This is a genomic window from Terrimonas ginsenosidimutans (assembly GCF_022012415.1).
GTDB classification, from domain to species: Bacteria; Bacteroidota; Bacteroidia; order Chitinophagales; family Chitinophagaceae; genus Terrimonas_A; species Terrimonas_A ginsenosidimutans.
The window spans coordinates 1-115,343 of the sequence record NZ_JAKLTR010000005.1 but is presented as its reverse complement, the minus strand read 5'-3'; the positions used below and the strand labels follow the sequence as shown (position 1 = coordinate 115,343).

The following is a 115,343-nucleotide window of genomic DNA, read 5'->3' as shown; positions in this document are numbered from 1 at the left end:
TGAGGCTGAGCAATAATGAATCGCCACGGTTGTTGATCTTCTTCATCATCAGCGGATATACGCCGGATGTATAGCTTGAAGTATATATTAATCCGTCTGACAACACAGCGAGGTAGAACAGCTCCTGCGCACTAAGTGTCTGAAGGCAACGGAAACGGACCGCATCATTCTCGTTATGTAAACCATTGATCGTGGTAACAAATACGTCCTTCGCTTTTTTCTCCAGTTTAGCTGTCAGCTCTTTGAATGCAATCGCCGTGTCTTTATTGATCGCCCGCTGCATGTAATCCATTTGAGTTTTTACCAGCAGACGATAATACTGAATAGAATCTTTTTCAGCCGCATCCAGCTCTTCAAATGTGATCTTTCCTTTCACAATATTATCCAGGAAAGGAAAATACTGCTGTCCGCTTTTACTTCTGGACATTCTTGTAACGGCTTTAACGAAGTCATCGTTATTGATGTTACGAATGATCCCTCCCAATTTATTGCTGGCCTGGGAATAAGTATACAGCTGGCCGGGATATCGTTTCGAGACAACTTTGATCAGGCTGTCTGCAAACGGGACATCCGGGTTATCTTTTAACGTAATAAAAGTTGATGATGGATGAAGTGTGCAGTATTTCAGGATCAGAAGGTTCTTTGATGCTGTATATCCCTTATTTGCGGAAAAAATATTTGCAGCCAGCACTGCCTGCCCCGCATCATAAGGGAGGGCGTAAATGATGTTCTCGATACTGTTGCCTGAGCGATCCGCAACAACACCCTCCTTGTATCCATCAATGATCTGTGGAAGATGAAGCAGGTTGACCTTTTTTGTTCTCCAGTTATTCTTAACATACCGGAGCATATTCGACATGCCGGTAAGATAGTTCACTTTCAACCGGTGTTCCAGTAAAGAGTCTGCTTCTATACTGTATTGAAACTCGTCAATATCGCGTACGATCGCATTGGCAAGCAAAAGATTGATCTCTTCGTTGGTGGAGAACGTCACAGCGTTGTCAGTCTTGCCATCGGCAGCTAACAGATCTTTTTGCTCTTTATCAATATAATCATGAAACAGCTCCCTGTTCTTTGGGGGCTTGATCGTAATTGCGCTGCTGACATTAAATTGAGCTGCCAGGCCCAAAGACAGGCCCAGGCAGGTGCCGCATAAAACAAAGTATTTCTTAATCGAAGTCATAAGGATAGATCTGCAAAGTTAACAACCCGGCCTGATATTCACCAGATTCTGTTTATCATCAGGTTAGGACGTGGTCAGGCGGCTTTTCGTTGTCCGTTGACTGTTGTCCGTTGTCCGTTCCTCCTCTCCTCCAACCTGATTTTAAATCGGACAACGGTGAACGGACAACGGACCGCGTATTTCATAACTCCTTGTAAATCTTCATGCCATATTAACTTATCATTAAGTCTCCATGAACAAAGAGTGCCGGTTTTACCGCCCAGTAAAATCGCGTTAGCTTTGCGGAAACTTCAATGGCATGGAAAATAAGGCGCGAAAAGTGTTGATAGCCGATGACGAACCGGATATATTAGAAATTTTGAAATATAATCTGACCGGTGAAGGATACGAGGTAGTAACAGCAAAAGACGGAGACGAAGCCATCGAGAAAGCCCGTCGCACCCAGCCAGATCTTGTGGTCCTGGACGTCATGATGCCCAGGAAAACTGGCGTCGAGGTTTGCCAGATCCTAAGAGCCCAGGCAGCTTTCAAAGATACCCTGATCATTTTCCTGACCGCAGTAAATGATGACGGTAGCCAGATCCGCGGACTGGAGACGGGTGCAGATGACTATCTTACCAAACCTGTCAGCCCGAAAGTTTTTATCAGCCGTGTAAATGCGCTCTTCCGCAGACTTAATAAAACTGAGGTGAAAACGCTCGAGATGGAAAACATCAAGATCGATCCCGAACGTTTTATGGTACAGGTGGATGGCAATGATATCGTGCTCGCAAAAAAAGAATTCGAACTGTTATACCTGCTGGCGCAAAAACCAGGTCGCGTATTCCTGAGAAACGAGATCCTGAACCAGGTTTGGGGAAATGATGTGATCGTAGGTGATCGTACCATCGATGTACATATCCGTAAGATCCGTCAGAAGCTCGGCATTGATTGCGTCACTACTGTGAAAGGGGTTGGATATAAATTCGAATTGTAAAAGCTTATTAGTTCAATAGTTTAAAAGTTTACAGTTTGTTCCAACGAACTATCAACCCTTTAAAACTGTAAAGCCATTGAACTGTAAAACTATCAGGCCGGTAAGGCAACCGATCGGCGGAATCAGTAACTTCAGCGCATGTTCTCACTCAAAAACATTTCACCCCGTCAGCTTTCTTTTCTGACGGCTCTTGGATTGGCGGCTCCCATCAGCCTTCTTGTTTTTATTATAGAGAAAAGATGGCAACCCGTACTGATCTCCTTCCTCGTAATACTGGGTGGCGGCTACTTGCTGATCAACCTTGTTCTTGAAAGATTTATCTACCGGAAGATCAAGCTGATCTATAAATTTATCTACCAGACAAAAGCAACCAGGCGCGAAGAGACTTACTACAAATACATTCTTCCCAGAAAAAGTATTGATGATGTAAGAGCTGACGTCGAAGCCTGGGCTACTGAAAATAAACAGGAAGTTGAACTGCTTCGGGCTAATGAACAATTCCGGAAAGAATTTCTGCAGAACCTTTCGCATGAATTTAAAACACCGGTGTTTGCCATCCAGGGATATGTTGATACTCTCCTCCAGGGAGCACTGGAAAATCCGCAGGTAAACCGCAAGTTCCTGGAAAAAGCCGCCACCAATGTTGAGCGTCTGACAAACCTGCTGAATGATCTTGACGAGATCTCAAGACTGGAGCGCGGAGAACTCAAGCTGATCAAACAAAGTTTCGTGATCCAGGATCTGGTCAAAGAAACATTTGAAAGCATCTCTATCATGGCGGAACAAAAAAATATCCGCTGCAGCATCAAGAAAGGATGTGAATCCCCTCTCACGGTTTTTGCCGACAAGGAAAAAGTGCGTCAGGTCCTGGTGAACCTTGTCGAAAACTCCATTAAATACGGCAAACAAAACGGTACGATCACTGCGAGTATGTATAATACCGATGGTTCGCATATCCTGGTCGAAGTCCGGGATGATGGGATAGGCATTCCGGAAAAGCATCTACCCAGGATCTTCGAACGGTTTTACCGTACTGATGAAGGGCGCAGCCGCGATGTCACCGGCAGCGGACTTGGGCTGGCAATCTGCAAACACATTATTGAAGCACACGGACAAACTATCCACGTTCGCAGCCGCGAAGACGTAGGAACATCCATCGGCTTTACGCTGGATACTAAAAAGGAATAGTATCTCTCCTTAAGGTTGCTCAGGCGGGAAGAACGGCAGGAATTTGCCTTATTAATTATTGCATCGTAACGGTACTTTTGACACTCAGCAAAATTGCTTTCTGAGTTATGACGAGGTATTTCATCGTGCCCGGTCTTGGCAATTCCGGACCCGCGCACTGGCAAACCTATCTGGAGGAAACTGTCCCTGACTGCGTACGTATTCAGCAGCAGGAGTGGGATGCTCCCGCATGTGAGGACTGGATCAGCAACATCGATAAAGCACTGCACGGTACAGATCCTGCCTCTGTAGTGCTGATCGGGCATAGCCTTGGCTGCGCAACCATTGCGCATTGGTATCAGCATTATAAAAAGCCTGTCAAAGGTGCATTGCTTGTTGCACCGAGTGATCTTGAAGCACCGGCTTATACATTTCCCGCAACCGGTTTTTCTCCTATTCCGTTACAGCCATTTCCTTTCAAAACAATCGTAGTAGCAAGTACGAATGACGAATGGGTAAGCTTTGAGCGGGCTACTTACTTTGCCCTCTGCTGGAATAGCGAGTTAGTGAATGTTGGAGATGCCGGACATATCAATGCGGCATCAGGTTATGGTCCCTGGCCCCAGGGAGCTGGTTTGCTGAAGACTTTTTAAGAGCACACTCTTTACGTTTAATGATTAACTTCAGATATGTCTCCAGTCGTCATACTCGAATTCCCTTCCAACCTTGGTCTGAAAGCGCCATCTCCCGGTCATGAACCAGGCGTAAGAAAGCTGCCATCATGGCTAAAGCAGCACCAGTTTCATTCACTGATCAATCCTTCTGCTACGATCACGCTGGAACCACCCCCATATACAATGCTTCTGGACAAAGCATCCGGTGTCAGGAATGCCGATGCAATCATAGAATACGCAAAGAAACAGGCAAACCTGTTGCAGGAAGTCATCGAGTCCAATTCATTTGCATTGATACTGGGTGGCGACTGCAGCATTCTCATTGGCAACGCCGTTTCACTGAAACGTATAGGCCGTTACGGTTTGTTTTATCTTGACGGTCATCATGACTTTATGCTGCCAGCACTATCAGGAACAGGAGGTGCCGCGGGCATGGATACAGCAATTGTTACAGGTCATGGACATGAAAAGCTAACAGATATAGGCGGACTAAAGCCCTATTTCAACGAGCAGCATGTGTGGTGCATCGGCAACAGAGAATATGACACGGACTATGTAAGGCCAGTCCTTGAGTCATCCATACACTACCAGGATCTGATCGCCTTCAGAAAGCAAGGGGCAAATGATTGTGTAAATGATTTCTTTTCCATGGTGGAATCAGAAAAGCTGGATGGATTCCTTATCCATCTTGATGTTGACGTACTTGATGATGACGTAATGCCTGCAGTGGATAGCAGAACAACCGGTGGCATCACGTACGCAGAACTGGATGCAGTATTACTTCCGTTATTGAGATCAGGTAAAGCAGTTGGTCTTGAGATCACTATTCTCGACCCTGAGCTCGATCCTGCGGGCCTTTATACAAAACAGTTCGTTGAACAGTTCTGCAGGATCTTCAATGATGCAATGGTCAGCGTTTCGCAGTAACTTTTATTCCCGGTTCAAATTCTTCACCAACCAGGCCAGCGATCACACCAGCCACTTCCCTGAGATATAGTTGCTGATCTTCTTTAACCTCTCCAAGCGGTTCGACACCGGGCCCCATCATCGCCAGCCATGTTTGTGATGAACCTTTTACGAACAGATGATGTGAAGCCCATTTTGAATCCGTTTTTCCCCGGCCATGATCCGTTGTGATAATGATCGAAGTATTGTCTTTATACCCTGGTGTTGTTTGTACCCAATGCCAGATCTCCGCGAGTAAGCGGTCTGCTTTGTTTGCCTGTTGCAGATACATATCGTAACGCCCTGCGTGAGCAAATTCATCCCCTTCACCCAGACCGATCATCAGTACTCTTGGTCTGTGTTCCTCGAGATATTCCCGTGCGGAAAGAAATGTCAGCTGATCAAAGCGTGTACCTCCTTTATGATATATGGCCTCTTCCTGGACCTTATTTACCAGTTGCTGGCCTTCCGACAAATAGGATGCTTCAGCAGGTTCATATCCGCTATTGACAGGGAAACCACTCCGTTGTTCATTGAAAATATATGGGAAAACATCCCAGGACGTAAAGGCCGCAACTTTACCCGTAAAAGATTCCCTGCTGTTCAGGTATTCAAGTACATTAGGATTGCTGTTCAATCTCTTCTTATTGGATGATACCAGCAGATCTGTAGTACCGGTAAAGATCTCATTGTATCCCGGATAAGAAAATGCATACAGATTGGCAACATTCACTTTATTATTAAAATCCCTGTTGCCATACACCTGTCCCTTTTTTGCAATCACCGACCAGAAGAAAGGCATCAATAGCTTTCGTCGTTCTTCCTTTTCATCTGACCAGTATAGGGTCTTCATTGTTTCGGCATCAGGGGTATACTTTTCATTACCTACGAGTTGTTCATCGGCGCCACCAAATAACTCCTGCCAGCGAAATCCATCTATCGTGATGATGATCAGATTCTGAGCGGGCTTAACTTTTATTGGGGGTCGACTTACTGGTCCCGTGGGTGTTGCGGAAGATAGCGAGAGAAGAATGATCAGGCTGATGAAGAAAACTTTCATTTGCTGAAGGTTTCACAAAGAAAATAAAGCTGTGTAACGGAATAGTTAATAGGGTGTGACGGTTGTGTGAAGTTTGGTTGAGGAAGACGGCGGAGAAAGACCACGGAATGCAGGCCGCTGACGGATCTTTACAATTGTATGATCATTGATATTCCTCTTTGTTAGCAATTCAAAATCTACCGAATTTCAAGGCCCCCCTGTTCCTCTTTACAATTGCTTAATACTCTCTTAATACTCACATTACATTATCTATTGAACTTTAATAAACCCCCGACATGCAAAAACGGCCCGTTGATGTAGCAGTGATCTCCGACCTCCACCTGGGAACGTATGCCTGCAAAGCAAAGGAGTTTGTAAATTACCTGAATAGTATTGAACCCCGGCTATTGATCCTTAATGGAGATATTATTGACGGTTGGCAGTTCAGCAAGCACTATTTCCCCACACATCATATCGCAGCGATACAATACATCTTTCATCTGCTCTCAACCGGAACACGTGTTATTTATATAACCGGCAATCATGATGAAACGCTTCGCAGGTATGCTGATCTCCATCTTGGGAACTTCCAGCTGGCGGATAAGGTGGTGATCGAGATCGACGGCAAGATGAACTGGATCTTTCACGGTGACGTGTTTGACCATACCACCACCAATTCCGCTAAATTCTGGGGGAAACTTGGGAGCAACGGTTATGCCATACTTCTGGGGTTCAACAGGATCATCAATAAAATGATGCGCATGTTTGGAAAAGAAAAGGTCTCCCTATCTAAAAAGGTGATGGAGCAGTTTCACAAACGTTTTGTACAGATCGATGCATTTGAAACAATGATCGCAGAACTGGCTATTGAAAAAAAATATGACTGTGTAATATGCGGCCATATCCATCAGCCGGAAAAACGTGTTTTCGAAAACGATAAGGGAAAAGTGACCTATCTGAATTCTGGTGACTGGGTTGAGCACATGACATCGTTGGAATATTATAATAACGACTGGCATGTTTATACACACCTTCAGGAAGAAGCGAAAACAGAAACGCTCAAGCAACCCAAGCCAAAACCTGAAGTGGTAACGAACGAGATCTCTATTTATCTGCATTCTTTAACCCAACCTTCCACAATATGAACATACTCTACGCCATCCAGGCTACCGGCAATGGCCACATCAGCCGCGCTATGGAACTACTGCCATTTCTGAAAGAATATGGCAATGTCGATATCTTCCTTAGCGGAGGCAACAGCCATCTGGCGCTGGATGCCCCGATCAAATACAGAAGTAAGGGCTTGAGTCTCTACTATAATTGTACCGGAGGGCTTGACTACTGGCAGATCCTGAAAGGCATTCACCCTATGCGCATACGTAATGAGATCAGGGATCTCCCGGTGGAAAAATATGACCTGGTTCTGAATGACTTTGATTACATCACATCTGCGGCTTGTGCAAAGAAAAAGATCCCGTCCATCAATTACGGCCATCAGGCGAGCTTTCAATCCGTTCGTACACCAAGGCCTTCTGCGAAAAACTCAACTGGCGAGTGGGTACTCAGAAATTACGCCCGCGCAAGCCACTATGTTGGACTGCATTTTAAAGCTTATGATAATTTTATTTTTACGCCCGTTGTGAAGCAGAGTATCATTGATGCTTCTCCCACAGATAAAGGTTACATCACTGTTTATCTTCCCTCATACTGCGAACCTCAGCTTATCGAGATATTCAGCGCGTTCAATGACCTGCAATTCGATGTATTCTGTGGTCAGATCGCTGAGCCTAAACAGGTGGGTAACCTTCGTATGCTTCCCGTAAACAAAAAGCTATTCAATGAAAGCCTGATCCATTGCACCGGCCTTATCACCGGCGGTGGATTTGAAACACCTGCGGAAGCGTTGCACCTCGGAAAGAAGATCATATCCATTCCGATCCGCAGCCAGTACGAACAACAATGCAATGGCGCCGCACTACAGGAAATGGGCATCCGCGTGCTGAAAACAATCGACCATACTTTTAAAGACCACGTTGAAGACTGGATCAACAATGACCGGCATCTACAAATGGACTACAGCAAAAGCATTTCGCAAAGCTTGGAATACCTGTTCGGGCTGGGCGTTGAGAAGGCAAAGGCGGAATTGCTGGAAGTAGCATGAATTCGTTGACAGTTGTCCGTTCACCGTTGACCGTTCACCGTTGACCGAAGTACAATAGTCTTACGGTTTAAATTTTCATCCGTGACATCCATTACTAGTGTCAACCAGCCTTCGGACAACGGTCAACGGACAACGGTCAACGGACAACGGTCAACGGATAACGGTCAACGGATAACGGTCAACGAATTAATATGGACTTAACGCTGCTGTAATAACTGCTTAACATAGAAGCCCCACCTTTACATCAGTTCTTTCTTCCAAGTCGTTCCCATTTGCTGGATGGTTTTAGCAGTTATTCCATCTATGCAAGTCTTCTCATGCAGTTTAGCCACACTGGTCGTCCTTCCGGTGTGGCTTTTTTATTTTGTGATTGCCGGAGGGGCAAGGCCTCTTTTTTTCGACGGGAGGTCGAAGACTCTGTTTACTTTTTTTGCCTTGATGCAAAAAAAGTAACAAAAAAAGATCAAGGCTACGCGCAAATAGCCAGCCCCGCACTCGATGCGGGGGCTAAAAAATATGGGCTGCACCTGGCACTAAAATAAACTCGCCGGAAGAATGTTTTGGACAGAGTGGCGTGCCGGCTCAGACAATATTTTAGCGCCCTCGCCTTCGGCTCGTCGGTTACGCCCATAATTTTCTTAACGACATTTGCGCTAGGCCGCCCCTTCTCAAAGCAGGGAGAAGGCCTTTATAGAATTGTAGCCTCGCGGTTCTTGCAAGGTTTGTTCTCTTAATTACAGAAGGTCTCAAGAAAGAATGTCAGCATCAATTATAATACAGGATCGGAACTATAACGAATCTTCCTCGCAACCGAATCCTCTCTCAACGCCCCGGGCCTTGGAAAAAATGGCGTTAAGAAAATGGGAGGCTGGCACCGTCTGAGTCACACCGCAGGTGTGCGAAGGCGCCAAAAAACTGTCTGAGCCGGCACGCCAATCAATTCATCATACTTTCCCGGCGAGTTTTTTTTGGTGCAGGTGACATCCTCCCATTTTTAGCCATTTTTTCCCAGCCTTGATCTTTTTTTGTTACTTTTTTTGCATCAAGGCAAAAAAAGTAAACGGAGTCTTTCGACCTCCCGTCGAAAAAAACGCCTTGCCTGCCCGGCAAAAAAACTACCCCAACACCTCCCCCACAAAAAATTAAAGTTGTAAAATAACCTCTCCACACTCTCCCCAAAAAAAGAACGCAGTGCAAAAATGCACTGCGTTCTTTTCTTATAAACCAGCTATACCCTCATCGCTCAGATCAGTTAAATCTTGACCAGCCTTTATGCCAGTTAGCAAACTCACCAGAAGGTCCGATACCTCCAAGGAAATCAACTTTCTGAATAAAAGGACGGGCTACAATGATAGGATCATTAAAGTAAGTGTTCGTGCCTGTGATCAGTGTCGGAGAGCCGCTGTTAGCGAATGGCTGCCAATCTGGATTCAGGTAGTCGAAAGGTCTTGTATAGCGAACCTCATCAACAGTGGTAAGAATTCGGTTTTTACGGCTTGCATCATTGAACCATGTGGTGAATGCAGCTTCGTTCGCAAAGCTGTTAGCTGTTGGAGTTGCAAAAGGTACAAACTCCAAAGGCTTCTTTGTAGCACCCGCAATGATAATACCAGCAAGCTGAAGTCTTCCTGCAGTTGCGTTGAAATCTGTATTGCCCTGGGATGCGTTCAATTGGATACCGATCGGCCAGCCAACGAATGCTGAGTTGAAGATCGAGATAGAAGAGTTTCTTCTGATCTGTACAGCAGCGCCGAGATAGTTGCTGTTACCAATATTGTTAAGAGCCGCCGTTGGTCCGAATGCAGTTACATTGGAGAATACCGCTCTTGTTTGAGGCGTTGCATCTGTACCACTCGCGTTGTTATCGCTTTCGAATGACTCAGATTTAGAGATATCGGCAATAGCAGAGTCTCTCACGATCAGACCGAATTGTACACTTCCGCTGAATCCGTTATCAGAATCGAAGTCATCATCCTGCGTTTTGTAAGCGATCAGGTATTTACAGTTAACTGTACCGCCAAACCATTCGAATGCATCATCTTTTGCATAAGTAACCTGAACGTGATCGATCACCGTTTTGCGGCCTACCGCTGCCATTGTCAGGCTGTTGATCTCTTTATCAGGCTGGAAAGCGTAACCAGCGTATTCGATACGAACATATTTAAGTACACCGGAGCTATCGTCGTCATTCGGAGTGGCACCACCGCCGGCAAGACCGTCACCGAATGAGTTGTTAACGCCGCCTTCTACTTCGAGGATACCAGGACCTCCACCAGTTCCGGAGAACGTAGTGTTGATGCTTGCTTTACCGCAAAGTACGATACCGCCCCAGTCACCTGACTGTGGAGTAGGAGATGAAGAAGTGAATACGATCGGAGCTTCCTGTGTACCGTTTGCAACGATCTTGGAGCCACGGGTGATAACCAGTGCAGCAACGTCGCTACCACTATAAGAACCTTTAACAGTTGTTCCTGCTTCGATGGTCATGGTGTGGTCACCTACCACATATACGAGTCCTTTGAGGATGTAAGTATTTTCTTTTCTCAGGATGGTGTCAGCATTGATACGGCCAGAGATAGTAATAGTTTGACCGGTATTGCCACCGCCAGATCCCGGCTGCGTGATCACAATCACTTCCTTCTCTCCATCGGCTTCAATTTTCCGACAGCTGGAGATTGCCAGAGCGCTAATCGCAGTTAAACAAAAGATGTACTTTTTCATGATCTTGTTTGTATTTAAAGATTTTATTTACAGTTATTAGATGATAGAGTAATTAAAGGTCAGGCTGAACGTCGTTCCGAAGCGGCGGGTAAAACGATAAGCATCTTCGCTTTTCTGGAAGCTTCTCTTATTGCCCGGAGCATTCTGATAGAAGTATTGCGTCTGATTGAGGATATCAGAGATATTCAATCTTAACTCACCTTTATTTTTGATGATCTTTTTCGCAACCTGGAAGTCCATTACCGGTCTTGGAGCTTCATAGATATCCGGAGCACCTGCACCCGCGCTGATATCGCCCACGAGGTAAATACGCTCGCCGATCTGGTTGAACAATAATGTCGCATTGAAACCTTGTTTCTCGAGGTCATACATCACACCAAGGTTGATCAGGTATGGCGACTGGCCCTGCATAGGACGGTCAATGTTCAGGTTTGCTGATTTATCTGTTACACGGCTGTAGATGTAGGCAGCATTAGCCTGGAAAGTGAAGTTTCTGAGAGCGTTTGCAAAGTCGAGACGTTTGCGGAATTCAACTTCAGCACCGTATGACTGTGCTTTTTCAGGATTCTGAAAGTTGAAAGTACTTGCACCACCGCTTCCCTGGTTGAATACCTGTTCGATCGGGTTGTTGAAGTATTTATAGAATACACCAGCACTCATTACTTCACCAGCGCGTGGATAGTATTCGTAGCGGAAATCTGCATTGGTAACTTTCGTACGCTCGAGGTTGGGATTACCCTGTACAGAAGCATTCAATTCAAAATCGTAAAGGTTCAGCGCAGCCAGCTCACGCAACTCCGGGCGGATCACTGTCTGAGATCCTGATAAGCGCAGGTTTGTTTTATTGTTCAACTTGTAGGTGGCGTTCAGACCAGGCAGGAAGTCTATCACTTCAGAGTGAGTATGTCTTGGATCATACTTTTTCACACTACCCACCAGCTGATCGTAATTCTCTACACGAAGACCCCAAACCACGCGCAGCGCAGAAGTGAATTGGTTGTCTAACTGAAGGAAGCCTGCATTCAGGATGGTGTTTGCCATATAACGGAACGTGTTTCCCTTGATCGCATCAAATGCAAACAGGTTGTCTGATCCATTGCCAAAGTTTTCCGGTGCAAATACTTTATCAGCCGGCAGATTTCTCAGGGCTACGTTATCTGATGGAAGACGGTTAGCAAACAATTTTGCGTCATACAGACGGTCTTTGATCTGCAGCATGTAACCGCCTTTGAGCGTTTGACTCTGACCCAGCCATTTAAAGCTGTAGGTAAGATCACCGCCAGCTGTGTAGATATAGTCGCTAAGATCCTGGAAAATGCGGCTACCGCTTTCCTGGGAAAGGGAGTTACCGATGAGCAATGTATAAGGACTCTGACTGCCTGCTGTGCGTGTATAAGCAAGACGGCGCTGATCAGGGTTCTGGCCATCCAGGATGTTGAAGGAACCATACCATTTCAGTTTCAATGGCGTTGCAAGAGTATGTTCACCGATCACCTGCGAAGAGAAGAAGGTATTTTGCTTGAATGCAAGCTCTGTAGATCTTACATCGTTTGCACGAACGTTGTCGATACCACTGCGGTTGATCACGTAATTATCTGTATTTACATTGATCATCGATTTTACCGAGATCTTGTGACGCTGGTTAAATTGAACAGAGATACCGCCTAGCGCACCTACCATCACCTCCTGTACAAAGCGACCATCATCATAGCTGTATTCCGGGAAGAAATTGTTTCCGGAAGACAAGGTGTTCTGCTGGTTAAACGCATCAACAAAACGGTTGGATTTATTATAAATAAGACCAAACGTTCCACCAACTTTTTTGCCGAACATGGTTGTATTAAAACCAGCGTTCGCCTGGAAAGAAGTGTTCAAAGGAGCAGTTACCACTTTCGGCGTCCAGTCATTGCGCATTTGTTTTCCGATTGCAGTCTTGTCTGCCGGAGAGAGGATATCAAAGTTTGATTTGGTTGTATAGCCGGGAGGCAGACCACGTGTACCATCGTCGATACCGAGCCAGTCCAGACCACCGCCATTTTGTTTGTAAAAATCTTTCCCGATCGTCTGCGTATTCAAACCTGTTCCCAACTGAACATTCAGAAATCCTTTTGCCGGGATATCTCTGGTATTCACCTGGATCAGGCCACCAGCCCACTCGCCGGGAAATTCCGGAACGAACGCCTTATTAATAATGATGTTGTCGATCATTGAAGAAGGGATCAGTTCGAAGGAGAAGGTTTTGCGGTCGGGCTCAGTGCTGGTAAGCAGGATCCCATTCAACATAGCCTGGTTATACCTGTCAGCCAAACCTCTCACGACGAGGAATTTACCATCCTGCAAGCTTGCGCCGGGAGTACGCTTTAATACCTCACCGGTATTACGGTCAGGAGAACGGCGGATCGATTCCGCAGAAATGATGGAGGCAACTGTATTGGTATTTTTCAGAAAGGAGATCGAAGCATTAACGCTTTCCATGCGTGCGCTGGAACGACGACCGGTAACTACGACGTTCTCCCCTTCTTTCGCCTTGATATTCAGAACGATATTCAGTTCATTCAACTGAGGGGTGACCTCAACATCTGTAACGGTCTTCGTTTCATAACCGATTGCCGAAAACTCAAGTTCATATTTGCCAACCGGAAGGTTCAGGGTGTAACGGCCCTCTACATCTGAAGAAGCACCGGCGGAACGGCCGGTCACTTTAACTGATACGCCTGCGATAGGCTCATTTTTCTCGTTGGAAATTTTACCGGAGATCCTGTTTTGTGCATATGTAAAGGAAAGAGCAAAAGAACAGATCAACAGTAATTTCAGCCGCAAAAGCATAGAAGTAATTTCCGGCAAAGGAACTCTCCGCAGGTTATCGGCATGTTACGCAGCAATTAAGGAATTGTGAAGCCAATGTTATGGAAATGTTACGGCGGTCAGGATTTGATTGCCTAAAAGACTATACCTTTGGTTTACTGAGTGAATTTTAAACAGTTACAGTATAAAAACCAAGCCATTAGGCACAAAACCAATATTAAGGAATTATTAATTCGGGGTATTTCCCCGGGTCTGGCGCAGTAAGCAGGTAATTTCGCAACCAAGTAAAAACATGATATGGGACTTAATTCATTTCTGAAGATTTTCATGCCTAAAAACCGGATATTCTTCGAACTTTTTGAACAGGTGGCGGACAATTGCGCAAAAATGGGCACCATCATGAAAGATGTGGTGGCTGAAACAGATTTTGACAAACGATCTGCGCTTATCTCACAGATCGAGGATCTGGAGCATGCAAATGACGAGCTTACCCATAGCATCTTTACAGAACTTGGCCGCAACTTCATTACCCCATTTGACCGTGAAGACATTCACTATCTCGCAACCTCTCTCGACGATATTGCTGACTATATATATGCTTCTGCTAAAAAGATCAATTTTTACCGTGTCAACCCAAATGATATGGGTATGCAGAAAATGGCGGAACTGATCGAGCAGGGTGCAAACCAGATCCGCATCGCTGTAAGGGAACTTCGCGATATGAAAAATATGCGGAATATCACTGAAGCACTCGTTAAGATCAATAGTATCGAAAACCAGGCGGACGATGTGTTTGACATGAGTATCGAACGCCTTTTCGCAACCGAACCTGATGCGAAAGAAGTGATCAAGAAAAGAGAGATCTATCAGGTAATGGAGATCGTAACAGATAAATGTGAAGACGCCAGCAACGTGATTGAATCAATCATCATCAAATACGCTTAATTAATTAGGAAGTCGAACGTAAAAATTAAAAAACGAGCTGCCAGGTTGAACCAGCTCTGCTTTATAGAAGCTTTTTTTAATTTTTATTTTTGACTTTTTACTTCTATAGGGCTCGCCCGCTGTAAAAACATTTTATGACGACATTTCTGATCGTAATTATAGCCTTAGCGCTGATCTTTGATTACATTAACGGATTTCACGATGCGGCCAATTCCATCGCAACAGTTGTTTCCACAAAAGTGCTGACGCCTTTTCAGGCGGTATTATGGGCTGCGTTATTCAATTTCGTAGCCTTTTTTATCTTCAAGGATCACGGTGTCGCAAATACCATTGCCAAAACGGTGAAGAATGATTTTATCACCCTTGAAGTGATCTTCTCCGGTTTGATCGCCGCGATCGTCTGGAACCTGTTCACCTGGTGGCGCGGCATCCCTTCCTCGTCTTCACACACGCTGATCGGAGGATTTGCAGGAGCTGCTATCGCACACTCAGGAACATTCTCTTCAGTAAATTCAGGACCGGTTATACAGATCGCAGCATTCATTTTCCTCGCACCACTGATCGGTATGATCATGGCCTTCGCGATCTCGATCTGGTTTATTTATTCATTTAAGAAAACAGCTGGCCCTAAAATATTTTCATCCCTCGTAATACTGGGCATCTTCACATTCCTGTTCTTTAATCTTGAAACAAACCCGGAAAAACTTAAGTCACACTACGATCTTTATATATGGAAAGTGGTATTCCACTCGCAGAACTTTAAGTGGATACTGATGAGCCTTATCGTTATCATTATGGCAGTCTTTTCACTTTACCTGAGCAACCTGAATGCCCATAAAGCAAACTCCTGGTTCAAACGCCTTCAGCTCGTTTCTTCCGCGATATTCAGTGTTGGACACGGTGGTAATGATGCACAGAAAGTAATGGGGATCATCATGGCGGCTTTGATCGCTTCAGACCCGTCCCGCTACAGCCTGGAACATATGGAATGGTGGGTACCGCTCGCGTGCTATTCAGCCATTGCCCTTGGAACAATGAGTGGCGGCTGGAAGATCGTAAAAACGATGGGGACACGCATCACCAAGGTTACTCCTTTCGAAGGTGTGGCTGCGGAAACCGCCGGTGCACTCACCCTGTTCATTACCGAATCACTCAAGATCCCGGTGAGTACCACACACACCATTACCGGTGCGATCATGGGTGTGGGCGCAACAAAGCGTCTCTCGGCCGTTCGGTGGGGCGTAACAGTCAACCTGATCTGGGCCTGGATACTAACCATCCCGGTGAGCGCATTACTTGCCACAGGGGTTTACTACCTGGTGCATCTGTTCACTTAGACAGGGTTCAAACGTTTTATAATTTAAGGGTTTAAAGATCGGGGTGTCACTCTCCTGGTTTTTAAACCCTTTTTCTTTAAGTCGACCGGCATAGATTCCCGCAGATTACGCAGATCCAATTATCCCGTTTCCGGAAGATCGCTTTTACTTTCGATCATGCAGATAGTAGCTGTCGCAGAGCATTCCGTTATCATGATCAGATCTGCGTTATTCTCCGCTCCAACACAATGAATATCCCGGATCGGTATGACATCGCGGGTATCGTGAGAGCCAGATCTGCGAAATCCGCGCGAAACTACACCTGACAGAGTAAGAGAGGCGGCAAGACACTAGTTTACACGCTGGCCTGTATTGAGTTCAACAGCGTTAAACCTGCCTGGCCTGGGCGGAGCCGGAAATACAGCATAATAACTGCACTAAACAAGATTGCTTTTAAACCTCAGCATCGTAACTTTAAAACCTCTAAACAATTGAACAATTAACTTTTTACCCCTCCCTGCTGAAACTTTCAAACCATTCCTCCCCGGGCGGACACATTTGAAAAAATTTTCAGACTTTTGCGAGGAATTTTTAATATGGCTAAAATACTCGTTACAGGCGGTTGCGGCTACATTGGCTCGCACACCATCGTAGATCTGATAGAAAAAGGTTATTCAGTAATCTCAGTGGATAATAACAGCCGCTCTAATCCGGCAGTACTCGAAGGGGTTGAAAGGATCACCGGCAAAAAGGTCAAGAATTATAAAGTGGATCTTTGCAATTTCGATGACACTTTTGCCATCTTCCAGGAGAACCCTGACATCGAAGGGATCATCCATTTTGCGGCTTATAAAGCTGTTGGAGAATCGGTGGAAAAGCCGCTGATGTATTTTGAAAATAATAATGGCTCACTGATCAATATCCTGAAATGTGTTCAGGAATTCAATATACCGTATTTCGTTTTCTCCTCCTCCTGCACCGTTTACGGCAATCCCGATGAGATCCCCGTAACCGAAAAAACGATGCCGAAGCCCGCGGAATCCCCTTACGGATATACAAAACAAATGGGTGAGCAGATCATTAATGAATTTGCAAAAACAGTCGGCACGCAATGCATCCTGCTCCGTTATTTCAACCCGGTAGGCGCGCATCCTTCGATCCAGATCGGTGAGATCCCGATCGGCAAACCACAGAACCTTGTGCCTGCGATCACTCAAACTGCTGTTGGCAAGATCCCCAAAATGACAGTTTTCGGAACTGACTATCCTACCCGTGATGGATCATGCATCCGTGACTTTATACATGTAAGTGATATTGGCAATGCACATACGCTCGCTATACAATACCTGGAGAGAAAGGACAATGCTTCCGCCTGTGAAGTATTCAATCTCGGCACTGGTAATGGCGTAACCGTTCTCGAAGCCATCCGCTCTTTCGAAAAAGTCAGCAATGTGAAACTGAACTACGAGCTTGGCCCACGCCGTCCCGGCGACGTGATCGCGATCTATGCCAATAATGATCTCGCTAAATCTCTCCTCGGATGGGACCCGCAATTCACCCTTGATGAAATGATGAGCACTGCCTGGGAGTGGGAACAAAAACTGAGAGCAGATCAGACGATTTTTGGAGGAAAACCGAAGGAACTTAATTAAAATTGGATCAGGACGACATTTGATCGATGGCTGATGACCGATGGCTGATGGCCGGGGTAAAACGCAAGATCAAATATCCAAACTGTCACTCGGCCAACGGCTATCGGTCATCGGCCATCGACGCAAATTGCTTACATTTACCATCTAATTATAAACTATGTCATTAAAGGATATCCAATCAACCGGTAATAAAGACACCAGGAGCGGCTTTGGCGATGGGATCGTGGAAGTAGCGCGTAAAAATGAAAATGTTGTGGCGCTGACTGCTGACCTCGCAGGTTCTATGAAACTGCAACAGTTTATGAAAGAATTTCCTGAGCGCTTTGTACAGGTTGGTATTGCGGAAGCAAACATGATCGGTATTGCAGCGGGAATGACCATCGGTGGAAAAATTCCTTATACAACTACATTCGCAAATTTCTCAACTGGCCGTGTCTATGATCAGATCCGCCAGTCAGTTGCCTATAGCGGTAAAAATGTAAAGATCTGCGCATCTCATGCCGGTGTGACTCTCGGCGAAGATGGTGCGACACACCAAATCCTCGAAGATATCGGACTGATGAAAATGCTGCCGGGAATGACAGTGATCGTTCCATGCGATTATGCACAGACGAAAGCTGCAACCATGGCCATCGCAGAATACGAAGGTCCCGTTTACCTCCGCTTTGGACGCCCGGTTTGGCCCATCTTCACCAAAGAATCAGATTTCAAGATCGGTAAAGCACAGATCTTCTCAGAAGGGACTGATGTGACGATCTTTGCTTGCGGACACATGGTTTGGAATGCAATCCAGGCCGGTATTGAACTTGAGGCAAAAGGCATCAGCGTGGAAGTGATCAATATCCACACCATTAAACCACTGGACGAAGAAGCGGTACTCGCTTCCATCAAAAAAACAAAATGTGTGGTTACGGCGGAAGAGCATAATATCATTGGCGGACTTGGTGATGCGATCGCACAGGTTGCCTCCAGGCACTTCCCTGTACCGATCGAATACGTTGGTACAAAAGATACCTTCGGCGAAAGCGGAACACCTAAAGAACTGCTTAAGAAATACGGTCTTGACGTTCCCGATATCGTGGCCGCAGCGGAAAAGGCCATCCAGCGGAAAAAGTAAGAGATACGCCAAAATCAGAAAGTCAAAAGTAAAAATGTGCCCCTCCTCGAAGGGTCATATTTTTACTTTTGACTTTTTAATTTTTACTTCTTAAACGTTTTAGTATTTTTTGGTTCTAAACAATTGAAAAACCAGCAGCATGCCGCTAACCGGTGAAAGTGATGCTGAACTGCTAGCGCAGTTCAGGGTAACTGAAACAAAAGAAAGAGCCTATACGGCTATCATCAGGAAATACCAGGAAAAACTGTACTGGCATATCCGTCGCATGGTCGTGGACCATGACGATGCCAATGATGTATTGCAAAATGTTTTCATACGGGTATGGAAGGGGCTGGAGAATTTCCGGGAAGACAGTCAGCTTTATACCTGGCTTTACCGGATCGCCACAAACGAATGCCTTACGTTCCTGGAGCAGCAGAAGAAGCGGGGAACGCTGAGTCTGAATGACATAGAAACATCCCTCGGAGAAAAAGTAAAGGCCGATCAACATTTTGATGCATCCAAACTGGAGTGGAAACTTCAACTCGCGATTCAGCAATTACCTGACAAACAGCGGGTTGTTTTTAGTCTTCGATATTACGATGAAATGCCTTACGAAGAAATGAGCCGCGTGCTGGAAACCAGTGAAGGAGCTTTGAAAGCGAGCTACCACCACGCCGTCAAAAAAATAGAAGATTATATCAGGAATCATTAAACTTAGAACACGGTAAACTGTCTCAATTAGTCCGCAAATGCCACAGTCACCTACCATACAAGAAGAATTACAGGAGCTGAACAGTTCGCTGGCCCCCTCGCCACAACCCTCGGTTTATACCGTCCCGGAAGGCTATTTTGCCAGTCTTGCCGCTGAGATCCTGACCAGGGTCAAAGCTGGGGAAGCAGATACACCTGCCGCAGAGTTGGAACAATTGTCCCCGCTGCTGGCTGGCATCAGCAAGAGGCAGGTCTATTCAGTGCCTGAGGAGTATTTCTCTGAACTTGATCCCTCCTTCGCCTGGTCAGCAGCCGAAGATGCCAAAAAAGAGACAGCGCAACTTTCGCCTTTACTGGCTGGCCTCTCCCGCAGGTCTCCGTTCAGTCTTCCGGAGGGTTACCTTGAACAACCGTTGAGCATCCCGTTCGAAGAGAAGCAAAGTGCGCCAGTCGTAACACTAAAACCCCGCAAATGGCGCGGGTTGGCTATTGCAGCATCGGTGGCTGCGGTGATCGCATTAGGCATCTCCCTCTGGGTAAAACAAAACAGATCCACTCCCGGTACAGATACACAGTCTTACGCCTGGGTCGAAAAGAACATGAAAAAAGTAAGCACAGACGATATCAGCAAGTTCGTAGACCTGGCAGCCCCTGCCGCTCAGGATCTTGCCGCCGGCGGCCCATCCGATGATATCAAAGGTTTATTAAAAAACGTGTCCGATAAAGAAATACAGGATTTTCTTAAAGACGTCCCTGTTGATGAAACAGATGACGATATTCTTTTCAATTGATCATGAAACATTTTTTATTCATATTCAGCTTCCTTCTTCTCTCCACTATTTCACTGCTTGCGCAGGATGATGGGGATGATGTGGATGACAACGCCACCATCCGTGATAAGATGAGTGAGTATATCCAGCAAAAGCTCAACCTGACAAATGATGAGGCAAAGAAATTCAAACCTGTCTTCATCGAATATTTCAAGGAATGGAAAAAAACAGCACGTGATAACCGCGGCGATAACCTGGTGCTGCGTCAGAAAATTGCCGACCTCCAGGTAAAATACCGCGACCGTTTTCGTGAGATCATTGGTGATCCGCGAAGCAATCAGGTTTTCACCCATCAACGCGGATTTGTACTCAAACTCCGCGAGTTACGACAGGAAAGATTACGTGGCGGCGGGAAAAACAATCCTTAACCAAATTTTAATTTAACTAATAATAAGATAACTTTTTATATATCTTTGAACCTGGTGTTTTTCATAGGTTAGCAACGGCCGGCTCTTTTTAGGGCGGGCCATTTTTTTGGACGCGAATGGACACGAATGGCCGCGGATTATCGCGAATAGTGACCTATTTATTCGAAGAGATTATTCTTTGATGGGATAGTTGGTCTGTCCCAAAATTGATAAGTATTGCCAGTTCTATATCAGTTGATTTGATGTAATTCAAGGTTTGTTTGAAATCTGCAATTGAAACAGATCTGATCGCCTTTATTTCTAAAACAATGCATCCGTAAATAAGGAAATCAGCCCTGAAACTATGTTTAAGCTTAACTCCATCGTAAAAGATCGGAATAACTTTCTCCCGTTCATAAGGAATGCTATTCTTTATCAGCTCTACTTCCAATGCGTCCTGGTAAATAAACTCTTTATGCCTGCAGCCGAGTTTATTATGCACCCGAATACATAGACCTACAATTTTGTAGTACTCTTCCTCATAAAGCAACTTACTATTCCGACCCATCAATTCTTTTTACAAAGAACCTCTCAAACAAAAAAACAACCTCGTGAAAAAAACATTTTTTAAATGTTTTTTTCACGAGGTTGTAAAACAAATCAATTTGCAACAATCAGAATCTATTCGCGATCATCCGCGGTTATTCGCGCTTCATTCGTGTAGGTCGCGGCCTTAATATCATGATAAAAGAGGAATGTCCAGCCGCGACCGTCTTCCCACCATTCGCGTCTCAGCTCCATCGCCTTCTTCCCATCATGATCATACTTCGCAGCGAAGCGATGCTTCATCTGTTGTAATTGTGGGGCGTCATCAGCACCGAAGAAAATTGTTTCGTTGTTTTCTTTTATCCAGAATACCTGGTGGAAAGGTGAGTGGGCTCCTGTCACTTTATAATGAATATATCCATCTATATCCCCTTCATCCTCCGTGAGGAATTTTACCTGCGGAGAATTCTTCAACACTTCCAGCTCCTCAGGGATAAACGAAGGAAGGCCTTTTTGCAGGGCAAAGTCAAGCTCGCGCTGCTGCACATAATACGTAGCCTGGGGAAAGCTCAGCTTTGTGCGGTCACCGTCTTCAGAAACACCACCTGCATGATCCTTATGCAAATGACTCATCAGCACTTTTGTTACCTCAGACGGATTGATCCCAGCCTTGATCAGGTTTTCATGCAACTGTAGTTTTCCATTCGTGGAAAAACCCAGGCCTGTATCCAGCAGCAGCACATCCTTTTCCGTAATGACAACAAAGGGCTGAACTTCTACCAGCAAGCTGCCCGTAGGTCGCTGCTGCAGATCATCCTGCTGATCATCAAACGGAACGAATAATTTGGATTTGTCTATGGTGAAGGAGCCTTCAGATAATGGAATAACTTTCATAACACGAATGCTGCGCGAATGGCCGCGAATATTCACGAATTCACTCTGCGCAATTTGATGCGAATAGAATCCGCAATGGTTAATTATATAACAAAAAATCTACGGTAAAGTTAGCCAATAACACCCGAACAACGCCCAAACACATAAACCCCCATGCTATTGGACTCTATTCGTGAATATCCGCGGCCATTCGCGCAACATTAGCGCAATACCATTTGACGGTCTGCATCCAATCTCACCAAAATAAACAACAAAATAGTGAAGGTGATCAGGGAGGTTCCTCCGTAGCTTACCAGCGGCAGCGTGATCCCGATAACGGGAGCGAGTCCAATGGTCATGGCCACGTTGATCCCGATGTGAAAGAAGAATACTGCAGCAACGCCGTAGGCATAACACCGGCTGAAAACGCTTCGCTGACGTTCTGCGACGGTGATGATGCGGAAGAGAAGCAGGAGATAGATCCCCAGCAGGATGAAGCTGCCGGTGAATCCGAAGCCTTCGCCGATGGTATCGAAGATAAAGTCGGTACGTTGTTCGGGCACAAAACCATACCGCGTTTGCGTTCCCTTCAGCAAGCCTTTTCCAAACAGGCCTCCGCTACCGATCGCGATCTTGGATTGCTTTACGTTGTAGTCAGCTGTATTCTCCTGTTTGCCGGTTGTAGCCGCCTGGATAGCTGCCTCGCCTTTCAAATATTCTACTGGTACATCTTTGCCAATCGTGCTATAGATACGTTCCACCTGGTGCTTGGCCAATACGTTCTTAAAAATAATAGGGACTGCGAATCGTTGAATACCTACACACAGCACCCAGATCAGCGCGATCTTCAAAAGAATGGTCTTATCTCTCTTCACCTGGCGGCGCATGATCAGGATCACCAGCACTGCAAGAACGGTAAGTGAAAGCGCCAGTACGTTCTTATCCAGCAGCAATGTTGCCACCACAAGAGCAGCGGTCGCAAATCCGATAACCAGTACTCCTGAAGGAAGGCCCTCCCGGTACATTACCAGGAAGAATGCAAAGAACACAAGCGCAAGCCCCGTTTCACTTTGCATGATGGTCAGCACTGCAGGCGTTAACGCAATACCGGCTGCGATCAGCTGTGAACGGGTTTTACTGAAATCAGTTTCCGGTCTCGACAAATACTTCGCCAATGCAAGGCATACACATATTTTACAAAACTCAGCCGGCTGGAAATTGAAGCCTCCAAACCTGATGATCGACTCCGTTCCTTTTACATTTGAGTGCAAAGGGAATACGAGCAGGAGCATTACGATACCGATAGCATACCAGATATTGGCCGTCGCTGAAAAGAATTTACTGTCCGTGAGCAGGATAAATAATCCTAGTATAAGGCCGGCGATAAAAAAGTAAAGCTGCTTGCTGTAATCAGTACTGAAATTCAAAAAACTTTGCACGATCGGGTCATCTTCCTTGTAAGTCGCGCCGAACACGGCAGTGATGCCGATGGCAACCAGCAACAGATAGATCCAGACAAGGCTCCAATCTATTCCTTTTGATATAGCGGGGTTTTTCTGGCTCATAAGGTTGTGGTAATTGCTTTTGCGGCGGTTGATCTTTTTTCTCCCGGAATGATGGCGGCTAACAATGCCGGAGCTTTGTCTTTTGAAGCCGGTGTTTTCCCGCCCTGACGTACCGGTGCGGCTGCCGTACGGATGAATCTTCTGATATAGGAACTATCTTTTCTTTTTTCAAAGTACCAGTATGCGCTTATAGAATCTGCCTTCCATTGCAGATCCTTCAGGAAACCAGGCATCAGGTTCGCAGCAGCGATGCGTTCTACCTCTTTCTTTCTATCAGCGCGCAGGGTGTCTTTTAGGTATTTTTCCATCATGAGGAAGGCGATTGGACCCGCCCATGTGGAGCCGAACCCTCCATTCTCAATGATCACCGCAACAGCGATCTTAGGGTCATCTTTGGGAGCAAAACATACAAAGAGCGAGTGGTCCTTCAACTGTGTGCGCTTACCCTTGATAATGCCATAGTTCTCTGCAGTACCGGTTTTCGCGCATACTTCCACATCGGGGATCTTCGGGATCCGCCATGCGGTACCCCTGATCGTTACGTCGTGCATGCCATCGATTACAGTTCGGTAAGATGTATCCGGGATATGCGTGAGTACTTCGTGCTTCTGGCGATACTTGTTCAGCAGCGCCGTATCGGCAGACGTTTCATCATCGATCGATTTTACAAAATGCGGAATATAGTAATAGCCTTTATTGGCAACGATACTGATACCATTGGCGATCTGCAAAGGAGTAACCAGCATCTTATCCTGCCCGATGCCCATTGTAACCATGGTACAGGAATTCCATGACCCCCTGTATTCTTTATCGTATTGTGTTGTGTCGGGAATATTGCCACCATCTTCGCTGGGAAGATCTACTCCAAGCCTGTGCCCATAACCAAAGGCTGACATATATCTCTTCCATTCTGTTAATCCTTTCCGGGGGCTTTTATACTTCGGATTATCCAGGGTAAGACGGAAAGTGTTATAGAAAAATGAGTTGCATGACCACGCAATTGCAAGACGCAGATTATTGGCGTGGCCGGACCAATGTTCCGTGCAACCATATCGTCTGCCGCAATAGAAATATCCTCCAGAGCAGGCAATACCGCTGGCTGGAGTGATCACTCCTTCATCAAGGCCGATCAGCGCGGCGAGAGGTTTGTAAGTTGACCCGGCGGGATATTGTCCCTTGATCGCGCGGTTGAATAATGGCCTGCTCACATCGAGGACCATCCGTGCGTAGTTCTTTTGTTTTTCCGGCCCGGTAAGCTCATTTGGATCAAATCCTGGCCCCGAAGCCATTGCGAGGATCCCACCGGTTTTGGGTTCCAGTGCCACTACTGATCCGATCTTTCCGATCAGAAGTTTCTCAGCCAGCTGTTGCAGTTCTACGTCCAGATAAGTTCGTACACCACGTCCCGCGATAGCTGCAGTATCAAATATACCGTTCTCATAACTACCCACAAGCCTGTTACGGTTGTCTTTGATAATATGCTGAACACCCCGTTGGCCCATCAGCACTTTTTCATAGGTTGATTCCAACCCGCTTTTACCGATATAGTCCCCCATCCGGTAAAAGTTGCCGGAACGCCTGATATTACCTGTGTCAACCTCGCCGATATATCCAAGAATATGCGCAGCAGTATTAAACGGATAAACACGAACGGGACGTTCAACTAACGCAAATCCCGAGAACCGCCATGTATTTTCTTCAAACCTCGCCTGCATTTGTGGCGTAAGGAGCGATTGGAATACGGAAGGGCGTACGCGGGTATTCTTGAAGATCGCGTCCCGTACCCGTTTACGGAATTCAGATGTGTCGATCTCCATCAAACGGCAGAAGGATGCTGTATCAAAATTCTTGATCTCAGAAGGAGTTACCATCAGATCGAACATGATGGCATTATTAAGGATCGCTTTACCTTTCTTATCGTAAATGATCCCCCGTTCAGGATATACGATCTTGGGGAATACCGCATTGTCCATTGCCAACTGACTGTACTTGCCTTCTACAACCTGGAGCCTGAACAGTTGCACAATGATAACAACAAACGCTACCAGGAATATTAAACGGATAATACGGCTTCTGGATTGGTTGAACACGGACATAGGTCAAGTAAAATGAATGGGTGATGCGGGATTATTGCCCGTAGAAGGAATGTGTACACTTAGCAATACAAAGTACGAAATGAAAAGGGCGGTTTCCAAATGTTTGGAGGGATAAATTTTTCTTAAAGAAGGGTTTGACCGTTGACCGTTGACCGTTGACCGTTGACCGTTGACCGTTGACCGTTGACCGTTGACCGTTGACCGTTGACCGTTGACCGTTGACCGTTGACCGTTGACCGTTGACCGTTGACCGTTGACCGTAACAAATTAAAAGTGTGGGGCTATCGTTTATCAACGATAGCCCCACACTTTTAATTTGTACACGAAGATCCAATTTATTCCACCTCACTCGAATTCCGGACAACGGTCAACGGACAACGGTCAACGATCAACCCCTTACGCCGTATTCGTCCGATAATTCATCTTCCGTGAGAATAACAGCTCTGTAATGATCACCAGAAGCATACTGATAGCCGTGGTTGAGATCACTTTGATGAGCAGATGCAGGAAGGATCCGAATGACCACCATTCAAGTACTACGAGATAAAAATGGTGGAATATTGTCAGGATGAGAACGTAAACAAGGTATGGTGTCCATCCCATTGAACGGGGAGACGGTTCGCGGTAGTTAAATTCCGCGGTTTCTTTTGGAGAAAGTATGTTGATGATGAAGGGGCGCAGATAAGCGATCAGCACACAGGGAGCCGCATGAAGGCCGGGGCTGTTCATGAAATAATCGAGTGTCATACCGGTAACGAAACCGGCGAACAATAAGCCGATACGGGATATTCTGAATGGCAGCCAAAGGATGAACAGATAATAAATAATCGGTATAATATACTGATGCAAAGCCGGAATCTGATTCAGGATATACACCTGAACAAAGATGAACAGGAGCAGGCGGACTATATTTCTTAACAGATCACTCACCGGTTTGGTTTTTTAGCATCATCAATCTTTCTCCTGGTATCCTGCATCAGTTGATCCAGCTCACCAAGCTGAAGGTTTTCCACTACCATCACCTGCTGAAGATTGGCGAAATTAGCGCCCGTCCTGATCTTTAGCACATAGAAGTTGGTGGAGATATCTTTTACGATTTCCGCGATCGTTCCCACAAAATGCCCGGGAGGAAATGCATACGAATAATTACCTGTTACGATCGTATCGCCTTTTGCAAGGGAATCACTCTTGGGAATATTGGTGAGGGTGAGAAAATGCGGGTCTGTACCATCCCAGAAAAGTGTACCCGAGTTTTTGGTCTTTTTTACCAGCACGTTCACTTTATTCTGGACGTGGAGAAGGCTCATGACCTGGGCGTAGTTAGGGCCAACATTCACAACTTGTCCGACCAGGCCACCACCGGAGCTGAACACGCCCATATTGTCCTTAATTCCCTGGTTTGAGCCACGGTTGATCTGAATATAATTCTTTTCATTGCTGACTGTGGAATAAACAACCTGCGCGTCACGCCACACATAGTGGCGATAATGCCCCAACGTATCAAAAGGAACCGAGTCGCGGGCTACGACCTGACCTGTGTCAATCCTTACAAAGTTTGACGGAAGCTGGTTCATCAGGGAATCATTCAGCCGGAGCAGGCGACGGTTCTCTTCTTTCATGCGAAAGAAGTCTTCCACATTATTGTACTTGGAATTGAACCAGCCCGTTACCTCGTTTGCCGCGGCTAAGCCCTGGGCATGATGAAACCTGTTATAGTTTATCAAAAACCATATACACACCGCCTGTAGTATCAGAAATACAATGACGGTGAAAAAGCGGCGAATGAACAGGAATATATTACGCAAAGGAGCTGTTTTGAATCTGAAGCTTTAGCCGCCTGGGTTATCGCATTACAAAAGGATACTTATCGTAGTTTTTGAGCGCGATGCCAGTACCCCTAACCACGCTTTTCAGCGGATCGTCAGCAACGTGTACAGGCAGCTTGATCTTTTGGCTAAGCCTTTTATCCAATCCTCTCAACAGGGCTCCGCCTCCTGTGAGATACAGGCCACGGCGATAGATATCACCTGCCAGCTCCGGAGGTGTTTGTTCCAATGCTTTCAGGATAGCTTCTTCTATTTTGAAAATACTCTTGTCAAGTGCTTCGGCGATCTCCTGATAGGAGACCATGATCTGTTTCGGAATACCGGTTACAAGGTCACGACCATTTACAGGGATATCATCCGGCGGATTGTCCAGATCCTTCATCGCCGCACCAACCTGGATCTTGATCTGCTCAGCGGTACGCTCACCGATCAGCAGGCTATGGTAGCGGCGGAGCGCTTCCATGATGTCTGCAGTGAATTCATCACCGGCAATCCGGATACTTTGATCGCAAACGATCCCTGCCAGGGCGATCACTGTGATACCGGTAGTACCACCGCCAATATCGATGATCATATTACCTACGGGCTCTTCCACATCAATCCCGATACCGAGTGCCGCAGCCATCGGCTCGTGCAGCAGGTATACTTCTTTGGCTCCAGCCTGCTCGGCGCTGTCGCGCACCGCACGTTTTTCCACCTCAGTAATTGAAGAGGGAATACATATCATCATTCTCCAGCTCGGAGGAAATAAAGGCTTCTTTGGATAAACGAGTTTGATCAGCTCCCGGATCATTAACTCTGCAGCATTGAAATCGGCAATTACACCATCCTTCAGCGGACGCACAGTCCTGATACTCTCATGGGTCTTCTCGTGCATCATCAACGCTTTTTTCCCCACAGCCAGCACCTCCTTCGGATTGTTCCTGTTCAGCGCAACAATACTTGGCTCATTTACCGCTACTTCATCATTATGTATGATAAGGGTATTGGCGGTACCCAGATCCATAGCAATCTCTTGTGTAAACCAGTTAAAAAGTCCCATTCGATATAATTGGATTTAATGTGTGCAAAGTTGAAGGAATAGTTTGAAACTACAAAGCAAAGCCTTTACAGGACAGCATTTTTTTTAGATGCAGGAGGGAGGAGGTTCATTAATGGTTAGCAGAGCAATTCTTCGATGGCGGATAATAGAAGGCCTTTGGCCGGATCGTCCCGATAATTGATACTATATCAAAGTACACTCATCTGCGTCACTGAAGATTCCGGTTTTCATTGTGTCTACTCCGTCTCTGAATCAGATCCCAACTGCACGAAAGTACACTTCATTCACCGATGTTGCGTTGTCATTCTATTCTCACTTCTTCAGGGTTCTTTTTTTGCTACCTTTGCGGGCGCTTTCAGATAACGGCATTATTAGACTTCTATTACTATTTAACCCAAAAGTTCTTCGGATATTTTTTGGCCAAGTTTTCAACAGCAGGGGAAAGCGTTAATGAAACGTTTCAACTTTTGGCACAAAAATGGCAATTAACGAAACCGAAGCACCATTTTTAAACCCATTTTCCAGCAAAAATTATGAGAAAGGTCTTTATTTTAAGCATTCTTCTGGCAGGATTTATCTTTTCAGCCAACGTTTCAAACGCACAAAGTACTTACAAAACAGGTGTCGGCCTGGGTATCGATTTCGGTACCGGAATGACCCTTGTTGGTCCAAGTGTTAAACACTTTTTTACTCAGAAAGACGTAGGTCAGTTCGATGTATTGTTCGGAAACGATTATACAGTCATCCAGGGCTTCTATCAGTACCATAAACAGATCCAGAATGCTGCGGGATTGCAGTGGTTCGTTGGCGCCGGTGCAGGTGTTGGTCTGTATGATGGTGGGTCTGATTTCCTGGTCCGCCCACTGGTCGGTCTGGATTACAAGATTACTGACGTTCCGTTGAGTTTTTCATTCGACTGGAAGCCGACGATCTTTATCGGTAATGGCGATTCTGACTTCGAAGCTGCAAGGTTCGGCCTCGGTTTCAGATATGCATTCTAAATCCGTTACACTTCTATCATATATCTCTCATTTATCTATCAGCAAAGGAATAGGTGGTTGCGCAAGCAATCACCTATTCTCGTTAAGGGAAGTACCTCAGGCGCAAAAGTTTAAAAGTTCAAAGGTCTTATGTGATGAGTCCCACGTGCTGATTACTGAGCTTTGAACGACTGAACTTTTAAACTTTTAACCCCTGGTGCCCTTAGTTTTCCTACCTTTCTCCTACACAACCAACCTAATATGCGCTTATTCATTTCAACCTTATGCCTCCTGCTCGCATTCTCCTCCTTCGCCCAGGAAGATGCGGGTAAAAAAATGGCCGAATTTCAGAAAGCCCTCAGTGATCCAAAAGCCATTCCCTATGGAGAAAATGCGGCGGCGGGAAAATATTACGAGATCCGCGGTTTCAAAATGTATTGTGAAGTGTATGGCACCGGCGAACCGCTGCTGATCATTCATGGTAATGGCGGATCGATCGACAACTTCATTTACCAGATACCATATTTCGCCAAAAAATATAAAGTGATCATTGCCGACAGCCGGTCACATGGAAAATCTGCCGATCCTGGCGACTCTCTTACCTACGAAATGATGGCAGATGACTACGCTGCTCTTCTTGACGCATTAAAGATTGATTCTGCGAATGTTATCGGTTGGAGCGATGGAGGCATCAATGGCATTTTACTCGCCCAGCGTCACCCCGGGAAAGTGAAAAAGCTTGCCATTACAGGCGCTAATCTCGCACCTGATACAACTGCTGTTCCACAGGAGATCTGGGATATGGTAAGACCTTCACTGGCCGCGTTAAATGCGAAATCGACAAAAACCCCGCAGGAAAAACACTCTCTGAAGCTGCTGAAACTCCTTTGCGAGCAGCCACATATTTCCCCGTCTTCATTACAGAACGTGCTTTGTCCTGCGCTGGTGATAGGAGGCGATCATGATGTGATCAAAGAAGAACATACACTGCTTATTTATAAGAACATTCCAAAAGCGTATTTGTGGATCCTGCCAGGTGCGGGGCATTCCACTCCGGTCATTTACGCGGAAGACTTTAACCGGGTGGTGGATCGGTTTTTTACGAACCCGTTTGTAAAGATCGAGGGAGAAGCCAGATTCATGTAATCAGCTCTCAATGCAGTCTTCCTATCGAATGTCGTAGGAGAAACGCGGCGGTCGCAGCGTTCCTCCTACGGCATTGGGGTTAGAAAGCGCCTACGAAACCAAGCCTTTTCTCCACCGCTACCGGCAATACCGGCAGTTTCCTTCTCTCTATCAAAAAGCTGTTCAGCTGTGCAATTTCCCTGAAAATATAATGCTTGTCGGCTGCGGATTTCAGGTAATCCTTTCCGGTACTTCCCCCGGTTCCGATCCGCGTACCGATCATCCGGTGCACCATATTCATATGGCGGTATCTCCAGGAGCTGAGCTGCTCATCAATTTCCAGCAGGCCGTTCAACAATTGAAAAGGCAACTGCAGTACGGGATATCCCCTGTAAATGGAAATGAACAATGCCGCACGCGTCGCTTTGGGAGATAATGAACGAACAGGCTGCTCCCCCTTTCCCAGGAATGTGCTGTCAAATGCGATCAGGTTGGCCTTTTCAGTATCGGACAGACTTTGCTGATAGCAGTATCGGTATTCCGCCCAGAAGGGATGCGGTGCCTCTTCCGGTTCATGTACTTTAAAGTCGTTCCAGTTCTCCTGCTCATCAAAGAATGGCATTCGTTCCAGCCAGTCGTTCACCCATTCCAGGAGCGACTTTTCATGTTCTGCTTTTTTTATGATATCAACATGCGAAGGGCGAAGCTGTGACGTATAATATTCCTGGCCATGGCGCTGTTCAAATTTCAGACCCAGTTTTGCTTCCAGCTCTTTGAACTGCCAGCTTTGAAAGCCGGAGGCGGGGCGAAGCATATCGCGGAAATCGAGGAAATCCATGGGGGTCATCGTTTCCATGATATCCATCTGGTGTACCAGCACCCGCATGATGGTGGCGCATCTGCTCAAACGGTGCACAATGGTTTGTAACTCCGGAGAGTTATCGTTCAATGATGGTTTGGAAAGAATGCCGATCACGGAGCCGGCCTCATGATGAAGCTGTTTGAACCAAAGCTCATACGCCTGGTGAATGATGATGAAAAGGGTTTCATCGTGAGCCGGCAGTTGCCGCTTTTCACTTTCCGGGAATTGAGCATTCAGTATTTTGTCGAGTTCGAGATAGTCGTGGTAGTTCATATGGCAAAAATACGGGTGAGGGAAGGTTTAAAAGTTTAAAGGGTTGATAGTTTAAAAGTTGTTTATCGCAGCATACCTTTTTTGCAACGTGAGTGTGGGGTGGTTAAAGTTTAAAGGTTTAATAGCCATAGGATACCGAGCTCCTAAACTATTAAACCTTTTAACTATTAAACTTTTAGACTCGGCCTTGCTTACTTTCCGATGAATTCGAACCCGATGTCATTTCTGAAGTAAATGCCATCGTACGTGACATATTGCAGCACATCCAGTGAGGTGTTGACGGCTTCTTCCATGTTTTCACCAAAGCTTGTAACGCAGAATACACGTCCTCCGTCAGTCACGATCTTGCCATCTTCTTCTTTTGTACCGGCATGAAAGATCTGTGTTTGTTTTCCGTAGTTCTCGTTGAGGCCTGTAATTTCTTCTCCTTTATTATATCCTGCCGGATACCCGCGGCTTACAGCTACAACGGTTGCGGCGGAGCGGGGGTCTGCCTGAATTTTTACCAGGTGTAATTCCTTTTGGGAAGCAGCTACGCAAAGTCCGACCAGATCATTTTCCAGCCGGGGGATCACTACTTCCGTTTCAGGGTCACCCATGCGGCAATTGTATTCGATCACAAACGGATCGCCATTGACGTTGATCAATCCGAAAAATATAAAACCAGTGTATTCGATCCCTTCCTCGTGAAGACCATCTACGGTTGGTTTGATGATCCTTTCGTCCACCTTTTGCATAAAATCAGGTGTGGCGATCGGCACCGGGCTTACCGCTCCCATACCGCCGGTCATCAGACCTTTGTCACCAACCCCTATCCTTTTATAATCTTTTGCTTCCGGCAGGGTCAGGTAACTTTTGCCGTCGGTCAGTACGAAAACGCTTAGTTCGATGCCTGTCAGGAATTGCTCCACTACTACCTTCTTACTGGCTTCGCCGAATTTCGCGCGCTGGATCATCAGTTCAAATTCCGCGATCGCTTCAAGATGACTTTGACAGATCACGACACCTTTGCCCGCCGCAAGTCCGTCTGCTTTGAGTACGATTGGCAGAGGGTGTTCTCCCAGGTATTTGATCCCTTCTTCATAATTATCCGTTGTGAATTCGCGATATCCCGCCGTAGGAATGTTATGACGCATCATAAAAGCCTTGGCAAAAGCTTTACTTCCCTCCAGTTGAGCCCCATTTTTCGATGGTCCGATGAAATGGATGGCAGCCAGCTCTTCATTCCCTTTGAAATAATCATACAGGCCGTTCACCAGTGGTTCTTCAGGACCAACGATGACCATTTCTATTTTTTCGTAGATGCAGAATTTACCGATGGCGTCGAAATCAGAAAGCTTGAGGTTGACATTTACACCACATTGCGCGGTTCCGGGATTGCCGGGGGCGATATATAGGGGATTTGTCCAGACACTTTGACTAAGTTTCCAGGCCAGGGCATGTTCTCTACCTCCTGAGCCTAATAGCAGTATTCGCATGGTGTAATAAGGGATTTTAAACTTCGTCGCGAAGATCGGAATCCTGACTTAAGATATCATGAAAAATTTGCGAGTGGTCAATTTTCGTTATTTTGCTCCCTTCGTATGGTTAAGATTACTGATTTGTAAATAAACCCCCAACATGAATACCCCTGCAAGAACCAGCGGTCACCCAAAAGGATTGTATGTTTTATTCGCCACAGAGATGTGGGAAAGGTTTAACTATTACGGCATGCGGGCGATCCTCGTGCTGTTCATGACGCAAGCCCTCTTGTTCAATGACAAGTTTGCTTCCAACCTTTATGGAAGCTATATCGGCCTTATCTATTTGAGTCCGTTACTGGGCGGGTATGTTGCAGACAGGTTCTGGGGGAACAAACGGTCTATCCTTGTTGGCGGACTTGTAATGGCCGCCGGCGAACTGATCCTTTTCGCCTGTGGCTCTCTGTATCACTCCTCGCCAGACCTATCAACCTTCTTATTTTTTACAGGCCTTGGTTTCATGATCGCCGGGAATGGCTTCTTTAAACCAAATATATCTTCACTCGTGGGTCAGCTCTACCCGGATAATGATACGCGTAAAGATGCGGCCTACACTATATTCTATATGGGTATCAATACAGGCGGCATGCTTGGCCCGATCGCCTGCGGCTTTGTCGGCAATACCGGCGATCCGGCAGATTTCAAATGGGCATTTCTCGTTGGCGCCATTGCGATGGTCATCAGTGTTATCGTTCAGAAGATCTATCACAACAAATACGTGCGTAACCCTCAGGGACAGATCCTCGGCGAAACACCGGGTACAGGTGCTCCTACCGTTGACCCGGTAACTGGTGAAAAACACCTGACAGTACCTCCTCCACCTAAAGCAATGCTTAACCCGGTTACAATTGTTCTTGGAATGCTTTGCTTTTCGGGAGTAATGGTTGCAGCAATGTATCTCGACACCACGGTGAATTATCTGTTTTATCTTCTTGGTGGAAGTTTTCTTTTTATCATATTTTATATCCTGTCTGATAAGAACCTTTCGAAAGAAGAAAAACAACGGATCTGGGTAATGGTCATCATTGCATTTTTTGTAGTTTTCTTCTGGGGCGCATACGAACAAACTGGGGCATCGTTAACATTCTTTGCAGACAGACAAACCGATAAGCATATTACTGCGAGTTACGAGATGCCGACTGCATACTTCCAGTCGTTCAATTCTGCATTCATCATCATCTTTGCACCAATATTCGCCATCATATGGCAGGTACTCGGTAAAAAGCAACCGGCAACTCCCACCAAAATGGGCATAGGACTAATTCTCGTCGCACTGGGCTACTGGTGGATTGCTCACGGAGTTGACAACGTTACAAAACCTGTCAGCATGATCTGGCTTACGGGCATGTATCTCCTACATACCTGGGGTGAATTGTGTCTTTCTCCGATTGGTCTTTCGCTTTTCAATAAACTTTCGCCGATAAGATTCGCCTCCCTTTTAATGGCTGTCTGGTTTCTCGGCAATGCCGGAGGCAACAAACTGGCTGGTGTGCTAAGTGGGTTATATCCTGACGGAGGAAAAACAACTTCTTTCCTCGGCTACCAGATCAGTAACCTGCATGAGTTCTTTATGCTGTTCGTATTCATGGCTGGAGCAGCGGGCGTTATCCTGCTGTTGCTGTCAAAGAAACTTCAGAAAATGATGCACGGGATCCAATAGTATTTTAGCTGCCTGGCGTAAACAGTATCGCAGAGGGCACAAAGTGAAACGCAAAGGGCGCAAAGATTAAGCTGATCTCTTTGCGCCCTTTGCGTTTCACTTTGTGCCCTCTGCGTTGCCCCCTACGCAACGCAATAGCAGAAATGCCTATCTTTCCAAAAACACACACGCACCCTCATGTGGAAAAAACATCCTAAAGCCCTAAGCTATCTTTTCTTCTCTGAAATGTGGGAACGATTCGGCTATTACCTCATGATCGGCATCTTCACGCTTTATCTCAAAGATGTAAAAGCTGGCTATGCGATGACGGAAAAGGAGTCGGCAGATCTTTATGGCACCTATATCGCACTGGTGTTCCTCACTCCTTTCCTTGGCGGCCTGTTAGGTGACCGTTATCTCGGCTACAGCAAATCGATCATCCTGGGTGGATTGATGATGAGCTTTGGGTACTGCCTGATGTCCATTCATAACCTCACCATGCTTTATATAGCGATGACGCTTGTGATCGTCGGCAATGGTTTCTTCAAACCCAATATGTCTACGCTGCTGGGAAATGTTTATTCCGTTCCGGAACATCTGCATCAGAAAGATGAAGGATACAACATCTTCTATATGGGTATCAACCTGGGAGGATTCATCTGCAACTTTATCAGCGCTGCATTATATATCACTTATGGCTGGGGTTATGCCTTTATAGCAGCAGGCATTGGCATGCTCCTCGGGGTGATCATTTATATCATCGGGTTGAAACATTACCGGATGTATGATGTAAAGAAAGCTATGGCGCCGGGCGATATGCCTTTCAGCAGGATCGTATTGCTGATCCTTGTACCATCCGTGATCGCCGGTGTGCTGGGCTGGATGATACCTGGCGACTGGTTTGGATCTGATTCAACCGATGCATTCATCTTCGCTTGTATACCACTCTTCTATTTTTATGGAAACATCTATACAAAGGCAGAGAAGTCAGAGAAAAAGCCAATTATGGTGTTGCTGACCATCTTTGTTGTCGTGATCTTATTCTGGGCTGTATTCAAACAAAACGGTTCTGCATTGAATACCTGGGCTGACCGTTATACAAATCGCGAAGTAGACGGCACTACACAAAAGGTATTCGACAACCTGATCCTTGCACAGAAAGTAACTTATCAGAAAGATTCTGTCGCTTTATACGATGACCAGTTCCGCCTGCAAAAAGCGAACGGGATTGTTACGAAAGAATTCAACTACCCTGTTTATTTTAAAAACGTAGCACCGGAAAAATTACCGGCAGAAGGAGAGCAGGTAAGCCTGTGGGCAACGAACCTCAGTCAGTCTATCAACCCTGGTTGGGTGATCGCGCTCACGCCTGTTGTCATCTCCTTCTTTGCCTGGAGGCGAAGAAAAAAGAAGGAGCCGTCAACTGCCACGAAGATCGCATTCGGTTTATTGATCTCCGCCTTCTCGGCACTGGTGATGGTCACGGCTGTATACATGGGAAATAACGGCTCGGAGAAAGTGAGCGTACTATGGCTCATCGGAAGTTATGGTGTGATCACTTTGGGTGAGTTGCTATTAAGCCCGATGGGGTTATCGATCGTATCAAAACTAAGCCCTACCCGCATTGCTTCATTAATGATGGGGGGATGGTTTGTGTCCACCGCCATTGGCAATAAACTTTCTGGTGTCCTTGCCACCATGTGGGATAGATATGATCAGAAAGCAAATTATTTCTGGTTGAACTTCGTGCTGCTGCTCGTTGCCGCGTCCCTCGGCTTCATCCTGTTAAGGTGGTGGAATCGGGTCATGAATGAGAAAGGCATAAAGTAAAAGTCAAAAACGTCCCGCTTTTGGACAGTTTCAAAGCGGGACGTTTTTGACTTTTTACTTTTTAATTTTGACTTTTTACTTCCTATCTTCCCCCGCATAAATTAACTGTATGGCAGAGAAACCATCCAATTTCAAGCCCTTTGTGGCGCCGGAAACAAATATGAAAGAACTGACGGTGAAGTCGATTCTCCTGGGTTCTTTGTTTGGTGTGATCTTCGGTGCGGCAACAGTGTATCTCGCACTTAAAGCCGGTTTAACGGTTTCGGCTTCTATTCCGATTGCCGTGATCGCCATTACGCTGGGACGTCGTTTCTTTAAGACAACGATCCTCGAGAATAATATCATTCAGACAACCGGCAGTGCGGGTGAAAGTATTGCCGCCGGTGTCGCATTCACGCTACCGGGATTTCTATTTCTTTCTTCAAAAGACAGTGCCGAATATTTCAACTATCTCACGATCCTTGTGCTTGCCATCGTTGGTGGACTTCTCGGAACCTTACTAATGGTGCCCTTAAGAAAAGCCCTGATCGTAAACGAGCACGAAACACTTCCTTACCCGGAGGGAACTGCCTGCGGTGACGTTTTAAAAGCTGGAGAGAAAGGTGGAGATTTTGCAAAAACAGCTTTCTGGGGTTTAGGTGTTGCATTTCTGTATGCACTACTTCAAAAAGTATTACATTTTATTGCGGAGGTGCCGTACATGGCTACCAAACAGGCCAACAAATTCTTTCCATCAGCGAAGGTAAGCGGTGAGATCACGCCTGAATATCTCGGTGTGGGTTATATCATCGGGCCACGTATTGCAGGGGTACTTGTAGCAGGTGGTGTATTAAGCTGGCTGGTGCTGATCCCGCTTTTATCTTTCCTGGTTAGTCCGGATCTGATCGCTTCGCAGCTCGTGAAGTTTGGCTATCTCGCCAGCGTTGAAACGGCGGGTGGCAAAGGTGGCTGGGATCCCGTTACGCATACATTTGCTGACTATTCATCGGCAGTTTATTACGCCTACATCCGTCAGATCGGAGCGGGCATGGTTGCCGCAGGTGGTATTATCACACTGCTGAAAACGCTGCCGACAATTGTGAAGTCAGTCAAGTCGAGCGTCGCAACATTTAAAAATTCAGGTGGCGAGAACAATTCGGTAAAACGTACAGATCGTGACCTGAGCCTTAAAGTAGTGGTCCTGGGAAGTCTGGCACTCGTGCTGCTGATCGCTTTGTTGCCACAGGTACCCGGACAGGGAGTTGGTCAAAAATTACTGATCGGCCTGCTCGTTGTGTTGTTCGGAGCATTGTTTGTAACGGTATCTTCCCGTATAGTAGGTTTGATCGGATCATCAAATAATCCCATCAGTGGCATGACCATCGCGACGGTAATGGGGACCAGCCTGATCTTTATCAGCGTGGGCTGGGCAGGTCCGGCATACGAACCGCTTGTGCTTGTGGTTGGCGGTATGATCTGTATCGCTGCGGCAAATGCAGGAGCAACCTCACAGGATCTCAAGAGCGGGTTTATTGTTGGGGCAACACCACGCAATCAACAGATCGCCCTGTTTATTGGCGCGATCGTATCCTCCGTTGTGATCGGGCTGACCATTCAATACCTCGATAAACCAAGCGAAGAACTCCTTCAGCAAGGTATAACCCATGCTATCGGAACAGAAAAACTTCCCGCTCCACAGGCTACGCTGATGGCGACCCTGATCAAAGGAATTCAATCACAGAACCTCGATTGGCAGTTCATTTTCGTTGGTGTGTTCATGGCGATCGTAATGGAGCTTTGCGGTATCAAATCGTTGAGTTTCGCGGTGGGAGCATATCTGCCTTTGTCTACAACATTGCCGATCTTTATCGGAGGCGCGATCAAAGGCCTGGTAGACTCCCGCGAGAAAAAGAAAAACATTCATAAATCTCCTGAGGAAGAAGAATTGGGAAAAGGCAATCTTTTTGCGACCGGCCTGGTCGCGGGCGGTGCTGTAGCCGGTGTGATCATCGCCTTTGTAAGTGGATCAGATGGTGGTAAAAAATTCCTTGATGCAATCAATACCGAACATGGATTGACGAGCTCATTAGGCGAGAACGGATATTACCTGCTTGGTGTATTATTCTTCGCTGCGATGTCCTTTATCCTCTATCGTGTCGCCACGCAAAAAGATAAGGCGCAATAACGTTCTCTTAGGAAAAAAGTCAACCCCGGACCATGAATGGCTCCGGGGTTTTTCATTTCAGCCATGAAATAAAACACTTAAATAAAATCCATATTGGCATACTCCCGTCCAAGGATAGTTTTTGCATCTGCATTCAACCATTTATTTAACACAGTAGCATATACATTCTTAAAATCGATCTTGTGTTTCAGATCACCTTCATTCAGATCAGACAGATCCGGCATTGCATTGATCAATCCTTTTTTCTTTAACCCTCCACTGATCAGGAACATATTGTTTGCAGTGCCATGATCCGTACCACCACTTGCATTCTGTGATACACGTCTTCCAAACTCTGAAAATGTCATCAGCAATACGTCTTCAAACCGTCCGTTTGCTTTCAGGTCCTTTGTGAAGGCCGCAATTGCATCATTCATTTCGGTAAACAAGCGTTGTTGCTGAAACTCCTGGTTGATATGCGTATCAAAACTCCCCAGGGAAACGTAATACACTTTTGTATTGATCTCCGAAAAGATCAGCGAGGCAATCGTTTTCATACTGACACCTAATTCCGTTGAAGGATACGTTGCATTGGTAGGATGTAAACGGCTTTGCTTGAAAATATAGTCGGCAGACGACAATGTCTCTGCCATGGTTTTATACAAATAATCAACCGGTTGTTCACCCGCTGTTTCCGGATGATGCTTCATCACATCACGAAAGAATTTTTCGTTAGCAGTACCATACAAACGTCTGGGGTCTTTCACTGCAATACCTTTATTGTTCTCTCCTTTCATAGAAAGACTCAGCACATCGTCGATCTCGATCGCCTGCGTAGGTTTGTCACATCCATGGCATTGTGCATCCAGATAACGGCCGATCCAGCCAGCGTTCCAGTATTCGCTGCTATCGCTGGCCGTATGCCAGATATCCATACTCCGGAAATGCGAGCGATCAGGATTCGGGTATCCAACGCTGTTGATGATCCCAAGATTGCCTTCATCATGTAATTCCCGAAGACTTGTCAGCGCAGGATGAAGACCTGCTTCATCCGTCAGCTTTAACGCCTTTGTCTGGTTGATCCCAAGCTTCGGCCTGGCCTTATAGTAAAGATCATTGCCGATCGGCACAACGGTATTCAACCCGTCGTTTCCTCCGCTCAATTGCAATACCACCACCACCTTGTTTCCCGGCGGCACCATCGCCTTACCTTCGAAAGCTTTCAGGAACTTTGGCAGCATCAGTGATGCAGTGGCAAGTGAACCAACTTGTATGAACTCTCTGCGCTTAAAGTGCATAAGAAAAATTTAACTGTTTTAAAGTTTAATGGTTTAAAAGTTTGCAGGCTTAAATTTTAGCGTTTATGTCTCCGATCCTTATCGCTCATGTGAAAACTTCCAAACACTTAAACTGCCAAACTTTTAAACTTACGCCTGTCTAACATAGTTGATACTCCGGCGTGCTCATGAGCTGAATGGTTGCGGAGCGGATAAATGCTTCGCGACTGCTTCCGTCAGAATATTTGGTAATGATATCGGCGCCTACCGCGGTATTTGTCTGAAGCAGTATGCCGGCAATTGCGTTTACCAGTAATTCACGTTGTGTTTTACTGAAATGATCTGTGTAAGCCGTCCATTCGATGTTTGCATTGATCAGCCTTGTTCCTCTTCCGCCTGCGATCTTTTGCTGGCGTGGCTTTGCAGGTATCGATGCTTCTCCGTCATCCTTGCGGCCCATCATCTGATCATCATCATCTTTAGGTTTGATGTTGATCTCATCTTCATCATTGAACAATTGAGGAACGCGCATACGCATCATCAGCGTGCTGCTGTCTATCCATGATCGGCCGCCGGGCCATCCCGCTACGTTTGGCGGATAGAACAGGACCTGTCCAAGGATCCGCTGGATCACCAGCAATGCATCTTCGTTCTGCAATGCCATTGGTAACATACGCTGAATCCCGACAAGCAATTCAACAGGTGATTTGATGCGCGCGCTAACATTCTTTTCATCATAGAACCAATCGCTGGTATAGATATCTTCCAGCAGAGATGAAATATCATACTCCTTTTGGTAGAAGCGATCAGCCAGCCATTGTATTCGCTGCTGATCCGGCGCATCATTCACAAAGAACTTATAGATTTTGGTACAGATAAAACGGGCCGTTTGTTTTTCATCTAAAAGAATATTCAATACTGCATCTCCATCGAACTGTCCGGTGTGGCCAAGAACGGTCTTGGTGCCATTGTCATGTTGTCCTTTGCGGAATACAAATTCGCCGTTCACATTAGCACCCCATCCGGTGAATGCGCGGGCAGCTTCTTTTACATCATTCTCGGAATAATTGCCGCGGCCAAGTGTAAACAGTTCCATCACTTCCCGTGCAAAGTTTTCATTGGGATGACCTTTTCTGTTTTGCTGATTATTTAAAAAGAAGAGCATTGCTGCACTCCGGGAAACTTCTTTCAGCAATGTGCCGAAATTGCCCAGTGCATTTTGTCTGATCACATTCAACAGTTCCTGCTGATAGAAGACATTAAGGTTCCGGCAGGCAAAATGCCCATGCCAGAAGAAAGCCATTTTTTCGCGAAGCTGCGCTCCGCTGTTCACCATTTCGTTCATCCAGGTGATATTAAGATTGCGTACACCTTCCCTGTTCTTTCTCTGGATATTCCTTCTTTCGTCGGCAGATAATTCTTTACGTTGCAACTGACCGGCAACACCGATACCCTGCACCAATCCCTTGAGATAGTTATCTGCCACATTCATATACACCGGCTTTTTTGAAGATTCTTTTACCAGTGCCCGGTAGAATTCCTTAGGTGTAAAATCACGGAGATCATTTAGTTGTTCAACTGCCGGACCAAATCCGGCGCGCCAAAGCAGGTGCTGATTTCTCAACTGGTTAGACAACGGCATTCGAAGAATTTTGGGTAAGACCGAGGGAAATAAACAAGGTTTAACGCCGTCAGTAGAACTTGAAACAAATAACATTGCGTTAATACAGGCCCAAAAAAGAACCGTTCCGCACTTCTATCAGCACGGAACGGTCCGGAGTAGGTTTAATAGTTGGTTTTTGTTTTTTGGCCCTTTGTATATGAATGACCATTGCTGGCCGGAACGGATCAATTAAGTAAAACTGTCAGACCAAGATATAACGGCACCTGACCGGATACATTCACGTTACCATTAAAGCTTTTTGTTTTATAGCTGCCGCCCATGTCCTCCCTGGTTGACACCTGGTAAGATAATGTCAGAAGATTGTTGAGGCCGGCTTCAATCTGAAGCCATTTGTTAACAGCATATGACACTCCCGGATCGACACTCAGATTAACGGCCGTCCCCTTTGTTTTTGTGTCCGAGCCGGGCTGCGGATATGTATCAGTATATCTTGTCAGTACTCCCGCAAGGCTGCCTGTCCCAAAAATGTAAAAACCACTGTTCCCGATCGGTTTGTATTTCCTTGCAAAAACACCTGCGCTATACTGTCTTTGTGTGGAAGAGGTTGGTGAAATATTGCTATTCTCCCATTTATTACCGGAATAAGACACGATCCCGCCTACAATAAGATTTTCCTTGACTGCCTTTCCAAAACGAAGTCCAACCGCCAGAGAACTTTGGTCAACATAAGGCGAATTAGGATTGTCGGTGTTGGAAGTCCCTCCGCCTATATTGCCGCCGATGAGCGTGGCTCCTTTTTTTATCTGAGCATGCGTGGAAGAGATGATTGCAAAAGATGCAATAGAAAGGATAAGTAAACTTTTTTTCATAATGACTGATTTTGGTTTGATAACAATCAGCACAAATATGAAAAAGAAAAAACGAAACCTGCCATACGGCTGGTTTCGTTTAACGTCGATTTATCTTAATGAAAACTAAAAAACAGTGATTACTCTTATGCTTTTTTTGCGTTTGCATTCACATATGCAGTTACATTTACTGACTGCACAGAATCCAATCTTGCTTTCGGGATCATTGATTTCAGGATGGGTTTCCATTCTTCAGCGGTCCAGTTGGCGACTGGTTTTTCACCATGGCATTTCGCACATCTGGTTGAGTAAATAGTATGGCCTGCTGCAAGGGTTTCTGCTGATACAACCGGCTCAGCTGGTTTAGCCGGGGCTTCCGGCAGCGTTGTACGGGTCGCAACCGTCGGTGCCGTTTTGTTATGACACGCTACGAAAATAGCCGAAACGGCTACTATTGAAAGGAACGTTCTTCTCATGGTGGATCATTATTTAGACGGTAAAATAATCCATCGCGTCCAAATTCGGAAAACGTTTTTAAATCGTTAACAAAGAAGTGGCAAGTTGAAAGTTTAAAGGTTTAAAAGTTGAGTAGCGTTCAACTTTTAAACCTTTAAACTTTCAAACTCCTTACTCTCAAGCCAGCTTCTCCTCCCCAAAGTATTTATGCAACACTCCCGGCAGCTTGATCCCCTCTGCCGTCTGATTGTTTTCGAGCAAACACGCCAGGATCCTTGGCAGTGCGAGTGAGCTTCCATTCAGGCTATGAACAAGCTGTGTTTTACCATTCGCATCTTTGAAGCGGATCTTCATCCGGTTGCTCTGGTATGCTTCGAAGTTAGATACAGAGCTCACTTCAAGCCATCTTTCTTGCGCTGCACTGAATACTTCGAAATCGTAGGTGAATGCAGAGGTAAAGCTCATATCACCGCCACAAAGCTTCAGTATCCGGTATGGCAGTTCTAGTGACTGAAGCAACTTTTCAACGTGTGCCACCATTTCTTCCAGTGCATCGTAGCTTTTATCAGGATGAACAAGCTGAACGATCTCTACTTTTTCAAACTGGTGAACTCGGTTAAGACCCCTTACATCTTTTCCAAAGCTACCGGCTTCCCTTCGGAAACACGGAGAGTACGCGGTCATCCGGATAGGCAGATCATCCGCCTTCACGATCTCGTCGCGGTAGATATTTGTCACCGGAACCTCAGATGTAGGGATCATATAAAGGTTATCCGCCGGCATATAATACATCTGACCTTCTTTATCGGGAAGCTGACCTGTTCCGTAAGCCGTTGCTTCATTCACCATGAACGGTGGCAGGTATTCGGTATACCCCGCGCCTGTATTATAATCAAGAAAATACTGGATCAACGCACGCTGCAGTTTGGCTCCTTTCCCTTTGTAAAGAGGAAATCCGCTGCCGGTGATCTTCGCACCTGTTTCAAAATCGACGATATCATATTTGCGGATCAGGTCCCAATGAGGCACAGATCCTTCCGGCAATGCCGGTTTGCTTCCTCCTTCACGAGCCACGACGTTCTCCGCAGGCGTTTTACCCGCAGGCACGTTGTCAGAAGGAAGGTTTGGCAGCTTCAGCAAAAGATCTGTCAATTGCTTCTCTGTTTCCGCCAGCTTTTCACTGATCGGTTGAAGAGATGCATTCAACCCCGCGACAGCCTGCTTTCTTTGTTCGGCTTCCTCTTTCTGACCTTTAGCCATCAGCTGACCGATCTCCTTCGAAATGCTGTTAACCTGCGATTTATTGGTATCGAACTCCAACTGAACTTTCTTACGTTGATCATCAAGCACAATGATCTCATCCACGAGACCCGGCTCTCCAAAATACTTTACTGCCAGCTTTTTCTTCACCAACTCAGGATCCTGGCGTAACTGCTGTAATTGCAACATATTCCTTCTTTTGTGGCAAAGATAAGGCAGGGCGGGGTTGGTTTAAAAGTTCAAAAGTTTAATAGTTTAAAGGCACGGGGCCTGCGTAACTGTTAAACAATAAAACCTTTGAACTTTAAAACTTCCAACGATTTCCCTTCCTTACGTACCTTCGCAGGATGTTTGCAACAGACGATCTTCAACAACGGTGGTGGAACCTGGAAGCCAGGCTAGTGGAGCGCTTCGGCAAGAAGCCGGATATGGAATCGATCCTTTTCCTGATCGGGATCCAGGAATTTGGTCAGATCAAGAATAAGTTCAGCAAGGAACAGAAGCAGGACCTGATGCACGTAGCCATTTGCCGCTTGCTTACCCCCAGCGGATTTTATGAGCTGGAACAGACCGATAGTGACGGCTGGCCTCATTTCCGCCAGCTCAAAGCCATGCCTGATATGAATCCATTCGAGCAGGAAAATTTTCTTAAAGACCATGTTTTGCTTTATTTTGAGGAACACGGGTTCTGAAGGATAGTTTCAAAGTTTAAGTGTTCAATAGTTTACTGGTTAAACTCTTAATCAGCTGCTACCTGGCAAGCACCAAACGATCCGCCTTAAACCCTTAAACTTTTAAACCTTAGGCATTACATGAAAAGGCTTTTGCTTTGTTCTATTTTCCTCTTTTCCCTTCTTCCCCTATTAGCCCAGAAGGAGGTTACTGTAAAGAAAAAAGACCGGAAGAAGGACATTCTTCTTCAAACGAATTATGGCGATATTACGCTTCGCCTGTCTGATTCAACTCCCCTTCACAGAGACAACTTCATCAAGCTCGTCAAAAGCCACTATTACGATAGTGTGTTATTTCACCGGGTGATCAACCGTTTTATGATACAGGCCGGTGACGGGGAAAGCAAAGGCGCCCCTGCCGGCAAACCTTTGGGCAACGGCAAATTCCCCTACACCATTCCCGCCGAGATCCGGCCCGGGCTATTCCACGAGCGAGGCGTTCTGGCTGCGGCGAGAATGGGCGATGATGTAAACCCTCGGAAAGAAAGCAGCGGCAGCCAGTTCTATATCGTGCAGGGAAAAGTGTTTACAGATGCCGGACTCGATTCCGTAGAAACCAACCGCCTTAAAAGAAAAATACCTGCAGAACTCAGGGAGATATATAAGACTGTCGGAGGTACCCCACACCTTGATCAGAACTATACGGTATATGGAAAAGTGGTGAAAGGTCTTGAAGTGGTGGATCAGATTGCAGTGGTGGAAACGAGTAAAGGGCCGGATAAAGACAGACCAGTGAAAGATGTGGTGATTATTAAGGCAAAACTCGTCAAGCGAAAAAAGATCAGGTAAATTACTTTAGTTTGAATTGTTCCCATCTTAACGCCTTCAGTTTGTTACCGGAAGGACGGTAAGAGTATGATTCCTATTCATGGCGCTTGGCATCTTTATATTGCCATAGAACATTGATCACTTTCCAGCTTCCGTTTATTTTAACCAGGTGCATATGATCTATCCATTCATCTGCAATCAGTTTGACAGAGGCTGTGCGTGTTGATACATCCAGCAGCTTGACTTCTTTCATGGGTGTCTGGGGAAATTTATCACCTTTCTTATTATAACTTTCCGCAAGCAGGATCATGTATTCGGTGCTTGTTTCGCCTATATGATCTTTACCGGTAGACTTAACTTTCCACACTGTTCGCTTTACCATCCGCGGATGTAATGCCCGTGCCATTTGCAAAGTATCAGGTGTATGCTGCGATTCGATATAGTCAAGTGCGGCCTGCCTGACCGCAACACTGTCTTCTTTTGTTTGCCCGGAAACAAAATGGCTTGCAAGAAAGAATATCAGAAAAAAAGTAGCTTGCTTCATATTAGGTTGTAAGATAACCAACTACTGGCCTGGCACTATAAATTTTGAGTGGAGGGCGCAGTTATTGAGTTCCGGGATCAAAATGTAGCGAACCCGTTAATTGCGGGTGAATAAAGGAAAAATCTTCGGTTCTGGCTCACAAACAGCTACACTGAAAAACTTGACAAATTGTGTAGCGTTCATACATTGCTGTTTGTCTGGAAAATTTTAACTTCAGACCACAGTCGTTGCCCTCAACCCTTTTTTATGTCCGATTCATTCATCATTTTTCAGGCTGTTGCACTTGCACTGCTGATCGTTTACCGCAGGAGACGATTGCGGAGGGAATAATTGTCGTTAATCAGCCGGAGCAGACGGCCAGCAACTTCAACTTTCTGCCAAAGAAACAGTAATACAGGAATACCTCCGCCCACTACTGGAGTATATACCCGGCTAGACATCCAACCTGGTGATCTGAACAATCAACCATAGATAAGAGGCCGTATAGCCATAATCTTGTTACATAAAAAGGGTTGATCTTCCGATCAACCCTTAACGTTTAAACTATAAAACTTGTAAATTCTCTTATTGTCCTACCGGCGTCGTACTCTGTCCGGCTGCACGTTTGTTCTCATCATCCAAACCTGTCTTACGCTGACGCGCGGCTTTCACCTGGTTGCTACCGAAACGGTAAGAGAAGTTCAGTTTAAACTGACGGCTTTCCCAGTTACCACTTGCAATGTTTGTAACACCTGTAAAGTTACTCTCGCCTGAGAATTTCATTATCTTGAACATATCCGTTACTACTGCACGCAGCGTTCCGTTTCCTTTCAGGATCGTTTTTGTAAATCCTCCGTCGATGCCATAGATCGCTTTGCTTTCAAATGTCCCCTGCCAGATCGTTGGTGAGTTGTAAAAGCCGGTCAACTCCGCAGACAGCGTTTTGCTCAGCTTGAAGCCATTCTGCATATAGAAGCTGAAGGCAAACACATCCAGGTTCACATTTCTGTCGCCACCACCAAAGTTTGCTTTATAGCGGGAATAGTATGAATTCAGGTTTGCGAAGAAGCTATACCATTTATACTGGAACGGATAACTGATGTTAAGGCTGATGATATCCTGGGTTGCCAGGTTTCTTTTGATCAGGAATGCCTCTGATTTGTTGATCGTATCAGGCAACTGCGTAAAGATATCCTTTACATGGCTGTAGTTCAGCGCAGTGTTCAGCCTGTATTTATAGGTGTGTGTAATACCAAAGCTATTGGTGTATTGTGGTCTCAGCTGGGTATTACCTTTCATATAGGTATAGTCGTTCAGCTTGAATTCAAATGGATTCAGATCCTGGTAAACCGGGCGGTCTATACGGCGGCTGTAAGTCAGCCCAAACTGGCTCATCGGATTCTTGGTAAAGGTGATCGCAGCACTTGGGAAGAAGTCTGTGTAGTTCCTGTTAACAGATGAGTCATATGGTATGTAGTTTCCATTCTGACGCTGTAATCCGGTTGAACGGCCTTTCGAATCAGTGTTCTCCACGCGCAGACCCGCCTGGATCATAAATCCTTTGAACGCTCTGTTATAGTTTGCATAAACAGCATTCACATTTTCTTTATAAGTGAATTTGTTGCTGCGGTCCCTGTCCAGCACATCGGTATTTCCAAATACGTCATAACGCTGGAAGTCGTTATCGGTATTTACATAACCGATCTTACCACCAAGCCCCAGCCTTCCTTTTTTAAAGTTTTGCTCGTAGTCAACTTTTAATGAATAAATATCGATATCCGTCGGAGCGATCATGCGATATACATTGCTGTAAGTCGGCACTTTCTGACCATTTATGATATCAAAATAATGGTTGGGCTGAAACTGTGTACTTCTGTTCTTATAGAAACCGTAGTCAGCATCCACGTTCAGCTCACTTCCACCGGTAACTGCATACCGATAGTTAACGTTGAAGTTGAGGTTGTCTCTTTTCACGTCATTATCATTGCCGGCTTCCAGCAGGCGAACCACCTGGTTGGTTGGACGGTAGAGGATATTCATCGGACCGTCTGTTTCATTTTTGCCGTCAGACAGGTTACCGTTCACGATCGCACCAATGGTACTTTTCGCATTCAGGAAGTAATCCATACCTGCTTTGAAGTTGTGACCATTATCGTTATAGTTCTTCATGCGGTTGACCTGGTCAAAGATCGAATCACCCTGTGCGCGATACAATTTGAAATTGCTGACGTTCAGGCTGCGGTTGTAATTATAGTTGCCAAACAGGTTTACTTTGGAGTTACGATGGTTGAGCGCGATACCACCATTATATTTTCCATAAGTACCGATCGCATATCCGGCATTCACAGAACCGTTTGTACCAAAGGTTTTATTTTTTTTCAATTTAATATTGATGATACCTGCGTTACCAGCTGCTTCATATTTTGCTGAAGGGTTGGTGATCAGTTCCACCGCTTCGATCTGTGATGATTGCAGTGTTTTCAAATATGCCGCAAGATCAGCACCTGAAAGCGGACTTGGCTTACCGTCGATAAACACCTGCACGCCATTCTTACCCGCAAGGGAAAGATTGTCATCTTTATCTACCATAACACCGGGTGATTTACGAAGAAGTTCCAGGGCGTCCTGGCCAACAGCGTTGATCGTTCCTTCAACGTTCATGATGGTCTTATCCGCTCTTACTTCAACCAGTGGTTTTTTTGAAACCACGGTAACACCCTGCAGGGTTCCATCAGTTTTTAATAAAGTCAGCGCATCAACAGTCACATCAGCAGAAGCCACATCAAAAACTTTCGAATAAGCGGGTTGATAACCTACGTAGGTAACGCTTACAAGATATTTTCCAGGCTCCGCCGGAAACTGAAATCCACCCTGGTTGTCAGATACCGTAAGCTTTGCAACAGTAGAGTCTTTAGCTTTGAGCAGGGATACAGTTGTTTTTTCGAGTCCTTTTCCTTGCTGGTCTTTTACAACCCCGGAAATTTTTTGTGCGAAAGATGCCGTTGTGGTCAAAACAGCAACAGTTAGTAGTGTCAGTAATTTTCTCATACAATCCCTCTTTTAGATAAGGTGCACAAAGGTAATTCTGTGTCATCCAATGGTAAATCACTTGCCGACAAGTGGTGTAAAAACTGGCATGAACGGCGCTTAATTCCCGGTGAAACGCGAATGGGCCGCGAATAGCCGCAAATCTGCGCGAATAGCGGCTCTTAGTACTGGAAAATCTAAAAGCACAGAAGCATAATATTATGAAAATGAATATACTATCATTTGCACTAATCCGATCTTCCCAGATTTTCTTAGACAGTATTCGCGTTCATTCGCGGCCATTCGCGAATTATTCGCGTTTAATGTATATTCGTGCCCTAAATTGTTCAGTATGAGTTACCCAGCGAATCTTCGTTATACAAAAGATCATGAATGGATCAGCCTTGAAGGCGATATCGCAACCATTGGCATTACAGAATTTGCTCAGCGCGAACTGGGTGATATTGTTTATGTTGAAGTAGAAACAATTGGTAAGGCACTTGTTGCAGGCGCCGTTTTTGGAACGGTAGAAGCCGTAAAAACGGTATCTGATCTGTTTCTGCCGGTGGCAGGAAGCATCCAGGAGCTGAATCCTGAGCTGGCAAATCAACCAGAGCTGGTGAATTCCGATCCTTATGGAGAAGGTTGGATGGTCAAAATGAAAGTGGATAATCCCGCTGATGTGGATGCACTGCTGGATGCCGCAGGATATGAGGCGGTTGTAGGATAATCCCTACCCGGCAAATCCAGCCATTATGCATTTGCGTATATTTGAACAGTAATACGCAAACCAACCGTGTTATTGTTAACGAGAGAAAGAAAAAAATTCTTTCTTTCTTTCCCTCTTAACCCATAAGCTTGAGCATTACCCAAAAATACAGTGAACAAGAGCTTGTCAGCTTGCTGCAACAGCGGCAGGAGAGCTCGTTTGGTTACCTGTATGATAACTATGCAGGGGCATTATTGGGTGTGGTTGGAGGAATTGTTGCGGACCAGGAAACCGCAAGAGACGTGCTTCAGGAAGTGTTTGTAAATATCTGGAGAAAGATAGAGTTGTATGATCCTGCCAAAGGCCGCCTTTTTACCTGGATGATGAATATTGCAAGGAACGCCGCCATTGATAAGATAAGATCGAAAGGCTACCAGGACTCCCTTAAGAACCATTCCATTCCTGAAAATGCTGATCAGAACTTCCCCGCAACAGGACCACAGGTCGATGATGTCGGGCTCAGGAAAGTATTGAACCAACTTAAAGAAGAACACAGGGTTTTGGTGGATTTATCTTATTTCCAGGGATATACTCATGACGAGATTTCAAAGGCATTGAATATTCCGCTGGGAACGGTGAAGACGCGTATAAGAAGTGCATTGATTCATTTAAGAACATTGATAAAACAGTAGTGAACGTACAGGAATACATATCAAGTGGTATTGTTGAGAGCTATGTGTTAGGCCTGGCATCTCCGGAGGAACAGCGCGAGTTCGAACAGATGAGCGCGCAGTACCCCGAAGTTCTGGAAGCCCGTATAGCTTTTGAAACATCCCTGGAACAACAGGCGATGAGCAATACCATTATTCCTCCACCTGCTTTCAAAGCGCAGGTGAGGGCTGCTGTATTCCTGGAAAACCAAACGCAGCAAGCGAAGGTGGTTACTATTGATCGCGGAGCGCCTGTCGTAAGGACCGGGTGGATCAAATATGCTGCTGCCGCCGCAGTGATCCTGCTTGCCGGCAGCCTGTTCTGGAATATCTCGCTCTTCAACGAAAACAACAAGCTGAAAACCGATTATACAGCCGCGACAGGCAGGCTGGCGGATCTTGAAAAAGATATGTCTACGCTGATGAACCCGAACGTGCAGATGACCGCCATGAAAGGCCTTGAGGCCTCTCCTGCATCTTATACGACTGTGTATTGGGATAGTACAGCGAAAAGCGTTTTCCTGCTGGTGAATAACCTGCCGAAACCAGCAAGCGATAAACAGTACCAGCTATGGGCAATACTGGATGGTCAACCGGTTGATCTCGGCATGATCGATAACCAATACCTTATCGGCCAGCGACCGTTGTTGCTTCGAATGAATAATGTGTCAGGAGCGCAGGCATTTGCGATTACGCTGGAGAAAGCCGGTGGTAATCCAAAGCCGGAAGGCCCAATGTATACACTGGGGAACAGATAGTGCCCTTGTAAAAGCAAAAAGCGAAACGCCACGGATTTAAGCCGTGGCGTTTCGCTTTTTTGTTTGTGGAGCCGTTGTTTTTAAGTGTGATTATTCATTCGATGGGGTGTTTGCCCGAAGCAATGCTCTTTTTTTCGACGGGAGGTCGAAAGACTCCGTTTACTTTTTTTGCCTTGATGCAAAAAAAGTAACAAAAAAAGATCAAGGCTGGGAAAAAATGGCTAAAAATGGGAGGATGTCACCTGCACCAAAAAAACTCGCCCGTCCAGGTTTAGGATTGATTGGCGTGTTGGGCTCAGACAGTTTTTGGCGCCTTCGCACACCTGCGGTGTGACTCAGACGGTGCCAGCCTCCCATTTTCTTAACGCCATTTTTTCCAAGGCCGGGGGCGTTGAGAGAGGAGGATTCGGTTGCGAAGATGATTCGTTGTAACTCAGTTGCTGTATCATAATTTGAAAATGGTACTCTTTCTATTTATACGTTTGTAATAAGAGAACAGAAAACCTGCTAGAACTGTAAGGTTACAATCCTGTCAAGGCCTTCTCCCCGCTTTAAGAGGGGCCGGCCTAGCGCAAATGGCGTTAAAAAAATTATGGGCGTAACCGACGAGCCGAAGGCGAGGGCGCTAAAATATTGTCTGAGCCAGCACGCCAATCAACCCCAAACCCTCCTCCGGCGAGTTTATTTTAGTGCCAGGCGCAGCCCATAATTTTTAGCCCCCGCATCGAGTGCGGGGCTGGCTATTTGCGCGTAGCCTTGATCTTTTTTTGTTACTTTTTTTGCATCAAGGCAAAAAAAGTAAACAGAGTCTTCGACCTCCCGTCGAAAAAAAGCGCTTTGCCCGCCGGGCATCCCCACTCAAATCCAACACCCGATCACTATCGTATATAGTAAGAATTGATAATTGCGAAGGCAATTTTCGGTTCTATAGTTGGTTAAACAAGGGGCCTCTTCTGGGGCCCCTTCTTTTTATTGCACACTGAAAAAGAAGACCCTAATATTGCAAAAAAAATACCGTGCGCTTTCACTATTCTGTATTTGCATTTATAGCATGGATCATCATCTGCACTATTTTAATGACATTGCCCGGCTCTTCATTTCCGAGCAAAAACTGGATGAGCAACATTCAACTGGATAAATGGGTCCATATATTTTTATTTGGAATGATGGCTGTAGCACTTTGCTGGGCTATTTACAAAAACAATCATACGCGCAAAACTAATAACGCTATTTACTTTATTATCGCTGGCGTGATCTGCCTTATCTACGGAATCGCTATGGAGTTTGTTCAAAAAAATTATATACCAAACAGGTCGTTTGATACTGGAGACATCATCGCAGATGCAGTGGGAAGTTTGATCGGAACAGGTTTCTCTTACTACAGGTATATAAAAAAATAGACCCCTGTAGAAACAGGGGTCGCAACCAAAACTAACTGCTTATGAGAAAATTGACTGCTTTTATAATGAGTTTATAACTGTTGTGTTGTTGTAATCTATAACGCAAATTTACTGCCATTAGTGTACTCAGTGTTGTTAACGAATGTCTAAAAGAACTTTTGTCGTATTTTCACCTCAATCTCTCTCGTAAAACCTCAGCTTGTAGATTTTTTTTCCCAAGCTTCGTTTTCCTTTCCTGCTACTCGTACACCATGTAAAGAACTGCGTTACTATTAAGATTCGCTCATTGGTTATTTTGCATAAACCAGACCAAACTTTAAAGTAAGACGACAGGCGTTTACGTAAACTTGCGCTCCGCTTTAGATTAAAAATCGATTAGAGCAATTTTACGTATCAGCAATATACTAATGATTTACAGGGATGTCAATACCCACAAACGGGTATTATATTCCTCTCGGATCACACAAATTAAACGGTTGCCAAATCAGCCCGCTCACTATTAAAGAAGCGTTAATTATAGCCAGGCATATTGACCGGCTGAACGTATTCTCTCTCAGGTTATCATTGACGTTTAAGGCAAGAGCCGGAATCTTCAAAAAATGAAGGAATTCCGGCTCTTGCCTTTATAATATTCGATCTGTCTAACCAGACCTGGTGAATTGTTATATTAATTCTGTTTTGTCAATTTTTCCGCATTCTCTGCAAATTGCAGCGCATCGATCAACTCTTCAATTCCACCATTCAACACCTCCTGCAGATTATAAAGGGTAAGGCCGATCCGGTGATCTGTACAACGTCCCTGGGGGAAATTATAGGTTCTGATCTTTGCGCTCCTGTCACCTGTACTCACCAGGCTTTTCCTGTGGCGGGCAATTTCATCCTCCTGCTTTCTTACCTGCTCTTCATATAATTTGGTCCTCATCATCTGCATCGCCTTCTCACGGTTGCCGAGCTGGGATCGTTCCGTCTGACACACGACAACTGTCCCGGTAGGAATATGCGTCAGCATTACTTTCGTTTCTACCTTGTTAACGTTCTGGCCACCGGCACCACCGCTTCGCGCAGTTTCCATTTTTACGTCCGCCGGGTTCAACTCGAAATCCACCTCTTCTGCTTCCGGCATTACCGCTACAGTAGCCGCAGATGTATGAACACGCCCGGATGCTTCAGTATTCGGTACTCGCTGCACACGGTGGACACCACTCTCAAACTTCAATGTTCCATATACGTCGTCTCCGCTGACTTCCAGCTGCACCTCTTTGTAACCGCCTACCGTTCCTTCGTTCTCACTCAACACAGCCGTTTTCCAGCCTTTGCGTTCACAATAGCGGATATACATTCGTAACAGATCTCCGGCAAACAGGCTGGCTTCATCGCCACCGGTTCCTGCCCTGATCTCAAGGATTGCGTTCTTATCATCCTGGGGATCTTTCGGGATCAGCAACTGCCGGATATGGGCTTCCGCCTGCTGCTTTTTTTCCTCCAGCTCAGGTGCTTCCATTTTTGCCAGGTCACGCATTTCTTCATCATCACCATTCAACGCCTCTTTATAGAACTCGATATCGTCCAGGATCTTACGGTAAGCATCGTAAGCAATCACGACCTTTTCCAGCCCGCGGTACTCTTTGCTGGTTTCCGCAAACCGTTTGTTATTCCCCACGATCTCAGGGTTTGTCAGGGCAACCCCTAACTGGTCAAATCTTGCTTTTATCGCTTCAAGTCTGTCTAGCATATTACCTACTGTTGAAAAGTGGTTTTCGTTAAAGAAGCAGTCATCAAGCCTGTCGATGGCCGAATTTTTAGCTCCTGATTAATAACAAATTCTGAAGGTCACGTGTCCGGATGATAAAATTAAGCTATTAGCTCTCTGTCATTTATTCGGCCAACGGTCATCGGCCAACGAACAATCTTAGGAACTCATCCCTGGTAATCGATTTTCCTCAAAATGTGTGCAAAGGTAACAAGAATAATTTTTTGGGATTTGGATTTTCAAAACGGGAATTTTGCCGGATGGCTTATAAAAAATTCAGTGCGGATCAGCTTTTTGATGGAGAACAGATGGTCGCGGAAAACCAGGTGCTGATCATGGACAATAATGGAGTTGTTGAGGCAATCGTTCCGGCGACTGATGCCGGCGAGGGCGTTCAGCACTTTTCGGGAGTACTGAGCCCGGGATTCATCAATTGCCATTGTCACCTCGAACTAAGCCATATGAAAGGCGCTATTGCCGAAAAAACAGGGCTGATCAACTTTGTATACGATATAATCCGGCTCCGTCATTTCAGCGAAGATGAGATCCAGGACGCGATCGCCCTGGCTGACGACGAAATGACGCGGAACGGGATCGTAGCCGTTGGAGATATCTGCAACAATGCATTAACGCTCCAGCAAAAGATCACCAGCAGCCTGTACTATCAGAACTTCGTGGAAGCAAGTGGCTTCACAGCTGTTGTTGCTGAAGAGCGTTTCCAACGGGCCTTACAGATCCGGCAGGCATTTTCCAGTCATTCACTGCCCGCATCGATCGTTCCTCATGCCCCGTATTCTGTATCGGAGGTACTGTGGGAAAAGATCATTCACCTGGATGGTAATGATCTGCTCACCATACATAACCAGGAAACAATACCAGAGAATGAACTGTTCCTGGAACGGAAAGGAGATTTCCTTTCTTTTTACGAGAAAATGAAGATCGATATTTCCGGGTTTATCGCCTCTGGTAAAACAAGTGTGCAAACCTTCCTGCCCAGGTTCTTGCAGGAACAGCAGGTGATCCTGGTGCATAATGTATACACTTCAGCGGAAGATATCCGCGTTAGTAAAACCGCAGGTATGCCGCAGTTATACTGGTGTCTTTGCCCGAACGCAAACCTGTACATCACCGGTCAGCTGCCTGATATTTCATTACTGATGCGGGAGAACTGTTCGCTTGTATTCGGTACAGACAGCCTGGCTTCCAATCATCAGCTCAGTGTCCTGCAAGAATTGAAGACTGTGCGGACACATTTCCCTGAAATTCCGATAGAATCCTTATTTAACTGGGCGACATTGAACGGGGCAAAGGCATTGCGTATCCAGGACAGGTTCGGGAGTTTCGAAAAAGGCAAAACCCCCGGAGTGGTTCTTTGCAAGGAAGATCTTTCCCAATGCGACCGTCTGCTTTGATCCGCCCATTTTGTTCCCGCTGATTACGCAGATCATCCCAGAACTTCTCTCAATACCGGCAATGTCCGCAGCGTTCCGAAATCGGGAACATGCAGCAGGTAGTACTTTTCGTATGCTTGTAATAGTCCCCTGCGGAATTCATGATTTAACCCGATATTCTCCAGCTCTTCCGGCTGCTGCACTTTCAATAGCTGTGAAGTGATATACGCTCCTTTACCTTCAAGGATCATACTGTGCATAGGAAGATGCTCAACAAACTGGCCTTCCTGGAGGTCGAGATAAGTTGCGTCTTCTGAATAATTATCCTGGACCCTTAACCCAAAAAAGACCGGAAGATGCAATGCGAAGAATAAGGGGAAATTGGCAGAAACGGTATCCGACCCTTTGTCGAGATGCAGCAATGCATCTTCAGCAAAGAAATACAGGTCTGGGTTATTCTCTGGTTGCTTCACGCATTTTGACAACAGCTCTATCATAAACATGGCAACCGCATTCCTTCTTACGTCCGTCAAAACATGCTGGTAGATATGCCCCCACCGGAACTCTTTGATCCGCTGCAGCTGTTTCATTTCGCTATGGTAAACTACCATATCAAGTATGGCGGACGGTTGAAAAAGATTAGCCTTGCCGCTTCCTTTTTTGGAAGATGCCCTCACCCCGTTCACAAGATAAGACTGCAGGCCAAACAACTCTGTGAACATGGAAACGATCACACTTGTTTCTCCATACTTTACGGTACGCAATACGATCCCTCTTGTTTGATGTAATTTGTCCGGCATTCTATTTACTGATAAATACTATTTTACTCACTGTTTTTTCCTGACGGTCTTCCTTACTTATTACAACAAGATAGACTCCAGTGGAGATCCGTCTGCCGCGATAGTCCTTGCCGTCCCATACGGCCTGGCCGCCAAGCGCTCTTGTCTGGTAAACCAGCCGGCCATCCATTTCCGTGATCTTTACGATCGCATCATTCACCAGCCCTTTTATGCCGATTGTACCATTGTAACCCGGAGGAACAGGATTGGGATATACCAATACGTTTTCATTGCGCTGGCTGCCTTCCGTAGCTGTTCCGCGGAAAGAACAGATCCCCCTGGCTGTTGCAAAGAACACTTCCCCTGTTTTGCCATTTACTGTCACCTGTCTGACAGCATTGCTGAGCAGGGGACTATTGGTTTCTGTGAACTGGTATAACACTTCTTCACCTGTTGCACTGACCAACCACACGCCATTATCTGTTGCCACCCATTTACGGTTGGCTCCATCAACTGCAATACTTCGCACAACCTGTCCGCTGAAAAGATATCCGGCAAAGTTCCCCTGTTTTACCACGGGCCACGCGGCCTCACAACCCTGGCCGGTAAAAATTTGTCCGCTGCATTGTATGACGCCAATTCCATTCGTGGTTCCCACCCAGATAAAATCGCTTTTATCTTTCGCCACGCACCGTACATCCGCTGCGGGAAGGTTGCCATTTCCTGTTCCGTTGGTAAATCTTTTCCAGCGATCATCGCCAGTACTTTCGATGGAGCTACCCGGATCAAAGCAGATCAATCCACCTCCTTTGGCCGCTACTATCCATTTATAGTTATTGTCGTCGGAAATGATCTGCGTTAAAGCATTCTCTGTGATAAGAAATGGAATCGAGAACCTTGTCCAGCTGCCATCAGTTTTCCTGGCAAGCAGGGGTTGTGCCGCTCCGAAATTCGACACCCACAACGTATGATCCCGGTCAAACGCAAGACCAGATACACGATAACTGGCCGGATCTCCAAGCGCGGGTGAAAGTATATTCTGTTTGATAACAGAAAAGTCCGAGCCGGTTACATGCAGCAGACCTCCTCCAAAAGAGCCTGCCCAGATGGATTCATCTGCCGGATCGACGGCAATTGTAACAAAATCGAGCAGCGTATCCAGTTGCGGAAAACGGAACCTGTTTATATTATCCCACTGGCCATCTTTCAATATATAGAATCCGTTGCCATTGTACTGATAGTTCCATGCTTCATTCACTTCACCAGCGGTAGCATAAAAAGTATTGTTGAAAACGGTGATCTCTCCGCTGGCTGTCGCTTCGGGAGAGTTGAGCCTGTACTGTTCGTAACTACCGGCGGTGAAATGCGTGAGCCCCCCGAACTGATCGGCGAGCCATGTATCACGCTCTGAGATGATCGCTTTCCTCGGAAATGACACGACGCCCGGCTGGGTGATCGTTCGCTGAACAGATGCATTCGCATCCAGAATGACCACCCGGCTTTCGCCGGTTGCTGTCCGCTCACAGATCAACATCCTGTCTTCCGACACAGATACGCTGATGACCGGCCAATCAGCCTCATACCACAACTGCCAGTTATTCCCATTGAGCTGCCAAAGACTGTTTCCCGCAAGAGCGATCACTTTATTCTGAAGTACTGTCACATGCTGACATTCACCTGCAGGCAATCCATTGACCCCACTCATCAGCTGCCATTGCGTATGATCTGCCAGGTTGGACGCATTACGGTTCGCCCGCTTTAACCCCTGTATCGTGGCAGCATAGTAACTGACCGCATCATTGGTAAAACTGTTCACTTTTACCTGCTGCCCGTCCGCTCCTATAAACCAGGAATCCTTTACTTCATATTTATCACCATCGATCACGATCACGCCGAGGCCGGTGGATAGATAATAGTTCTTATCCAGCGCATGGACCTGGTAAATGGTTTTGTCTCCGATAACGGCGGCACGTTTGAGATCCGGCACATTAATTATATCGTTCCGGTAAAGGATATCAATATTGCTGTTGGAATAACATACCACCAGCTTCTCCTGCAAATGATCATACAATATTGCGCTGATGCCTGTTTCGCTGAGCCCGGTGACCCGGCTCAGCCTTTCGATGCTATTGCCGGCAAGGGTTACTGTAAACAAACTGTACGGTGTAGCGGCATAGATAACCCCGTTGCCTCCTGCAACATCGATAACACTATTGTAGGGAAGATATTCCTTCCAGATCCCGATCGGAGCGTCTCTTTGCTGAGCACAAACGGACAGGCTGATCCCCAGGATCGTAAAAAGTAGTAGAGTTCGCACGGGTCAAAATTATCGCAAACCGGAAACAAAACGCTTTAAATTGCGCCCGCTATGGCCGAAGGTTCCCCGCGTCCGATAGCCGACCGAACTGCCGGAGCGCAGCAAAGGAGGTTGTTCATACGTCCAGGGAACTCGATATAAGGATATTTGATCCTGGGTTCCCTAAAAGAAGATGTCCCCGCCACCCGAAGCTTCAGCGATGGTTGGCTGTATTCGCGTAAATTCGCGTCAATTCGCGTTCACTCGCGTTAATTCAATCTTTATGTGGAGAAAACTAGGACAGTTCATTCTTAATTATCGTTGGCCCCTTCTTATTATACTGGCAGCCAGCACTGCGCTGATGGCCTACTGGGGTTTACAGGTCCAGCTTAGTTATGACTTTACGAGAGCTATTCCGGCAGATCACCCGGCCAACATTACTTATCAGCAGTTCAAAAACAAGTATGGCCAGGATGGCAACCTGATGGTTGTAGGGATCCAGACCGACAAACTCTTTGAAGAAAAGCTTTTCAACGAATATGCACAATTGCAAAAGCAATTGAAGAGATCAATAGGCGTTACGGATGTGATCTCCGTTCCTTCTGCCATTACCCTTCTGAAAGATTCGTCAACAGAAAAACTGAATGCTCTTCCCATCTTTCCGGATAAAAAACTCTCCCAGGAAGAGCTGGATAGTTGCGCAGCTGTTTTCCGCAGTTTGCCTTTCTATCATGGCCTGCTTTATAATCCCCAAACAAATGCTTACCTGATGGGCGTAAGCGTTGAGAAAACGCTGATCAATTCCAAAAAAAGAAATGATGTTGTTTCCGGGATCACAACAGTTGTTGCGGATTTTGAGAAAAGAACGGGACAGAAGGTCTATCTCAGCGGGCTGCCGCTGATCAGAACAGAGATGAGTACGCGTATCGCCAATGAAATGCAGCTGTTCCTCCTTGCATCGGTGGTATTATCTGCGCTGATCCTGCTGCTATTCTTCCGTTCCTTCAGTTCCATGATACTTTCGCTGGCCGTTGTGATCATCGGTGTTCTTTTCAGTATGGGAACAATGCATTTGTTTCATTACAAGATCACATTGCTTACAGCATTGATCCCGCCGCTGTTGGTGGTGATCGGTATTCCAAACTGTATTTATTTTCTGAATAAATATCACACTGCATACAATGATACCGGAGACCGCCGTCAGGCGTTGATCACCATGGTCGGTCGAATGGGTATTGTGACACTTTTCTGCAACCTTGCGGCGGGGATCGGCTTTGCCGTATTTGCATTAACGAAGAGTGAGATCCTGCAGGAATTTGGCGTGGTGGCCGGCATCAATATCATGGCGCTGTTTCTCATTTCACTTATCCTGATCCCAACGGCATTAAGCCTGTTGCCGGTACCAAAAGCGCGTCATATGCGCTACCTCGAGAACGCACGGCTTAACCGGTGGCTTGACCGCCTGGAGGTTTGGGCGTTGAATCACCGCAAGCTGATCTATACCGTTACCATTGCTATTGTAGCGGTAGCTACAATAGGCATCTTTAAATTGAAAAGTGTTGGTTACATCGTTGACGATATACCAAAAACGGATAAGATCTATACCGATCTGAAATTCTTCGAAAGTAATTTCAAAGGAGTCATGCCATTGGAGATCCTCGTGGCAGACACCACTAAAAAGAAATATGGCATTACCCGCAATCTGAATAACCTGCTGAAGATGGATTCGCTTTCGGCTTATGTGTCTACCATGCCATCGCTCGCCCGTCCGCTGAGTATCACGGAGGGACTGAAGTTTGCGAAGCAGGCATTCTATGAAGGCGATAGTGCGAACTATGCCATGCCTTCCGATTTTGAATTGCCTGCTCTTGCGCAGTACCTCAACTTCAAAAAGAGTAATGACAGCGGTGCAGTTGCCACTAATTCTTTTACAAAACTGGTATCTACATTCATTGACAGTAATGGCCAGGAGGCCCGGATCAGCATCAATATGGCTGATGTAGGCAGCGCCCGTCTGCCGCTGGTGCTGGACAGCATTCAGAAGAAAGTTGATACCCTGTTCCCAAAGAACAGGTATGATGTACGCCTGACGGGAACAAGCATTACGTTTCTTGAAGGAAGCGCATTCATCATCAATGGTTTGAAAGAAAGTATCTTCTGGGCTTTCCTGTTAATCGCGCTCTGTATGCTTTATCTTTTTAAATCCTTCCGCATATTGATGTGTTCTTTGATCCCCAACGTGATCCCGCTGGTGATCACGGCAGGTGTAATGGGATGGGTTGGAGTGCCGTTGAAACCTTCAACGGTGCTTGTATTCAGCGTTGCGCTGGGAATCGCGATCGACATCACGATCCGGTTCCTGATCAATTATAAACAGGAATTGCCACATCAGGGGTTTGACCGTAAGAAAACGGTGATTGAAACGATCCATAGCACAGGCATCAGTATTATATATACCTCCCTTGTATTGATCGCAGGGTTTATCATCTTCAGTTTCAGCGGGTTTGGCGGAACGAAGGCGCTGGGATGGCTGACCTCGCTCACCCTGATCACGGCTACCCTGACCAACCTGGTGCTGCTGCCTGCCTTACTGATCGGGATGGAGAAGAAGCGCAGGGACGCTCAATAAGCTGTATTTAAATATTATACAAAAAACAAATTCATTACCTGTAGCCGCCGGCTACGGGTAATTTTTTGCCTATAATCGATTTTTCTCTATTTTTAACGACACAAAAGGACGAAATATCCCCACTCGCAGTTCCTTTATGATGTGGCCACCATCGTTAATGATCACGCGAGTAAGATCGATCGTCCACTTATCCGGTTCCGCGACAAACCAAAAGAAAATCACTCTGTAGAAGTTTTGTTCGATGTGCTCACTTACAATGAGGGAGCCGGTTTTTTTTTATACACGTAAACTAAATCTGCAAATGAGAAAACTGTTAGTAGTTCTAACTGCTGTTCTTCTATTGACGGGACAGCTGTTAGCTCAGAGATCAATCACTGGGAAGGTGGTTGACGAAAAAGGCGATCCGATTCCGAACGCCTCGGTATCTATTAAAGGCACCACCTCCGGTGTTGTGACAAATGAGCAGGGAAATTTCACGCTCACTCTTACTCCCAACGCAAAAACGCTTGTTATCTCTTCTGTGAATATGGGTACGGAAGAAGTGGCTGTTGGTTCACAAAATGTGATCAATGTTACTTTAAAACTTGAAGACCGCGCTCTTCAGGAAGTAGTTGTAACAGGTTATGGTTCACAGAAAAAGGCGAATGTTACTGGTTCAATTGCTTCAATTAAAGCTGCTGATATCGAGAACAGGCCATTTACTTCAATCGATAAGGGCATCCAGGGCATGGTTGCAGGTCTGCAATCAGTGGCTGGTTCAGGTCAGCCAGGTTCAAGCCAGGCGATCCTTATCCGTGGTATCAGCTCGATCAACGCAGGTACCGGTCCGCTTTGGGTAATCGACGGTATCCCTGTTAACTCAGGAGATGCATCGAGACTTCAGACTACAGCGAACCTGTTAAGCACACTTAACCCGAATGACGTAGAAAGCATCACTGTATTGAAGGATGCGGCTTCTCAGTCGATCTACGGTAGCCGTGCTGCAAATGGTGTAATCGTTGTAACTACTAAAAAAGGTAAAGCAGGTAAAACTGTTTTCCGTTTTGACACAGAGGTTGGTTCAAACAGCACTGCTTACAAAAATGACAAATACAGACCGCTGAACTCTGCTGAATATTTTCAGCTGACTCAGGAAGGTATGGTTAACGCAGGCTATACAGCAGCTCAGCAGACAACCACTCTTAACGGTCTCGGATATAACGGTGGCAACTTTTCTGATTTCAGCTGGCTTGATGCCGTTGAAAGAAGCGGAGCGCAGCAACAGTATAACATCAGTGCCCAGGGCGGTAACGACAAAACTACGTTCTTCCTGTCTGGTGGTCATTTCTATCAGCAAGGTACTTCTATCAACTCTCAGTTGAGAAGAACGAATGCAAATGTCCGTGTTCAGCATAAACTGGATGAAAAACTCAGTTTCAATATGAACGTGAATGGAGGTTTTGCTAACCAGCGTGCTCCGCTCAATGGTGGTGCATTTGGTAACCCGATCCTCTCTTCTTACTTCCTTCTTCCTTCAAGACCTGCTTATAACGCTGATGGCTCTTACAACTTCTCAAACCTGGGAGGTCTGCACAACGTTATTGCACTGTCTGAGATCGACAAACGTTTCCTGAGACAATCTTCTCTCAGAGGAACATTGTCAGGAGAATACAAGATCCTTCCAAACCTGAAGTTCCGCAGCTCTTATGGTGCTGATTACAACGTACTGGAAGAAGATCAATACAATAACCCAACTCACGGTGATGGTGCTGCGTCAAATGGCCGGGCGTTTGCATACTACACACGTTATTACAACTGGGTTTGGACAAACACGCTTGATTTTGACCAGGCACTTAACCGTAGCGGAGATCTGATGCTGAATGCGCAGGTTGGTTACGAAAGCCAAAAGTCCAATGCTTATTTCATCAGCGTACAGTCACAGGATTTCCCACCGAACTTCAACCTGACTATGCCAGCTGTAGGTTCCCGTCCGACCACCTCATCTGCAACGATCAGTGAATATTCATTCCTGTCTCAATTTGCTTCTGCAACATTGAACTACCAGAACCGTTTCATACTTTCTGGTACATTCCGCCGTGATGGTTCATCACGTTTCGGTGCTAATAACAAGTATGGTAACTTCGGATCAGTAGGTCTGGCATGGAATATCGAGAAAGAAGCGTTCATGGAGAATGTTGACTTTATCAGCCAGCTGAAACTTCGTAGCTCTTATGGTATCAACGGTAACGCGAACATCGGTAACTATGACTGGTTGACGCTTTATGGATATGGTGCAAACTATAACCAGCTTCCTGGTAGTGCTCCATCAAACGTTGGTGACTCAAGTCTGACCTGGGAGCTGAACAAACCATGGAACGTGGGTGTTGACGTAAGCTTCCTGAAAGGCCGTATCAACCTGACTGCTGATTACTATATCAGAAAGTCTGAAGACCTTCTGTTGAACGTACCTCTTTCCCGTACTTCAGGTTTCAGCTCACGTACAAGAAACCTTGGTGCAATGGAGAATAAAGGTATTGAAGTTACGATCAACGCTACACCGGTCCGCACAAGAGACTTCTCATGGGTAGTTGATTTCAACTTCGCACATAACACGAATAAGATCACAAGCCTGCCAGGTGGAAACGACATCGCTGATGGTAGCTTTATCATCCGTCAGGGTGAAGCATACAGAACTTTCTTCCTGAGAGAGTATGCTGGTGTTGATCCTGCAAACGGAGCTCCATTATGGTACACTGGTCCGGATCATGCTGCTACAACAGGAACTTATCCTGGCGCAGGAGCGAGAGCTACTTTGGGTAATGCATTACCTAAATACTTTGGTGGATTTACGAACACCTTTAGCTATAAAGGACTCACACTTGACATCCAACTGTACTACAACTTCGGAAACTATGTGTATGATAGCTGGGGTAGCTACTACCTCGGATCTGGCTTCGGCGCTACTTACAACAAAGTTGCAAGACAACTTGATCGCTGGACAGCTGCCGGTCAGACAACTGATATCCCAAGATATGTATATGGTGGAAACAATGCGTTCCAGAGTGCATCAACGTTCTACCTGAACCAGGGTGATTTCGTACGCCTGCGTAACCTGCAATTGGGATATACACTCCCTAAAAATCTGATCTCTAAAATTAAACTGACGAATGCAGTTGTTTATGTAAGAGGAGCGAACCTGTTTACATGGGTTAAAGACAAAAATCTGCCTTTCGATCCAGAACAGGGTACCACAAGTACGTCTAACCTGAACGTCTTTATTCCTAAAACAATCTCTGCAGGTATCAACGTAAGTTTCTAATTAAAAAAGCATTTGTTTATTATGAAAACATTCTTAAAATATGCGGGGGTTGCTGTACTGGCAATTTCTTTGTTGGGCTCCTGCAAAAAGTCGTTTCTCGAATTAAACTCACCGACGAATGTTGATCCGGGTGTTGCATTAGCTACCGAGGCCGATCTGCTGATCGCCCTCAGAGGTGCTTATGCAGGTCTTCGTAATGTGGATCTGTTCGGCAGGTCATTCCCGATCTGGGGTGATATCATGGCTGACAACAGCTATCAGCATACCCTGAACACAAACAGGTACACTCTGTATAACAACTTCACTTTTAACACAACTGACGCAAACGCCTTAGGCGCATGGACTGCAGGTTACTCAGCTATTCTCAGGGCTAACAGAGTGATCGCGGCACCATTGCCTGCAAGCGCGAATGTTGACCAGTATAAAGGTGAGGCTTATGCTATCAGGGCATTGATTTATTTCAACCTCGTTCGCTATTTTGCCCGTCCATACACGGATAACCCCAGTGGCCCTGGTGTTCCTATCGTACTCACTTACGATCCGGAACTTAAGCCAGGCCGTAGTACGGTTCAGGAAGTATATGCCCAGATCAATGATGATCTGAACAAAGCATATACCATGATGACCAGATACGTAAACTCTTCTCAGTTCAGCAAATATGCTGCGAAAGGTTTGCAGGCTAAAGTATATCTCACGATGAACGATATGCCAAATGCTAAAACAGCAGCGCTTGACGTAATCAATAACGGTGGGTTTACTGCTGTAACTGCTGCGAACCACGCTGGCTACTGGGCAGGATCAGCGGTTACAACAACGAAACTGGAAACTTTATTTGAAGTTTCTTCTGACGCGGTTGCTAACCTTGCATTTGATGCTTTATCATATATCTACAGCCAGGCTGGTAACTACGGAGATCTTGTTGTAAATGATCCCCTGTATGCATTATTTGAAACTACAGACGTTCGTCGTGCTTTGTATCCAATGGCAACAAGAGGCGGAGCATCGATCCCGACTGTAAACAAATACCCTGTTATCTCTGGTGACTATAGTGATACCAAAGTTCTTCGCCTTAGCGAAATGTACCTGATCGCAGCGGAAGCTTCTTATCCCGCTGAGGAAACTGCAGCACGCGATTACGTTAACTATGTGACGTCACGCAGAAACGCAACAGCGATCGCTTCAACAGGCGTTCAGCTTTATGAAGACATCATCACTGAAAGAAGAAAAGAACTGGCATTTGAAGGTGATCGTTACCTCGACTACATGCGTCTCAAAAGAGATATCGTAAGAGGTACTAACTATCCGGCTGCTGCAAGGAATATTCCTTACAGCAACTTCAGAAGAGTTTTGCCTATTCCTCAGACAGAACTTGATGTTAACCCAACTATCCGCCCACAACAGAACGCAGGATATAACTAATCCCGGTCTGCTTAAGCAAATAAAAAATAAGGGCCTCTCTTCGGAGAAGGCCCTTATTTTTTAACATTGCGGCAGCAGGAGTAGCCAGTCTTTTTCGGAACTTTATTTGTATATTGATCACTAATATTTTTTCCATGAAACACAAATTGCTGATCGCATTATTCGTCCTGGCAGGCACCGCCTCCCGCTCTCAAGACATGGTCCTTAATGATCCGGTTTCAAACAAAACATATAACGCAGGACTTTACTCAGAAATGAAGGGAACTCCATTCCTTTCCGATAAATGGACCAAAGGCACAGCAACTGCTGCTGAAGGCACCTACAAGTCGCTCGAATTGAAACTCGACGCCTATAATAATGTTCTGTTCTTTAAAAGAAATGATGAGCCATTTGAGTTTCAAACGCCGATCAAAAGTTTCGTACTGATGCCCAGAGAAGGCGATAGCTCCTCTTACATGTATTTTAAAAAAGGGATCAGCGGACCAAGCTTACAACCTAACCAGTATGTACAGGTATTGGCAGAAGGAAAGATCAGTCTGTACAAGTCCGATATCAAGCTTGTATCAGATGTAAACGAAGTGAACCGTGGAGTGATCAAAGCATTCAATAATTCTTCCCGCCTTTTTGTAAAACAAGGCGAAACAGTCACACTGTTCAAAGCAGGTAAAGACGAACTATTGTCTTACACAAAAGATCATAAAGAAAAAGTTGAAGCCTATATTAAAGAGAGAAAACTAAATCTGAAGAAAGAGAAAGATATTGCTGAAGCAGTTCAGTATTACAATTCACTTTGATCGTTTTACCGGGACAAGAAAATCTGTCTTTCCTTCAAACAACCATAAAAATTATTTTTTCAATGGAGGCATCCTTCCCGGGAGAGCCTCCATTTTCTTATCCGTTCTATTAGATTCCTACCTACAAGTTTGCTGAACGGCAATGAATAACTGACCGGGTGCATTCTGCAACAAAAACCTGCTTTTTCAACTTAAGTCTGCCGTTATTTCACGATAGACTTTGTGTTTTCCCCTTGCATTCACCTATTCCCTGATGCGATATTACAGCAGAGAAATTTCTTAGTCACCGTCATTTTCAGGACTGGTGGAGGAGGGCAGTCCTGAGAAGGGCGGTGCATTTTTTTTGTATTTGCTGTGATTCTAAAAAGAAAGAAAATGAGATAAATGATGACAAAATATAAGGATGAATGTCAGGTAAAATTCAAACGTAATAAATGCGAATGCATCTTCATGTCCATGTAAGACTGTACAATTACTGGCAGGATTGGTGATTGACCTGTATAGCTATTCTAGGACGGGTCCGTTTTCACCACGTCGGAACGGGTGACGTTAAGATCAGGCAGGAGCGTACACTGGGAGGGTTTGGCCAGGCACTGAACGCTCCCGGAGCTTTCGTATATGAAATTGTAGTAAGAGATAGTTCTGATACCCTGTTAAACAGCTTCTCGTCACGTATATTAATGTGAAGCCTTATATTGAGGCAAACACCATCAGGATTCAAACACACTGAGATATATTTCGCGGCGGTAACCCCAGGCAATAAAAAGCTGAAGAAAATAAAAAAAGTGGAGTGGCTACACTATTTGGTCCGCAGTCATCAGCAGTGGCATTATTCATCAGCAAAAAAGCTGAGATGCAAAAGCGAAGAAGCGCTAATCGAGGTGTTCAAATTTTCGGGAAAGTTTGATGACCAGGTATTCCCGAAAATACCTGAAAGCCCGCAATCGCGGGCTTTTTTGATACCCATCCATATCCTTTTGGAATTAAAATCCTGTGCGGCGATGGACCATCTGGGCGCAGAAGGAAGAAACATGTATCCCATAAATCGCTATCAATCAATTTTTTAAACAGATTTTAACATTTCAATAGAAAAATTCTTTACATTACACATCGCCAATTTTTCGAAATATTCAACCTATGCTTAAAAAAATCACCGTTCTCTGTCTGATTGGCTATAGTGGTATTGTTTGCGCACAACAAAACACACCATTCGTCACCGATGCCAATGGACGCCCCTTGATAACTACCGCTGGAAACTACATTTCCGATGGAAGCCCCTTCTTATTTGAAGAATATTACCCCTCAGAGATCATCTTTCAGAATAACAAGGTTTACAATAATGTAAAAGCCCGGTTGAACCTTGCCGATAATCAGATCCTGTTTACTGATGACGCAGGCAATGAAATGGCTGTTTCTACTCCCGTAAAGAGCATGAAGATCATGAAGCCCGGATCCCAGGAGATCTTCCTGGACGGCCAGGGTGCCTCTATCAACGTAACACGAACTCCTGTATACCAGGTGCTGGTCAACAATGAAAAGCTGAAACTGCTGAAGCAGATCTCCATCACTTACACAGAAACACGCGGCTATGGCGAAAGTGGGATCACCCGAACTTATAAAAAGCGGGAAAGCTTTTTCGCTGTTTTTACAGGCCAGGCTCTACAGAAAGTGGAGCAGAATAAAAATGCTGTTGCTGCCCTGTTTGGCAGTAAGCAACAACAGGTCGCAACTTACATTGAGGAGAAGAAGTTCCGTTTCAAAACGGAAGCGGACCTCATTAATGTTTTCGAATATTTTCTAACGTTGCAGTAAGGCGAGCATCCGTGAACAAGAACTACAAATACATATTAACAGTTTTTTAATTTGTATTTTTTTGTTTTCTAGCGATTAAACACGATGCAGCAATTTGATATCCTTTTTTGTCTAAGGTATTGTCAGCTCTGGGACCGTTCACATCATTATTAGATTTTTTCTACCAAAATCATTTATAGAAGGGTTTCTCTATTTTGAGAACCTTTTTATAGGAAGTGTGTACACTTTTTTTATTTTTTAAAAACTAAATACGCAAATGAGAAAACTGTTGCTAGGGCTAATAGCCGTTCTGCTTTTTGCAGGTCAGGTATTGGCGCAAAAAACAATCAGAGGAACTGTGAGAGATGATAAGGGCAATCCCCTGCCCAATGCATCTGTCGTCGTCAGAGGAACAAGTGTTGGGGCTACAACAGGTACAGATGGCTCCTACTCATTAGCCGTTCCGGCTTCAGCAACCGCACTGCTTTTCTCAAGTGTCGGTTTTGAACCAACTTCAGTAGACATCGGGACAAAAACAGAGGTCAATGCATCGCTCAGGGCTGCTGCTACTGATCTTGAAAATGTGATCGTAACGGGTTACACTACTACACAAAAAAAGAAATTCTCCGGCGCAACCGTCTCTGTAACTGCAGAAGACGTCCGTAAGCAGCCTTTCGGATCTTTCGACCAGGCCTTACAGGGTAAAGCTTCCGGTGTATCTGTAGTTGCGAATAGTGGTCAGCCTGGTGCGAATGCGGTTGTCCGTGTTCGTGGTAATGGTTCGATCAGTGGAGGTAACGTTCCATTGTATATCATGGACGGTATCGAGATCTCGGCTGCCGATTTCGCCAGCATGAACCAGGGAGACTTTGACAGGATCGAGATCCTGAAAGATGCGGTCGGTACTGCGATGTACGGTTCGCGTGGAGCAAATGGTGTGATCGTTATCACGACACGCCGTGGCCGCGCTGGTCAGCTTAACCTGAATTATGACATGCAACTTGGTTACAGCCAATTGCCTGATGACAGGCTGATCGTTATGAACAGCGCACAAAAGATCGACTATGAGTTGCGCCGTGGTAACCCTTACGGTTGGTCTGCTGCTGAAGCAGACAGCTTGCGTAACGTAAACTTCAACTGGAGAGATGCCTTGTTCCAGACAGGTGTTACACAACAGCATCAGCTGAGCGCAAGTGGTGGTACTGCAAACAGCAGATTCTACGCTTCTCTTTCTTATCTCGACCAGGAAGGTATCGTTCAGCAAACAGGTTTGAAACGTTATACTGCCCGTGTGAATGTGGACAATACGATCAAGAACTGGCGCTTCGGTGTGAGCATGCAGGTGGGTTACTCAAAGATCAGAGGTACTGATGAAGCAACTGCCTATATCGGTTCTCCACTGAATGCGATCCGTTGGTCAAATCCATATGAACGCGCGATCGATCCAAATACCGGCGACTACCAGCAACTTGGTGGCGTAGGTGTTCTTACATCAGGTCAGCCAAACGCTGCAATGGAGCTCTTTGTTAACCAAAGACAAACTCTCCAGTTCAAAGGCGTAGGCTCCGCATATCTCGAATTCCATTTCCCTTTCCTGAAAGGTTTATATGCGCGTACCAACTGGGGAGGTGATTTTGCCCAGAATGAAGGATCTGTCTATTATGACAGGACCACCTACACAGGAGCACAGGCTGCTGGTGGGAATGGTAGTCTTGCTCGTTCTGCAAACCGCCAGTTCCGTTACACAGGAACTACTTCACTTAACTACAAACAGACATTTGGTGATCATGAGATCGATGGAGGTATTTTCATGGAAGCAGTGAAAACGGATTTCCGGGCAATGGGCTTTACCGGTTATGGTCTTACAAACGGCTTTACAAATGAAACAGGTATCACTGCCGGTAATGCTACCAACGGTTATATCCCGCAGGTTTCTGGAAGCGGTACGCAGAACGGTCTTCAATCTTACTTCGCCCTGTTGAACTATGGCTTTAAAAGTAAATATTACCTGACTTTAGTTGGCCGTCGTGATGGTTCTTCAAGACTGGGTGTTGATAACAGGTTCCAGAATTTCGGATCAGTGGGTGCTACCTGGGTAGTTAGCGACGAAGGTTTCCTCGAAAATGCAGGCAAACTTGACGACCTGCGTTTAAGAGCTTCATACGGTACAACAGGTAATTATATAAGTGCTGCGGGTGACTATGGCCACCTTCCTCAGTTCGGCCGTATCAGCTACAATGGCGCGAATGGTTGGAGCCTTACTCAACCAGGAAACCTGAACTACCGCTGGGAAGTTAACCGGACTATAAACCTTGGTGTTGACTTTGCTTTCTTTAAGCGTCGCCTGTCTGGTACGATCGAAGCATATGACAGAAGAACAAATAACCTGTACTTCAATCAGCCTGTGTCCCAGACCACCGGATTCGCAACAATACCTGGTAACAGCGGTACGCTGAGCAATAAGGGTATCGAGCTGTCCCTCAGAGGAGATATCATCAGAACGGCTGATTTCCGCTGGACTGTTGAAGGTAACATTACTTACAATCGTAACAGAGTTGTATCAGTGCCTGATGATTCTATCATCAATGGTACAACGATCCTCGCGGTTGGCAAGCCGATCAATACATTCTACCTGGTTCCTTACGCTGGGGTGAATGCTGCAAACGGTAATGCGCTATACCTCACACAGGCAGGTACACTGACGCAGACTTATTCAACTGCTGACCTGAGAACATTCGGAACAAGTGACGCCCCATGGTTTGGCGGTTTGTCTACCACTGTTATGTACAAAGGATTTGATCTGAGCGCACAGGTGAACTTCTTCCTGAACAGGGACGTGTTCAACAACGATATGATCAACCTCGCAAACCCTTCTTACCTGTTTGACAACATGTCAATTGAATTGTTGAACGAATGGCAGAAGCCCGGAGATGTTACCAACATTCCAAGGCCAACTTCAGCCGGAGGTAATGCATTCCAGTCTAACACAACCCGTTTCCTCGAAGATGGCAGCTTCTGGCGTCTCCGGAACGTAACACTGGGTTATACTGTACCAACAAATGTGTTGACAAAACTGAAGATCAGATCTGCAAGGATATTTGTTCAGGGCCAGAACTGGTGGACTAAAACCAACTTCAGAAGCTTTGATCCTGAAAGCAGCTCTCCTGTGTTAGTAGGTGCGCAGTATCCTGCACTTGTTCAAACAACTGTAGGTGTGTCTCTTGGTTTCTAATTACTAATATTATTACTGAATATATATGAAAAAAGTTTTTAAACATATTTTCGCTGCAACGGTCCTGGCTGCAACACTTGCAACAGGTTGTTCGAAAAGCGACCTGGTTGACCTTAAACCGGAATTCTCTCTGGAAGCACTGGAAAACCCTTCAAGTATCGATCAGGTTGAAGAAGTACTCACCGCTGCCTATTCACGCTTCAGAAGCGGTAGTTACTACGGAGATGGAAATGGTTCAGGTTTCTCACTGATGCCCGACATGATGAGTGACAACCTGCTGGAGACGAATGAGTCTCTTGCAAACTATAAATCTCTGACCGACTGGATCTATGCAGAAGACGATGCACTTGTCAGAGGTATCTGGGCTGCACCTTATGCGGTCATCACCAACGCGAATATCGTATTGCGTGATATCGATAAGTTCACCACTACCGACAATCAGAGAAGAGCTAACCGCATAAAAGGTCAGGCACTTGCGATCAGAGCACATGCCCATTTTGACCTGTTCCGTTTTTTTGCAACTTCATATGACCGAAACAGCACTACAATTCTTGCGGTGCCTTACATGACGGAGTTTCTCGTATCTCCCAGTGTAAAACCGGCCCGTTTGAATAATAAAGATTTCTATGACAGGGTAATTGCGGATCTCACTGCCGCGGTAGGGCTGTTGGGAAATGTCGATGCCACGATCAACCCTTCAACAATCAAGCGTCCTAATATTGACCTGGCGGGCGCAAAAGCCATCCAGGCGCGTGTGTATCTGTATGCAGGAATGTACACAGAAGCAATTACTGCAGCGTCAGATGTGATCACTGCACGCCCGCTTGCTCCAGCCGCCAGTTTTGCCGGTATGTATAATGAACAGAATGCTGGTGAGATCATCTGGAACGCACAGTTTGATGCGGGTCAGGGTGGCCCCGGCGGCGGCGTCTACTTCTCTCAGAACAACAGAAGCGCATATGCTCCTGCTGCAGAAATTGCTACAATGGATGGTACTACCGGTCTGATCCGGAATGATGATGTCCGTTACACGGCTTATTTCGCAACAATTGCTGTGGCAAACGGTCCGCGTCTCGTTATGAGAAAATATCGTGGTAAAGCCGGACTGACCGATGGTAATGCAAACTTCCCTGTATTCCGCACCGGTGAAATGTACCTGATCCGTGCTGAAGCACGTGCAAGAACAAGTCCCGCACAGGAAACTGCTGCCATGAATGATCTGAATGTACTGCGTGCTGCAAGGATCACCAACTATACTAATGAGAACCTGACCGGCGCTGCACTACTGACTGCGATCGCAAATGAAAGAAGAAGAGAACTCTTCGGAGAAGGACATCGTTTCTTCGATCTCAAAAGAACCACAAGAACAATTGTCCGTGCTGGCGGTTGCGGAAACCCAAGCATTTCTCCGGCAGTTTGTACGCTGGCATCTAACGCAAGAGAATGGGCTCTCCCAATTCCTTTCGATGAAAGATCTGTGAATGATAACATTCAACAGAACCCGGGCTACTAATGCCCGCAGCGCAACGAACTAATTTAACTACTTAAAAAAGGTATCAAATGATAACTTCAATTAAAAAAATTTCTTTGGCCTTCAGCTTTATGCTGTTGCTGATCACAGCAATGTCCGGCTGTATGAAAGATGAAAATGCGGAAACCCTCAACCCAGGAGAATATGCTCTATTCCTCCCGGCAGCTTCTTCAGCTAACTACAGCATTCTTACACCGACAACTATTTATAAAATTCCTGTCGGCCTGACGCAGCCGTTAACAAGTGGCAAAACACGGACAGTAAATATTGTTGCGACATCTACCACAGGAGCGGTTGAGGGAACACATTACACATATACGAAGACCCTGAATTTTGCTCCTGGCAAGATCACAGACACGATCGTTGTAACCGGTGCCTTTAGTCAATACTCCAGCGGAAGAAGGGATACAGTTCGTTTTGCGTTTGCAGACGCTGCTGATGCTTCACCTACGCTGAACAGTAGGTTTACGCTTAACATCGCACAGTGTCTGGAATCTGACGTTGTGTTTGCAAATATGTCAGGAAACTATACCCAGACATATGAGGATGGAAGCTACGGACCATACACATCTACCATTACTGGAGTAACGCGAGTAAATACTACATCGTCGACTGCAACTATTACCAATCTTTATGATAGCGGCATCGAAGCGCTGGCAAAATTTGACTATTCCACGCCGGGTTCATTTAGTGTTACGATCGATCCACAGGCTACAGGATTTGTACAAACCTCAACAGGTTTACCTATTTCTGTAAGAACGACGCCAGGAACAACCAGTTTCTTTACATACTGTACTCCAACCTTTACGATCTACATTGATCTCTTTACATCTGCCGGTCTTATGGCCAGATGGGAAATGACAATGGCCAGATAAGAGAATCTCTCGCAAAAGAAAAAGGAAGCATTTTAACCAATGCTTCCTTTTTCTTTTGCTTTCGTCTAAGCTGAGATCATAATACTTCCGATAACTTTGCTTCCAGCATACTTCCTCTCAATCCTTCCGCCACAACCCTTCCCTGCGGATCTACCAGTATGTTGAACGGGATGCCGTCAAAATGATAAAGGCCGACCACCGCACTACTCCAGAACTGAAGATCACTCACCTGCGTCCAGTTAAGTTTGTCGTCTTTGATCGCCTGCAACCAGTTCTCTTTTTGCCCGGGACGGTCAAGAGACACACCCAGCACGGTAAAATTTCTGCCTTTGAATTTATTGAACGCTTGTACCACTGCAGGGTTTTCAGCACGGCATGGACCACACCAGCTTGCCCAAAAATCTACCAGCACATATTTTCCACGGAAAGAACTCAATTTTACCGGAGTTCCATTCACGTCCGGCAATTCAAAATCCGGCGCCTCTTTGCCGATCCAGCTGGCGGCCTGCGCACGTTGCGCCTGTTCATCTAAAGTCTTTTTGACATCTGCAACACCTGAATGTCCGGGAAATTTCTTCGCAGCGGAAGCAATAAGTTCACTTACCGTTTCATTTGATAATGGTTCCAGTCCAAAACTCCCTTCATTCGCAGCAGTTTGATAGTAACCCAATTCAAATATTGCAAGTGCGGGGTTTGATACCTTAGCCAGAGAAGCAAGAGTAAGCTGCTTTACTTGTTCGGCCAGTTCCCGTTTCTTCGTCATGATAGGAAAGAGCACACTATCCGCTGCACCCTCTTTACGCAGTGTTTCGGCCTGACGCAAATAACCATAAATGCCCTGAAGACTGTTGCCGAACGCATACATGAACTCTTTCATCTCCTGGCTTGCCGGGGACCCCTGCACTTCGTATTTATCTGCGAATTGCTGGTTTTCTTTATTCAGCTGAATGGTCAGTTTTACTTTATCAGTATCATTGATCACAGAGGCTACAGGGTACATGTTCTGATCAAGCCGCAGATTAAAAACAGCCGCTTCGTCCGGCTTTGCGATCAGCACAAACTTTCCACCCGGCTCAAGCTTAACAGAGTCTTCTACAGATGGAACCCTCGAATTAGCAGGAGCTTTTTCCAGATAAATATATTTAGCATTGGAGTTGGCGATAATTCCCGACACCTCAAAATACTTCGAGCCGGATTTGTTCTCACACGCAACCAGTAAAACACCGGCAAGAATGGTAATGATCAATCTTTGCATAAACGATTCAATTTTTTAGAGCACTCCTGTATAATACAGGAATACAGCTTTTAGTTTTTGAGTTTCTCTAAAATAATTTCATTGGTCACTTTTGGATCAGCCTTTCCCTTCGAACGCTTCATTACTTCTCCTACAAAAAGCGATAGCACACCTTTTTTGCCTTTTTTATATTCGGCAACTTTGTCTTTGAATTTCAGCAACACTTCGTCAATGATGGGCTCTAATGAACCGGCATTGGATTGTTGCAGGAGATTTTGTTGTTCCGCGGCTTTTAATGGCTCAACCGTTGGATTCGCCAGCAGGTAAGAGAATAATTTTGTGGAAGCAACAGAGAAGCTGAGTTTTCCTTCGTCGGTCAACTGTATGAGTGTGGCCAGTTGCGCAGGCTGAATTGGAAATTCAGCGATGGACCTGTTATGTTCATTCATCCATGATTTTACAGGACCAAGCATCCAGTTTGCCGCAGCTTTATAAAGGGTGGTATGCACAATGGTTGCCTCGTAATATTCAGCAAGCTCTTTTTCGTCTGTCAGCACCCGCGCATCATACTCGGGAAGGTTGAGCTCCGTTGTGTATTTCTTTACACGATCTTCCTGTAGTACAGGCAATGCAGATCTTATCTCTTCAATAAAAGATTCTTCGAGCTGAAAAGGAGTAAGGTCTGGGTCCGCGAAGTAACGATAGTCATCCGCATCTTCCTTATCACGGATGGCGAAGGTCGTACCCTTATCTGCATCAAAACTTCTGGTTTGTTGTTGAACCGGTTCTCCATTCTCGATAAGCCCAATGAGTCTCGCCGCCTCAGCTTCTACCGCGCGTTTTGCATTGCGGATAGAGTTAAGGTTCTTCACTTCCACTTTGGTTCCGAGCCGTGTGTCTCCTTTTTTTCTTACAGAGATATTTACATCACAACGAAGGCTGCCCTCTTCCATGTTTCCGTCACAAACATCGAGATAGCGGACAAGTTTGCGGAGTTCAGTAAGATAGGCAACCGTTTCTTCCGCGCTGCGGAGATCCGGCTCGCTAACGATCTCGATCAGTGGTGTGCCCGCACGGTTATAGTCGAGGCAGGTATTCAGCTCATCCACATCATGCAAACTTTTACCTGCATCTTCTTCCAGATGGATCCGGTTCAGCCTGATCTGTCTGCGTTCTGTGCCTGATTTGATCTCAACATATCCGCCTTTACAGATCGGCGTCGTGTGTTGAGAGATCTGGTACCCTTTTGGAAGATCCGGGTAGAAATAATTTTTGCGTGCGAAGTAGTTTTCCCGTTCTATTTCACAGTGGCAGGCCAGGCCCATGCGAATAGCATGTTCGATCGCTTTTTTGTTCATCTTGGGGAGAGTTCCCGGATGCCCGAGAGTGATCGGGCTGACCTGGGTGTTGGGGGACGCTCCATAAGCGATACTGTCGCCACAGAATAATTTGCTGAGGGTGAGAAGCTGCGCGTGCACTTCCAGCCCGATAACGATTTCGTATGTTGATTGATCCGTCATGATAAGAAGGGCAAAAATAAACCATTTTGACGGGTGCTGTGAGGAAAAAACAAACCCCGTACTTTCGTACAGGGTTTTACTAAACTATAAATGCAATAGAGAATTAAAGATTCGCTGTTTTCAGCTTACGCGGGATCTTCACGTCTAAGGACTGGGCCTTCCCGTCACGCAGCAGTTTTACGTTGATACTGATCTTTTCACGGCTTTCGCGAACGATTTTAGCAACTTCGTCAGCACTGTTTACCGCTTTTCCGTCTATTTCTGTGATCACATCGTCTTCTTTCAGACCGCTCTTCGCAGCACTTCCTTCATCATCGAGATTAATCACTTTCACGCCTTTTCCGTCTTCTGAATCCTGTACGGAGAGGCCAAGTTTCTGGCCATTGCCACCGGACCAGCTCCAGTTCTGCCCGAAATTATTGTTGATTCGTGGAGTAATCTTACTCAGATCACCAAGGTCACCAAGATCAAACTGGAAATTTTCCGGGCTATTACCATACACCGTAACGCCTTTCCATTTTGTAAGCTCGGCTACGCCTTTCTGTTCTTTTTTGTCCCGCAGATAAGTAACCGTTACTTTCTCTCCTGCTTTGTGTTTTCTGACAGCAGCAGACAGATCATCCGGAGAGTCGATCTTTTTATCATCGATCTTAGTGATCACGTCTCCTTTTTTCAATCCAATCTTTTCAGCAGCGCTTCCCGTTGTTACTTCCCGTACTTCCGCACCATTGTCCACTTTTTCAGATGTAACACCCAGCATTGCGCGGTTGTCATCAAACGCAAGGGAGTTGAAATTGTCGTTGTTATAATTATATGAATAGCGATTACCACCGCCTCTTGTGATCGCCAGAGATTTCACATCCTTGATCTTATTACGCTGAACCGAAACGTCGCCATCCAGGTCTTTAACATCTTTTCCGTTAACTGTAAGCTTGTCACCTTTCAGCTCAAGGACCAATGTTTCTTTGGTGTCTCCCTTAAGCGTGATAATGATCTGCTCCGCGTCTTTTGAATCTTTGTTCTTGTCCGACTGTGCAAGCAGCGAAGCTGGCAAAATAGCAGCGGACATTAATAAGGTGAAAGAAATTCTCTGAATGACCTGTTTCATACTTTTTAGTTTAGTGAGATTATCTACGTTGCTTTTCGTAGATCAAATATAAAGACATTTCATGAAATACGAAACGTTTCGGAAATGTTAAATGATTGATTTGTGCTCAACCTGATTTACGCAACGGTTTGCGGAAAGATCGTAAATATCCTGCCCATCCGGTGCACCTTGGTACATTTTTGCTATGATTTGATACGGGCAGGGTTTAGAATAGAAAAAAGCCGGTTGGTACCGGCTTAATTTTCAATATGTTACTAGAAATGATCGCTGCTCAAAGTCTAGCAGAGGAGAATTGAAAGGGGAATTTCCCAGGTAGTTTTACTAAGTAGTTTTCGGGGAAAATGATCAAATAATTTCTCATTTTTGAGCCTGCCACCAACCATCTAAACGAACTGTTCACCCATGTATAAAGTATTTGCAGTAGGCGCCATTGTGCTTTGTGCTTTCGTGATTGCATATGCCATCAGCATTTATTTTGAGATCAGAAGAGCATACCCGAAAAAAGACCCCAAGGCTATTCGTTATTAAGCTTCCAGTAATTTCTTTACCGACACGACCACCTCTCCCAGTTTAGCGGCGTCCTGACCACCTGCAGTTGCCAGTAACTTTTGACCACCACCACCACCTTTGATCAATGGCGCGATATGTTCTTTAATGATCTTTGCAGCATCAAGATCCTTCGCTGCAGCCACTGTTTCAGACATCCCGATCGCCACGAATGGTTTACCTCCAATATTTGCAGCCAACACGACAAGATAATCGTTAAGGTTAGTTTTGAGGTCGACACAGAGCTTTTTCAGCGCGTCTGCATTATCCACTTCGATGATGTCGCCGATAAAGGTGACACCATTAACGATCTCATCTTTCTTCAGCAACTCATTCCGGATACCAACGAGCTGACGTGCTTCCAGCCGCTCGATCTTTTTTTCCAGTGCAACTTTATCTTCCATCAATTTCTCGATGGCCTTGATAGGTTCTTTTACTTTCAATAATTCGCCGGCCTGTTTGATCTGGCCCAGTTTATCGTTTACATAACGGATCGCTCCCGCACCAGTCAACGCTTCAATGCGTCGCACGCCGGCCGCCACCGCTGATTCAGCGGTGATGGTAAACAATCCGATCTGCCCCGTTGCGCCAACGTGGGTGCCACCACAAAGCTCTATAGAGTACGATGGATCTGCGATCACCACCCGAACGGTGTCTCCGTATTTTTCTCCAAACAGTGCCATTGCGCCAAGCTTCAATGCTTCTTCTTTCGGCAACTCCCTTATAACAACAGGAATATTTTCCCTGATCTTTTCATTCACGATCATTTCCACCCTGCGGATCTCCTCATCTGTCATTTTAGAAAAATGAGAGAAGTCGAAACGCAATACTTCCGGGGAAACGAGTGAACCCTTCTGCGTAACGTGCGTGCCTAATACTTCGCGCAGTGCGGCATGCATCAGGTGTGTTGCTGTATGATTATAGGTTGTGCTTAACCGGTTCGCGGTATTAACAGAAGCGATCACCGGCAACGATATATCTGACGGCAGCTTGTCAATGAACTGAATGATCAGATCGTTTTCTTTCTTTGTATCCGTCACAGCAACCTTTTCTTCGCCAAACACAAGCGTTCCTGTATCGCCAACCTGGCCACCGCTTTCCGCATAAAAAGGAGTTGTTTCAAGTACAACCTGGTATTGTTCCTTCCCTTTTGATTTTACCTTGCGGTACTTCACCACCTGAGTTTCGCTTTGCAGTTCTGTATATCCAACAAATACAGTGCGGTCGGCCTTATTGATATCAACCCAATCTTCCGTATCAATAGCAGTTGCGGCACGCGACCGGTCCTTCTGCTTTTGCATTTCCGCGGTGAAAGCGTCTTCGTCAACGGAAAGATTATTTTCAGACGCAATGAGTCTTGTAAGGTCGATCGGGAAGCCGTAAGTGTCGTACAGCTCGAAGGCATTCTTACCGTCGATCTTTTTAAGTGATGAAGTCTGGAGAATATCATCAACTTTCTTCAACCCTTTCTCCAGTGTGCGCAGGAATGACTCCTCCTCTTCTCTTATCACTCTTGTTACAAACTCCGCTTGCTGATATAGCTCAGGGAATACGTATTTGAATTGGAGCGACAGGCCCAATACAAGCTGGTGCAACAGGGGTTGCTTATAATCAAGGTAAGTATAATAATACCTTACAGCCCTTCGCAGGATCCTGCGGATCACATAACCTGCACCGGTGTTGGAAGGAAGCTGGCCATCAGCGGTAGTGAAACTGATCGCCCGGATATGATCAGCAAGCACGCGGAAGGCTACCGCTTCTTTGCTATCGCTGTAATCATATTTTTTCCCCGTGATCTCTTCTACTTTCTGGATCGTACCGGAGAATATATCTGTGTCGTAATTGCTGGTCTTCGCTTGTATTACGCGAACGAGACGTTCGAAGCCCATACCTGTGTCAACGTGCCTGGCAGGCAGTGATTCAAGGCTGCCGTTCTTCATACGGTTAAACTGGATGAATACATTATTCCAAATCTCGATCACCTGCGGATGGTCATTATTCACCAGTGTTTTCCCATCGACCTGTTTTCTTTCTTCATCCGGGCGACAATCAACATGGATCTCCGTGCAGGGTCCGCATGGTCCGGTATCACCCATTTCCCAGAAATTATCCTTCTTTGAGCCCAGGAGAATACGGTCTTCAGCGATCACTTTTTTCCATTCGTTATAGGCTTCCTCATCTCTGGGAAGGCCTTCTTTCCCGTCACCCTCAAAGATGGTCACATAAAGCCGGTCTTTGTCGAGTTTGTAAACGTCGGTCAGCAGCTCCCAGCTCCAGGCGATCGCGTCTTTTTTGAAATAATCTCCGAAGCTCCAGTTACCAAGCATTTCGAACATGGTGTGGTGGTAGGTGTCTACACCTACCTCTTCCAGGTCATTATGTTTTCCGCTTACGCGAAGGCATTTCTGGGTGTCAGCCGCGCGGGAATAGGGGGCTTTTTTATTTCCAAGAAAATAGTCTTTGAACTGGTTCATCCCTGCGTTTGTGAACATCAGGGTGGGGTCGTTTTTTACTACGATCGGGGCTGAAGGCACGATTTCGTGGCCCTTGGAACGGAAAAAGTCTAGAAACTCTTTTCTTATTTCTTCGCTGGTCAACATCTTGAGAATGATAATTGGGTTGATTTTTACTGATTTACAGTATATATTTGTTTTTCCGGGGCTTGCCCCCGGAAAAAATCCGCCGTAGCTTTAGCGAAGGCGGGTCCGCCCTGGCTAAAGCTACGGCGGGCGGAGACAAAGTTAAAAGAATCAAACGGCATACCCACAGGAAAACCGGTAAAGGCTGCTTGACATGAAGAAAATCAAATATTACTATAACACCAATACCCTTCGCTATGAGAAGCTGGAAGTACCGCTGCGCGTAAAGCTGCTGCGGATCTTTGGCTTTGTTGCCGCAGCTGTGGTTACAGCCATCCTCATCTCTTACTTCGCTTTCCAGTTTGTCGGCTCTCCCAATGAAAAGATCCTGCGTCTCCAGAATGAACGTCTGAAGGATAAATATGCTGAGTTGGATGAACAGCTTTCTTCACTGAGCCAGCAGATGAAGGAACTGGAAAAAAGGGACAACAATGTTTACCGGTCCATTTTTGAGGCAAATCCAATTCCTGACAGTGCGCGCGCAAAAGAACTGGAGGATCAGAGAGAGTTTGCCACCATCATGAGCATGAGCAATAACCAATTACTGACATCCATTAACAATACGATCGCTAACCTCAACAGCCGCATTAAAGCCCAGAACGCATCGTATAATGAGATCGACGGTCTCGTAAAGAATAAAGAGGCCCTGCTCTCTCATACACCAGCCATCCAGCCTGTAAGTAATGCCGACCTCAACCGGATCGCTTCAGGCTTCGGATACCGGATCGACCCGGTGTACAAGACCATCAAGATGCACGCAGGTCTCGACTTTGCCGCTCCACAGGGTACACCTATCTATGCCACTGCCGACGGGACGGTGAGTGTAGCTGGCAATACCGGTAATGGATACGGAAACTATGTGGTGATCAAACACGGCTATGGATATGAAACACTTTACGGGCACATGGTAAAAGTAAAATCGCGCTCCGGTCAGGCCGTTAAAAGAGGTGAGGTAATTGGCTGGGTTGGAAGTACCGGTAAATCAACCGGGCCGCACTGCCACTATGAAGTTCACAAAAACGGTAATAAGATAGATCCGGTATACTTCTTCTATAATGATCTTTCTCCGGAACAGTTTGATCGCCTGCTGAAACAGGCTGCTTCGTCTAACCAGAGCTTTGACTAAGCAGTCTCTCTAAACGCCTTTTTTCCACATACTGGTATAACCTTTGCGGAGCATAGCATTCATAAGTAACTTCGTGGCTCTGTATGAAGAAACAACTTCAGCAAATAACGTTATTTGATGCACCCGCAGAAGCCCCGGCTCCAGTGGAGAAAGTGACGTTGTCCAATACGGCGCCAACTCCACCGCGTATTGTTGAGATTGTTGAAGAGGAAGAAACACTGCAAACAGCAATTGAAGCAACGGGCGATTCTCCCGCTGAAATAATTGAAGAAGCTGGCCCCGTTCAAACTGAAGAAAAGTTGATCGTGCAGGAAACTGCTCACGCCACAACGGCGCCAACTCCTCCGGCCATCATTGAATTAAGCGATGAGGAAGAAGAGGAATCGCCTGTCCTGGAAACTGGCGAAGATCCCGCTCCCGACACAATCGAAGACGTACATTCCATTCAGGAAGAAAAAATGCAGACTGAACCGCAACCCATTGTTGCCGGTGGAATTGCGCCAGTCCCTCCGCGTATCATTGAAATAATTAATGAAGAAGAGGAGCAATCCCGCGAAAAAAAGGAAGATCCGGTTGTTGCTTCAGTCAGCAAAGTGTCTTTCATTGAAACAGAACAGGAACCGGCTGAACCGCTGGTAAATACCGTTACGCAGGAGGAAATTATTGCTGAAACACCCCCTCTTCCTAAACGGATCAGCTCAACACGCGGAAGAAAATCACTAAAAGAAACAGCCATTGCTGCCGACCTGATCCAGATCCCTGAAGATGATATCCTTTTCTCGAAGCAGTATTATTCAATCGGTGAAGTGGCCACCATGTTCCGCGAAAATCAATCACTCATCCGCTACTGGGAAACAGAATTCGATATTCTTCAGCCGCGTAAAAACAGAAAAGGCGATCGATTCTTCCGCCCGGTTGACATAAAAAACCTGGTACTGATCTATGATCTTCTCCGCCGTCGCAAATTCACTATCGAAGGAGCAAAAGATTTTCTGAAAAGAAATAAAAAGGTAGAAGACAAATTTGCAATGATCCAGTCGCTGGAAAAGATCAAATCATTTTTGCTGGAGCTCCGGACAAATCTCTGATAAAGATTTTTTATAATCCCTGCAACTTTAACATTCCTTTCTGCATCATCGAATAGGTTAATGCATTAATCTCTGGCGTATTCATGCTAACGCATGGATAGATCAAACTCCAAAATCAACGAAATCATTTTTACAATGAGAAAGCAACTCTTCATTGCAGGCATTGCAATGTTATTAATGACAGGAACCGTTCATTCACAACAGTATTTCGAGCTCTCCAAAAACTATGACGGCAGTAAGATCTTCAAAGGCCTGATCACGAGGGAAGATGTGGAAAAAGACACCAGTTTCAAATGGTATGCACCTAATACAAAAGGATTTACCCCCAACAAGAAAGCCGTAGAAGCGCTTAAACAACAGAAAGATTCAATTCAATTTATCACGTTCATGGGCACGTGGTGCGAGGATTCACATTTTATCATACCCCGGTTCTTTCTGCTGCTGGATGCCGCAGGCTATCCTTCATCAAAAATAACGTTGATCGGTGTTGACCGGAATAAGAAAACCCTTGACAATCTTTCCGAATCACTTAATATTATCAATGTGCCCACGATCATAGTGATGAAGAACGGAAAAGAAATGGGACGCGTAGTGGAATACGGCAAATCCGGCATGTTTGACAAGGAGCTGAGAGAAATCATCAACGCTGCGAAATAGTCTCTGCTTCTGTAACAATTTTAATATCCGTTACAGCACCGGAGATCTCCAGGTTCATTTGCTCCATTAACCTCAGCACAGCAAAATTGTTCTGCTCCTTGACTGTATTGAAGTCCTGTTGTGTAATTGGGCCTGTAAAATAATCGATCACTATAAGAAAAGCAGAGGGCGTAATATCACTCAAAATTACTGTCGAAGTCTCCACTTCCGGCTGATCGAGTATCTTACGAACGCCATTGATGAATTGGTCGAGTTGAGCAGAACTTGTCGTAAGTCCGATCTCTAATCTCATCTCCACTTTTCTTTGCGTACGCAGAGACAGGTTATCGGTAATACTATCAACCATTTGCTTATTGGGAACAGTGATATACGTCTTTTGATCGGTTCTGATACGCGTGCTTCTCAATCCGATCTTTTCTATGGTGCCTGTGAAATTATGCACTTTCACCACATCTCCCATACTGAAAGGCTTGTCGAAGAAGATAATGAACGATGCGATCAGGTTCTCAAGACTTTCCCGCAATGCAAGCGCCACAGCCGCACCAACGATACTAAGACCCGTTAATACATTTCCGATTTTAAATCCGAATACAAATTTCAGGATCATCAACAATCCGACGATCGAAAGCAGCACTTTGAAAAAGTCCTTAAAGAAAACAATCAATTGGTTGTCCGTTGTATCATTCAGCCTGTCAGCTCTTATATGCAAAATGATGGCGATAAAATCAATCATCTTTAATAACAGCCTGAAGAAAGAAATGATGAGCACCATCGAACCCAGTGCATGCAATAACTGCTTCAATGTGATATTGAAGATATCGGCATTGATGACCGACGGGAATTTCAGCTTGTGCAAAGTAGCCAGTGATACAAAGATCACCAGGAACATGCCAAGCGGTTTTGTTACCAGACTGGTAAAAGTTCTTTTATCAACATCTTTCCAAACCCGTTTTACAAACTGGAAGATCAGGTGAGCAACAGATTGAGCGATATACTTCTTCACTAAAAGCATCAGGACGATCACCGATGCCACGATCATGTAACTGCGTAAAGTGTTCTCCAACCATATCTCGTCAAGTATATCGTTCATACCCTATATAATAAATTGAATTGTGTTGAGGTCTTGCTTCCTGGGAACGGAATGGATGACGCAAATATAAAAAATGAAACCTGTATTATGTTGACGTATGTGTAATGTTAATAGTGAGCAGCCCCGGTTCATTGAAATTCATAGATATCAATCCCATCTTTCTGAAGTGTATATAAGCGGGTTCCGCTAAAGTTAAAACTGCGGGCAGTGCGCAACTGATCCGGGAGGTTCCACTCATCTACCTTCAAGCTGGAAATATCGTATCGCACCAGCTTGTTTTCTTTTGAGCCATAGATATATTTTCCGGCTACTTTGAAATTCTTCCAGCCTTCTATGAGGATCTTATTCTTCAAGGTGCCATAATAATCGAACACGAACACGGCCTGTGCCGAATCATAAAGATAAACATACCGCTCCTGGTCAAATATTTTCTGTGGCGATGGAGCACTGTTGAACAGTTGTCTGAAATCGGGAGTTTCCTGAAGGATCTTTCCATCCTCATCCACCTTCTTCAGTTTGTTTTCCACTTCATCATACACCCACACCTTATTGTCAAATGACTGGCCGATCGCTTTTGCCTGAAAAATATTCTGCCGGCGCAGATCGATGGTGTTTACTTCATTTAGAAACCGGTCCAGCATAACAATCGTCGCAAAATCCCTGTAGTACAGAAGGATCTTAAGTGGATTGGACACATCTATCAGAGTAGCCTGCCCATAGCGTTTTACGTTGTTGTAAACCGCCACGGAATCCCCATTTGAATTCAGTTTTTTGATCTGGTTGGTTGTACCGAGAAGATAAATATTGTCGAGATTATCGACGGTAAATGCGGCGATCTCGCCTTTTACCGAACGGATATAGCGGAATGCACTATCTGTTTGCGCCATCGAGACGAATGTCGCAAATAGTAAAACGTATAGTAGAATAAGTTTCCGCATCAATTACGAATGATCTTGTGATCGTTCCCTGTATAAGATAGCAATTTTATTCCCTCCCCGTCAAATACCGCATAGGTGAAATAGCTGATCCAGTCTCCAAGATTCACATACCGGCTGTTTGGTTGCAAGGCGAAATCTATTGGCAAATGCCTGTGACCAAACACAAAGAAATCCACCTTCTTTTTTTGCAATACTTCTTTGCAGTAAATGATCAGCCATTCTTTGTCTTCACCGAGAAATGTTTCTTCTGACGATCCGGTCTGCGCACGGCTGCGGCGGCTGAAGTAATTGGCGAGCCCTATGCCGATCGCAGGAGGTAAAATGCCGAACAACCATTGGCATACCGGGTTCCTGAATACTTTCTTCAGGCGTTTATATCCATGATCGCCCGGGCCAAGGCCATCGCCATGTCCTATCAGAAACTGTTTGCCATTACGCGTCAGCTCTATCGGCTCAAAATAAACCGGGATGTTCAATTCCTGCTGAAAGTAGTTCTTCATCCACATATCATGGTTGCCGACAAAGAAATGCAACTTGATCCCGGCATCAGAAAGCTCGGCCATTTTTCCGAGCAGCCGGACGTATCCTCTTGGCACGACCTGTTTATATTCATACCAGAAATCGAACATGTCGCCAACGAGAAAGACCTCTGCAGCATCTGCCTTTATTTCATCAAGGAAGCGAACGATGATCTTTTCACGCTCAAGGCTGGCCACATGATCGGGCGCGCCAAGATGGAAATCAGAAAGGAAATATATTTTTTTGCCGTGGGGTAATTGCACGATCAGGTTATTTTAACGGAGGTTCGCATTGCGGCTTCAGCATGCAAAATATTGATTCAAACGCCAGGGTTCAGCAAGGAGCTATTCAGCAGTTTGCTTTGTTCGCTGGTAATCGACCATATCGCCGGAAGCCACTAGAGGTCTGCCGTGAACATCTCCATTGAACCAGTAGATCCACGCAGGAATGGTGGATCCCCCGGAGGTTACCTGGACAATTTCCCGACGGTATTGAGGCGATTCATGCGCTTCCACATGCACACCTTCATAATCGTCTAACTGGCAGATAGCCCATGCGAATTCTCTTTCATTCTTTATGCTGTATAATTCTCCCACGATCACGGATCCATCATTCACCGGAACGGCGGCCGGGTATTCTCCCATATCAAAGATCTTTCCCTGAACGGTAGCATCTCCTGACAGATTGAAATAACGCGCGATGTATTCATACGCGGGACTGCGAAAATGGCTGCACAGAGAGCCATATACAAACAACTGATAAATGCCGGGGCTTGTCATGTTATAAAAATACAATGCGGTTAGCGAGTAAGAACAATTTACGAAAGTAATTCCATAGAGGGGATGTATCCGGAAAGAACGGCAAAGAATACGGATCAATCACGACTCAACAAAAAACACATATACCTCTTTTGGACCATGCACACCCACCACCAGCGTTTTTTCGATATCGGCTGTACGACTCGGCCCTGTAGCGAATGTTATTTGTGAAGGCAACGCTGTTCCATACTTTTCTTTTAACAGTTGCAAGGCGTCTTTTACATCATACACCAGTTGGCTGCTGTAAGCAATGCAGATATGAACAGGTGCGTAAACACTGGTAGTTCTTCCACTTTGCTGAGCTGAGCTCATCACAATAGACCCGGTACGGGCAACAAGGGATTCGCAGCCGGTCACAGAAACATCGCAGTTGGCAAGATCCGTTTTTACCAGCCTTTCATTCAAAGAAATGCCGGCATCATTCAACAATGCATCTTCTATACAATAGATATTTTGCCAGTCCATTTTTTCAACAAGACCAGTCAACTGAAGCGCCAGTTCTTCGCGGCTCACACAATAAACAAAACGGCCCTGGAGCTTGCTGAATTGCTCGGCAAACTCTACTGTTGCTTCCTCGGATGCAGGCTTATAAACAGAGTCATAGCCTTCACTTTTTGGAAAGGGAAGGGGTGTAGGAACGCTTAATGCCGTCCGGATACGTTTCAGTATGTTCTCTTTCGCCGGCGATATATTCATGTTATACCAGATTGAGTCATTCGTTCATAATTAAAAAGTCAAAATTAAAAAGTAAAAGCAGTTTCGAAACCAGTGCTTTTGCTTTTTAATTTTGACTTTTTACCTTACTGCTCTATAGAGATACTATGGCAGTGATTTATTTGTAATGTCGCTATCATATGGAGGAACGCCTGCTGAGATCTCACTATTATCGGGGTTCAGCGGGGTATCCGTATCTTCTGTCAACGCTTTCTTCTCTTCAAAAGGTCTCTTACCGATCAGCAATTCCACATCGCTTTGGAATAGTACTTCTTTTTCAAGCAATGCTTCAGCAAGTTTAGCTACCTGTTCTTTTTTATCGGTGAGAAGTTGCTTTGTTTTTAGATAAGCATTGTCAATCAGTAAACGAACTTCCTGGTCAATGATCTTTGATGTTTCTTCAGAATACGGTTTAGTAAAGCTTGTTTCCTGTTGAGGGTCGTAGAAGCTTACATTACCAACCTTTTCGTTCATACCGTAAACAGTCACCATTGCATACGCGGTGCGTGTGATCTGCTGAAGGTCATTCTGAGCACCGGTTGAGATCTTTCCGAAGAAGATATCTTCGCTTGCGCGACCGCCCAAAGTCATACAGATCTGATCGCTTAACTGATCCGTATTATAGAGATATTGCTCTTTCGGAGTGTATTGCGCATATCCGAGAGCGGCAGTACCACGCGGAACGATCGTTACTTTCAGCAGTGGGTAAGCGTGCTCAAGGAACCATCCACATACGGCATGACCCGCTTCGTGATAGGCGATGATCTTTTTCTCATCTGGAGAAATGATCTTATTCTTTTTCTCGAGACCACCGATCACCCTGTCCACCGCATCCTGGAAGTCCTGCATATCAACAGCAGCTTTTCCATTACGGGCGGCGATCAGCGCAGCTTCATTACAAACGTTGGCGATGTCAGCCCCGGCAAAGCCAGGTGTTTGTTCAGCCAGTTTATGAATATCGAGGGTTTCAGAGATCTTGATCGGTTTAAGATGCACTTTGAAGATCGCTTCGCGGCCTTTTACATCAGGCTTATCGATAGAGATCTGTCTGTCGAAACGGCCCGGACGAAGAAGGGCTGTATCGAGAACGTCAGGGCGGTTAGTCGCCGCCAGTACGATAATGCCTGTATCTGTGCCAAAGCCATCCATTTCAACGAGGAGCTGATTCAGGGTGCTTTCCCTTTCATCATTGCTCATCATAACATTTTTACCGCGTGCACGTCCAATCGCATCGATCTCATCAATAAAGATGATACACGGAGCTTTCTCTCTTGCCTGTTTGAAAAGATCTCTTACGCGACTTGCACCAACACCCACAAACATTTCCACGAAGTCGGAACCGCTAAGGCTAAAGAATGGTACCTGTGCTTCGCCGGCCATTGCTTTTGCAAGAAGGGTTTTACCAGTACCGGGAGGGCCAACAAGCAGCGCTCCTTTCGGGATCTTACCACCAAGAGCTGTATATTTTTTAGGGCTTTTCAGGAAGTCAACGATTTCCATTACTTCCACTTTCGCCTCATCAAGACCTGCAACATCTGCGAACGTGATATTTACCTTTGTTCCTTTATCAAAAAGGGTTGCCTTTGATTTTCCGATATTGAATATACCACCAGGGCCACCGCCAGCGCCGCCGCCGGAACCCATTTTACGCATCAGCAGTATCCATACACCAATGAACAGGAGAATAGGAAGGAGGAAGGACAAACCTTTACCCCAAAACTCGCTTTCCGGTTCAACTTTGGCAACGGTACTTACAATGCTGGGATTAGCATTTTTAAGTTCACGCATATCATCTGCGAATGCATCAACAGATAATATTTTGAAACTCATCTGCGGACCTTTAGCTGGGATCTTGTTCCCGTCCTTTTTCAGAATGCTTTCATATTTAGGCAGGGCCTGTTGTTTCAGTTCTACCTTAACCACGTTACGGTTGGATACAACCGTATATTCTTTTATATCGCCGGCTTTCAGGGCCTCTACAAAAAGCCCCTGGTCTACCGTTGCTGTATTTGAATTGAATGCACTTCCAAATAACTGGAAGCCGATCAATATGGCAAAAATGATTGCATAGATCCAATAGATGCTGAATTTCGGGCCTTTCTTTCCTCCCGGATCTTCACCGTTCGGACGGTTGCTGAACCTGGGCGGCTGGTTTTTCTCGTTCTTGTTATACGATGGTTCTTGTGACATATTCCAGTGTTCCTGCGGTTTATAATAAAAAAAGATATTGATATAGCATTCGGCTGCGCCGATCTTTTACGTTATTCATTATGATGCTCCAGGGGGGCATCGCTCCACATTTCTTCCAGTTTATAAAATTCCCTGCTTTCATGCAGCATTACATGCACTACCACGTTCACATAGTCGATCAGCACCCATTGGGAAGCCTGCTTTCCTTCGGAATGATAGGGGGTTTCATCGCACTGCTGACTTACAAGATGCTCCACATGATCAGCAATAGCTCTCACCTGAGGCTGACTTCCAGCTTCACAAATGATAAAAAAATCGGAAACCGCTTCATCGATTTTTTTAAGGTCAAGGGATATGATCTTTTCACCCTTCTTCTCCTGTATTGCGGTAATGATGGTTTTGATAATTTTGGAGCGCTGAGTTAACCGGACTGCACTTTTCTTTTTGCGGGTAGACAGTGATTCAAGTTGTTCCAATAATCTGAATGTTTTTAGTTAGCTGTTTAGTTTTTGGCCTGGGAGGTCTTTTAGGTAGGCACACATAATAAACTTATAAACCCGGAACCATAAACTCATTTACTTTGCTCAAAAATAGCAATTAATTGCCACAACTGCCTTTTTACCCTGCCCTCGGCACACCATTTATTGAGCTAAAGTCTATTGACAGTACCAACAATTATGCCCTTCAACAGGTTCATGCGGGAATGGCACAACATGGCGCGGCCTTTTTCGCACACGAACAGGTAGCCGGAAAAGGACAACGCGGCAAGGTTTGGTCCATGGATAAGGGCGTAAATCTTATACTGAGTACGGTTATTAACCCTCACCCCCTCTCCCTGGCCCAACAATTTCAGCTCAGCGCCTGTGTGGCTCTTGCAGCTGCCGACCTTTTCAACCTGTACGCCGGAGAGGATACAAGGATCAAATGGCCGAATGACCTTTATTGGCAGGACAGAAAGGCAGGTGGAATATTGATTGAGAACGTGATAGGTGGCAATCACGAGTGGAAATGGGCGGTCGCCGGAATTGGTATCAATATCAACCAGACCAGCTTTCCCGCATCAGTAAAAAACCCCGTATCACTCAAACAGATCACCGGCAAAAATTTTGATCCTGCTGATCTCGCCCGCGAGCTCTGCAACCTGCTGGATGAACGTTTACGTACACTCCGGACGTCCGGTTTTGATACACTTTATGATTTATATCTCAACAGGTTATATAAAAAAAGCGCACGTGTAAAGCTCAAAAAGGACAACCGGATCTTCGAAGCGCTGATCAAAACCGTTAATAAAGACGGACTGCTGGTAACAGAGCATGGCATTGAGGAAGAATTCCGGACAGGAGAAATTGAGTGGGTGATAGAAGGGCGATGATCGATAGGTAATTGTATACTATTATTAACCAAATATTTACAATTTCTTTTACACTTTCCTGCCCGTCAGATCACCCAAAAATTGCGGTCATTGTGATCATTCGATCCCCGGTATCAGACACCGCCTTGAAAATTTTCGTACATTATGAGGCAACCTTTATCCGCTGATCTACGATTCACCGTTTAAACCAACAGGATTTGCTTTCCGCGGAAGAATTACAGGAGCATATCAGGGGATGCACTCTGAACAGTAGGGAGAGCCAGAAAAAAATATACAGCTCTTTCTATGGCTATGCCATGTCCATCTGTTACCGCTATACCAACCGTCAGGAAGACGCCACCGAAATCCTCAATGACGGCTTTCTCAAGGTTTTTGTCGAGATCTACCGGTTCAAACCGGCCTATACTGATACCGTCAGCTCATTTAAAGGCTGGTTGCGGAAAATTATGATCTACACGGCAATTGATCATTTCCGGAAAAATCAGAAACACCAACTGACAGGCGAACTGAACGAGACCTATATGCATGTGCCGGATACCCATGAAGACGCGGTGGATAAACTATCATATGAAGAGATCCTTCAGGCAATAAAATTCCTGACACCGGGTTACAGAACGGTATTCAACCTGTTTGTGATCGAAGGTTTCAGCCATGATGAAATTGCAAAAGAACTCGGCATTTCTACCGGAACATCAAAATCGAACCTTGCAAAAGCCAAGAAGCAATTGCAAAAAATATTGTTTCAACAAAATGAAATAGTCAGTAAAAATGTGGTCTGACGAATTTGATAAAAAAATCAATGACGCAGCAGACAATCATCTGCCACCGTTCCATGAAGAAGACTGGAACAAGATGAATGTGCTGCTCGACAAGCACCTCCCGGAAAAGAAAAAGAAACGGCCGTTCATGCCCATACTCTTTTTGTTGCTGGCGGGATTGTCTATGCTTGTCATTCTAACTACTTATAAACAAGCCCCGGTTGAATCATTCAGCAGCAACAGTAGCTTTCCCGACCCTGATAATACACAAATGAGTTCCGAAGCCACCAGTGAAGATCCAAACGTTAATTCTACCGTGGCTGCACCGGGGGATCATTACCCGATCGGGCATCCTTCTGTTACCACTGAACAACCGGTTTTAGATAACAACAATGTCGCCAGGCAAAAAAGAACTTCCACCATCGCTGAAAATGGAAGAAGTAAGCAATATCAAAAACCTTCTATTCCCGCTGCCGTAATTGATACAAGACAAAGTCCTGCAGAAAATGTATCCACTGCAGAAAACGAAAATAAGCATACGCCATCCAACGATGATCGCCAGCAGGCGAATAATAACCCGGCAGTAACAGACTCTGTTACGCAAACCATCGAAGAGAAAAAAGAAGAACAGCAAGCAACGGAAACGGTAGAAGAAAAGAAAGAAAAGAGCAGGAGTGGTAAAGGTTCAAAATGGCAGATCAGTTTTTCAACAGGACCTGATCTCAGCCTCGTAGGTCTAAACAAAACCGGCGACTGGAAAATGCAGTATGGGATCGGTTTAGGTTATTCGGTCAGTGATCGGATACAGATAAGAACCGGATTCCTGGTAAGCAGAAAATTGTATTATGCGGATTCAAGTGATTATAATCCGCCTAAAGGGTTTTGGGACTATTATCCGAATTTACAAAAGATAGACGCGAATTGCCTTGTGTATGAGATCCCATTGAATGTTGTGTACTCTTTCCCTTCAGCAAAAAGACATCAGTGGTTTTTATCCGGAGGACTGTCATCTTATTTGATGAAGGAAGAGACATACGAGTATTATTACAAGGATCCGTCAGGGCAGGATCGTTACAGGGAGAGAACGATCAACAATGAAAATGATCACATATTTTCGATAGTACAACTTTCAGGAGGATACCAGTATAAATTCAACAACAGGCTTTCGCTGATGGCTGAGCCTTATATGAAACTGCCGCTTGGAGGCGTAGGTTTTGGAAAAGTGAAGCTGAATAATACAGGCATACTGTTTACTGTCGGATACAAGCCATTTGCAAGAATGGGTAAATAAACAATCCCAACGTTTTTTTGAGGGCTGCCGGTCACGGCAACGATCTGTTTCAGATCAGAAGAAAGAAATGGCTGCAGCATCCGTTGTAGCCATTTCTTGTTCTTGCTATTTGATTTACTTTTCATAGTAGAGGTTCCTATTTAAGATCATGATCTCTTCTCCTTGCTGCAAATACCAGATAGAAAGTCCTGGTTTAAATTTTTCACCGGCTATTATCTCCTGTATCATAGACATCGGTTGTTGACGATATTTTCTAAAAATCTTTATCAATATACATCTGATACAATCTTGTCCCTGGAAACAGATATGGATCATAAACACTCATTCGGCATTCAATCTACTTTACTATAAAATAAACCAGGGTTCAAAGGCAACTCGTTCATGCTATATGCCGATTCCATCTAAAACTCCTGGTATGAAAAAGAACTATGTTATTGTATTAATGCTGTTATCTGCATGCGCGATCATCGCCATTGCATGCAGCAAAGGCAGTGATGATCCTCCTGCAGATCCATGTAGTGGTGTAACTGTTGCGGTAAGCGGTACTCCAACAAATCCATCCACACCCGGTGGGACTAACGGAAGTATCAATGCCACTGCTTCAGGCGGCACCGGACTTACCTATAGCCTGAATAATGGCACGTTTCAATCCTCCGGGAACTTCACCGGTCTTGCTGCAGGAAACTATACTGTTACAGCGAGAACATCCGCCGGTTGCACCGGCACTCAGACATTTACATTAACATCACCCACGCCATCATGCAGCGGTGTAAACATTATCGTAACAGCCACTGCTACTCCTGGTGGGGCATGCTCATCATCTACAACAGGCAGTATCAATGCATCTGCAACCGGCAGCACTGGTATCACCTATAGCATTGACGGCGCATCATACCAGGCCACAGGCACATTCAGTAACCTGGCCGCAGGATCATATACTGTAACTGCAAAAGATGTAAATGGCTGCACTGGTACTACCACTGTAAACATCGCAGCTCCTGTTGCCGGTCCATTGTTTTCTGCAGTAAGAACGCTTATTGTAAATAACTGCCAGAGCTGTCATAATAATTCCATTGCAAACGGAGGAATGAACTGGCAGGTTGAATGCAATATTATAACCAACAAAGATCGTATCAAAGCGAGAGCGGTAGACAACAACCCATCTTCCATGCCGCCATCTGGCGCGCTGGCCCAGGCAGATAAAGACAAGATCACTGCATGGTTGAATGCTGGCGGACGGTATTCAGATTAAAGACCATGTTCCAACCTTCAGTAGTTTAAAAGTTTAAGAGTTTAATAGTTTAATTGTTTGACTTCCTCAACTAATAAACTATTAAACTCTTAAACTTTTAAACATCACCCCCGCCAACAATGAGGCCTCCGTAAAAACGAAGGCCTTTCTTGTTACCAACTGGTTTGCATGTGAGCTATTTTACTTTCTCTTTTTCTTTTTGTAGAATAAATTAAAATCCCGGGAAACGGTAAAGCCCCAACGGAATTGTCCCTTTCCCCATGATGTGACCGTACGCGGAATAAATCTGTTCTCAAGGATCTCTGTTGCGTTGGTGAAGTTTAGGTGAAACACATGCCCTGCTGTTAGCAGTTCGATACCAACACCGAGTGCATCATAGAAATTTACGCCCTGCGTTTTGTAAAAGTCTTTGCTTTGCTGGCTGCGGAACGTGTGGAAGTAATCAACCAACACACTAAATCGCCCTTTTACAGGAAGCCTGAATGCTCCGCCCAAAGCGAACATGGTCTGGTCATCGTTTGAAGGAACAAAGTTCCGGTTGACCATCGTTGGGCTTAGCTGCAAACTCAGGTTTCCGAACCGCCTCCCGATCATCAGCTGAACTGTCTGGCTGTTCCGGTCAATAAAATCATCAAAAGAATTTTCCTGGTTTGATAACGGGCTTCTGGTCATTGCGGAGATCACGTTGTTTGCAAACAATGTAACCGATACCGGATGCTGTGCGTCCTCCGCCTGCTGCATTAACCGATACTTGATCCCAAGCTCATATAACTGCTGTACGGAACCGGCGCCTTTTGCTCTTGCTGCAATGAGGTTAATGCGTTTGCTTAATCCATACTGAAAACCAATGCGAACATCGGTGGCATTGTCCAGCCCGAAGAACGTTTTACCCCCTCCATTATCTCCGGCGATATCGCCAAAATTATGCGTCACCTTGAATTCAAGCACATGTTTTGGGATCAATTCCACTGTATTCGCATTGATCAAACGAGGAGAGGAGAATAACCAAACATAGGAAACATCTTTAGCCGGCACGGGTGTGGCAATAGCTGTGCTGTCCTGCGCATTTGAATATTGTGAGCACGCAAGAGCCATTAAAACAAGTCTATTTTTCATACTGTAGTTTTCGGTATTGTGTTTAAACCGCAGGTTGTCGCAGTTACCTGTATACATCGTATGAAAAACAATCCGGGTTGCTTCAAAAAAAGCCACACTGAGATCAGCAGAGCGTCTTTTTATCATTATTCAGATGGAGATAGAGTGGGAAATACAGACTCGTTCTATAAGTTGCTGCTTTCCGGAAAAATCCCGGACCAATGGAAGAAAGTGGCAGGCCAAATCAAAGGCTACCGTTTTTTACCGGAACGCAATGCCATAAGACACAGTATCATCCTTTCCAATTGCGTATGATCTCTTCTGCATGGGCCTTATTTTTTGGCCGCAGGTAGATCTTGCGGATGATCCCTTTCTCATCTATCACAAATGTTGTGCGGTAAAGGCCCATGTATTTGCGGCCATAAAGTTGTTTTTCACCCCATACTCCGTACTTATCTATGATGGAGTGATCAGGGTCCGCCACAAGTGTGAATGGCAGCTGGTATTTTGCTTCAAACTTTTTATGGTCGCTGATATCATCAGGGCTTATCCCGATCACAACAAAACCTTCCTTTTTCAGCAAGGCGAAATTATCACGAAGATTGCACGCCTGTATCGTACAGGTGGGTGTATCATCCTGCGGGTAGAAATATAAAACGATCTTTTGCCCTTTATATGAGGAAAGGGAGACCTTATCTCCATTTTGATCTTTTCCGGAAAAAGCCGGTGCTTTATCTCCTTCGGTCAAGTGTGTTGCCATGGCGCAAAAAAAAGGAAAGAATACCAGTTGGCGTTCTTTCCTTTAATGATTATTTTTTCTTCTTCACCACCTTCTTTGAACGGGCTTTAGTGGCTTTTTTCTTTGGTGGAGGCGGTGTATAGGCGGCTCTTTTGAACCACCATGTTTTAGTAGTAGTGTTTCCGACTATATCCTGCACTTCTACTTTCAGTTGATAAACTCCATAAGGTACTCTTTCGTCAAACTCATATATCCAGGTGCGGCCTTTATCGTTGGTAAACCGCAGCCATTGTCCGTTCAGTTCGGCTCTGAAGCTTTTAATCCCCATATTATCTGTTGGAGTAAAGGCGATCCTTTTTGCGCCGCTGAGATTGATCGTGTCTCCCTTGCCCAACTCACTCAAGGCCGGTGGGGTAAGATCCGCGATTACCTGGTAGTTTCCGAAATCTCCAAATTCCGCAGAGACCCATTCATTATTCCAGGAAGCAAGCCTGTTGTCCTGGCTATTCCTGTAGGTTCGCTGGATGATGAGCTTATTGCGCCAGTTTGCCGGTACTGACCGGTCAGGCTTGATACTTACTCTTATTTTTCCTTCGACCGGAATAGAAGGGTTGCTGATCTGATGGATCGCAGACACCGCATTGGTAGCGTTTGATGCAGCCCGGTGGTAATTAGGATAAACCGTATCATAGATCGCCTTTTCCGGCAGATACATTTGAAAATCGGGCTGCTCAAAAATATTCACGTAGTTAGGAACGAAAGGCTTTGCCGGAGTGATCTTATCAGATGGCGGTACAATTTTGCGCTGTACCGAGAAATTAAGAACAGACAGGTTCTGATTCGCGTCTTTTACTTCAATTCTTACCGCGTGCACGAGTGTATCTTCCAACCGGATCACACCTTCTTCCCATTGGGGACGATATACGTTGCCAACGTTTCCGGGTAGCCTTGACAGATGTTGCACCCAGGGCCCGCCGTTGAAGCGCAAAGTATAGTCAACCTGTGCGTTCAGATAACGGGTTTGATCATACCCGATGCTATCAAGAACAAAACCGTTTACAAGCTTGTTATCAAGGTAAAGAAATGCTGAATAGAAGCCATCCTCGTTTGACGATCCGCTGATCCGGTCGATTGCCTGGATCGCAAAGCTGATCTTGCTGTTCGTCGTTTTTATTACACCAGCTTGCGATGGCACATAACCCGTTGCAATTTTCTTTACGGGAAAAAATGCCGGTTTCGTATAAAATACAGGGCCTTCCCTGTTATACATTACCAACCTGGTTATGGACGGGGGTACATTATCTGTAAGTGGAAAACCAAACATCATCGGATTCAGGCATTTCCCGCTTTTTGTATCTCTTATTTCGAAATGCACATGCGGTCCTTGCGAACCGCCGGTCGTTCCGCTGTAAGAGATAAATGTTCCTTTTTTAACAGGAAAAAGGGTAGCGGGTATTTCCAGCTCAACAGGCCAGCTTTGTTGTTTATACTGCTGTTCGGTCACATATTTTTCAATATCCGGAGCAAAATCATTCAGGTGAGCATACAGGGTGGATAGCCCATTCGGATGATTGATAATGATAAATCTTCCAAAACTTAAGGGTCGTACGCCGATATAAGCTACGTAGCCATCAGCTGCTGCATATACCATCTGATTTACCACCTGATTTGTGCGCATGTCCAATCCCATATGCCAGTGATTGGAGCGCAGTTCACCGAGATTTGCAACGATCTCCGGATTCAGATTCAATGGCCAGCGAAAATATCCTTTAGGGTACGAAGGTGTCTGTGAAAAAGTTAATCCCTGAAATAATAACAGACAAGCGACGGTGGTAGTAATACATCTAATCATTAAAATAAAGTTAAGGACATTTTATGTTTTTGGATGGTTGCAAAGAATCGACAAAAAAATATTCGTTTTGTACATAACAAAATGTTCAGTCTGCATGCAGCTTTTAACAGTTCACTCAACTCTTTATTAGAAAAACATTAATTCGTTGTACCCTTATAGTGGTATTGCAAATTGTGGCACGAAATTTTAGCTTGCAGTACCGAATTTTTCACTTCTAAAGTGTTGTGTTATGAGAAAAGTTTTTTACTCCGCGGTGTTAGGTATGATCGTATTTGCAGGTGTGTTTGTTGGTAAAGTAAAGGGCCAGCAAATGCGTCATAAGTGGGTTGCGAAAATGAAAAGCCGTCAACCGGAGAGAAGCGCGCAGGAACAACACGCCGATCGTCAGGAGATCGTCCTGGACGAGATTGAAATGTCTACCTATCATAGCTGATCAATTTGCTTTTGACATCCCGATATATATTGTAAGCGGCCGTATGGCCGCTTTTTTTATGCTTACAATTGTTAGTGGGCCTGCGGCGCATTATAATTTAGTTTGCGATTGGAGGAGGTGGGGAATTGCTTTCCTGTTTTGTGAGGGTAGTGATAGTGTGATGTTGGAGTTTATTCATTTAAATGTACTTGCTTTTTACGGTAGAAGCTTTGAACTTCGTAGCGCTTTATATGCGGAAGCATGGTGTTTTTCGACGGGAGGTCGAAGGGTCCGTTTACTTTTTTGCCGGCGGGCAAGGCGTTTTTTTCCGAGGTGAGGTCGAAAGACTCCGTTTACTTTTTTTGCCTTGATGCAAAAAAAGTAACAAAAAAAGATCAAGGCTACGCGCAAATGGCTAAAAATTATGGGCTGCACCTGGCACTAAAATAAACTCGCCGGAGGAGTGTTTGGGATTGATTGGCGTGTTGGCTCAGACAATATTTAAGCGCCCTCGCCTTCGGCTCGTCGGTTACGCCCATAATTTTTTTAACGCCATTTGCGCTAGGCCGCCGCTCTTAAAGCGGGCAGAAGGCCTCGACAGGATTGTAACCATACGGTTCTAGCAGGTTTTCTGTTCTCTTATTACAAACGTATAGAATAGAAAGAGTACCATTTTCAAATTATGAAACAGCTACTGAGTTATAACGAATATTCCTCGCAACCGAATCCTCCTCTCTCAACGCCCCCGGCCTTGGAAAAAATGGCGTTAAGAAAATGGGAGGCTGGCACCGTCTGAGCCACACCGCAGGTGTGCGAAGGCGCCAAAAACTGTCTGAGCCCAACACACCATTCAATCCTAAACCTGGACGGGCGAGTTTTTTTGGTGCAGGTGACATCCTCCCATTTTTAGCCAGTTTTTCCCAGCCTTGATCTTTTTTTGTTACTTTTTTTGCATCAAGGCAAAAAAAGTAAACGGAGTCTTCGAGGCAACCCCTCGAAAAAGAGCGCCTTGCCCGCCGGCAAAAAAGAGCCTTTCGACGCTCCTGTCGAAAAAACCTCCTTCACCCATTTTAACACGCGGTGGCCTGGCGCGGGCAGGCTATTTCCGCTTCTTTTTTGCGTCAGATCAAAAAGTACAAGCGCCCTACCGACCTACCCCTAAAAAACTTTCCCCTTACCCCCTCCAAAACCACCCGATTCCCTTAATTTTGCGGAATTTGTTTTGACAATAACCCCGGGCAATCCGGTTAACCCCCTTCTTAGTTAAAGATGCCAAAAGATACTTCCATTCGTTCGGTCCTGATCATCGGCTCAGGGCCTATTGTTATTGGTCAGGCCTGTGAATTTGACTATTCCGGTACCCAGGCAGCCCGCAGCCTTCGCGAAGAGGGTGTGAAAGTGTACCTGATCAACAGCAACCCGGCTACCATCATGACCGACCCTATGATGGCAGACAAAGTGTACCTGCTTCCACTAACAGTGGAAAGCATTGAACAGATCCTGGAAGAAAACCAGATCGACGCGGTGTTACCAACAATGGGTGGCCAAACAGCGCTCAACCTGGCTAAAGAAGCCGAAGACCTCGGGATCTGGGAAAAATACAACGTTCGCCTGATCGGTGTGGACATTAAGGCCATCGACAAAGCAGAAGACCGTGAAAAATTCCGCCAGTGGATGATCGCGCTTGGTGTACCCGTAGCGACAGCCAAAACTGCCAACTCTTTCCTGGAAGGAAAGGAATTTGCACAGGAGATCGGCTTCCCGCTGGTGATCCGCCCCTCTTTCACACTTGGAGGAACCGGCGGTGGTTTCGTACATGATAAAAACGACCTGGATGAGGCGCTCAACCGCGGCCTTCAGGCTTCACCCATACACGAAGTGCTGGTTGAAAAAGCTGTACTTGGCTGGAAAGAGTTCGAGCTCGAATTGCTCCGTGACTCGGCCGACAACGTTTGTATCATCTGCACCGTAGAGAATTTTGACCCGATGGGTGTGCATACCGGCGATTCCATCACGGTTGCCCCGGCAATGACACTGAGCGATACCGCTATGCAGCTCATGAGGAACACAGCGATCATGATGATGCGTGACCTCGGCAACTTCGCCGGCGGATGTAATGTCCAATTCTCCCTCAACCCGAATACAGAAGAGATCATCGCGATCGAGATCAATCCGCGCGTAAGCCGTTCATCCGCGCTTGCATCAAAAGCGACTGGTTATCCAATCGCGAAAATCGCGGCAAAACTGGCAATCGGATACAACCTGGATGAACTGGAAAACCAGATCACCAAAACAACTTCTGCTTATTTCGAACCGGCACTTGACTACGTGATAGTGAAAGTGCCGCGCTGGAACTTCGATAAGTTCAAAGGAGCTGACGATACACTCGGCCTCCAGATGAAAAGCGTTGGTGAAGTGATGTCTATCGGACGCAGTTTCACAGAAGCGATCCAGAAAGCATGTCAGAGCCTGGAGAACAACGCTGTTGGTCTCGGATACTACGGCAAAAGCATGATGCACGCTGAAGAGCTGCTGGAATATATCAAAGTACCGAAATGGGACCGCATCTTCCGTATCAAAGACGCATTGATGGCTGGTATCTCTATCGGAACGATCTCTAAAGCGACCAATGGCATCGACCGCTGGTTCATCGCAGAGATCCAGAAGATCTGCAACATAGAAAAAGAGATCGCGAAATACGATCTTGATACTTTACCCATCGAGCTGCTGAAAGAAGCAAAAGTAAACGGCTTTAGTGATGAGCAGATCAGCCGTATCCTTGAACATGGTGACGAAGAAGACGTATATAAGAAAAGAAAAGAAGCCGGTATCACACGTGTCTATAAAATGGTAGATACCTGCTCTGCAGAATTTGAAGCAAAAACGCCTTATTTCTACTCCACGTTTGAAAGTGGCAACATTAACGAAAGCAAGGTCTCCGATAAGAAAAAGATCGTTGTACTGGGTTCTGGCCCTAACCGTATCGGGCAGGGCATTGAATTCGATTACTGCTGCGTTCACGGATTACTCGCGATCAAAGAGGCAGGTTACGAAGCGATCATGGTAAACTGTAACCCTGAAACCGTTTCTACAGATTTTGATATCGCAGACAAATTATACTTCGAGCCGGTATACTGGGAACATCTCTGGGATATCATCGAGCATGAAAAACCAGAAGGTGTGATCGTTCAGCTGGGTGGACAAACAGCGTTGAAGCTGGCAGAAAAACTTCATAATAAAGGAATCAAGATCATCGGTACTTCATATGACAGTATGGATATCGCAGAAGATCGCGGCCGTTTCAGTGATCTGCTGAAAGAGCTGAGCATTCCTTATCCGGATTACGGAACTGCATACGATGTGGATGAAGCGATCGCGGTTGCCAATAATGTAGGATATCCCGTACTGGTTCGCCCTTCCTATGTACTCGGCGGACAGCGCATGCGGATCGTGATCAATGACGAAGAAGTGGAAAAGGCTGTAGTAAGCCTTCTGAAACATATCCCTGGAAATAAGATCCTGATCGATCACTTCCTCGACCGTTGCCAGGAAGCTGAAGTGGACGCGATATTTGACGGCGAGAACTTCCACGTAATGGGAGTGATGGAACACATCGAACCGGCAGGTATTCACAGTGGAGACAGCAATGCCGTTCTACCGGCATTCAATCTCACTCCAATGGAAGTGACTACGATGGAGTATTATTCCGAAAAGATCGCCAGGGCATTGAAAATAAAAGGGTTGATCAATATTCAGTTTGCGATCAAAGACGGAAAAGTATTCGTGATCGAAGCAAATCCGCGCGCGTCACGCACCACTCCATTCATCGCAAAAGCATACCAGATCCCATACCTGAATGTGGCTACCAAGATCATGATCGGAGCAAATACACTGAAGGATTTCAAGTTTGAGAAAAAGCTGAAAGGCTTCGCGATCAAAGAACCGGTGTTCAGCTTCAACAAATTCCCCGGCGTGAATAAAGAACTCGGACCTGAAATGAAATCAACCGGTGAAGCGATCAGGTTTGTAAAAGATCTGAGAGACCCCTATTTCAGACAACTTTATAAAGACAGGAGCATGTACCTGTCGAAGTAAAAAGTCCAAATTAAAAATAAAAAAAATTACCCTGGCATTGGAAGAGTTCCTTTGTCAGGGTATTTTTTTTAATTTTTAATTTGGACTTACTCTTTACATTTCCACAATACCATTCTTAATGGAGTACATTACCAGCCCTACGCGGCTATGCACTTTGAGTTTATTGAAGAGAGACTGCCGGTAGTCGTCAATTGTTCTTGGACTCAGGAACATCTTTTCTGCAATTTCCTTATACGATAGTTCGGAGCACACCCATCTGAGGAATTCGCGCTCCTTTTCCTGCAGCACAACTTCTTTCTCCGTGGGCTCAGCTTCCTGGTGAAGTCCCATTACCAGCTTGCCAGACACATACTCTGAGAGATAAACACTTTTATCTACGATCGAATCCAGCGCCTGTTTGAGTTCTGCAGGATCGGTGTTTTTCAGAAGATATCCTTTAGCACCGAGCCGGAACATCTTGATGATCGTTTTTTCATCACTCAGCATGGACAGGGCCAGTATTTTTATATGCGGATAGGTTTTATGAAGCCATTGTGTTGTTTCGAAACCATCCATTTCCGGCATATTGATATCGAGTAGTACAATGTCGGGAACAACGTTTTGCATGATCTTGGTGCGAAGGTCTTTTCCGTTGTCTGCTTCAAAGATCACGGTGTAACCCTCAAATGTTCCGATAAGTTTTGCGAGTGCATTGCGAAGAAGACTGTGATCATCAGCAATTGCGACCTGTATTTTCTGCTTTGTTTTTGCCATGATTATGATTCCTTATCCAGGGGAAGTTCTATCCAGATTGTTGTTCCATTTGCGGGACTGCTGTCGATAGAAAGATCTGCGCCGATAAGTTTTGCGCGGTTGAAAACGCTTTTCAACCCAACACCGCTGTACGAATTAGTGGAACCCCTTTTTTCATGTACATCAAATCCGACGCCATTATCCGTGATCTCCATCGTGAACAACTCCTCCGAAAAACTCAAATGTACGATCAGTGTAGTGGCCTTGGAGTGTTTTAAGATATTATTTAACGACTCCTGAAAGATCCGGAACAGGAAGATGGATTTCTGCTCTGGAAGCTCCGCTTCATCTCCGTCTATCGAAAACTGGACCTGAAGGATGCCCGCTTTTTTCAGTGCATATAATTCAAAGCGGATGGACTCTGCCAGACCGATCTGAGCGATCCTGTCTGTATGTAGACCTTTGGTAAGATTGGAAAGATCAAAGATGGCTTTATTCAGCAGTTGCTGAGAGCTCTGGATCTGTTCAAATGCCACGTGTTCCTTTTCTACCGGTACGATCGAGAGGGTAAGCTTTACAACCGAAAGCATTTGCCCGATATTATCATGGAGCTCCTGGGCGATCGTTTTAAAAGTATCTTCCTGGATCTCGAGTTGGGAACGCAGTGCTTCCTTTTCGTACATATCCTTTAACCGTTCCACCTCCAACTCCTGCCGGCGTTGGCGGCGCTGGTAAAGGAAAAGCGCAGTAACGATAAAGCCAACCAGCAACAAGCCCAGTATCAGCCCAACGATCGTTACGAAGTATATTTCCTGGTCCTGATTATGCATAGAAAGCCGATCGTGAATAAGGAATAGAGAAATATATTTAGAATAGTGATGATAGTAAAAAAGTTCCTGACCAACAACACCGAGATCTGCATCAGGTAATTAAACAAGCCATACAATGGAAAACCACAGCAATAATAAAATAAAAGTCCGGTACAGATCCAGAATGCGGGATTACTCTGCAATTTAACAGATTTCGGAAGGCGGAACAGCTCGAAAAAGTAATAAATGCAAAAGGCAACGATCAGCAGACAACCGATAGAATAAGTGAACGTATGGATCATTTTCACTCCCTGGATGAACAGAATATTGATACAGGCGGCAATAGCGTATAAGAATACCGTGATCAATACCGCCCGCTTTACTTTGAGATTAGTGATCAGCAGTGAGATGACATAGAAATAGAAGCAGAATTCGAAAACTGAAAAAAAATTGTAAAGAAGAACTGTTGATTTGCCTATGGAAGCCTGATAAAAACCGAATGTTTCTATGCTGGTTGTAACCAGCAAAAAAGGCGGAAAAAGCTTGAGATAGCGCATAGACGGCTTATCGACAAAATAGATTGTCAAGCTTGCCAAAAGGCTGATCGCCATGAAATAGATATACGTAGGATACATTCAGCTATAATAAGCTCTAAATGTAGCCTAAAAAAACAGAACCTCCGATAGCGGAGGTTCTGTAAAATTTTCCCAGGGCAAATCAGCGATTAAACCAGAACAAATCCCTCTTCGCCCTTATCCAGGATAGTTACGCCAAGACCGCCATCTTTTCCACAGAATGGAGGACAGATCGCTCCCATATTATAAGCAAGAACACTTGACCCCTGCTCTGTCTGGATATATACATCCTTGTTTGTATTGCCTTCTTTATGTTTTGTAGCCACGATCACGATCGTCTGACGTCCCGCACGCAAAGGATCTTCCGTGTTATTTTTATCGTACGCTCCGAAATACATTTTAAGACCGTCCGCGCCATGCTCCTTACTCAATGCGATAAACTCCTCGAGCTCCTCAATGCTGTACCAAACACTAAGCGAATCTGCCTTCCCAAGACGCTCAGAATTCTGCGCCCATCTCTCCTGCTTGTAATTGCGGATCGCGTTGTCTACGTGTTTCGTATCTACTTGCTTACCTGCCTTTAATGATTTTGTTTGAATAGTTACCATAGCCTTAATTTTTTTGAGTGGTGTAAAACCGTTTACAAGTCAAAACTATCACCCCAGCAGGCTGCAGGCTATCGTATAATTTCTATATAATCAATAATTTATGAATTAAACATATTTATACAATAAGGATAATCAAGGAATTCTGTGAAAAAAATGGAATAAAAACGGGAAGATTATTTATTCAAAACCGTTATTACACCCGCTTAAAACACCGTAAAAAAATGGTGATTTACCCGTATAAATATTGGAATATTGAACGTACTTCAAAAAGCGGTCCCTGCCGTAATCAAACAACCTTTCCTGATTAATCGCTGTATTTGCTGGAAATATGCCGAATTCAACCCGTTTTTTCTGGAAAAAAGTCCCGGTAAGCCGGCTCGTGATCCCTTTTTTTCTGGGGATCGCCTGTCAATACTACTGGCCCACTCCGGTCAGTGTGCTGTTGGGTTTAGCGTTGGTTAGCATCGGACTGATAGCGGTTTACAGCTTTTCTGTACTGCCGTTTTTCAGCCGGTTCAGATCCGGGTTTATCAATGGTCTATCGGTATTTCTGCTATTTCTCGCTTTAGGAGCCATCGCTGTCTGGCAACAGGATATTCGGAAACGCTCCCTTTGGCTTGGTAATATATACCAAGAAACTGACGCTTTGGTAATAAAACTGCTCGAACCCCCTTCAGAAAAGCAGAAAAGTTTCAAAACAACCGCCACTGTGATCAAATTGATCCGGGAAGATCAGCAATTATCAGTAAAAGGAAAGATCTATGTGTATGTTCCAAAAAGTAATAACCTGCAGGATCTGAACGCCGGCGATATCCTCGTCACCCACTCCCGGCTTCAGCCAATTTCTCCGAAAGCAAGTCCCGGCGCTTTTGATTACGGTGAATACTCTCTATTCCATGGGATAACACACCAGTTGTTTCTGAAAAACGATTTCGTCATCGTGGGGCGGGAGCAGCGTATTATTGCCGGCTTCATTAACCGGATCAGAAACCGGGTGCTCTCTACCTTCCAAAAAGCTTTTCCCGAAAAAAGGGAGCGCGGACTGGCGGAAGCCCTGCTGATCGGCTATGAAGACGAACTTGATCAAACACTTGTCCAATCTTATACCAATACGGGCGTGGTCCATATCATTGCTATTTCCGGGTTACATCTTGGATTGATCTACTGGCTGCTCGTGCAGATGCTGCAGCCTCTTTCCAGAAATCGCAGGCTAAAATGGATCGGCCCTGTATTCATCATTGCCGGTCTATGGATCTTTACACTGCTTGCCGGCGCACAACCATCCGTATTACGGTCTGCGATCATGTTCACCTGCATTGTTATCGGTAACAGTTTGTCGCGCCGATCAAATGTTCTCAATTCCCTGGCAGTATCCGCATTTCTCCTCCTTTGTTACAATCCGTTCTGGCTTTGGGATGCCGGATTTCAATTGTCTTATGCAGCCATCATTGGCATAGTTGTTTTTATGAAACCGATCTACCATCTGTTGAGTTTCAGCAATAAACTGGTTGATAGTATCTGGCAAATGAATGCCGTCACTCTTGCGGCGCAATTACTCACGCTGCCGATCTGCATTTATCATTTCCATCAGTTTCCGAATTACTTTCTGATATCAAACATCATCGCAGTCCCGCTATCAAGCCTTATTCTTCTGCTGGAGATCTTCCTTTGCCTGATCAGTTTTATACCATTTCTCTATTCTCTCACCGCAGCCCTTACTTCATTTCTGATACGCCTGATGAATACCTGTGTTGAGCGGGTAGAGCAATTACCCTATGCCGTATGGGATGGCTTGCAGATAAGCTTTTTACAGGCCGTATTCCTGGCGGCGTTCCTGATCTTCCTCCTTTGCTGTCTTATCTACAGGGACAGAACGCGGATGTTACTCTATGCTGCCTCGCTGATGTTAATGGCATTCGCCACGATCCGCTGCATATCTTTTCTTAAAACCGCTAACCAGCAGATGATCATTGTGTACCGGCAGTCGGCCGACTTTATCGGGGGGAGGGCTTTTGCCTCGATTGGCAATGCGGAACCTGGTGATCATGATCAGGGACTTACGCGCAGTTTATTCCGCTTGAAACAACCTTATGCCAGCCTGTTGGTCAATTCCGGCAATTATCTGTCATTTCTGTCCAAAAGGATCGTCATTATTGATCGCACATTGAGGTATCAGTCATCAGATCTTCCAGAGAAGATCGACCTCATCATTTTGTCGCAGAAGCCGTCATCCGATGCCAGCGGGCTTCTTGAGGCTATGACTATCAGGCAGGTAGTGGCTGATGCATCCGTCCCGGCGTACATTTCCCGGCGCTGGCAGCTTGAATGTGAAGCATCCGGTATTCCATATCATGATGTGCGCACAAAAGGAGCTTTTGTGATGAAGTTATGATAGCGTACTTTTGCGGCTCATTTTTTAAAAGATCGGTCCGTCTCCCGGACCTTTATCAACATCAAAAAAATACCGGATGAATAAGAAGATCCAATCTGCATTGATTTCCGTTTTTTACAAAGACGGTCTTGACTCTCTCGTAAAATGGCTGTCTGAAAATGGTGTGACGATCTATTCCACCGGCGGCACTCAGCAGTTTATCGAAAAACTGGGCATCAATGTAGTTCCGGTTGAAAACCTGACCACTTACCCGTCTATTCTTGGAGGCCGGGTAAAAACGCTTCACCCGTCTGTGTTCGGCGGGATCCTGGGAAAACGTGACGATGATACGCATGTTGAGGAAATGAAGCAATATAATATCCCTGAACTTGACCTTGTGATCGTGGACCTTTATCCATTTGAAGAAACGGTTGCTTCTACCAGTGAAGAGAAACTCATCATTGAAAAGATCGATATCGGAGGACCTTCAATGATCCGTGCCGCAGCGAAGAACTTCCGCGATGTAACCGTGATTGCAGCTAAGAAAGATTACTCCGTACTGGAAGAGATCCTGCGCAATCAAAATGGCGAGCTGAGCCTTGAACAACGCAAAATGTTTGCGGCAAAAGCATTCGAGACTGTTGCTCATTACGATGTCGCGATCGCAAAATACTTTAATACAGAAAGCTCTCTGTATTTCCTGGAATCAATTCCGTTCCCGAAAACAATGCGCTACGGCGAAAACCCCCACCAGACCGGGGTATTCTATGGAGATCTCGATAAACTGTTCGCTCAATTGAACGGTAAAGAACTTTCTTATAATAACCTTGTGGATGTTGACGCTGCTGTTCAGCTTATCAACGAGTTCCCTTTTGCTGGTGCTGGTATTACATTTGCGATCATCAAGCATACCAATGTATGCGGTATTGCACAGCGAAGCAGCATCAAAGAAAGCTGGGATGCCGCACTGGCGGGAGATCCGGAAAGCGCGTTTGGCGGTGTGCTCGTAACAAGCGGAACGGTTGATGCTGCTACTGCAGAAGCGATCAACGAACTCTTCTTTGAAGTGTTGATCGCCCCTTCTTTCAGCGATGAAGCGCTGACCATTCTGAAGTCAAAAAAGAATCGTATCCTGCTTCAGTTAAAAGCACAACCAGGTAATAAAGTGCAATATAAATCTGTACTGAATGGTGTACTGGCCCAGGGTGTTGACGAAGGCAATTTTGCGGAATGGAAAGAAGCGGGTGGCCGTGCCACAACCGCTGCGGAAAAAGATGATCTGCTCTTCGCAAACCTGGTTTGTAAGCATCTCAAGTCAAATGCGATCGCACTGGTAAAAGACAGGCAGCTGATCGGAAAAGGTTGCGGACAAACAAGCCGTATAGATTCTTTGAGGCAGGCTGTCGAAAAAGCAAAACAATTCAACTTCGACCTCAACGGTGCGGTAATGGCAAGTGATGCATTCTTCCCGTTCAATGATTGTGTGAAGATGGGTCATGAAGCCGGTATCACTTCGTTTATCCAGCCTGGCGGTTCGATCCGGGATAAAGATTCGATCGATTATTGCCAGGAAAACAAACTGGCGATGGTGATCACGGGCACAAGGCATTTTAAACATTAATGCCCCGTTTCGACCTATACAAAACATTATCACAAACCGGTAATTCCGTTCGCGGGTTATCGGTTTTTAATCCGCTGACGATCCGGCGTAAAGGCACCCGCGCCAAAGCGATATTCGCTTTGGCGATGGTTTGCTTTTTATGGGGCACTACCTGGCTTGCCTCAAAACAGGGAGTGAAATACATGCCATCATTGCAAATGGCTGGCATCAGGCAAAGCATTGGCGGATTATGCTATGTGATCTACTTTCTTTCAAAAGGCGCTAAACTTCCTAATAGAAAAGAATGGGTCAGCATTGTTATATTGAGCCTGCTGAACTTTGCATTGACAAACGGGCTTAGCACCTGGGGCCTGCAGCATATCACAGCCGGGCTTGGTGCGATTATCGGCTCCATCTTTCCTTTATGGATCGTTGTTATCGGGCTGTTTACTTCCAGCACAAAAATCCCAACAAAAGCGATCATCGGATTACTGATAGGGTTTGCCGGGATCTGTGTTGTATTTTTTGATCATTTGAGTGACTTTCAAAACCCGGATTTCAGGTTTGGTATTCTTATCTCACTGGCGGCTACCTGGACCTGGGCATTCGGAACACTTTATACAAAGAAGAAAGCGGCATCTTTCAATCCATATTTCAGCCTCGGATTACAAATGGTGATCTCTGGTTTTATACTTCTTGTGTTTACACAGGTTGCCAATACCCCTTCCAGTAAGCTGGCAATTCCTTTCAGCGAGATCCCCTGGCAATCCTGGGCTTCTGTAGGCTATCTCGTTCTGTTTGGCTCGCTTATTTCTTTTATGGCTTATTTATATGCATTGCAGAATCTGCCGACGGAGCAGGCTTCTATTTATGCCTATGTCAATCCGGTCGTGGCAGCAATGTTGGGTGCATTACTTTTTTCAGAGAAGATAACTTTGTATATCATTGCCGGAGGGCTGGTTGCGCTCGCAGGCGTTTATCTTGTGAATAAAGCATTCAAAGCGCTGCCAGCAGTGGAACAACCGGAAGCTGAGGGGATCTGATCCAACCATCCTTCCAGGATTTTATCTTCCCGGCTTGGATTCCGTTTGCGGGACATTGTTGGTCATTACCCATCTTTCCTGAAAACTGCTTGCTGCCCCTCATCGGACAGTATTCCCTGATGGTTATGTTTGTATCTTCCGGTAAACAAACGGCTTCCAGACATTTCCGTTAAATCCACGAAAAAGTTTACGTGATGTTTACGTGACCTTCGCGAGACATATGACCGAGGTTTAGTCAGGGGTTCTGTATGGTTTCTTTAGGGTTGAACCCCGGCAGACACATCCGCCTTTCTGTTCAGTTAATCCGCCTGTAATACACCGCTGCAACACCGGCTAGGGTCTTTCTCTATTTTTGTCCGGCATTAATACGCATAAATTCTGCGTATACGTCACGCCAGCCTCTATACAATTCATCTGTCCCCAGGAATGAATTATGCCAGATCATGATAAATGTTCCGTTTACTTCCTTCACCACTTTGTAATAATGCTTCATTTCTGCCAAAGCCTGTTGCGGCGAATCATGTTGTTCATAAAACGAGTTCGCTTCCATAAAACAAAATGGGAATAGTAGCAGGCTTGTCTGCAATTCCTTTTCCAGGTCATACCAATAGAAGGGAGTTGCAACTGACGCTCTGAATCCATTGATACTTCCATATCCCATTGAAAAGTCAAAGCCTACACCACTACCGATCAGTCTTCGGAATGTTTCCGGTAATGTAAACCGGATATAATGCTGCCGGGACGACAGTATTTTGTTACCGGTCAGATCTGCCAGTAACCCGATCTCTTTATTTAATTCATGATGATCTTCTCCGCTTTGCCATGAAGGATGAATTCCGACAGGATAACGGATGACATGTTCACTGACCAGGTTCTTCATCGCCGTATTGAACGGTGAGATATTCTTGTCATACTTCCCCGGTCTGGTAGCCAGTAAAAAGAAATAGTAGGGCTTCAGCTTATACTTCTCATGCAGCTGATTCATCCAGCCGTATGCATCAAACGGATCTTTTGTTTTACCCCTGAGAACAGAGAGGCGATTGCCAATATCGCTCCATTTTCCTGTTAAAAATAATCTGGCAAATCCTCCAAGTTGTCTTCGCCAACCTTTGTGTTTAAATGACCATGCAATGTCAATATCGTATGTCGGAAGGAACAGAAATGAAGTGGATTTGAATACAAGCGAAGGAAACCTGTTTTTCAAAGATGTCTTAAAGAAGTCAAGCCAGGTATTAACCAATGGAACATTCAAAAATCCTTCACGGAATGCAAGTGAATTTTGATGAGCGTATCTTCCGTACATATCCTTTTCATGCGGAAGATATTCTTCATAACGGCTTAAGAGATAGAACGCAGCGGCGAAGATGTCGAAAGGAAGATCACCTTTTGTTGGAAAAAAAGTTTTAAAGCCCGGTTGTTCGGAACATGAAACATCCTGTTGTTGAATGCCTGTTTCTGATAAAAGCGGTGTTGCTTTTAAAAACCATTCGTCTGTTCTGATCCGTTCGTCCGAATAGTTGATAGCTGGATTTGTATCATTGATGAATGTTTGTCTATCGCTTGTAAGGAAGAATCCTTCCTGCAGCAGTTCCTTCCCGATAAAATCGAAGATGTATTGTATGCGGGGCGTTATTTCAGGAGTGTAAACGAGCAAAGGAGTAATTGTACAACCGTTAAGATACTATCTTTTCCTTTTGTCTTCCGGATGTTTCTCTAACCACTGCTCATTGAATGATTTCTTTGGAAAATCAAGCTTGCCGTGATTTTTTGTCCAGGCTTTCCCTACTTTATTGATGACCCAGCTTTTCATGTTCCCACTGCCGGCATTCATCCATTTTCTTTTGAGCATAGCCGTCTTCCACATCTTCCACACGATACGTTCAGAGAAGTCTGTTTCCTTTTCCACAACAGCTTCATGCCTGTTCTCTAACAATAATTCATGGAGATTGATCTTAACGGCGCAAACTTCCGTACAATTCCCGCAAAGTGATGATGCATAGCTCAGATGTTTCCAGTCACCCATCTCTTTCAGATTCGGGGTGATCACTGATCCGATAGGACCGCTGTATGTTGTCCCATAAGTATGGCCGCCAATATTTTTATAAACAGGGCAAGCATTCAGACAAGCGCCGCAACGGATGCAATAAAGGCTTTCCCTTTGCTTTTCACTGGCAAGAATATTGGTCCTGCCATTGTCAAGCAGGATCACATACATTTCTTCGGGCCCATCCGTTTCTCCGGGTTGCTTTGGCCCCGCAATGATCGTGTTATAGGAGGTGATCCGCTGACCTGTTCCGAATGTGGCCAATAAGGGCCAGAACAAGCCCAGATCCGTCATAGATGGGATCACCTTTTCAATTCCAACGATGACGATATGTGTTTTCGGCATGGAGCAGCTGAGCCGGCCATTGCCCTCATTCTCTGTAACGGCAACCGCGCCAATATCCGCAATGATAAAGTTAGCGCCGGTCACCCCTACTTCTGCCTCCCTGTATTTCTGGCGGAGGATATCCCGTGCAACAAGGGTCAGTTGTTCGGGAGTCAGAGAGGGGTCTGTGCCCAGTTTTTCGGCAAAAAGTTTAGCGATGTCCTCCTTGCTTTTGTGCATGGCAGGCGTAACGATATGATAGGGGGGCTCGTTATCCAGTTGCTGAATGTATTCTCCCAGGTCTGTTTCAATGCTCTCGATACCCTTCTTTTCAAGATAGTGGTTCAGGTGGATCTCCTCTGTGACCATGCTCTTGCTTTTCACCAGCGTTTTGCAGTTCTTTTCTTCGCAGATCTTCCCGATCTCTGCCAGGGCCTGTTCTGCATTTTCTGCCCAGATCACTTTAGCACCACGACGGGAGATGTTCGACTCAAAACTTTCAAGATGCTGATCAAGCGTTTCGATGGCACGCCATTTCAGGTTCTTGGCCCGCTCACGGGCAAGTTCAAGTTCCGCAAACTGCTGCTTACCATTTGGCACAACAGCATTGTATTTACCAATATTGAAATTGATCGTCTTGCGGTGTTTGAGGTCCGCAGCTTTCTCAGCACTTTTTGTTTGAAAACGGGAAACTGTATCTTTCACCTGTTGCTATTTTTCATTTTCATCAAAATAACCGGTGGCAATAGCGTCGAGTGTTTCGTAAAACTCTTCGCCGTATTTTCTGATAAGTGGCTCTTTCAGGAATTTGTAGACGGGTACCTTCAGTTCTTCACCGAGCTGACAGGCTGGTTTGCACATCTGCTCCCGCGGTTCGTAATTGACGCGTTCATAATCGCCATGCACGCCTGATTTAGCGATGATAGGATACAGGTGGCAGCTGATGGGTTTTTTCCAGGAGATCAGCCCGTCATAATAAGCCTGTTCGAATGCGCATTTGATCATGCCGTCGCGCTCGCGATAGGCATAAACACAGATCTCATTGTCGCTTGGCAATGTGGGGGTAACCCAGCCGAATTCGTCATTATATTCGTAGAGTCCTTTTCTCTCGATCTCGGCGATGGCATCGGCCGGGAGATAGGATTTAATCTTTTCGTAATATTTATCTACCATTGCCAGTTCGTCTTTGGCCAACGGAGCACCGGCATCGCCGTCTTCGCAGCACCCGCCTTTGCATTTTCCCAGGTCGCAGACAAACCTCTTTTCGATTACTTCGTCACTGATCAGGATGTTGTCTATTACAATCATGGGGCAAAGGTAAATGATTTCGGGGAAGGTGGTTTTTTTCGACGGGAGGTCGAAGGCTCTGTGCACTTTTTTTGCCGGGCGGGCAAGGCGTTTTTTTCCCGAGGGGTTG

90 protein-coding genes (1 of these 90 running past the window's edge) are annotated in these 115,343 nt (G+C 45.5%); 46 read left to right on the top strand and 44 right to left on the bottom strand.

Annotation, left to right across the window (positions count from 1 at the left end; translation table 11 throughout):
• Positions 1-1,183, bottom strand: partial view of a hypothetical protein gene (locus LZZ85_RS09500; RefSeq protein ID WP_237871003.1) — the 5' portion only. It extends 1,031 nt beyond the left edge of the window; the window shows 1,183 of its 2,214 coding nt (coding positions 1-1,183); the start codon lies at positions 1,181-1,183; its stop codon lies off the left edge, out of view.
• Positions 1,184-1,481: 298 nt separating this feature from the next.
• Between LZZ85_RS09500 and LZZ85_RS09495 the strand changes: the two genes are divergently transcribed.
• From LZZ85_RS09495 to LZZ85_RS09480, 4 genes are all read left to right on the top strand, one after another.
• Complete coding sequence (locus LZZ85_RS09495) at positions 1,482-2,159, top strand: response regulator transcription factor (RefSeq protein ID WP_255724040.1); 678 nt, start codon at positions 1,482-1,484, stop codon at positions 2,157-2,159.
• A gap of 138 nt (positions 2,160-2,297) precedes the next feature.
• Positions 2,298-3,347 (top strand): sensor histidine kinase, encoded by a 1,050-nt coding sequence (locus LZZ85_RS09490; protein ID WP_237871000.1) that lies wholly within the window; start codon positions 2,298-2,300, stop codon positions 3,345-3,347.
• A 107-nt stretch (positions 3,348-3,454) separates the two neighbouring features.
• Positions 3,455-3,979: an RBBP9/YdeN family alpha/beta hydrolase gene (locus LZZ85_RS09485; protein WP_237870998.1), complete on the top strand. Its 525-nt coding sequence runs from the start codon at positions 3,455-3,457 to the stop codon at positions 3,977-3,979.
• A gap of 36 nt (positions 3,980-4,015) precedes the next feature.
• Entirely contained in the window at positions 4,016-4,927 is a 912-nt protein-coding gene (locus tag LZZ85_RS09480) for an arginase family protein (protein ID WP_237870996.1), read from the top strand.
• On the opposite strand, the gene LZZ85_RS09475 is transcribed toward LZZ85_RS09480, so the two are convergent.
• On the bottom strand, positions 4,911-6,005 hold the full coding sequence (locus tag LZZ85_RS09475) for an alkaline phosphatase family protein (RefSeq protein WP_237870994.1): 1,095 nt from the start codon (positions 6,003-6,005) through the stop codon (positions 4,911-4,913). The two genes, LZZ85_RS09480 and LZZ85_RS09475, sit on opposite strands and share 17 nt — an antisense overlap.
• A 275-nt stretch (positions 6,006-6,280) precedes the next feature.
• On the opposite strand from LZZ85_RS09475, the gene LZZ85_RS09470 reads away from it, so the two are divergent.
• Positions 6,281-7,129, top strand: a complete 849-nt coding sequence (locus LZZ85_RS09470) for a UDP-2,3-diacylglucosamine diphosphatase (protein WP_237870992.1) — start codon at positions 6,281-6,283, stop codon at positions 7,127-7,129.
• Complete coding sequence (locus LZZ85_RS09465) at positions 7,126-8,145, top strand: glycosyltransferase family protein (protein ID WP_237870990.1); 1,020 nt, start codon at positions 7,126-7,128, stop codon at positions 8,143-8,145. Before LZZ85_RS09470 ends, LZZ85_RS09465 begins: the two co-directional genes overlap by 4 nt.
• A gap of 1,248 nt (positions 8,146-9,393) precedes the next feature.
• Here the strand turns inward: LZZ85_RS09465 and LZZ85_RS09460 are convergent.
• On the bottom strand, positions 9,394-10,866 hold the full coding sequence (locus LZZ85_RS09460; RefSeq protein ID WP_237870988.1) for a hypothetical protein: 1,473 nt from the start codon (positions 10,864-10,866) through the stop codon (positions 9,394-9,396).
• Positions 10,867-10,902: 36 nt separating this feature from the next.
• Complete coding sequence (locus LZZ85_RS09455) at positions 10,903-13,692, bottom strand: TonB-dependent receptor (protein WP_237870986.1); 2,790 nt, start codon at positions 13,690-13,692, stop codon at positions 10,903-10,905.
• A gap of 276 nt (positions 13,693-13,968) precedes the next feature.
• Between LZZ85_RS09455 and LZZ85_RS09450 the strand changes: the two genes are divergently transcribed.
• From LZZ85_RS09450 to LZZ85_RS09420, 7 genes are all read left to right on the top strand, one after another.
• Positions 13,969-14,616, top strand: coding sequence for a DUF47 domain-containing protein (locus LZZ85_RS09450; RefSeq protein WP_237870984.1), 648 nt, complete (start codon positions 13,969-13,971; stop codon positions 14,614-14,616).
• 134 nt (positions 14,617-14,750) lie between these two features.
• Positions 14,751-15,953, top strand: coding sequence for an inorganic phosphate transporter (locus LZZ85_RS09445; RefSeq protein WP_237870982.1), 1,203 nt, complete (start codon positions 14,751-14,753; stop codon positions 15,951-15,953).
• A gap of 575 nt (positions 15,954-16,528) precedes the next feature.
• On the top strand, positions 16,529-17,584 hold the full coding sequence (gene galE, locus LZZ85_RS09440) for a UDP-glucose 4-epimerase GalE (protein ID WP_237870980.1): 1,056 nt from the start codon (positions 16,529-16,531) through the stop codon (positions 17,582-17,584).
• A 157-nt stretch (positions 17,585-17,741) separates the two neighbouring features.
• Positions 17,742-18,701, top strand: coding sequence for a transketolase family protein (locus tag LZZ85_RS09435; protein WP_237870978.1), 960 nt, complete (start codon positions 17,742-17,744; stop codon positions 18,699-18,701).
• A 139-nt stretch (positions 18,702-18,840) separates the two neighbouring features.
• Entirely contained in the window at positions 18,841-19,395 is a 555-nt protein-coding gene (locus LZZ85_RS09430; protein WP_237870976.1) for an RNA polymerase sigma factor, read from the top strand.
• A 37-nt stretch (positions 19,396-19,432) separates the two neighbouring features.
• Positions 19,433-20,185 carry a hypothetical protein gene (locus LZZ85_RS09425; protein WP_237870974.1) on the top strand — a complete coding sequence of 251 codons (753 nt, stop codon included), beginning with the start codon at positions 19,433-19,435 and terminating at the stop codon, positions 20,183-20,185.
• A 2-nt stretch (positions 20,186-20,187) separates the two neighbouring features.
• On the top strand, positions 20,188-20,592 hold the full coding sequence (locus LZZ85_RS09420; protein ID WP_237870972.1) for a hypothetical protein: 405 nt from the start codon (positions 20,188-20,190) through the stop codon (positions 20,590-20,592).
• 154 nt (positions 20,593-20,746) lie between these two features.
• Here the strand turns inward: LZZ85_RS09420 and LZZ85_RS09415 are convergent, their stop codons facing one another.
• From LZZ85_RS09415 to LZZ85_RS09385, 7 genes are all read right to left on the bottom strand, one after another.
• Positions 20,747-21,139, bottom strand: coding sequence for a GxxExxY protein (locus LZZ85_RS09415; protein ID WP_237870970.1), 393 nt, complete (start codon positions 21,137-21,139; stop codon positions 20,747-20,749).
• A 113-nt stretch (positions 21,140-21,252) separates the two neighbouring features.
• Complete coding sequence (locus LZZ85_RS09410; RefSeq protein WP_237870969.1) at positions 21,253-22,011, bottom strand: MBL fold metallo-hydrolase; 759 nt, start codon at positions 22,009-22,011, stop codon at positions 21,253-21,255.
• Between the two features lie 200 nt (positions 22,012-22,211).
• Positions 22,212-23,555, bottom strand: coding sequence for a rod shape-determining protein RodA (gene rodA, locus LZZ85_RS09405; protein ID WP_237870968.1), 1,344 nt, complete (start codon positions 23,553-23,555; stop codon positions 22,212-22,214).
• Positions 23,552-25,651, bottom strand: a complete 2,100-nt coding sequence (mrdA, locus tag LZZ85_RS09400) for a penicillin-binding protein 2 (protein WP_237870967.1) — start codon at positions 25,649-25,651, stop codon at positions 23,552-23,554. The genes rodA and mrdA overlap by 4 nt, the downstream gene beginning before the upstream one ends.
• A gap of 396 nt (positions 25,652-26,047) precedes the next feature.
• A complete protein-coding gene (locus tag LZZ85_RS09395) occupies positions 26,048-26,581 on the bottom strand; it encodes a rod shape-determining protein MreD (protein WP_237870966.1) in 534 nt (177 codons plus the stop codon).
• Complete coding sequence (mreC, locus tag LZZ85_RS09390; protein ID WP_237870965.1) at positions 26,578-27,456, bottom strand: rod shape-determining protein MreC; 879 nt, start codon at positions 27,454-27,456, stop codon at positions 26,578-26,580. Before mreC ends, LZZ85_RS09395 begins: the two co-directional genes overlap by 4 nt.
• A 37-nt stretch (positions 27,457-27,493) precedes the next feature.
• Positions 27,494-28,519, bottom strand: coding sequence for a rod shape-determining protein (locus LZZ85_RS09385; RefSeq protein ID WP_038072953.1), 1,026 nt, complete (start codon positions 28,517-28,519; stop codon positions 27,494-27,496).
• A 533-nt stretch (positions 28,520-29,052) separates the two neighbouring features.
• Between LZZ85_RS09385 and LZZ85_RS09380 the strand changes: the two genes are divergently transcribed.
• Together LZZ85_RS09380 and LZZ85_RS09375 are read left to right on the top strand one after the other, a co-directional pair.
• Complete coding sequence (locus LZZ85_RS09380) at positions 29,053-29,520, top strand: hypothetical protein (protein ID WP_237870964.1); 468 nt, start codon at positions 29,053-29,055, stop codon at positions 29,518-29,520.
• A 240-nt stretch (positions 29,521-29,760) separates the two neighbouring features.
• On the top strand, positions 29,761-30,645 hold the full coding sequence (locus LZZ85_RS09375; protein WP_237870962.1) for an alpha/beta fold hydrolase: 885 nt from the start codon (positions 29,761-29,763) through the stop codon (positions 30,643-30,645).
• Between the two features lie 79 nt (positions 30,646-30,724).
• Here LZZ85_RS09375 and LZZ85_RS09370 read toward each other — a convergent pair whose 3' ends face one another.
• Positions 30,725-31,759: a tryptophan 2,3-dioxygenase gene (locus LZZ85_RS09370; RefSeq protein WP_237870960.1), complete on the bottom strand. Its 1,035-nt coding sequence runs from the start codon at positions 31,757-31,759 to the stop codon at positions 30,725-30,727.
• A 191-nt stretch (positions 31,760-31,950) separates the two neighbouring features.
• The gene (purD, locus tag LZZ85_RS09365; RefSeq protein WP_237870958.1) at positions 31,951-33,237 is read right to left on the bottom strand and encodes a phosphoribosylamine--glycine ligase; all 1,287 of its coding nucleotides are present in this window, start codon (positions 33,235-33,237) and stop codon (positions 31,951-31,953) included.
• Between the two features lie 142 nt (positions 33,238-33,379).
• On the opposite strand from purD, the gene LZZ85_RS09360 reads away from it, so the two are divergent.
• From LZZ85_RS09360 to LZZ85_RS09350, 3 genes are all read left to right on the top strand, one after another.
• Complete coding sequence (locus LZZ85_RS09360; protein ID WP_237870956.1) at positions 33,380-34,939, top strand: peptide MFS transporter; 1,560 nt, start codon at positions 33,380-33,382, stop codon at positions 34,937-34,939.
• Between the two features lie 177 nt (positions 34,940-35,116).
• The gene (locus tag LZZ85_RS09355) at positions 35,117-36,748 is read left to right on the top strand and encodes a peptide MFS transporter (protein WP_237870954.1); all 1,632 of its coding nucleotides are present in this window, start codon (positions 35,117-35,119) and stop codon (positions 36,746-36,748) included.
• 109 nt (positions 36,749-36,857) lie between these two features.
• A complete protein-coding gene (locus LZZ85_RS09350) occupies positions 36,858-38,912 on the top strand; it encodes an OPT family oligopeptide transporter (protein WP_237870952.1) in 2,055 nt (684 codons plus the stop codon).
• A 77-nt stretch (positions 38,913-38,989) separates the two neighbouring features.
• Here LZZ85_RS09350 and LZZ85_RS09345 read toward each other — a convergent pair whose 3' ends face one another.
• The 5 genes from LZZ85_RS09345 to serS form a co-directional block, all read right to left on the bottom strand.
• A complete protein-coding gene (locus LZZ85_RS09345) occupies positions 38,990-40,189 on the bottom strand; it encodes a DUF1501 domain-containing protein (RefSeq protein ID WP_237870950.1) in 1,200 nt (399 codons plus the stop codon).
• A 139-nt stretch (positions 40,190-40,328) separates the two neighbouring features.
• Positions 40,329-41,810 carry a DUF1800 domain-containing protein gene (locus LZZ85_RS09340; protein WP_237870948.1) on the bottom strand — a complete coding sequence of 494 codons (1,482 nt, stop codon included), beginning with the start codon at positions 41,808-41,810 and terminating at the stop codon, positions 40,329-40,331.
• A gap of 206 nt (positions 41,811-42,016) precedes the next feature.
• Entirely contained in the window at positions 42,017-42,661 is a 645-nt protein-coding gene (locus tag LZZ85_RS09335; RefSeq protein ID WP_237870946.1) for an outer membrane beta-barrel protein, read from the bottom strand.
• A gap of 125 nt (positions 42,662-42,786) precedes the next feature.
• Complete coding sequence (locus LZZ85_RS09330) at positions 42,787-43,116, bottom strand: c-type cytochrome (RefSeq protein WP_237870944.1); 330 nt, start codon at positions 43,114-43,116, stop codon at positions 42,787-42,789.
• A 157-nt stretch (positions 43,117-43,273) separates the two neighbouring features.
• Positions 43,274-44,545, bottom strand: a complete 1,272-nt coding sequence (gene serS, locus LZZ85_RS09325) for a serine--tRNA ligase (protein WP_237870942.1) — start codon at positions 44,543-44,545, stop codon at positions 43,274-43,276.
• Positions 44,546-44,703: 158 nt separating this feature from the next.
• Between serS and LZZ85_RS09320 the strand changes: the two genes are divergently transcribed.
• Together LZZ85_RS09320 and LZZ85_RS09315 are read left to right on the top strand one after the other, a co-directional pair.
• A complete protein-coding gene (locus LZZ85_RS09320) occupies positions 44,704-45,048 on the top strand; it encodes a hypothetical protein (RefSeq protein WP_237870940.1) in 345 nt (114 codons plus the stop codon).
• Positions 45,049-45,168: 120 nt separating this feature from the next.
• A complete protein-coding gene (locus LZZ85_RS09315; RefSeq protein WP_237870938.1) occupies positions 45,169-45,876 on the top strand; it encodes a peptidylprolyl isomerase in 708 nt (235 codons plus the stop codon).
• Between the two features lie 73 nt (positions 45,877-45,949).
• Here LZZ85_RS09315 and LZZ85_RS09310 read toward each other — a convergent pair whose 3' ends face one another.
• Both LZZ85_RS09310 and LZZ85_RS09305 read right to left on the bottom strand, forming a co-directional pair.
• A complete protein-coding gene (locus tag LZZ85_RS09310; protein ID WP_237870936.1) occupies positions 45,950-46,399 on the bottom strand; it encodes a nuclear transport factor 2 family protein in 450 nt (149 codons plus the stop codon).
• 564 nt (positions 46,400-46,963) lie between these two features.
• Positions 46,964-49,426, bottom strand: coding sequence for an outer membrane beta-barrel family protein (locus tag LZZ85_RS09305; protein ID WP_237870934.1), 2,463 nt, complete (start codon positions 49,424-49,426; stop codon positions 46,964-46,966).
• Between the two features lie 331 nt (positions 49,427-49,757).
• Here LZZ85_RS09305 and gcvH point away from each other — a divergent pair, with 331 nt between their 5' ends.
• From gcvH to LZZ85_RS09285, 4 genes are all read left to right on the top strand, one after another.
• Positions 49,758-50,135 (top strand): glycine cleavage system protein GcvH, encoded by a 378-nt coding sequence (gene gcvH, locus LZZ85_RS09300; RefSeq protein ID WP_237870932.1) that lies wholly within the window; start codon positions 49,758-49,760, stop codon positions 50,133-50,135.
• 128 nt (positions 50,136-50,263) lie between these two features.
• Positions 50,264-50,806 (top strand): RNA polymerase sigma factor, encoded by a 543-nt coding sequence (locus LZZ85_RS09295; protein WP_237870930.1) that lies wholly within the window; start codon positions 50,264-50,266, stop codon positions 50,804-50,806.
• Positions 50,806-51,582, top strand: coding sequence for an anti-sigma factor (locus tag LZZ85_RS09290; protein WP_237870928.1), 777 nt, complete (start codon positions 50,806-50,808; stop codon positions 51,580-51,582). Before LZZ85_RS09295 ends, LZZ85_RS09290 begins: the two co-directional genes overlap by 1 nt.
• Positions 51,583-52,598: 1,016 nt before the next feature.
• Positions 52,599-52,982 carry a VanZ family protein gene (locus LZZ85_RS09285; RefSeq protein ID WP_237870926.1) on the top strand — a complete coding sequence of 128 codons (384 nt, stop codon included), beginning with the start codon at positions 52,599-52,601 and terminating at the stop codon, positions 52,980-52,982.
• A 667-nt stretch (positions 52,983-53,649) separates the two neighbouring features.
• On the opposite strand, the gene prfA is transcribed toward LZZ85_RS09285, so the two are convergent.
• A complete protein-coding gene (gene prfA, locus LZZ85_RS09280) occupies positions 53,650-54,714 on the bottom strand; it encodes a peptide chain release factor 1 (protein ID WP_237870924.1) in 1,065 nt (354 codons plus the stop codon).
• Positions 54,715-54,992: 278 nt separating this feature from the next.
• Here prfA and LZZ85_RS09275 point away from each other — a divergent pair, with 278 nt between their 5' ends.
• Positions 54,993-56,144, top strand: a complete 1,152-nt coding sequence (locus LZZ85_RS09275; RefSeq protein ID WP_237870922.1) for an amidohydrolase family protein — start codon at positions 54,993-54,995, stop codon at positions 56,142-56,144.
• Between the two features lie 32 nt (positions 56,145-56,176).
• Here LZZ85_RS09275 and recO read toward each other — a convergent pair whose 3' ends face one another.
• On the bottom strand, positions 56,177-56,923 hold the full coding sequence (gene recO, locus LZZ85_RS09270; RefSeq protein WP_237870920.1) for a DNA repair protein RecO: 747 nt from the start codon (positions 56,921-56,923) through the stop codon (positions 56,177-56,179).
• A 1-nt stretch (position 56,924) separates the two neighbouring features.
• Positions 56,925-59,219 carry a type IX secretion system anionic LPS delivery protein PorZ gene (gene porZ / locus LZZ85_RS09265; protein ID WP_237870918.1) on the bottom strand — a complete coding sequence of 765 codons (2,295 nt, stop codon included), beginning with the start codon at positions 59,217-59,219 and terminating at the stop codon, positions 56,925-56,927.
• Positions 59,220-59,481: 262 nt separating this feature from the next.
• On the opposite strand from porZ, the gene LZZ85_RS09260 reads away from it, so the two are divergent.
• The 8 genes from LZZ85_RS09260 to LZZ85_RS09225 all read left to right on the top strand — a co-directional run bounded on the left by LZZ85_RS09260 (position 59,482) and on the right by LZZ85_RS09225 (position 74,767).
• Positions 59,482-61,827 (top strand): efflux RND transporter permease subunit, encoded by a 2,346-nt coding sequence (locus tag LZZ85_RS09260; protein ID WP_237870916.1) that lies wholly within the window; start codon positions 59,482-59,484, stop codon positions 61,825-61,827.
• A gap of 301 nt (positions 61,828-62,128) precedes the next feature.
• Positions 62,129-65,125, top strand: coding sequence for a SusC/RagA family TonB-linked outer membrane protein (locus tag LZZ85_RS09255; protein WP_237870914.1), 2,997 nt, complete (start codon positions 62,129-62,131; stop codon positions 65,123-65,125).
• Between the two features lie 21 nt (positions 65,126-65,146).
• Complete coding sequence (locus LZZ85_RS09250; RefSeq protein WP_237870912.1) at positions 65,147-66,544, top strand: RagB/SusD family nutrient uptake outer membrane protein; 1,398 nt, start codon at positions 65,147-65,149, stop codon at positions 66,542-66,544.
• 134 nt (positions 66,545-66,678) lie between these two features.
• Positions 66,679-67,338 (top strand): hypothetical protein, encoded by a 660-nt coding sequence (locus tag LZZ85_RS09245; protein ID WP_237870910.1) that lies wholly within the window; start codon positions 66,679-66,681, stop codon positions 67,336-67,338.
• Positions 67,339-68,475: 1,137 nt separating this feature from the next.
• Complete coding sequence (locus LZZ85_RS09240; RefSeq protein ID WP_237870908.1) at positions 68,476-69,150, top strand: hypothetical protein; 675 nt, start codon at positions 68,476-68,478, stop codon at positions 69,148-69,150.
• Between the two features lie 256 nt (positions 69,151-69,406).
• Entirely contained in the window at positions 69,407-72,361 is a 2,955-nt protein-coding gene (locus LZZ85_RS09235) for a SusC/RagA family TonB-linked outer membrane protein (protein ID WP_237870906.1), read from the top strand.
• 25 nt (positions 72,362-72,386) lie between these two features.
• Entirely contained in the window at positions 72,387-73,874 is a 1,488-nt protein-coding gene (locus LZZ85_RS09230; RefSeq protein WP_237870904.1) for a RagB/SusD family nutrient uptake outer membrane protein, read from the top strand.
• Between the two features lie 47 nt (positions 73,875-73,921).
• Complete coding sequence (locus LZZ85_RS09225; protein WP_237870902.1) at positions 73,922-74,767, top strand: hypothetical protein; 846 nt, start codon at positions 73,922-73,924, stop codon at positions 74,765-74,767.
• Positions 74,768-74,843: 76 nt separating this feature from the next.
• On the opposite strand, the gene LZZ85_RS09220 is transcribed toward LZZ85_RS09225, so the two are convergent.
• The 3 genes from LZZ85_RS09220 to LZZ85_RS09210 all read right to left on the bottom strand — a co-directional run bounded on the left by LZZ85_RS09220 (position 74,844) and on the right by LZZ85_RS09210 (position 78,629).
• Positions 74,844-76,022: a TlpA disulfide reductase family protein gene (locus LZZ85_RS09220; RefSeq protein ID WP_237870900.1), complete on the bottom strand. Its 1,179-nt coding sequence runs from the start codon at positions 76,020-76,022 to the stop codon at positions 74,844-74,846.
• A gap of 50 nt (positions 76,023-76,072) precedes the next feature.
• A complete protein-coding gene (gene gatB / locus LZZ85_RS09215) occupies positions 76,073-77,521 on the bottom strand; it encodes an Asp-tRNA(Asn)/Glu-tRNA(Gln) amidotransferase subunit GatB (RefSeq protein ID WP_237870898.1) in 1,449 nt (482 codons plus the stop codon).
• Positions 77,522-77,624: 103 nt separating this feature from the next.
• Positions 77,625-78,629, bottom strand: a complete 1,005-nt coding sequence (locus LZZ85_RS09210; RefSeq protein ID WP_237870896.1) for a PDZ domain-containing protein — start codon at positions 78,627-78,629, stop codon at positions 77,625-77,627.
• A 402-nt stretch (positions 78,630-79,031) separates the two neighbouring features.
• Here LZZ85_RS09210 and LZZ85_RS28410 point away from each other — a divergent pair, with 402 nt between their 5' ends.
• The gene (locus LZZ85_RS28410; protein WP_255724035.1) at positions 79,032-79,157 is read left to right on the top strand and encodes a hypothetical protein; all 126 of its coding nucleotides are present in this window, start codon (positions 79,032-79,034) and stop codon (positions 79,155-79,157) included.
• Here the strand turns inward: LZZ85_RS28410 and alaS are convergent.
• Positions 79,154-81,775: an alanine--tRNA ligase gene (gene alaS, locus LZZ85_RS09205; RefSeq protein ID WP_237870894.1), complete on the bottom strand. Its 2,622-nt coding sequence runs from the start codon at positions 81,773-81,775 to the stop codon at positions 79,154-79,156. The two genes, LZZ85_RS28410 and alaS, sit on opposite strands and share 4 nt — an antisense overlap.
• 193 nt (positions 81,776-81,968) lie before the next feature.
• Here alaS and LZZ85_RS09200 point away from each other — a divergent pair, with 193 nt between their 5' ends.
• The 3 genes from LZZ85_RS09200 (at position 81,969) to LZZ85_RS09190 (ending at position 84,685) form a co-directional block, all read left to right on the top strand.
• A complete protein-coding gene (locus LZZ85_RS09200; protein ID WP_237870892.1) occupies positions 81,969-82,940 on the top strand; it encodes a M23 family metallopeptidase in 972 nt (323 codons plus the stop codon).
• An 83-nt stretch (positions 82,941-83,023) separates the two neighbouring features.
• The gene (locus LZZ85_RS09195; RefSeq protein WP_237870890.1) at positions 83,024-84,028 is read left to right on the top strand and encodes a MerR family transcriptional regulator; all 1,005 of its coding nucleotides are present in this window, start codon (positions 83,024-83,026) and stop codon (positions 84,026-84,028) included.
• A gap of 135 nt (positions 84,029-84,163) precedes the next feature.
• Positions 84,164-84,685 carry a thioredoxin family protein gene (locus LZZ85_RS09190; protein WP_237870888.1) on the top strand — a complete coding sequence of 174 codons (522 nt, stop codon included), beginning with the start codon at positions 84,164-84,166 and terminating at the stop codon, positions 84,683-84,685.
• Here the strand turns inward: LZZ85_RS09190 and LZZ85_RS09185 are convergent.
• The 7 genes from LZZ85_RS09185 to rsfS all read right to left on the bottom strand — a co-directional run bounded on the left by LZZ85_RS09185 (position 84,669) and on the right by rsfS (position 91,430).
• The gene (locus LZZ85_RS09185) at positions 84,669-85,775 is read right to left on the bottom strand and encodes a mechanosensitive ion channel family protein (RefSeq protein WP_237870886.1); all 1,107 of its coding nucleotides are present in this window, start codon (positions 85,773-85,775) and stop codon (positions 84,669-84,671) included. The genes LZZ85_RS09190 and LZZ85_RS09185 overlap by 17 nt on opposite strands.
• Before the next feature lie 128 nt (positions 85,776-85,903).
• Positions 85,904-86,713 carry a hypothetical protein gene (locus LZZ85_RS09180; protein WP_237870884.1) on the bottom strand — a complete coding sequence of 270 codons (810 nt, stop codon included), beginning with the start codon at positions 86,711-86,713 and terminating at the stop codon, positions 85,904-85,906.
• Entirely contained in the window at positions 86,713-87,495 is a 783-nt protein-coding gene (locus tag LZZ85_RS09175; protein WP_237870882.1) for a UDP-2,3-diacylglucosamine diphosphatase, read from the bottom strand. The genes LZZ85_RS09180 and LZZ85_RS09175 overlap by 1 nt, the downstream gene beginning before the upstream one ends.
• A gap of 81 nt (positions 87,496-87,576) precedes the next feature.
• Positions 87,577-88,011 carry a gamma-glutamylcyclotransferase family protein gene (locus LZZ85_RS09170; protein ID WP_237870880.1) on the bottom strand — a complete coding sequence of 145 codons (435 nt, stop codon included), beginning with the start codon at positions 88,009-88,011 and terminating at the stop codon, positions 87,577-87,579.
• 99 nt (positions 88,012-88,110) lie between these two features.
• Positions 88,111-88,746 (bottom strand): LutC/YkgG family protein, encoded by a 636-nt coding sequence (locus tag LZZ85_RS09165; RefSeq protein ID WP_237870878.1) that lies wholly within the window; start codon positions 88,744-88,746, stop codon positions 88,111-88,113.
• Between the two features lie 123 nt (positions 88,747-88,869).
• Complete coding sequence (ftsH, locus tag LZZ85_RS09160; RefSeq protein ID WP_237870876.1) at positions 88,870-90,954, bottom strand: ATP-dependent zinc metalloprotease FtsH; 2,085 nt, start codon at positions 90,952-90,954, stop codon at positions 88,870-88,872.
• A gap of 71 nt (positions 90,955-91,025) precedes the next feature.
• Positions 91,026-91,430 carry a ribosome silencing factor gene (gene rsfS, locus LZZ85_RS09155; protein ID WP_237870874.1) on the bottom strand — a complete coding sequence of 135 codons (405 nt, stop codon included), beginning with the start codon at positions 91,428-91,430 and terminating at the stop codon, positions 91,026-91,028.
• 125 nt (positions 91,431-91,555) lie between these two features.
• Between rsfS and LZZ85_RS09150 the strand changes: the two genes are divergently transcribed.
• The 4 genes from LZZ85_RS09150 (at position 91,556) to LZZ85_RS09135 (ending at position 95,627) form a co-directional block, all read left to right on the top strand.
• Positions 91,556-92,326: a biotin--[acetyl-CoA-carboxylase] ligase gene (locus tag LZZ85_RS09150; protein WP_237870872.1), complete on the top strand. Its 771-nt coding sequence runs from the start codon at positions 91,556-91,558 to the stop codon at positions 92,324-92,326.
• A 197-nt stretch (positions 92,327-92,523) separates the two neighbouring features.
• Positions 92,524-93,105 (top strand): RNA polymerase sigma factor, encoded by a 582-nt coding sequence (locus LZZ85_RS09145; RefSeq protein ID WP_237870869.1) that lies wholly within the window; start codon positions 92,524-92,526, stop codon positions 93,103-93,105.
• Positions 93,095-94,375 (top strand): porin family protein, encoded by a 1,281-nt coding sequence (locus LZZ85_RS09140; protein ID WP_237870868.1) that lies wholly within the window; start codon positions 93,095-93,097, stop codon positions 94,373-94,375. The genes LZZ85_RS09145 and LZZ85_RS09140 overlap by 11 nt, the downstream gene beginning before the upstream one ends.
• Positions 94,376-94,790: 415 nt before the next feature.
• Entirely contained in the window at positions 94,791-95,627 is an 837-nt protein-coding gene (locus LZZ85_RS09135; RefSeq protein ID WP_237870866.1) for a hypothetical protein, read from the top strand.
• A gap of 180 nt (positions 95,628-95,807) precedes the next feature.
• Here LZZ85_RS09135 and LZZ85_RS09130 read toward each other — a convergent pair whose 3' ends face one another.
• From LZZ85_RS09130 to LZZ85_RS09120, 3 genes are all read right to left on the bottom strand, one after another.
• Positions 95,808-96,743: a DUF5777 family beta-barrel protein gene (locus LZZ85_RS09130; protein WP_237870864.1), complete on the bottom strand. Its 936-nt coding sequence runs from the start codon at positions 96,741-96,743 to the stop codon at positions 95,808-95,810.
• Between the two features lie 271 nt (positions 96,744-97,014).
• Entirely contained in the window at positions 97,015-97,482 is a 468-nt protein-coding gene (gene bcp, locus LZZ85_RS09125) for a thioredoxin-dependent thiol peroxidase (RefSeq protein WP_237870862.1), read from the bottom strand.
• 49 nt (positions 97,483-97,531) lie between these two features.
• Positions 97,532-99,313, bottom strand: coding sequence for a M23 family metallopeptidase (locus LZZ85_RS09120; protein ID WP_237870860.1), 1,782 nt, complete (start codon positions 99,311-99,313; stop codon positions 97,532-97,534).
• Between the two features lie 229 nt (positions 99,314-99,542).
• On the opposite strand from LZZ85_RS09120, the gene LZZ85_RS09115 reads away from it, so the two are divergent.
• Together LZZ85_RS09115 and carB are read left to right on the top strand one after the other, a co-directional pair.
• A complete protein-coding gene (locus LZZ85_RS09115) occupies positions 99,543-99,746 on the top strand; it encodes a hypothetical protein (protein ID WP_237870858.1) in 204 nt (67 codons plus the stop codon).
• A 1,248-nt stretch (positions 99,747-100,994) separates the two neighbouring features.
• Positions 100,995-103,820, top strand: coding sequence for a carbamoyl-phosphate synthase large subunit (gene carB, locus LZZ85_RS09110; RefSeq protein WP_237870856.1), 2,826 nt, complete (start codon positions 100,995-100,997; stop codon positions 103,818-103,820).
• A 93-nt stretch (positions 103,821-103,913) separates the two neighbouring features.
• Here carB and LZZ85_RS09105 read toward each other — a convergent pair whose 3' ends face one another.
• The 4 genes from LZZ85_RS09105 to LZZ85_RS09090 all read right to left on the bottom strand — a co-directional run bounded on the left by LZZ85_RS09105 (position 103,914) and on the right by LZZ85_RS09090 (position 106,544).
• The gene (locus tag LZZ85_RS09105) at positions 103,914-104,573 is read right to left on the bottom strand and encodes a response regulator transcription factor (RefSeq protein ID WP_237870854.1); all 660 of its coding nucleotides are present in this window, start codon (positions 104,571-104,573) and stop codon (positions 103,914-103,916) included.
• 2 nt (positions 104,574-104,575) lie between these two features.
• A complete protein-coding gene (locus tag LZZ85_RS09100) occupies positions 104,576-105,382 on the bottom strand; it encodes a sensor histidine kinase (protein WP_237870852.1) in 807 nt (268 codons plus the stop codon).
• Positions 105,349-105,996 carry a hypothetical protein gene (locus tag LZZ85_RS09095; protein ID WP_237870850.1) on the bottom strand — a complete coding sequence of 216 codons (648 nt, stop codon included), beginning with the start codon at positions 105,994-105,996 and terminating at the stop codon, positions 105,349-105,351. Before LZZ85_RS09095 ends, LZZ85_RS09100 begins: the two co-directional genes overlap by 34 nt.
• A gap of 89 nt (positions 105,997-106,085) precedes the next feature.
• A complete protein-coding gene (locus LZZ85_RS09090) occupies positions 106,086-106,544 on the bottom strand; it encodes a hypothetical protein (protein ID WP_237870848.1) in 459 nt (152 codons plus the stop codon).
• Positions 106,545-106,872: 328 nt separating this feature from the next.
• Here LZZ85_RS09090 and LZZ85_RS09085 point away from each other — a divergent pair, with 328 nt between their 5' ends.
• From LZZ85_RS09085 to LZZ85_RS09075, 3 genes are all read left to right on the top strand, one after another.
• Entirely contained in the window at positions 106,873-108,936 is a 2,064-nt protein-coding gene (locus LZZ85_RS09085; RefSeq protein ID WP_237870846.1) for a ComEC/Rec2 family competence protein, read from the top strand.
• Positions 108,937-109,012: 76 nt separating this feature from the next.
• Entirely contained in the window at positions 109,013-110,536 is a 1,524-nt protein-coding gene (gene purH / locus LZZ85_RS09080; RefSeq protein WP_237870844.1) for a bifunctional phosphoribosylaminoimidazolecarboxamide formyltransferase/IMP cyclohydrolase, read from the top strand.
• Positions 110,536-111,558, top strand: a complete 1,023-nt coding sequence (locus LZZ85_RS09075; protein WP_237870842.1) for a DMT family transporter — start codon at positions 110,536-110,538, stop codon at positions 111,556-111,558. Before purH ends, LZZ85_RS09075 begins: the two co-directional genes overlap by 1 nt.
• A 346-nt stretch (positions 111,559-111,904) precedes the next feature.
• On the opposite strand, the gene LZZ85_RS09070 is transcribed toward LZZ85_RS09075, so the two are convergent.
• From LZZ85_RS09070 to LZZ85_RS09060, 3 genes are all read right to left on the bottom strand, one after another.
• A complete protein-coding gene (locus tag LZZ85_RS09070; protein WP_237870840.1) occupies positions 111,905-113,212 on the bottom strand; it encodes a polysaccharide deacetylase family protein in 1,308 nt (435 codons plus the stop codon).
• Between the two features lie 27 nt (positions 113,213-113,239).
• Positions 113,240-114,631, bottom strand: coding sequence for a LutB/LldF family L-lactate oxidation iron-sulfur protein (locus tag LZZ85_RS09065; protein WP_237870838.1), 1,392 nt, complete (start codon positions 114,629-114,631; stop codon positions 113,240-113,242).
• Between the two features lie 6 nt (positions 114,632-114,637).
• A partial coding sequence (locus LZZ85_RS09060) for a DUF3109 family protein (RefSeq protein WP_237870836.1) occupies positions 114,638-115,343 on the bottom strand: 706 nt, incomplete at its 5' end.

Bases quoted from the DNA above. Each gene is read 5' to 3' on its own strand.
- LZZ85_RS09460 (WP_237870988.1), bottom strand. From the start codon at position 10,866: ATGAAAAAGTACATCTTTTGTTTAACTGCGATTAGCGCTCTGGCAATC.
- LZZ85_RS09305 (WP_237870934.1), bottom strand. From the start codon at position 49,426: ATGAGAAAATTACTGACACTACTAACTGTTGCTGTTTTGACCACAACG.
- LZZ85_RS09190 (WP_237870888.1), top strand. From the start codon at position 84,164: ATGAGAAAGCAACTCTTCATTGCAGGCATTGCAATGTTATTAATGACA.
- LZZ85_RS09425 (WP_237870974.1), top strand. From the start codon at position 19,433: ATGCCACAGTCACCTACCATACAAGAAGAATTACAGGAGCTGAACAGT.
- rodA (WP_237870968.1), bottom strand. From the start codon at position 23,555: ATGAGCCAGAAAAACCCCGCTATATCAAAAGGAATAGATTGGAGCCTT.
- serS (WP_237870942.1), bottom strand. From the start codon at position 44,545: ATGTTGCAATTACAGCAGTTACGCCAGGATCCTGAGTTGGTGAAGAAA.
- LZZ85_RS09350 (WP_237870952.1), top strand. From the start codon at position 36,858: ATGGCAGAGAAACCATCCAATTTCAAGCCCTTTGTGGCGCCGGAAACA.
- LZZ85_RS09220 (WP_237870900.1), bottom strand. From the start codon at position 76,022: ATGCAAAGATTGATCATTACCATTCTTGCCGGTGTTTTACTGGTTGCG.
- LZZ85_RS09345 (WP_237870950.1), bottom strand. From the start codon at position 40,189: ATGCACTTTAAGCGCAGAGAGTTCATACAAGTTGGTTCACTTGCCACT.
- LZZ85_RS09475 (WP_237870994.1), bottom strand. From the start codon at position 6,005: ATGAAAGTTTTCTTCATCAGCCTGATCATTCTTCTCTCGCTATCTTCC.
- LZZ85_RS09130 (WP_237870864.1), bottom strand. From the start codon at position 96,743: ATGAAAAATAGACTTGTTTTAATGGCTCTTGCGTGCTCACAATATTCA.
- LZZ85_RS09320 (WP_237870940.1), top strand. From the start codon at position 44,704: ATGTTTGCAACAGACGATCTTCAACAACGGTGGTGGAACCTGGAAGCC.
- LZZ85_RS09260 (WP_237870916.1), top strand. From the start codon at position 59,482: ATGTGGAGAAAACTAGGACAGTTCATTCTTAATTATCGTTGGCCCCTT.
- LZZ85_RS09165 (WP_237870878.1), bottom strand. From the start codon at position 88,746: ATGAATATATCGCCGGCGAAAGAGAACATACTGAAACGTATCCGGACG.
- LZZ85_RS09485 (WP_237870998.1), top strand. From the start codon at position 3,455: ATGACGAGGTATTTCATCGTGCCCGGTCTTGGCAATTCCGGACCCGCG.
- LZZ85_RS09115 (WP_237870858.1), top strand. From the start codon at position 99,543: ATGAGAAAAGTTTTTTACTCCGCGGTGTTAGGTATGATCGTATTTGCA.
- LZZ85_RS09225 (WP_237870902.1), top strand. From the start codon at position 73,922: ATGATAACTTCAATTAAAAAAATTTCTTTGGCCTTCAGCTTTATGCTG.
- LZZ85_RS09085 (WP_237870846.1), top strand. From the start codon at position 106,873: ATGCCGAATTCAACCCGTTTTTTCTGGAAAAAAGTCCCGGTAAGCCGG.
- LZZ85_RS09195 (WP_237870890.1), top strand. From the start codon at position 83,024: ATGAAGAAACAACTTCAGCAAATAACGTTATTTGATGCACCCGCAGAA.
- LZZ85_RS09495 (WP_255724040.1), top strand. From the start codon at position 1,482: ATGGAAAATAAGGCGCGAAAAGTGTTGATAGCCGATGACGAACCGGAT.
- LZZ85_RS09255 (WP_237870914.1), top strand. From the start codon at position 62,129: ATGAGAAAACTGTTAGTAGTTCTAACTGCTGTTCTTCTATTGACGGGA.
- LZZ85_RS09470 (WP_237870992.1), top strand. From the start codon at position 6,281: ATGCAAAAACGGCCCGTTGATGTAGCAGTGATCTCCGACCTCCACCTG.
- LZZ85_RS09100 (WP_237870852.1), bottom strand. From the start codon at position 105,382: ATGCATAATCAGGACCAGGAAATATACTTCGTAACGATCGTTGGGCTG.
- LZZ85_RS09335 (WP_237870946.1), bottom strand. From the start codon at position 42,661: ATGAAAAAAAGTTTACTTATCCTTTCTATTGCATCTTTTGCAATCATC.
- LZZ85_RS09480 (WP_237870996.1), top strand. From the start codon at position 4,016: ATGTCTCCAGTCGTCATACTCGAATTCCCTTCCAACCTTGGTCTGAAA.
- LZZ85_RS09120 (WP_237870860.1), bottom strand. From the start codon at position 99,313: ATGATTAGATGTATTACTACCACCGTCGCTTGTCTGTTATTATTTCAG.
- LZZ85_RS09450 (WP_237870984.1), top strand. From the start codon at position 13,969: ATGGGACTTAATTCATTTCTGAAGATTTTCATGCCTAAAAACCGGATA.
- LZZ85_RS09095 (WP_237870850.1), bottom strand. From the start codon at position 105,996: ATGTATCCTACGTATATCTATTTCATGGCGATCAGCCTTTTGGCAAGC.
- LZZ85_RS09185 (WP_237870886.1), bottom strand. From the start codon at position 85,775: ATGAACGATATACTTGACGAGATATGGTTGGAGAACACTTTACGCAGT.
- LZZ85_RS09090 (WP_237870848.1), bottom strand. From the start codon at position 106,544: ATGGTAACTATTCAAACAAAATCATTAAAGGCAGGTAAGCAAGTAGAT.
- LZZ85_RS09310 (WP_237870936.1), bottom strand. From the start codon at position 46,399: ATGAAGCAAGCTACTTTTTTTCTGATATTCTTTCTTGCAAGCCATTTT.
- LZZ85_RS09360 (WP_237870956.1), top strand. From the start codon at position 33,380: ATGAATACCCCTGCAAGAACCAGCGGTCACCCAAAAGGATTGTATGTT.
- LZZ85_RS09380 (WP_237870964.1), top strand. From the start codon at position 29,053: ATGAGAAAGGTCTTTATTTTAAGCATTCTTCTGGCAGGATTTATCTTT.
- LZZ85_RS09490 (WP_237871000.1), top strand. From the start codon at position 2,298: ATGTTCTCACTCAAAAACATTTCACCCCGTCAGCTTTCTTTTCTGACG.
- ftsH (WP_237870876.1), bottom strand. From the start codon at position 90,954: ATGTCACAAGAACCATCGTATAACAAGAACGAGAAAAACCAGCCGCCC.
- LZZ85_RS09455 (WP_237870986.1), bottom strand. From the start codon at position 13,692: ATGCTTTTGCGGCTGAAATTACTGTTGATCTGTTCTTTTGCTCTTTCC.
- LZZ85_RS09210 (WP_237870896.1), bottom strand. From the start codon at position 78,629: ATGAAACAGGTCATTCAGAGAATTTCTTTCACCTTATTAATGTCCGCT.
- gcvH (WP_237870932.1), top strand. From the start codon at position 49,758: ATGAGTTACCCAGCGAATCTTCGTTATACAAAAGATCATGAATGGATC.
- LZZ85_RS09415 (WP_237870970.1), bottom strand. From the start codon at position 21,139: ATGGGTCGGAATAGTAAGTTGCTTTATGAGGAAGAGTACTACAAAATT.
- carB (WP_237870856.1), top strand. From the start codon at position 100,995: ATGCCAAAAGATACTTCCATTCGTTCGGTCCTGATCATCGGCTCAGGG.
- LZZ85_RS09180 (WP_237870884.1), bottom strand. From the start codon at position 86,713: ATGCGGAAACTTATTCTACTATACGTTTTACTATTTGCGACATTCGTC.
- mrdA (WP_237870967.1), bottom strand. From the start codon at position 25,651: ATGTCCGTGTTCAACCAATCCAGAAGCCGTATTATCCGTTTAATATTC.
- LZZ85_RS09355 (WP_237870954.1), top strand. From the start codon at position 35,117: ATGTGGAAAAAACATCCTAAAGCCCTAAGCTATCTTTTCTTCTCTGAA.
- LZZ85_RS09445 (WP_237870982.1), top strand. From the start codon at position 14,751: ATGACGACATTTCTGATCGTAATTATAGCCTTAGCGCTGATCTTTGAT.
- LZZ85_RS09370 (WP_237870960.1), bottom strand. From the start codon at position 31,759: ATGAACTACCACGACTATCTCGAACTCGACAAAATACTGAATGCTCAA.
- LZZ85_RS09315 (WP_237870938.1), top strand. From the start codon at position 45,169: ATGAAAAGGCTTTTGCTTTGTTCTATTTTCCTCTTTTCCCTTCTTCCC.
- LZZ85_RS09105 (WP_237870854.1), bottom strand. From the start codon at position 104,573: ATGGCAAAAACAAAGCAGAAAATACAGGTCGCAATTGCTGATGATCAC.
- bcp (WP_237870862.1), bottom strand. From the start codon at position 97,482: ATGGCAACACACTTGACCGAAGGAGATAAAGCACCGGCTTTTTCCGGA.
- LZZ85_RS09245 (WP_237870910.1), top strand. From the start codon at position 66,679: ATGAAACACAAATTGCTGATCGCATTATTCGTCCTGGCAGGCACCGCC.
- LZZ85_RS09250 (WP_237870912.1), top strand. From the start codon at position 65,147: ATGAAAACATTCTTAAAATATGCGGGGGTTGCTGTACTGGCAATTTCT.
- galE (WP_237870980.1), top strand. From the start codon at position 16,529: ATGGCTAAAATACTCGTTACAGGCGGTTGCGGCTACATTGGCTCGCAC.
- LZZ85_RS09375 (WP_237870962.1), top strand. From the start codon at position 29,761: ATGCGCTTATTCATTTCAACCTTATGCCTCCTGCTCGCATTCTCCTCC.
- LZZ85_RS09200 (WP_237870892.1), top strand. From the start codon at position 81,969: ATGAAGAAAATCAAATATTACTATAACACCAATACCCTTCGCTATGAG.
- LZZ85_RS09330 (WP_237870944.1), bottom strand. From the start codon at position 43,116: ATGAGAAGAACGTTCCTTTCAATAGTAGCCGTTTCGGCTATTTTCGTA.
- LZZ85_RS09075 (WP_237870842.1), top strand. From the start codon at position 110,536: ATGCCCCGTTTCGACCTATACAAAACATTATCACAAACCGGTAATTCC.
- alaS (WP_237870894.1), bottom strand. From the start codon at position 81,775: ATGTTGACCAGCGAAGAAATAAGAAAAGAGTTTCTAGACTTTTTCCGT.
- LZZ85_RS09420 (WP_237870972.1), top strand. From the start codon at position 20,188: ATGAAACATTTTTTATTCATATTCAGCTTCCTTCTTCTCTCCACTATT.
- recO (WP_237870920.1), bottom strand. From the start codon at position 56,923: ATGCCGGACAAATTACATCAAACAAGAGGGATCGTATTGCGTACCGTA.
- gatB (WP_237870898.1), bottom strand. From the start codon at position 77,521: ATGACGGATCAATCAACATACGAAATCGTTATCGGGCTGGAAGTGCAC.
- LZZ85_RS09435 (WP_237870978.1), top strand. From the start codon at position 17,742: ATGTCATTAAAGGATATCCAATCAACCGGTAATAAAGACACCAGGAGC.
- LZZ85_RS09465 (WP_237870990.1), top strand. From the start codon at position 7,126: ATGAACATACTCTACGCCATCCAGGCTACCGGCAATGGCCACATCAGC.
- LZZ85_RS09170 (WP_237870880.1), bottom strand. From the start codon at position 88,011: ATGACAAGCCCCGGCATTTATCAGTTGTTTGTATATGGCTCTCTGTGC.
- LZZ85_RS28410 (WP_255724035.1), top strand. From the start codon at position 79,032: ATGTATAAAGTATTTGCAGTAGGCGCCATTGTGCTTTGTGCTTTCGTG.
- LZZ85_RS09275 (WP_237870922.1), top strand. From the start codon at position 54,993: ATGGCTTATAAAAAATTCAGTGCGGATCAGCTTTTTGATGGAGAACAG.
- LZZ85_RS09385 (WP_038072953.1), bottom strand. From the start codon at position 28,519: ATGGGACTTTTTAACTGGTTTACACAAGAGATTGCTATGGATCTGGGT.
- purD (WP_237870958.1), bottom strand. From the start codon at position 33,237: ATGCGAATACTGCTATTAGGCTCAGGAGGTAGAGAACATGCCCTGGCC.
- LZZ85_RS09140 (WP_237870868.1), top strand. From the start codon at position 93,095: ATGTGGTCTGACGAATTTGATAAAAAAATCAATGACGCAGCAGACAAT.
- prfA (WP_237870924.1), bottom strand. From the start codon at position 54,714: ATGCTAGACAGACTTGAAGCGATAAAAGCAAGATTTGACCAGTTAGGG.
- LZZ85_RS09135 (WP_237870866.1), top strand. From the start codon at position 94,791: ATGAAAAAGAACTATGTTATTGTATTAATGCTGTTATCTGCATGCGCG.
- purH (WP_237870844.1), top strand. From the start codon at position 109,013: ATGAATAAGAAGATCCAATCTGCATTGATTTCCGTTTTTTACAAAGAC.
- LZZ85_RS09235 (WP_237870906.1), top strand. From the start codon at position 69,407: ATGAGAAAACTGTTGCTAGGGCTAATAGCCGTTCTGCTTTTTGCAGGT.
- LZZ85_RS09230 (WP_237870904.1), top strand. From the start codon at position 72,387: ATGAAAAAAGTTTTTAAACATATTTTCGCTGCAACGGTCCTGGCTGCA.
- LZZ85_RS09410 (WP_237870969.1), bottom strand. From the start codon at position 22,011: ATGAAAGTTATTCCATTATCTGAAGGCTCCTTCACCATAGACAAATCC.
- LZZ85_RS09430 (WP_237870976.1), top strand. From the start codon at position 18,841: ATGCCGCTAACCGGTGAAAGTGATGCTGAACTGCTAGCGCAGTTCAGG.
- LZZ85_RS09340 (WP_237870948.1), bottom strand. From the start codon at position 41,810: ATGCCGTTGTCTAACCAGTTGAGAAATCAGCACCTGCTTTGGCGCGCC.
- LZZ85_RS09240 (WP_237870908.1), top strand. From the start codon at position 68,476: ATGCTTAAAAAAATCACCGTTCTCTGTCTGATTGGCTATAGTGGTATT.